Here is an 86,262-nt window from a genome sequence, read left to right as displayed (position 1 = left end):
GTGGTGTTCACCAATGTCACCTCGTCCGAGGATGTGCGCTCGGTGCTGCTGGGCGAGCACGGCGTGATCGAGGGCGCTGCGCCGGGCACCATCTGCATCGACCATAGCACCATCTCGCCCATCGTCACGCGGGAGATCGCCGCGCGGCTGGCCGAGCGCGGCATCGAGGCGCTGGACTGCCCGGTCTCCGGCGGCACCGTGGGCGCCGAAGCGGCCAGCCTGACCATCATGGCGGGCGGCAAGGCCGAGATGCTGGACCGCGTGCGGCCACTGCTCGCGCTGCTGGGCAAGACCATTACGCATATCGGCGACCACGGCGCCGGCCAGGTTGCCAAGCTGTGCAACCAGATCGCGCAGGTGGTCAATATCGAAGGCATTGCCGAAGCCATGCGGTTCGCACAGGCCCAGCAGGTGGACAGCGGCCGCGTGCTGCAGGCCATGGCCACCGGCATGGCGGGCAGCCGCATGCTGGACATGATGGGGCCGAAGATGGTCGCGCACGACTTTGCCCCGGGCATCGAGGCACGGCTGCACGACAAGGATTTCGGGCTGGCCGCGGAGATCGCCCGCCAGCTCGGGCTGGAACTGCCCGCCATGCAGGCCACCTCGCGCCAGCTCGGCACGCTGATGGACAAGGGCTGGGGGAAGGACGACACCTCGTCGCTACTGCGGGTGCTGGAGGGGTGAGCTGCCGCGCCGCCGGGCGCTAAGCCACGTCCATCATCCTCAGGACCGCACGCAGCAGCGGGCTGTCCGTTTCGGCGAAATCGTCCATCACGTTGAAGTGGTGCCTCCCCGGCATCGGCACATGCGCCGCGCCTGGCGCCGCCGCGTTGGCGGCCCAGCCAGCGCGCAGCAGATCCGTCTGCCGCTGGTATTCCTCGGGCTCCAGCCCGCCCACCGCCGTCACCAGCGGTGCGTCCGTGGCGGGCGGCAGGAAGGCCGGCGAGAGCCGGGCCACATCGCTCTCCGACAGTTTCAGGTCGACCTGCAGGAAAGCGGCGCGCCGAAGCGGCTCCAGATCGTGCAGGCCGCTGACCGACACCACGCCCTTGACCAGATTCGCCGGCAGGTCGCTGCCCACGCGCGGCCACAGGGTGGTGAGCATCATCGCCGCCATATGGCCGCCGACGGAATGCCCGGCCACGAAGATGCGCGACCCGTCATGCCCAAGCCGGTCCGCCGCGCGGTACAGCCATGCCACGCTGCGTACCGCCTGCAGCAGGATGGTCTCCACCGTCACCGCCGGACACAACGAGTAATTGACCACCGCCACCGACACGCCGCACCGTGGCAACGCGCTGGCCACCAGGCTGTGGTCGCGCTTGTCCAGCGCGCGCCAGTAGCCGCCGTGCAGGAATACCAGCAGCGGCGGCGCCTGCCCGGCAACGGCGCCGGGGTCGGCGGGGAAGTAATCGAGCCGCTCGTCCTCGCGGTACGGGCCAGGCTCGCCATCGGCATAGCTCAGGTCTTCCAGCCAGCCGCCCCGCTCGCGCACCTGGCGCGACAGCGCCGCCCAGCGTGCCATATGGATAGCGTTGTCGGGCACCCTGGCCCGGTTGTTGTACTGGACGTCGAAGAAGGCGGGGTCCTGCGACGGCAGCTGCGCAAGACTGGCGAAGGACGGCAGGTCTGACATGGTGCTCCGGGCTTGGATTAGAGACGCGGGCGGCCTTGGCGGCCCGCAGGGGCGATGGCTGCAATCATGCTAGCCGAGTTCGCCAGCTGCCTGGAATCGACAAGATCCCGGATATCGCCTTGCCGCCGATGGTCGTAAAACGTCACCCGCGTGCCGGCCAGGGCCACCGGCAAGGTCCGCCCGCCGACGCCCGAATACCATGACCGGAGCCGCGCCATGCGGACCAGGCAAGGTCGCCAGGGATTCCCTGGCCCGGCCTAGTTGTGACCGCGCTGGATTTGCGGCATAATTCCCGGCTCAGCACCATGCTGGCACGCCGGTTCCCGGCAAATCGGCCAGCATCCACTCAGCCCGGGTGGTGAAACAGGTAGACGCAGGGGACTCAAAATCCCCCGCCGCAAGGCGTGTCGGTTCGAGTCCGACCCCGGGCACCACTGAATTTCCCAAGAAAATGCACCCGCTCCAATAGGGAGCCGTCGCCCTGTTGCGACTGCGTATGGTGCGGCCGCCTGACCGGCTGGCCCGATCCGGGCCGGCCTTTTCAGTACCAGCCCGTCCTCCGGCCGCCAAGGCGACTACGCCCCGGCCCGATCCAGCAGCACGATGGTCACCAGCACGGAGGCGTTGCTGATCGCCGTCACATCATGCTTCACGCCGGAAGCCAGATAGACGAGATCGCCCTGGCGCAGCAGCCGGTGGCCACCGTCCACGCCGACATCCACTTCGCCTTCCAGGCATTGCATGGTGACCGGCCCGGCTACCGCATGGGCCGGCATCCGTTTGCCGGCGGCCAGCACCAGGCGCATGACTTCCAGGCGGCTCTCCTTGAAGAGTGCCGTGGTGGGCGTCTGCTCAAGGCGCGCGCCCAGGGGCAGCACGCTGGCGATCTGGCCGGAGGATAGATGAGGGATGGACATCGGTGGCTCCTGGTTGTCTGCGGCGCGGCGCCTGCGTCCGCCGGACACCTCCGGTAGTGACTCCCGCCCCATTGGTGTCCCGGCCCATTCGTTCTTCAGCCGTTCGCGTCGCGCTCTGCACTGATGGTAGTACGCGCATGGGCTTTGTCCCAATGACAACGCGTGCTCCCGAGCCGGCGGAAAATTGCCGATTCGCCTGCCTGTCGCTACACGGTTTGGCAGGTCCCTCGACTATGCTGTGATTGGGCACCATGCCCGAACGCGCCGCCCGGCAGAGGCAGATTACCCTGGGAGCGCCGGCGCGAGAATGCGGGAGAACTGTCATGCAACAGCGCCTGGCCGGTTTGATTTGCGCGGCCGCCATCATGGCTTGCGCCTGTGCCACCTTGCAGCCCGAGCAGACCGGGAGCAAGTTGGTCGGAAGCCCGGAGAGCAGCGTGCGCGATGCCTTTGGCGCACCTGCCGAGGTCTACCGCCTGGCTGACGGCACCACGCGCTGGATCTATTCCCGGCAGCCGCTTGGCTTCTTTGTCTACACGGCAGATTTCGATGCCAGTGGCAAACTCAGCAGCTTCCGTCAGATGCTGACGGAAAAAGAGATCTACCAGGCGCAGATCGGCGTCTGGACCAAGCGCGACATTGAAGAGCACTTCGGCAAGCCTCGGGTCCCGATTCAGTATTACCCGCTGATGAAGCGGGAAGCCTGGTCCTATCGTATGTACAAGGACGCCAACCTGCCGGCCCACTTCAGTTGCTACTTCGACGACAACGGCGTGTTGCAGCAGACCATGATCATCGCCGATCCGCTGGGCGGCGGGAGTCATGGCAGAGGCAAGTGAGCGCGCTGCCTTACGGCTGCGCCACCAGTTCCTTGATCCACGCATGCACCACCCGGACGTCCGGCGAGGTCTCGAACCGCTCGGATGCCATCAAGTAGTACGAATGCGCCGATGACAAGCTAACCGGCGACAGCCGCACCAGTTGCCCGGACTTGAGCAGGTGCAGCAGCAGCGAGCGACGCCCGTAGGCAATGCCTTGCCCGCGCATGGCGGCGTCCAGCATCAGACCGGTATCGGTAAAGGTAGTCACGCGAGGGCTGCGCGGCATGGGCAGCCCGGCCTCGCGGAACCACGGCTCCCAGGCATGGCGGCTGTGCGACAGGAGCATGGCTTCGCCGAACAGCCTGGGCAGCGCACGCTGCCTGAGCGTGGCGAGGTAGGACGGCGCCGCCACCGGAAACCACTCGTCATGGCCCAGGTCGAGATGCGGCTCAACCGGCCTGGCCCGGGCAAAGCGCAGTGCGATGTCGGCCTCGCCATGACGGGGCACGATCATCTGGCTGGTGGGGTCCAGCGCGATGGCGATCCGGGGATGGCTGCGCTGGAATTCCGCCAGCGCGGGCACCACGCGAAAGCGGGCGAATGAAGGCAGCACGCTGACGCGCACCGTGCGCGGATCGGCCGCCGGGCCGAAGGCTTCGCCCAGCGTGGAGAGTGCTTGCCGGACCGGCCCGAGCAGGCGTTCAGCCTCGGGCGTGGGCGTCACGATGCGCGTGGTGCGCGCGAACAGGGCCACGCCGCAGCGTTGTTCGAGCTCGCGGATGCGATGGCTCACCGTGCTGTGGGCCACGCTGAGTTCTTCGGCAGCCCGGTGAAAGCTCCGCAGGCGCGCCACGGCATCGAAGGCGAGCAGCAGCGGGATCGGCGGGATGTGCTTCATGACGGGTTGCGCGGGCAATCCGCCGGCTCAGCGCGTGCGGACATAGCCTTGGTTTTGGTGATCTCGGGTGCGAAGCCGGTCGTGGCGGCGGGACGGGCGCAAACGAGCCGGCTCGCGATGCGCGATCATAGCGCACGCGCAGTGCGCAACACCCAGCCAAACAAGCCGGCGAAAGCCAGCGGGCCCCACACGGACAGCACTTCTCCCAGGCCAGGGAACAGCATGCGCTGCGGCAGTGCGGCATCGCCCGCCTGCGCCCAGTCGGCAGCCAGCAGGGCCAGGCACCCCCCCTGCACCAGCAAGTTGCGGCCTGCGCGCTCCGTGCCCAGGGCGGCGGCGGCGGCCAGCGGCGTCAGGCCGAAAGTCAGTACGGACAGCATAGGCATCTCCCGGCGCGGTGGCGCGCCGCATCGTGGATGGAATGCCGCCACTGTAGGGCCGGATCGCTCGCGATTTGATGAAAGTTGCGGCGCGATTATGCGGCTGCGTCGACCAATCCCCCCAATTGCTGGCCCTCGCCTCCCACGGCTCCGCACCGCGTACCACATGGCTCGAGGCCGCCCCAGCGCATGTTGACGCCGCTGCTTAAATCACAAACAAAAGCTTTCAGCACGCGCCCCAAGTTGTGGCAGTGATAATGGCCCACGCCAAATCTGCGCGGCGCCCGCCGGGAAGGATCGCGGCCAGAAGCTCTTGCCGCGGCCCCGCTGCGCGGGCGCCCCGTGGGCCCAGTGATTTCTCTGCAGAGCCGCTGCCGCGCCATGGAAACCATCGTCCACCTGCTTGCAACGCAACCCGAGATCGCCTTGTTCCTGGCGCTGGCCGTGGGACATGCGGTGGGTTCGATCAAGATCGGGCCGTTCCAGCTCGGCGGCATCTGCGGCACGCTGATTGCCGCGCTGGTGATCGGGCAAACCGGGGCGCGCATCGACACCGACGTGCGCAACGTCTTCTTCGCCTTGTTCATCTTCGCCCTGGGCTTCACCGGCGGCCCGCAGTTCTTTGCCAACGTCACCCGCAGCTGGCGCATTGGCCTGCTGTCGCTGGTGGAAGTGGCCGTGGTGCTGGCGCTGATGGCGCTGGCGGTGGTGGTGCTGAACCTGGACCAGGGCACCGCGGCGGGCCTGCTGGCCGGCGCGGCGACGGAATCTGCGGTGATCGGCACGGCCTCCGAGGCCATCGGCAGGCTGGGCCTGTCCCCCGAACGGATACGCGAGCTGCAGACCAATATCGTCACCGCCTACAGCGTGACCTACCTGTTCGGGCTGATCACCATCGTGCTGTTCACCAGCCAGCTGGCACCGTGGCTGTTGCGCATCAACCTGCGCGAGTCGGCAGCGGCGCTCTGGCAAAGGCTCGGCGGCGAGTCCGACATGGGCGCGCGCCAGTACAGCGCGCTGCCGCGCCTGGTGGGCCGCGTGCTGGAAGTGCGCGCGGCGGCCGGGCAGACCGTGCTGGCGGCGGAGAAGGCAGTGGCGCTGGGCGTGACGATCCGGCGCATCCGGCGCGACGCTCATACCTTCAAGCCAACGCCCGATGAGGTGCTGCGGGCCGGTGACGTGGTGCTGGCGTATGGCCGCCGCGACGCCATGGTGCCGTTCGCGCGGGCGGTGGGCATCGAGCTGCCCGAGGCGCCGGAAGCGGCCGGGGAAGCCGGCATGGACACGGTGGTGCAGACCGAGCAGGACGTGCTGCTCACGCGGCGCGAGATCAGTGGCGTCACGCTGGCCTCGTTGCGCGGCATGGCGGATGTCGGCATGGGCCGCGGCGTGTACATCGACGCCATCAGCCGCGTCGGGCGCCCGATCCCGCCGTTGCCCAATACCGTGCTGGAGCGTGGCGACGTGCTGAGCCTGAGCGGCCCCTCCGAGGCCGTGGACCGGGTAGTGCCGGAACTGGGCTACCGCGTCGTGCCCACCATCAAGACCGATTTTGTGTTTCTCGGCGTCGGCGTGCTGCTGGGCATGTTGCTGGGCAGCCTGAGGCTGCAGCTTGGCGGCGCGGAGTTGACGCTGGGCACCGGCGGCGGTTGCCTGGTAGCGGGCCTGGCATTCGGCTGGCTGCGTGCGCGCGTGCCGCTGATGGGCTCGCTGCCCTCGTCGGCGGCGGAGATCCTGAAGGATTTCGGGCTGGCCACCTTTATCGCGGCGGTGGGCCTGTCCGCCGGACCGGACGCCATCAAGCTGGTGAAGACCTATGGCCTGGCGCTGCCCGTTGCGGGCGTGCTGATCTCGATCGTGCCGGCGTCGCTGTCGCTGCTGATCGGCCACTGGTGGCTGAAGATCGAAGCCCCGATCCTGCTCGGCGCGGTGGCCGGACAGCAATGCAGTACGCCCGCCATCATGGCGCTGACCAATGCAGCCGGCAACAGCACGCCGGTGGTTGGCTACACCATCACTTACGCCATTTCCAACGTGCTGCTGCCATTGATGGGACCCATCGCGGTCGCCGTGGCCGGCGCACTGGCGCATTGATTGCGCACCGGCCCGTGACCGCCATCGGCGCCCGGGCAGCACGCTCGTTTGAGCGCATCGCCTGATCCATTTATCCATCACGCAGCAGGAGTAAAGCATGGAGTGGTTGCACAGCATCTTCCAGAAGTCCCCTGAGGCGGCGTTGTTCCTGTCGCTGGCGGTCGGCTACGCGATCGGCAAGATCACCTTCGGGCGTTTCCAGCTCGGCGGCGTGGCCGGCTCGCTGCTGGCCGCGGTGGTCATCAGCCAGGTCGGCGTGGAGATCGACAACGGCGTCAAGGCGGTGATGTTCGCGGTGTTTATCTATGCCGTGGGCTACGAGAGCGGGCCGCAGTTCTTCAACTCACTCAACCGCAGCTCGCTGCGCGAGATCGCGATGGCGATCTTCATGGCGGTGGTGGGGCTGGCCACGGTGGTGATCCTCGCCAAGCTGTTCCATATCGACAAGGGGCTGGCCGCCGGCCTGGCCGCCGGCGGCATGACGCAGTCGGCCATCATCGGTACGGCGGGCGACGCCATCACCAAGCTGGGGCTGCCGCCCGACCAGGTGAAGCTGCTGCAGTCCAACGTGGCGATCGGCTATGCCGTGACCTATGTGTTCGGCTCGCTGGGCGCCATCATCGTGTGCGTGAACATCCTGCCGCGCTTCATGAAGACGGACCTCAAGACCGACGCCAAGAAGGTCGAGCTGGCCATGCACGGCGGCACGCCGCAGTTTGGCCCGGGCCAGCGTGGCGCGCTGCCGCGCCTGGTGGGCCGCGTGTTTCGCGTAACCGGCGCCGCCGGCAAGACCGTGGCGGCGATCGAGACCAAGGGCGCGGACCTCGTCACGGTCGAGAAGGTGATGCGCGGCGGCAAGCCGGTCGAGGTCAGGCAGGACCTGGTGCTGCAGGCCGACGACCTGGTCCTGATGGTGGGCCGGCGCGACGCGATGGTGCCCACCGCGCAGATGATCGGCGAGGAAGTGGCCGACGCCGAAGGCATGGGCGTGGTGATGCAGACGCGCCGCGCGGTGTTCACGCACAAGGACATGAACAACAAGTCCATCGCCGAGATCGTCGGCATGGTGGAGCGCGACCAGCGGCACGGCGTGTATATCGAGCATATCGAGCGCTACGACCATCCGCTGCCGATCCTGCCCGACCTGAAGCTCCAGCACGGCGACATCCTCACCTTCTACGGCACGCCCGACGACACCGCCCGCGCGGTCAAGACCGCCGGCTATGAACTGGTGCCGAGCGAGAAGACGGACTTCGTCTACTTCGGCGCCGGCGTGCTGGTGGGCCTCTTGATCGGCCTGCTGGTATGGCGCGTGGGCTCGATCCCGCTGACCCTGGGTTCCGGCGGTGGCGCGCTGTTGTCCGGCCTGGTATTCGGCTGGGCGCGGTCCAAGCATCCGATGTATGGCGCCATGCCGACGGCGGCCTGCCAGTTGCTCAAGGACTTCGGGCTGGCGGCCTTCGTGGCCATCGTCGGCATCAACTCCGGGCTGCAGGCGGTGACCACGCTCAAGCAAAGCGGGCTGACCATCTTCCTGCTGGGCGCCGTGGTGACGCTGCTGCCGCTGTTCCTCACCATGCTGTTCGGGCGCTACGTGCTCAAGTACGACAACGCGGCGCTGCTGGCCGGCGCGCTGTCGGGCTCGCGCAGCGCCAACCCGGCCTTCGGCGGCATCCTGGACAAGGCGGAAAGCCCGGTGCCGACGGTGCCCTTCGCCATCACCTACGCCCTGGCCAATGTGCTGCTGACCTTGCTCGGTCCCCTGGTGGTCGGCCTGGTCTAGCGCGGCTCGCCTTGACGCTGGCGGCCACCCCCTCGCGCAAACGCGCATTTGTATTCCCGGACCCGGCCCGGCCGGACCGGGTCTCCTCCAACAAGCCTTACCCCTGGAGCATGTCATGACCAAACCTGACCTTTCCAAGCTGGCGAACCTGTCGCCCTTCGAGCTCAAGGACGAGCTGATCAAGCTCGCCAGCAGCGACGCGGATCGCATGATGCTCAATGCCGGGCGCGGCAACCCGAACTTCCTGGCGACCGTGCCGCGCCATGCCTTCTGGCAGCTCGGCCTGTTCGCCATGCGCGAATCCGAGCGCTCGTTCTCCTACATGCCCGAGGGCGTCGGCGGCTTTCCGCGCCGTGCGGGGATCGAAGAGCGTTTCAACCTGTTCGCGCGCGAGCAGTCCGAGACCTCCGGCGTGAAGTTCCTCGCCGGCGCCGTGTCCTATGTGCGCGACCAGCTCGGGCTGGATGCGGGCGACTTCCTGTACGAGATGTGCGAAGGCATCCTCGCCTGCAATTACCCGGTGCCGGACCGCATGCTCAAGCTGTCCGAGAAGATCGTTGCGCAATACATCCGCAAGGAGATGATCGGCAGCCATCCTTTCACGGGCAAGTTTGACCTGTTCGCGGTCGAGGGCGGCACGGCCGCGATGACCTACCTGTTCAACACCATCCGCGAGAACCACCTGCTCAAGGCCGGCGACACGATCGCGCTTGGCATGCCGATCTTCACGCCGTATATCGAGATCCCGGAGCTCAACGACTACCAGTTGCTGGAACTGTCCATCGACGCCGACCCGCAGAACCGCTGGCAGTATTCGAACAAGGAGCTCGACAAGCTGCGCGACCCCAAGGTCAAGGCGTTCTTCCTGGTGAACCCGAGCAATCCGCCGTCGGTGCGCATGAGCGACGAGAGCCTGGAGTACCTGGCCTCGATCGTCGAGGAGCGGCCGGACCTGATCATCCTGACCGACGATGTGTACGGCACCTTTGCCGACAATTTCGTCTCGCTGTTCGCGATGTGCCCGAAGAACACGATCCTGGTGTACTCGTTCTCGAAGTACTTCGGCGCGACCGGCTGGCGGCTCGGTGTCATCGCCACGCACCAGGACAATATCTTCGACGCGCAGATCGCCGGGCTGCCGAAGCCGCAGCGCGACCAGCTGCACAAGCGCTACAACTCCATCACCACCGAGCCGGACAAGCTCAAGTTCATCGATCGCCTGGTCGCCGACAGCCGCACCGTGGCGCTGAACCACACCGCCGGCCTGTCCACGCCGCAGCAGGTGCAGATGGTGCTGTTCTCGCTGTTCTCGCTGATGGACACGCACGACGAGTACAAGGCGGCGATGAAGCGCCTGATCCGCAGCCGCAAGGCCGCGCTGTACCGAGAGATCGGCATTGCGCCGGACAACGACGATCCCAACGCCGTGGACTACTACACGCTGCTCGATATCGAGCAGCTCGGCGGCAAGGCCATCGGGCCGGAGTTCGTCAAATGGGTGCTCAACTCCGCCGAGCCGGCGGAGCTGCTGTTCCGGCTGGCCGAGGAGGCGGGCGTGGTGCTGCTGCCGGGACGCGGCTTCGGCACGCGCCATCCGTCCGGCCGCGTATCGCTGGYCAACCTCAATGAATCGGACTACGTGAAGATCGGCCGCTCGATCCGCAAGCTGTTCGAGGAATATGTGGAGCGGTACAACGAGGCCACCGGCAGCACGGCGCGCAAGGACGTGACGAAGAAGTAAGCCACCGCCGGCACGTTGCCGCGGGCCGGTGCCGGCGKTGTCCGGCATCGGCCCGCGGCGTCTTGAACACGGACCGGCATGCCGCCGGCGTCGAAGCGCCGCGTGGCTCTGGTATCGTGGGCGGTCCGCAATCCACCGTCCGCCGCCACCGAGCCGCATGCCTGCTTCCTTGCCCGCCACCTTCCTCCCCGCTGCCTGGTTCGACTGGCTGCCRGGCGCCATGCCGGCCGACCTGTCGTGGTGGTGGCCGTCGGTCTTCATGCTGGCCGAATGGGCGATCCGCCTGGCCATGCTGGTCTATGTGCCGCAACGCCGCGCCCCGGCGGCGGCACGCACCTGGCTGCTGCTGATTTTCTTCCTGCCGTGGCTGGGATTGTTGCTCTACGCGCTGTTCGGCCGCATCTACTATCCCAAGTCCCGCCGCATCAAACTGGCGCGCATCAACCTGGGCATCGCGAGCGTGCGGGACCGGGTGGCGCGCTTCGCCCCCCTGCAGCCGCTGCCTGCCACGGTTGCCGCCGGTGCGGCCGGCCTGATCGAGCGGCTCGGCTCCCACTCGCCGATGCGAGGCAATGCCGTGGCGCTGCTCGATGACTACGATGCCACGGTAGCCGCGATGATCGCCGATATCGACGGCGCCCGGCACCATGTCCACCTGCTGGTTTACATCTACGCCGCCGACGCCACCGGACGCGCCTTTACCGACGCCCTGCTGCGGGCGAACGCGCGGGGCGTGCGCTGCAGTTTGCTGGTGGACGCGCTGGGAGCGCGCGCCGGTTGGCGCGCGTTTGCGGACACGCTGCGCGAGGCAGGCGTGGAGGTGGTGCAGGCCCTGCCGATGCGCTCGCTGATGGCCGTGCTCAAGGGCAAGAGCGCACGCTTCGACCTCCGCAATCACCGCAAGATCCTGGTGGTGGACGGCAGCATCGGCTACATCGGCTCACAGAACGTGATCGACGCCGAGTCGATGCCCGGCCTGCCCAATGAAGAACTGGTGGCACGCGTGACGGGGCCGGTGGTCTCGGAGCTGCAAGCGGTATTCCTGGCCGACCGCTACCTGGAAACAGGCGACAGCAACTTTGGCATCGACAGCTTCCCGCCCATGGAAGAGCAAGGCCCGCACGTCGCGCAGATGCTGCCCAGCGGCCCCGGCTACGGTACGCAGAACGCGCAGATGGCGCTGATCAGCATGATCCACCACGCGCGCAGCGAGGTGGTCATCACCACGCCCTACTTCGTGCCCGACGAAGCCTTCCTGCAGGCGCTGCAACTGGCCTGCTACCGCGGCGTTGACGTGCACCTGGTGTTGTCGCAGCGCATCGACCAGCGCTTCACGCAGGCCGCGCAGGAAGCCTACTTTGGCGTACTGCTGGACGCGGGCGTGCAGATCCACTTGTACCGGCCGGCCTTCCTGCATGCCAAGCATGTGACCATCGACGACGAGGTGGCGATGGTGGGATCGACCAATATGGATATCCGCTCCTTCGCGCTCAACGCGGAGGCCGCGCTGGTGATCTACGACCGCGAGGTGGTGGCGCGCATGCGGGAGATCCAGCGGCGCTACCTGGCCAGCAGCGAGCCGGTGGTGCGCGCCGTGTGGCAGCAGCGGCCGCTGCATACGCGCACCTGGCAGAACCTTTGCCGGCTGGCGGATTCGTTGTTGTAGGGACGCGGATGTGAAAACGCGACCCGTGGCGCTGTTGGCGCCGCGGGTCGCGTCAGGCACTCCGAGCGGCTGGCTTAGCGTGCTTCCACGTAGCCCAGTACGGTTTCCAGCATCGTCTTCAGCGCGGGCTGGATGCGCGTGGCCCGTGCCTCGTCGTAGGCGAAGGGATAGGTCTCGCTCATGTAGGCCGACTGCGTCAGCTCAAGCTGCACGGCCTGCACGCCCTGTGCCGGCGCGCCGTACTGGCGCGTGATGTAGCCGCCCTTGAAACGCCCGTTGAGCACCGAGGTATAGCCCGGCAAGGCGCTGGCGATGTCCAGCAGCTGGTTGGCCAGCTCGGCGTCGCAGCTCGCGCCGTTGGCCGTGCCAAGGTTGAAATCGGTCAGCTTGCCTTCGAAGAAGCGCGGCAGCACCGAGCGGATCGAATGCGCGTCCCACAGCGCCGCGGTGCCGTGCGCGGCGCGCAGGCGGGCCAGTTCTCCGGCCAGCGCGTCGTGGTACGGGCGCCAGATGGCGTCGCGGCGGGCGGCGATCTCGTCGTCGGCGGGCAAGCTGCCGTCGGCGTAGACCGGCGTCTTGTCGAAGGTATCGACCGGGCACAGGCCGGTGGTGTCCTGGCCGGGATACAGGTTGGCGTTATCGGGCGGGCGGTTCAGGTCCACCACGTAGCGCGAGTGCGTGGCCACCAGGATGGAGGCGCCGAGTTCGCGCGCGAAATCGTAGAGGCGTTCCAGGTGCCAGTCGGTATCGGGCACGGTGCGCGCCTCGGCGGTCAGCCGGTCGGACACGGAGGCCGGCAGGTGGGTGCCTACGTGCGGCATCGACACCAGCAGCGGGCGCGTGCCGCGATGCAGGGTGAAAGCGGGGGTATCGGTCGAGAAAGACATGTTTTTGGTTTGCAACGTGAAGGTGCAGGTGCAGTTGCGCATCGGCGCGGCCTGAAGCTTGTATCGTCAAGCATCAGGCCGCGTCCAACGCCGGGGTCAGTCGGTCAGCAGGCTTGCGCGCGCCGCGGCGAAGCCCTTGCCGGCCTGGGCCTGCAAGGCGTGCGCGCCATGCAGCACGCGCGTCCGGCCCGCCGTGCGGACTTCCGCTAGTGTCTCATGTCCGTGGTTGGTGAACACATGCACCGCCAGCGCCTGGCTGCCGGACAAGCCGGCCAGCGCCGGATGCGCGCCGTCGAGCACCACGAAATCCGCCTGCTGTCCGGGCGCCAGCGCGCCGACGGGCCGGCCCGAGGCGCGCGCACCGCCGGCGGCGGCGTCAAGGTAGAGACGATCGGCCACCTGCTTGTGCGCGTCCGACGCCAGCACATTGCGTTTTTGCAGCGCGAGGCGCTGGCCGTACTCGAACAGCCGCAGTTCCTCCGCCACGCTCACGCTGGCATGGCTGTCCGAGCCGATGCCCCAGACGCCGCCCTGCCCCAGGTAGGGCGCGGCATCGAAGACGCCGTCGCCAAGGTTGGCCTCGGTGGTGGGACAAATGCCTGCCACCGCGCCGCTGTGCGCAAGGCGCCGCCGTTCGTCCCAGTCCAGGTGAGTGGCGTGCACCAGGCACCAGCGCGCATCCACCTCGGCATGGTCGAGCAGCCACGCCACCGGGCGCGTGCCCGTGAGCGTGATGCACTCGTCCACTTCGCGCTGCTGCTCGGCGATATGGATATGCACGGGCGCCTGCGCATCCAGCGCGTGCAGGCCTGCCACGGCATTGGCAAGGCTTTGCGGCGGCACCGCCCGCAGCGAATGCGGTGCCAGCCCTAGCCGCGCCTGGCCGTGGCATTGCGGGGCCAGGCGTCCGAGCAAGGCGAGCATGGCGTCGGTTTCGTGCAGGAAACGGCGCTGCTCGGCGAGCGCGGGCTTGTCGCCGAAGCCGGCGGTCTGGTACAGCACCGGCAGCAGCGTGATGCCGATGCCGGCGTTTTGCGCGGCGCGCAGCAGGCGCAGCGACATCTCGGCGGGATCGGCGTAGGGCTTGCCGTCCGGATCGTGATGCACGTAGTGGAATTCGCACACGCTGGTGTAGCCGGCGCGCAGCATCTCGATATAGAGCTGCGTGGCGATGGCTTCGAGCGTATCGGGCGAGAGCCGCAGCGCGAAGCGGTACATCAGCTTGCGCCAGCTCCAGAAGGAGTCGCTCTCCTGGCCGTCGGCCAGCGTCTCGCTGCGGTATTCGGTCAGGCCGGCAAAGCCGCGCTGGAAGGCGTGCGAATGCAGGTTGGGCATGCCCGGCAGCAAGGGGCCCGCGGCGCGCGGCACATCCGCCGCCGGCACCGCGCCGGCCTGCACCGTGGTGAAGGCGCCGGCATCGTCCCAGGCCAGCAGGACATCGCTGGCCCAGCCCGTGGGCAGCAAGGCCTGCGCGGCAAACAGGCTGCCGGCGCTCATGGCCGGGCTCCTTGCGCCGGCGCGACAGCGGGATAGATCTTGCCCTGCCGCACCACGGCGGCAGCCGGGTTGCGGCCGAACCAGTAAGCCAGCTCCGCCGGCGAGTCGACTTGCCACAGGACGAAATCGGCCGCGCGTCCGGCAGCCAGCAAGCCGTGGCGGTCCGCCGCGCCCAGCGCGCGCGCGGCGTGCGTGGTGACGCCCTCCAGGACTTCGGGCACGGTCAGCCTGAACAGGGTGCACGCCATATTCATCATCAGCAGCAGCGAAGTGACGGGCGAGGTACCGGGATTGTGATCGGTGGAAATGGCCATCGGCACGCCATGCCGGCGCAGCAGTCCGATCGGCGGCAGCGTGGTGTCACGCAGGAAATAATAGGCGCCCGGCAGCAGGACCGCCACCGTGCCGGACTCGGCCATCGCCATCACGCCGGCTTCGTCGAGATGCTCCAGGTGATCGGCCGACAGCGCATGGTGGCGCGCTGCCAGCGCACTGCCCCCCAGGTTGCTGAGCTGCTCGGCGTGCAGCTTGACGCGCAGGCCAAGGCGCTCGGCCGCCTGGAAGACGCGCTCGGTCTGCGCCAGGCTGAAGCCGACGGATTCGCAGAAGGCATCGACGGCATCGACCAGGCCTTCCTCGGCCAGCGCCGGCATCATGGTGTCGCACACCAGCGCGATGTAGTCGTCGGCGCGGCCCGCGTACTCCGGCGGCAACGCGTGCGCGCCGAGGAACGTGGTGTGCACCGTTACGCCGAAGGCTTCGCCGAGGCGGCGCGCCACGCGCAACTGCTTGCGCTCGCTGGCGAGGTCAAGGCCATAGCCGGACTTGATCTCCAGCGTGGTCACGCCCTCGGCCAGCAGCGGCGCGAGGCGCGCGGCGGCTAGCGCGAACAGGGTATCCTCGTCGGCGGCGCGCGTGGCGCGCACGGTGGACACGATGCCGCCGCCGGCGCGGGCGATTTCTTCGTAGCCGGCGCCAGCCAGGCGCATGGCGAACTCATCGGCGCGCTGGCCGCCGTACACCAGGTGGGTGTGGCAGTCGACCAGGCCCGGCGTGATCCACGCATTACCCGCATCGAAGCGCGGCAGCGCGGCGTAGTCCCGCGGCAGTTCGGCCAGCGGGCCCAGCCAGGCAATGCGGCCCTGTTGCACGACCAGTGCCGCGTCGCGGATCGCCCTGGCGGGATCGCCGTCGGGCAGCAGGTGGCAGCGATGCCAGACGCCGTCGGCGGACGAGGAGGAAGCGGCGGCCTGCGCCGGGGTCAGGTTCATTACGGGTTCTCCATTTCCAGGGTGACGCACAGGCAGAGCGCCGGCTCGGACATCGCCTGCAGGCGATACGGCGCCGCCACGCCTTCGGCGAACAACATGCCGTCGTCGCTGGCCAGCACGGCCTGCCCGCCTTGGCCGGCGATGCCGTGGCGCCATGCACCCTCAATGACAAACAGCAGCACAACATGCGCGCCGGGGGGAATCGTGAATTCGCGGCGCGCCGCTACGATGCTCGCGCGGCAGGCGCCGCGCCGCGTCATCACATTGAAGTCGCGCGTGGCGCCATCCAGCAGTGTCGCCTGCACGCCGCGCTCGCCGGCAAAGGCGAACGGCTCGCCCACGGTATCCAGGCGATGGTCGAAACTGCCATCGTCCGCCAGCAAGCGAACGCCCGCGCCATCGAGCAGCGCGATCTGGCGGTCGATGCCGGGGAAGGCGGAAAACGGGCCATCGGCGGCGATATCGGCCACGCTCACGCGCCACTGAAAGGCGTCCATGCCGGCGCCCGGCGGCCACGCCGCGATCTCGCGCGTGACGCCGCCGCCGTTTTTCCAGGGCTGCGCAGGCAGGGCGCCGAGCGAGAAATACTCCAGGCCGCGCGGGCCTTCCATTGCGCCGCTCATGCCCCTGTCGCCTTTGGCACCATCGGCAGGTTCAGGCCCTTCTCGTGCGCGCATTCGATAGCGCTTTCGTAGCCGGCATCGGCATGGCGCATCACGCCGGTGGCGGGGTCGTTCCAGAGCACGCGCTCGATACGTTTCGCCGCGGCGTCGGTGCCATCGCAGACGATCACTACGCCGGAATGCTGCGAGAAGCCCATGCCCACGCCGCCGCCATGATGCAGGCTGACCCAGGTGGCGCCGCCCGCCGTGTTGAGCAGSGCGTTGAGCAGCGGCCAGTCGGACACCGCATCGGAGCCGTCGCGCATGGCTTCGGTCTCGCGGTTGGGGCTGGCGACCGAGCCGCAATCCAGGTGGTCGCGGCCGATCACCACGGGCGCCTTCAGCTCGCCGTTCTTCACCATCTCGTTGAAGGCCAGGCCGGCGCGGTGGCGCTCGTCCAGCCCCACCCAGCAGATGCGCGCGGGCAGGCCCTGGAAGGCGATGCGGTCGCGCGCCATGTCGAGCCAGCGGTGCAGGTGATGGTCTTCGGGGAACAGCTCCTTCATCTTGGCATCGGTCTTGTAGATGTCCTCGGGGTCGCCCGACAGCGCGACCCAGCGGAACGGGCCCTTGCCGCGGCAGAACAGCGGGCGGATATACGCGGGCACAAACCCCGGGAAATCGAAGGCATTGGCCACGCCTTCGTCAAAGGCGACCTGACGGATGTTGTTTCCGTAGTCCAGCGTGGGCACGCCCATCTGCTGGAAGGCCAGCATGGCCTGCACGTGCCCGACGATGGAGGTCCTGGCCGCTGCCTCGACGGACTTCGGATCGGCCGTGCGCGCGGCTTCCCACTGCGCCACGGTCCAGCCCGCCGGCAGGTAGCCGTTGACCAGGTCGTGCGCCGAGGTCTGGTCGGTGACGATGTCCGGGCGCATGCCACCGGCCTGCGCGCGCTTCACCAGTTCCGGCATGATCTCGGCGGCGTTGCCGAGCAGCCCGACCGAGATGGCCTGCTTGTTGCGCGTGGCCTCTTCGATCATGGCCAGAGCTTCGTCGATGGTGGTCGCCTTCTTGTCGACGTAGCGCGTGCGCAGGCGGAAGTCGATGCGTGACTCCTGGCATTCGATCGCCAGCACGCAAGCGCCGGCCAGCACGCCGGCCAGCGTCTGCGCGCCGCCCATGCCGCCCAGGCCGGCGGTGAGGATCCATTTGCCGGAGAGATCGTTGTTGTAGTGCTGGCGGCCGGCTTCGACGAAGGTCTCGAAGGTGCCCTGCACGATGCCTTGCGTGCCGATATAGATCCACGAGCCGGCGGTCATCTGGCCGTACATCATCAGGCCGGCGCGATCCAGCTCGTTGAACTTGTCCCAGGTGGCCCAGTGCGGCACCAGGTTGGAGTTGGCGATCAGCACGCGCGGCGCGTCCGCGTGGGTGCGGAACACGCCCACCGGCTTGCCCGACTGGACCAGCAGCGATTCCTCTTCACCCAGGTTGCGCAGGCTGTCGAGGATGGCGTCGAAGCATTCCCAGTTGCGCGCCGCCTTGCCGATGCCGCCGTACACCACGAGGTCCTGCGGGCGCTCGGCCACGTCGGGATCGAGGTTGTTCTGGATCATGCGGTAGGCGGCTTCGATCAGCCAGTTCTTGCAGTGCAGCTCGGTGCCGCGCGGCGCGCGGATTTCGCGCCGGCCGCGCAGGGGTGCCGCTTTGGTGAATTGGTGTTCGTTGGCGTTCATGTGGGGTTCTCCTGCGTGTTCAGTTCAGCGGTTCGGCCTGCGTATGGGACGTTGCGCGCGCATCAAGCCACGCCGGCCTGCGACGGCAGCACCTGGCGTACCGACTCGGGCCAGCCAGCACCCGCATCGCCTTGCTTCACCCACTGCTTCATCGCCTCGATATCCGGCGCGAAGTAGCGGTCGCCTTCCACGAAGGCCACGCGCTCGCGAATGCGCGCGATCTCGATCTCGATCAGCGGCGAGGACTCCAGCGGACGATGGAACTCGATGCCCTGCGCGGCGGCCATGGCTTCGATGCCGACCACCACGGCGGTGTTCTCCGCCATATCGCCCAGGCGGCGCGCGCCATAGGTGGCCATCGACACATGGTCCTCCTGGTTGGCCGACGTAGGCAAGCTATCCACGCTGGCGGGGTGTGCCAGCGACTTGTTCTCGGAGGCCAGCGCGGCGGCGGTGACCTGCGCGATCATGAAGCCGGAATTGAGACCGCCGTCGCGCACCAGGAACGGCGGCAGGCCGGACAGGCCGGAATCGAGCAGCAGCGCGAGGCGGCGCTCGGAGATCGCGCCGATCTCGGCGATGGCAAGCGCGATGATGTCAGCGGCGAATGCCACCGGCTCGGCGTGGAAGTTGCCGCCCGAGATCACGTCGCCTTGCTCCGGGAACACCAGCGGATTGTCCGACGCGGCATTGGCCTCGATCTGCAGCACGCGCGCGGCGTGTTGCAGGTTGTCCAGGCAGGCGCCCATCACCTGCGGCTGGCAGCGGATAGAGTACGGATCCTGCACGCGGCCGCAGGTCACATGCGAATCCACGATCTTGCTGCCGTCGAGCAGCGCGCGCACGGCGCCGGCCACGGCGATCTGCCCGGCCTGGCCGCGCGCGGCGTGGATGCGGGCGTCGAACGGCTTGACCGAGCCCTTGATGGCTTCCAGCGACAAGGCGCCCGCCACCAGTCCCGCGGCGAAGATGTCCTCGGCGGCGAACAGGCCGGCCAGCGCCAGCGCGGTGGAAACCTGGGTGCCGTTGAGCAGCGCCAGCCCTTCCTTGGGGCCGAGCGTAAACGGCGCCAGCCCGGCATGGGCCAGGCCTTCGGCAGCCGGGCGGCGCACGCCGTCGATCATCACATCGCCCACGCCGATCAGCGTGCACGACATATGCGCCAGCGGCGCGAGATCGCCCGACGCGCCCACCGAGCCCTTGGCGGGAATGCACGGCGTGACGCCGGAGTTGGCCAGCGCCAGCAGTGCCTCGATGATCTCGGGGCGGATGCCCGAATGGCCGCGCGCCAGGCTCACGGCCTTGATCGCCAGGATCAGGCGCACGGTGTCGGCGTCCAGGTCGGCGCCGGTGCCCACGCTGTGCGACAGCACCAGGTTGCGCTGCAGCTCGGCCAGCTTGTCGTGCGGGATGCGCGTCTGGGCCAGCTTGCCGAAACCGGTGTTGATGCCGTAGACCACGGCATCGGCGTCGATGATGTCCTGCACGGTAGCCTGGGACGCGCGCACGCCGGCCCAGGCGCATTCATCCATCGCCAGGCGCACTTCGCCGCGATGGATGCGGCGCAGGTCGGCCAGGGTGACGGAGCCGGGCTGCAAGGTCAGCAGCGGGCGGGAGGCTTGGGTGGCTTGGGTGGCGCTCATTTGTATGTCCCTGTCTATACAGCTGGGGTCGTGAGTTGGCTGGGTATCTGGAAAATTAACGGCGGACGGCTGGGCTCAGCCGAAGGCCGGGTTGCCATCGGCGCGGAATCGGCTGCCGAGGCGGTAACGGTTGCCGGGGTGCAGGCAACGTACAAAGGTAACGGGCGTGCCGCCGGTCCAGGTGCGGCGGGTCAGCAGCAGGCACGGCTGGCTGCCGGGCATTTCCAGTTGCGCGGCCTGCTCGGGCGTGGCGGCAATCGCGTCGACCACGTGCTCGATCTGGTCGTAAGGCACATGGCGCAGCAGGTATTCGCCGGGCTTCACCGCGACGAAATCCTGGTTGATAAAGTCCGGCGCCACGCGCGGGTTGACGTAGCGGTCTTCCAGTTGCACCGGCACGCCGTCCTCGCGGTGCACGCACACCGAGTGGAACACCGACTCGCCGGTGCGCAGGTCCAGCGCGGCGGCCACTTCGATGGAGGCCGCCACGCGTTCCACCACCATGACGTCGCAGGCGTAGTCGTGGCCACGCATGCGGATCTCGTCCTGCAGGTTGACCACGCTGAGCAGCGTCGACTGCGGCTTGTGCTCGGCCACGAACGTGCCCACGCCGGCCACCCGGACCACCCTGCCCTGCTCGGCCAGCTCGCGCAGCGCGCGGTTCACCGTCATGCGCGACACGCCGAAGCGGGTCACCAGTTCCTGCTCGGACGGCACGCGGTCGCCCGGCTGCCACGCGCGGCTCTGGATATTGCGCGCGATGTACTCCTTCACCTGCTGGTAAAGCGCGGCGGGAGTGGCATCGGGAACACCCCGGCGGTTGGCGGTGGCAGCTTTCATGGCTTGGCTTGCAACTCAGTGCTCGGCGGAGGCCATGGCCTCTGCGCGGATTTCCTCGGTCAGTACCGCCTTGAGTTCCGAGAACTCCGGCGAGGTCTTGATCGTGTAATGGCGCGGATGCGGGAAGTCCACATCGATGGTGCGCTTGATGCGGCCAGGCCGCGCCGAGAACACCGCCACGCGGTTGGCCATGAAGATGGCCTCGTCGATATCGTGCGTGACGAACAGCACCGTCTTGCGGGAGGCTTCCCAGATGCCCAGCAGCAGTTCCTGCATCAGCACGCGGGTCTGGTTGTCGAGCGCGCCGAAGGGCTCGTCCAGCAGCAGGATCTTGGGGTCGTTGGCCAGTGCCCGGGCAATGGCCGTGCGCTGCTGCATGCCCCCCGAGAGCTGCTTGGGGAAATGGTGCTCGAAGCCGCGCAGGCCCACGCGCTGGATAAAGAAATCGCTGCGCTCGCGCTGCTCCGCCTCGCTCATGCCGCGCTCGCGCAGGCCAAAGCGTACGTTCTGCTCGATGGTCAGCCACGGGAACAGCGTGTACGACTGGAACACCATGCCGCGCTCCGCGCCGGGGCCGGTGACTTCCTGGCCGTCCAGCAGCACGCGCCCGGTGGTGGGCGTATCCAGCCCGGCGACGATGCGCAGCAGCGTGGACTTGCCGCAGCCCGAGGGACCGAGGATGGTGACGAAGTCGTTGTCCGCCACCTCGAAATCGGTAGGCTGCAAGGCCAGGGTCTGGCCGCCGCGCGGATTGACGAAGGTACGCGAGACCTGCTGGATGGACAGCGCGCTCATTTGATTGAACTCCACGGGAACAGGCGCTGGTTGGCCAGCTTGAAAGCCAGGTCGGAGACCAGGCCGATACAGCCGATCACGATGATGCCGAAGATGATCTGCCCGGTGTTGAGCAGCGCCTGGCTGTCGGTGATCATGTGGCCGATGCCGGAAGACGAGCCGATCAGCTCGGCCACGATCACATAGGTCCAGGCCCAGCCCAGCACCAGGCGCAGGATCTCGGCGATCTCCGGCGCGGCGCCGGGAATCAGCACGCGCCGCACGATGCCGCTGCTGTTGGCGCCCAGCGTGTAGGCCGCCTCCACCAGGTCGCGCCGCGCGCCGCCCACCGTCACCGCCACCATCAGCACGATCTGGAAGAACGAGCCGATAAAGATCACCAGCACCTTCTGCGCCTCGCCGATGCCGGCCCACAGGATCAGCAGCGGGATGAAGGCCGAGGCCGGCAGGTAGCGGCAGAACGAGACGAAGGGCTCGAAGAACGCCTCCGCCGCCTTGTACGCGCCCATGAAGATGCCCAGCGGCACAGCCAGCGCGGCGGCCAGCACGAAGCCGCCCAGCACGCGCCACACGGTCATGCCGATGTCGCCGATGAAGTTGTACTCGGTGAACAGCAGCACGCCTTCGCGCGCCATGGTCATCGGATCGGCCAGGAAGGTGCGCGGCACCATGCCGCCGAGGGTCACCGCCGCCCACACGCCGAAGAACAGCACGAAGAACCCCAGCCCCAGCACCCAGCGCGCCTGCTGCGAGACGGGTGTCAGCGGCGCGAGCCACGGATGGCGGCGCGCGGCCGCCGGATTCGCCGCGGCGGGAGCGGGCTTTGTAGCGGGATTCGCCGCGGGCGAACCAATGTGAACCTGCGTCATGGCACCAACCTCGTTACTTGATGAAGCGCGCGTCGTACAGGGCCGTAACGTCCGGCACCTGGCGGATCACGCCGATTTCCAGCAGCACCTGCGCCGCTTCCTTGCTGAAGCTGGCCAGCTCGCTGCCGAAGAACTTGCGGTTGGCTTCGCGATCCTGCCAGCGCAGGTAGGCGGACGACTTGGCGAACTGCTCGCCGCTTTGCTTGACCGCCGCGCCCATGATGTCGTTGGCCTTGGCCGGGTCCTGCTTGATCATGTCGAGCGCTTCGAAGTAGCTGTCCACCAGCGCTTGCGCGGCCTTGGGATTGTCCTTGAGCCACTTGGGCGCGCAGCCCAGGGTGTCCATCACCATCGGGTAGTCGAGCGTGGTGGCGAGGATCTTGCCCTTGTCCGGGTTCTGGCGCACGGACGACAGGTACGGCTCATACGTCATCGCGGCATCGTTCTGGCCGGAGATAAAGGCCTGCGCGGCCGCCTGCGGCGACAGCGTGGTGGTCTTGACGTCCTTCAGGGTCATGCCGTTCTTCTTGAGCATCCAGGCCAGGCCGAAGTACGGCGCGGTGCCCGGCGCATCCACGCCGACGGTCTTGCCCTTGAGGTCCGCGAAGCCCTTGACGTCGCCGCGCACGGCCAGGCCGTCGGCACCGTAGGACTTGTCCAGCTGCACGATCTGGGTGATGGGCACGCCGTTGGCGTTCCAGGCCACGTGGGTCTCGACCGTGGTGGCCGCGCACTGGATCGCGCCGGAGGCGAGCGCCAGGTGACGGTCCTTCTGCGGAATCATCTTGATGTCGACGTCGACACCGTGTTTCTTGAAGATGCCGGCCTTGTCGGCCAGCGTCAGCGGCGCGAAACCGGTCCACCCGCTCATGCCCAGCGTGACCTGGGTGGCTTGCGCCTGGGCGGCGCCGGCGGCACTCAGCGTGGCGACTGCTGCAACGGCGGCGGCTAGCGACTTACCGCTACGGATACGAAATCCCATCTTCCTGGCTCCTTTGGTGTGATGCGAACGGGACCGCGCCGGCATTGGCGGCGGCCGGATCGCCCGGCTCGGGCGGCGCCGTACTTGCGGCGCCGGTCATTTGCCAGGCAATTTAGCAACCCTGTATATACAAGTCAATGCAGTAGTTAACCCGAGGCCGCAGGCGGAATTGGCGTTGCCGGCACTTGATGCGCGGCAGGCCGCGAATCGGCCACACACCTAGGGAAAACACTACTCCGCGTCATGCGCCGGGCGCACCCTCGCAGGGCGCGAGTGCCTGGATAAGGCACACCGGGCGCACCAAAGCGGTGTCTTTCCGTCAACGGGACATCACTTGCTGTCTATACAGGATCGAGCGGCAACATCTATGCAAACGACGTGCCACATAGACTTCGAAGGCACCGCCCGCGGAAGTGCCGGAGACATCCCACCGGGCGGAGAGACGCGCGGGGCCGCAGCCCCGGCTTCGTTCAGGCGTCGAAGAACGACGCCACGGTGGGATAACGCAGGCGCAGGCGCAGCTCGCGTTTGAGGCGGGCATTTTCCAGCCGCCGCGATTCGCTCATGAAGCTGAGCAAGGTGGGCTCGACCGCCTCGCGCAACTGCGCGCGGCTCAGGCGTGGCGGGCGCGGCAGGCCGCGGCGGTCGGCCACCAGGTCGAAATAGTCAGCCATGCGCATCTCGGAATCGTCGCTGGCGTGCACCACCCGCTGGGGCCGGCCGCGGAACAGCGCCGCCACCATGGTGCGAGCCAGGTCAAAGGCATGGATGTGGTTGGTATAGACATCGTCCTGCGGCGCCAGCGCCGGCGTGCCTTTGGTCAGGCGGGCCAGCGGCAACCTGTCCTCGGCATAGATGCCGGGGATGCGCACGATCGAGCTGCGCCAGCCGGCGTGGCGGCCGAAGTCCCGCACGGCGCGCTCGGCCGCCACGCGGCGCCGGGCGCGCGCGGTTTGCGGGCGCACCGCGTGCGATTCCGCCAGCCGGGCGCCGCCGCGGTCGCCGTACACGCCGGAGGTGCTGGCGTAGACAAAGACACGCCGCGCCGGGCTTGCGGCGGCCCCCCTGCCGCCCCGCTCGGGTAGAATGTCGGGCTTGGCAGACCATCCGCCAGCCCGCGCGGGAGACCGCCGCCAGGCAGCCCGCCGCAATGCGCGCAACAGCGCCAGCGTGCGCGGATCGCCCTCGCCGCGCGCGGGTGGCGGCGCCAGGTGGAGCACCCTGTCGGCCAGGCCGGCAAGGCGCGCCAGCGTGGCGGGCCGGTCCAGGTCGGCTACCAGCGGCACCGCGCCGTTGTCCCGCAATACAGTGCGGCGGGACGGCTGCGAAGTGACGGCAAAGACGCGCCAGCGCGTCGACAGAATACGCAGGCAACGTGTGCCCACATCCCCACAGCCGACGATGAGAAGGCGCGGGCGACCCAGGCGGCGTCGCGACAGATTTTTGCTCATAGAGTGATCATGGCTTATCAAGTTACCGTCATGCCCAGCGGCCGCCAGTTCGAAGCGGCCGCGGACGAAACCATCCTCAGCGCGGCCCTGCGCCACAGCATCGGCCTGCCCTACGGCTGCAAGAACGGCGCGTGCGGATCGTGCAAGGGCCGTGTCACCGCCGGCGGCATCGTCCAGGGCGATCATGCCGCATCCGCGCTTTCCGCGCAGGAGAAAACCGAGGGCCGCGCGCTGTTCTGCTGCGCCACGGCCACCTCGGACGTCACCATCGAATGCCGCGAGGTGCATGGCGCCGGCGATATTCCCATCAAGAAGATCCCGTGCCGCGTCGCCTCGATGGAGCGCGTGGCCGACGACGTCGTCGTCGCGCGCCTGCAGCTGCCCGCCACCGAGCGCATGCAGTACCTGGCCGGCCAGTACGTTGAATTCCTGCTGCGCGACGGCAAGCGCCGCAGCTACTCGATCGCCACGCCACCCCATCAGGAAGGCCCGATCGAGCTGCATATCCGCCATATGCCGGGCGGTACCTTCACCGACTACGTGTTCGGCGCGAAGGACGGCCAGCCGGCCATGAAGGAGCGCGACATCCTGCGTTTCGAAGGCCCGCTGGGCAGCTTCTTCCTGCGCGAGGATTCCGACAAGCCCATCATCCTGCTGGCCTCCGGCACCGGCTTCGCGCCGATCAAGGCCATCGTCGAGCATGCGGTCTACACCGGCATCACCCGCCCGATGACGCTGTACTGGGGCGGCCGCCGCCCGCGCGACCTCTATATGCACACGCTGTGCGAACAATGGGCGCGCGATCTGCCCAACTTCCGCTACGTGCCGGTGATCTCCGACGCGCAGGCCAGCGACGACTGGGACGGCCGCACGGGCTTCGTCCACGAAGCCGTGATGGAAGACCACCCGGACCTGTCCGGCTTCGAGGTCTACGCCTGCGGCGCGCCGGTGATGATCAATGCCGCGCGCAAGGACTTTTCCCTGCGCTGCGACCTGCACGAAGACGCCTTCTTCGCCGACTCGTTCACCTCGGAGGCCGATATGCACCCGGCCCCCGCGGCGGYGGCACCGGCGGCCTGAACGCCACCCGGTCCGTCCCCACGCTGCAACAATGCCCGGCCCGACCAAAATTCGTTTTGACAGCCGGGCGCATGCGCCTTATATTGGCCGCCATGAACTACGCTATCAATCGACGCAGCTACCGTACGTTGCTCCCCACCGGGGTGCCTCGCGGCTGACCGTCCATAGCATCTGTTCAGGTCGACAAGCCACGGGCAACCCCCGTGGCTTTTTGTTTTTCCGCTCTCCTCTTCCCTGTTTCACGCCGACCCCTGGAGTCCGCCATGGCATTTGCTGAGTACCCCGTCCAATCCCTGATGTACATCACCAACCGGCCCGAGCTCGTCTTTACCGAAGGCAAGGGCTCGTGGCTCACGGACCATAACGGCAAGCGATACCTGGACTTCGTGCAAGGCTGGGCGGTCAACTGCCTGGGGCACTCCAACCAGGGCATGATCGACGCGCTGGTGGCGCAGTCGCAAAAGCTGTTCAACCCGAGCCCGGCGTTCTACAACGAACCCATGCTCAAGCTGGCCAAGCAGCTCACCGACAGCAGCTGCTTCGACAAGGTCTTCTTCGCCAACAGCGGCGCCGAGGCCAACGAAGGCGCGATCAAGCTGGCGCGCAAATGGGGCCGCAAGCACAAGAACGGCGCGTTCGAGATCATCACCATGGACCACAGCTTCCACGGCCGCACGCTCGCCACCATGAGCGCGTCGGGCAAGGCCGGCTGGGACACCATCTTCGCGCCCCAGGTGCCGGGCTTCCCCAAGGCCGACCTGAACGACCTGGCATCGGTGGAAAAGCTGATCAACGACAAGACCGTGGCGATCATGCTGGAGCCGGTGCAGGGCGAAGGCGGCGTGATCCCCGCCTCGCGCGAATTCATGCAAGGCCTGCGCAAGCTGGCCGACAAGCACAAGCTGCTGTTCATCGTCGACGAAGTGCAGACCGGCTGCGGGCGCTGCGGCACGATGTTCGCCTATGAGCTGTCGGGCGTGGAACCGGACATCATGACGCTGGGCAAGGGCATCGGCGGCGGCGTGCCGCTGGCGGCGCTGCTGTGCAAGGCTGAAGTGGCCAGCTTCGAGGCCGGCGACCAGGGCGGCACCTACAACGGCAATCCGGTGATGACGGCGGTCGGCAGCGCCGTGATGACGCAATTGACCGCGCCCGGCTTCCTGCAAAGCGTGCAGGAAAAAGGGGCTTACCTGCGCGAGCAATTGCTGGCACTGTCGTCCGAGTTCGGCCTGGGCGGCGAACGCGGCGAAGGCCTGCTGCGCGCGCTGGTGCTCGACAAGGACATCGGCCCGCAGCTGGTGGAAGAAGCACGCGACATGCAGCCGGAAGGCCTGCTGCTGAACTCGCCGCGCCCCAACCTGCTGCGCTTCATGCCCGCGCTGAACGTGACCACGGAAGAGATCGACCTGATGATCGGCAAGCTGCGCACGCTGCTGAAGAAGCTGGCCTGAGTCTCATCTGCAGCCCGGCCCATCGCCGGGTCACACGTAAAGAAAAAGCCCCGCAAGCTGTTGCGGGGCTTTCTTTTTCAAACGTGAGTTAAACGGGCAGCATCACTCGCCCAGATACGCCGCGCGCACCTTCGGATCGTCCAGCATCTCCTTGGCGTCGCCGCTCATGGTGACCAGACCCGATTCCATCACATAGCCGCGGTGCGCGGCCTGCAGCGCCAGCCGCGCATTCTGCTCCACCAGCAGCACGGTCACGCCCAGCGCGGAGACGTCGCGCACCACCTCGAAGATCTTCGCGACCATGATCGGCGACAGCCCCATCGACGGCTCATCGAGCAGCAGCAGCTTGGGCTGGCTCATCAGCGCGCGCGCCATGGCCAGCATTTGCTGTTCGCCGCCCGACATGGTGCCCGCCAGCTGGTTGGCACGCTCTTTCAGGCGCGGGAAGACGCCGAACATGCGGTCGATGTCGGACTTGATGCCGGCCTCGTCATTGCGCGTATACGCGCCCATCTGGAGGTTCTCGGTGATGGTCATGCGCGCGAACACGCCGCGCCCTTCCGGCACCATCGCCAGCCCTTGCTTGAGCAGCGTGTAGCTGGGCACGCCCTTGATGGACTTGCCCATGTATTCCACGTCGCCGCCAGCCCAGCCCTGCAGCCCGGTGATGGCCTTCATGGTGGTGGTCTTCCCAGCGCCGTTGGCACCGATCAGCGTGACCAGCTCGCCTTCCCGGATCTCGAGGTCGATGCCCTTGACGGCCTGGATGCCGCCGTAAGCGACCTTCAGGCCGGATATCTTCAGTAGCGTTTGTTTCATTGTCTGTTTCCCCCGTCAGTGCGCCGGGGTACCGAGGTAAGCCTCGATCACCGCTGGATTGCTCTGAACTTCGTGCGGCAGGCCCTGCGCGATGACCTTGCCGTAGTCGAGCACGGTCAGGCGGTTGCACAAGCCCATCACCAGCTTTACGTCGTGCTCGATCAGCAGGATGGTCTTGCCGTCGGCGCGGATCTTGTCGAGCAAGCCACGCAGTTCCACCTTTTCGGTTGCGTTCATGCCGGCGGCGGGTTCATCCAGCGCCAGCAGCTTTGGCTCGGTGGCGAGCGCCCGCGCGATTTCCAGGCGGCGCTGATGGCCGTAGGAAAGGTTGCGCGAGGTGAAGTGGGCGTACTTGCCGATGCCGACATACTCCAGCAGGTCGTGCGCCCAGTCTTCCACCGACTCTTCTTCGCGCCGCACCGAGGGCGGACGGAATACCGCGCCGAGCAGGCCCGCCTTGGTGCGCACATGGCGCCCCACCATCACGTTTTCCAGCGCGGTCATCTCGCCGAACAGGCGGATGTTCTGGAAGGTGCGGGCAATGCCCGCCTTGGCGACTTCGTGTACGGCGGTGGGCTGGTAGGGCTTTCCGCCCAGCACGAACTCGCCGGAATCCGGCGTGTACAGGCCGGTGATCACGTTGAAGAAGGTGGTCTTGCCGGCCCCGTTGGGACCGATCAGGCCGTAGATTTCGCCCGGATTGATCTGCAGGCCCACATCGGACAGCGCCTGCAGGCCGCCGAATCGCTTGTTGACCCCCTGTACCGACAGGAGGAAATTCTCGTTGCTCATGATGTCCTCCGGGTCAGAAACGGCCAACGCTGCCCGGGCGGCGGATCACCGGCCGGTCTTCCTTGCGCGGCGACGGCCACAGGCCTGCCGGGCGATACAGCATCACGCCAACCAGGRCCAGCCCGAACAGCAACTGGCGCAGCACTTCGGCGTCGACGATGGTATGGCCGAAGAGCATGTTCTGCGCCGGCTCCGCCACGGCGCGCAGCAGTTCCTGGAAACCCACCAGCAAGATACCGCCGAGGATCACGCCGGGGATGTGGCCCATACCACCCAGCACCACGATGGCGAGGATGTAGATGGACTCCCACAGCACGAACGACTCAGGCGAGACAAAGCCCTGGAAGGCGCCGAACACCGCGCCCGAGGCACCACCAAACGACGCACCCATGGCAAAGGCCAGCAGCTTGATGTTGCGGGTGTTGATGCCCATCGCCTTGGCGGCGATCTCGTCTTCGCGGATGGCCACGAAGGCGCGGCCGATGCGCGAATTCTGCAGGCGCAGGCAGATGAACACGATGGCGATCACCAGCACCACCAGCAGGTAGTAGTACATGAACACCGGCGTGAACTTCAGCCCGAAGATCTCGTGCGACTTGGAGAAATCGAAGCCGAAGATGTGAACCGGGTCCACCGCCGTGATCCCCTTCGGGCCGTTGGTGATGTTGAGCGGACGGTCGAGGTTGTTCAGGAAGATGCGGATGATCTCGCCAAAGCCCAGGGTCACGATGGCGAGGTAGTCGCCGCGCAGCTTGAGCGTTGGCGCGCCAAGCAGCACGCCGAAGGTTGCCGCCACCAGCACGGCCAACGGCAGCACGAACCACATGGAAAGGTGCAGGCCATTCGGGAAAAGCTGGTGGATCCACTCAAACTGGTTGGCCAGGTGGGGCGAGCCCAGCAAGGCCATCATGTACGCCCCTACGGCGTAGAAAGCGATGTAGCCGAGGTCGAGCAGGCCGGCAAAGCCCACCACGATATTCAGGCCGAGCGCCAGCATGATGTAGATCAGCGCGAAATCAAGCACGCGCACCCAGTAGTTGCCGCCCAGCGTCTGCACGAGGAACGGCGCGCACAGGGCGATCACCAGGAAGGCCATCAGGGCGGCCATGGTCTTGGCCGGGGTCTTGGTTAGCGGCGCTGCCGGCGCCGCCGGGGATGGAATCGGGGTATTCATGGATTCTCTCTCCTCAGGCGCGTTCGGAAACCCGCTCGCCCATGATGCCGGACGGACGGAACACAAGGACGATGATCAGCACGATGAAGGCGAACACATCCTGGTAGTTCGAGCCAAATACGCCACCAGTGAGATCGCCGATATAGCCGGCGCCCAGCGCTTCGATCAGGCCCAGCAGCATGCCGCCGACCATGGCGCCCGCCAGGTTGCCGATGCCGCCCAGCACTGCGGCGGTGAACGCCTTCAGGCCCGGGATGAAGCCCATGTAGAAGTGCGCGTTGCCGTAGTTGGTCGCCATCATCACGCCGGCCAGCGCAGCCAGCGCGGCACCGATCATGAAGGTGGCCGAGATCACGAAGTTCGGGTTCACGCCCATCAGCCCCGCCACCTTCTGGTTCTCGGCGGTGGCGCGCATCGCGCGGCCGAGCTTGGTGCGGTTGACGAGAGTCAGCAGGCCCGCCATCACCATCAGCGCCATGCCGATGATGACGATTTCCTTGCCCGTGATGGTCGCGCCGGTGGCACCGATATCGATCGGCTCCGAGGGCAGCAGTTGCGGGAAGGTAAGGGGGTTACGCGACCAGATCATCATCGCCACGGTCTGCAGGATGATGGAAACGCCAATGGCGGTGATCAGCGGGGCCAGCCGTGGCGCGTTGCGCAACGGCCGGTAGGCCACCCGCTCGATGGTGTACGCCAGCACGGCGCAGACCGGCATGGCGATCAGCGTCGCGATCACCAGCGTGAGCCATTCGGGTAGCCCGGGGGCAAATTTCTGCAATCCCAGGATAGCTGTCAAAGCGGTCAGTGCGCCGATCATCAGGACGTCGCCGTGGGCGAAGTTGATGATCCCGAGAATGCCGTAGACCATGGTGTAGCCGAGTGCGATCAGCGCATAGATGCTGCCTAGCACCAGACCGTTCACGATCTGCTGGATAAGGATATCCATGAAAACTCCTTGCTTCCGTCCAATTTCCCTCGACATGGTGTGGATGCCGGGGGGACGTTGATATGTGGGTGGCTTGGTAGTGCGGTTGTTTGCTGGTAAGCGGCCTGCCTACTCCACCCATGGTAAGGATGCTGCATGTAAGGCAAGGCTAAAAAAACGGCACCGCAACATACTCGCGGTGCCGTTCGGATGGGCCGGTAAGCCCGGATTACATCTTCACGACGTCAAGGACGGTCTTCTTCTTGTCCTTGTACTCGTACAGCGTGATGGTGCCCTCCTTCATGTCGCCCTTTTCATCGAAGGCGATGGTGCCGATCAGGCCCTTGTAGTTCGTCTTGGGCATCTCGGCCAGGATGGCCGCCGGTTCGGTCGAGTTGGCGCGCTTCATGGCGTCGACGATGACCATCACGGCGTCATAGGTGAACGGTGCATAGATCTGCACCGGCGCATTGAAGCGAGCCTGGTAGCGCTTGTCGAAATCCGCTCCCTGCTCCATCTTCGACAGTGCCAGGCCAGCTTCCGAGCAGATGATGTTTTGCACGGCATCGCCGGCCAGCTCGGCCACCTTGTCGGTACATACGCCATCGCCGCCAACGATCTTGGAGGTGATGCCGAGTTCCTTGGCCTGCTTGGCGAACGGCCCGCCGGTGGCGTCCATGCCGCCGTACATGATCACATCAGGCTTCTTGCCCTTGATCTTGGTCAGAATGGCCTTGAAGTCGGTGGCCTTGTCGTTGGTGGCTTCACGCGCCACCACGTTCACGCCGGAAGCCTTGGCGGTCTTCTCGAATTCGTCGGCCAGGCCCTTGCCGTAGGCAGTGGCATCGTCAACGATGGCCACGCTCTTGGCGTGCAGGCTCTTGGTGGCGTAGTTGGCCAGCGCCGGACCCTGCTGGGCATCGGTGGCGACCACGCGGAAGGTCGTCTTGAACCCTTGCTTGGTGTAGTCGGGGTTGGTCGACGACGGCGAGATCTGCACGATGCCGGCATCGCTATAGATCTTGGAGGCCGGGATCGATACGCCCGAATTCAGGTGACCGACCACGGCCACGACCTTCGCGTCCACCAGCTTCTGCGCCACGGCGGTGCCGGTCTTCGGGTCGCCCGCATCGTCTTCGCCGACCAGTTCGAGCTTGACCTTCTTGCCGTTGACTTCCAGGCCGGCCTTGTTGACTTCTTCCACGGCCAGGCGAGCGCCGTTTTCGTTGTCCTTGCCAAGGTGAGCGATACCGCCGGTGAGCGGTGCCGCGTGGCCGATCTTGACTACAACTTCGCCGCCACCCGCTGCGGGCGCAGCCGCGGCAGGCGCCGACGCTGCCGGCTCGGCCGGCTTTTCTTCTTTCTTGCCGCAAGCAGTAACCAGCGCCACTGCGGCTGCGATCGGCAGAATCTTGGCAAACGTGATTTGCATGAGTGATCTCCTAGGATTCACATGATCAGGGTAAACCAACGCCCCCCGGACGTTTCCCCTGAACCGCCATAGTTTAGTTTCAATTTGAAACGCGCGAATTGTATTCCCTTTTTATACGGATGCAATATGCGACGCAACAACCTGAAGGATTAACCCACCAAATGAGCTAGGGAATTTCCCCAATGCACAAATTGGGGCAATTCCCGCCTACATGGAGGCTAGCCGTTGACACTAACAAGATTCGTGCCTACCGCAGGCCAGAGGCCGCATTTGCAGCGTTTGCATCACTCATTCAGGCGCCGTATTAAATAGGTGTTTCATTTAATATGGCCCACCTCATTCATATACAACGAGCGAGCACGCCGGCACCATAATAGGGAAATCCCCAATTACAGGGATTTCCCTTGGTTGTCTTTTAGTGCAGACAGGTACAAGGGCCGCGGCGGCAAGTATGCGCATTATCCAAGGAATACCGGGCTATATATCGATGCGATATATTGGTGCAACCGTGGCAATGGAGTGGTGCGAAGCAGGCCGCAACCAGTTGCACCAGCCTGGACTGGATTGCGACGGGCATGCCTGCGCGCGTGGACGGGCGTGGACGGGAAAGTGGGAAGCAAGACGAGCGCCAGCCGCAGCGGGCGCGCTGCGGCCCCGGCCAGGGGCCGGCACGGGGATGATGCACCAATCTGGAAAGGAGGGTCTGCGCCAGCCGGTGCCGGCAGCGCCATGAGACAGCCGCCGGCCGCTACGGAATCAGCAGCGAATCAGGCGGGAGTGACTTGCTGCAGGCCCCGCGGCAGGGGGAACGACATCTTCTCTTCGATGCCATCCAGCGCACGCACGTTGCGCACTCCCAGCAGGTGCAGGCGCTCGACGATGGACTGCGCCAGCGCCTCCGGTGCGGACGCGCCGGCTGTCAGCCCGATGCGGCGCTTGCCCGCGACCCACTCCGCACGCAGCTGATCCGGCGAATCGATCATGTAGGCCGGCACACCGAGGCGTTCGGCGAGCTCGCGCAAGCGGTTGGAGTTCGAACTGTTGGGACTGCCCACCACGATCACCACCTCCACCTGCGGCGCCATGAACTTGACGGCATCCTGGCGGTTCTGGGTGGCGTAGCAGATGTCCTGCTTCTTGGGTTCGCGGATCAGCGGGAAGCGCGCCTTGAGCGCAGCGACGATCTCCAGCGTCTCGTCGACCGAGAGCGTGGTCTGGGTCACGAAGGCGAGCCGCCCGGGGTCGGCCACCTGCAGCTTCGCCACATCTTCGGCGGACTCGACCAGCAGCATGCCGCCTTCGGCCTGCCCCATGGTGCCCTCGACTTCGGGATGGCCCTTGTGGCCGATCATGATGATCTCGCAGCCCTCGGCGCGCATCTTGCCGACTTCCACATGCACCTTGGTCACCAGCGGACAGGTGGCATCGAAGACGTTGAGGCCGCGCACCGTGGCGTCGGCACGCACTTCCTTTGATACGCCATGCGCACTGAAGATCACTGTGGAGCCCGGGGGCACCTCCTCCAGTTCCTGCACGAAGACAGCGCCCTTGCGGCGCAGGTCTTCCACCACGTAGGCGTTGTGCACAATTTCGTGGCGCACATAGATAGGCGCGCCGTAGCGTTCAAGGGCGCGCTCGACGATCTCGATGGCACGATCCACACCGGCGCAGAAGCCGCGCGGCTGCGCCATCAGGATCTCGGCATCGGTGGCTGTGGTGAGCTCAGACATGCAAGGATTCGATTCAAGGATGCCGGCGGTTGCCGGCCGGTGGTGCTTAGAGAATGCCGATCAGCTGGACATCGAACAGGATGGTCTGCCCGGCCAGCGGGTGGTTGAAATCGAACAGCGCCGACGTCGCCCCGATCTCCTTGAGCACACCGGCGTACTTTCCGCCTCCCGGCGCGTTGAACTCCACCAGGTCGCCCGGGGCGTAGTCTTCTTCGAACGAGCTGTTCTCGCGCAGCGTCGCCAGCGAAACCCGTTGCAGCAGCTCAGGGTTGCGCGGACCGAAGGCATGCTCCGCCGCCAGCCGGTAAGTCATGCGCTCGCCCTCCGGCATGCCCAGCAGGGCCTGCTCCAGGGTGGGCGCGAACTGGCCTTGCCCCAGCAGCAACGTGGCGGGCTTCTCGTCAAAGGTACTGATGATCTCAGTGCCATTCTCGAGGGAGATGCTGTAGTGAAGGGTCAGGAAGGAATCCGCCTGCACGGTCTTCCGACCGTCCGCGGCGCCGTCCTTCGGACCGGAAGCAATAGTTTGCAAATTCATGAGTGCTCAACCTGTCGACAACCCGTATTGTAAGCGACTCGACCGAGCGCCGCCTTGTCCGCGGTGCCATTGTTCCGGGGGGATCGTGTCATGCGTATTACCGACTGGCCCAGCAACGAGCGGCCACGCGAGAAGCTTCTCTGTAGCGGCGCCGCAGCACTCTCGGATGCCGAGCTGCTCGCCGTATTCCTGCGCGTGGGCGTCGCCGGAAAAAGTGCAGTGGACCTGGCATGCGAGCTTCTTAACCATTTCGGCTCGCTGAGCAGCCTGCTTTCCGCCAGCGCCGGGCAACTGGCCAGCATCAAGGGCATCGGCAGCGCCAAGTACGCGCAACTGCAGGCGGCGCAGGAACTCACCCGGCGCACGCTGGCTGAGCAACTGCAGTTGCCGGGCGCGCTGAACTCACCCACGGCTGTGCGCAACTACCTGCGCCTGACGCTGGCGAGGCTTCCCCATGAAGTCTTTCACTGCCTCTTTCTCGACGCGCGCAACGGGCTCCTGGCCAGCGAAGAACTATTTCGCGGCACCCTGACCCAGACCAGCGTCTACCCGCGCGAGGTAGCGCGAAAGGCACTTTCACACAACGCCGCGGCTGTGATCGTCGCCCACAACCACCCGTCGGGCAACGCCACGCCCAGCCCGGCCGATCTAGCCATGACCCGCGCGCTGTGCCGCTCCCTCGCCTTGATCGACGTACAGGTACTCGACCATTTCGTCGTGGCGGGCAGCAGCATTCACTCCTTCTCCGAGCACGGCCAGTTGTGACGCGACATGTGACGCCAACCGCATGAATGCACACCCCTGCACGGTAAACGACGGAAGGCATTGATTCATCATCGCTTTCCGGTCTATAATGCTCGTTTGCTGAAGTCTCAACCGCTGCAGTCCGGGCCAGCGCGCCTTTTGTTGATCTGTTGCGAACATTGTCCACGTAGAAGAGTTAGGAGTGCTTCATGGCACGCGTCTGTCAAGTGACCGGGAAAGCGCCGATGGTCGGCAACAACGTTTCCCACGCAAACAACAAGACCAAGCGCCGTTTTCTGCCCAACCTGCAGAATCGTCGTTTCTTTGTTGAATCGGAAAACCGCTGGGTGAGCCTGCGCGTCTCGAACGCCGGCCTGCGCCTGATCGACAAGAAAGGCATCGACTCCGTGCTCGTAGATCTGCGCGCACGCGGCGAAGTCTAATTAGGAGCACATCATGGCCAGCAAAGGCGGACGCGATAAAATCAAGTTGGAGTCGACTGCAGGTACGGGTCACTTCTACACGACCACCAAGAACAAGCGCACGATGCCGGAAAAGATGGAGATCATGAAGTTCGATCCCGTCGCCCGCAAGCACGTGTCGTACAAGGAAACCAAGATCAAGTAATTGATCCTGTCTTCCACATGCCGATCGCGCGGCATGTTAGTAGAAACCCCGCTCAGGCGGGGTTTTTGCTTTTTACGCGGCGCAAAAGCCGCATCACTGGCGCGACTCCGCAGCACTGCCCACGCAAGCGCGCCGCCGGTGTACACTTTCCAGCTTTCCTGCCTCCCGACCGCGCCACGCGCGCGTCTCTCGCATCATGAACTTCGATGTCGCCATTGTCGGCAGCGGACTGGCCGGTCTGACGGTCGCGCTGCAACTGGCCGACACCCATCGGGTTGTCATCATCTGCAAACGCGCCATGACGACGGGCGCCAGCGACTGGGCACAGGGCGGCATCGCCGCGGTGCTGGACTCGGGCGACAGCCATGACGAGCACCATCAGGACACCCTGGTGGCAGGCGCGGGCCTGTGCGATGACAGCGCAACGCGTTATATCGTCGAGCACGGGCGCGAAGCCATCCAGTGGCTGATCGACCGCGGCGTGCCGTTCACGCGCGACGACCAGGCCGAACTGGGCTACCACCTGACGCGGGAAGGCGGACACAGTCGGCGGCGCATCATCCACGCCGCGGACGCGACCGGCCACGCCGTCGTGTCCACCCTCACCGAGCAGGCACGCCAGCACCCCAACATCACGATCATCGAAGACCACTTCGCGRTGGACCTGATCACCTCGCGCAAGCTCGGCTTGCCGGGCAACCGCTGCTATGGCCTTTACGTGCTGGATGACGCCAGCGGCGAAGTGCAGACCATCACCGCTACGCACACCGTGCTGGCCACGGGTGGCGCGGGCAAGGTCTACCTCTACACCACCAATCCCGACACGGCCACCGGCGACGGCATCGCCATGGCCTGGCGGGCGGGTTGCCGTGTATCGAACATGGAATTCATCCAGTTCCACCCGACCTGCCTGTACCACCCGTACGCCAAGTCCTTCCTGATTTCGGAGGCAGTGCGCGGCGAAGGTGGCCTGCTCAAGCTGCCCGATGGCACGCGCTTCATGCCCGAGCACGACGAGCGCGCCGAGTTGGCTCCGCGCGACGTGGTGGCGCGCGCGATCGACTTCGAAATGAAGAAGCGCGGGCTGGACTACGTGCACCTCGACATCAGCCACCAGCCCGAATCCTTCCTGCGCGAGCACTTCCCGACCATCCATGCACGTTGCCTGGAGCTGGGCATCGACATTGCGCGCGAACCGATCCCGGTGGTGCCGGCTGCGCACTACACCTGTGGCGGCGTGGTGACCGACACGGCGGGCCGCACCGACCTGGCCAATCTCTACGCCGTTGGCGAAACCGGTTGCACCGGATTGCACGGCGCCAACCGCCTAGCCTCCAACTCACTGCTCGAGTGCATGGTGATCGGGCGCGCGGCGGCACTCGACATTGCCGGCCAGGACAAGGCTGGTCAGCCGGACATCACCCTGCCCGGCTGGGATGAAAGCCGGGTGGCGGATGCCGACGAGGAAGTGGTTGTATCGCACAACTGGGACGAGCTGCGCCGCATGATGTGGAATTACGTCGGCATCGTGCGCACCAGCAAGCGGCTTGAGCGCGCGCAACACCGTATCAGCCTGCTGCGCGAGGAAATAGCCGAATACTATGCCAACTTCCGCGTGACGCGCGACCTGCTGGAATTGCGCAACCTGGTGGAAGTCGCCTCATTGATCGTCGATAGCGCCTATTCGCGCCACGAAAGCCGCGGTTTGCACTTTAGCCGCGACTATCCGGAGACCTTGCCAAAAGCGCTGCCGACCGTGATGCAGCCGTTGTTCAAGCGCGAGCGGGCGAAGTAGCGTTCCTCGCTTTCCATCACGCAAAGAAAAAGCGCGCCTCGCAGCGCGCTTTTTCTTTCCGGACAGCCAATTTACCGATGTGCTTCAAACGCCAGATTACTCGATGATGCGCAACGAATAGTCCGTGGCGCGCACATCCTTGGTCAGCGCACCCACCGAGATCCGGTCGACACCGGTCTCGGCAAAGGCGCGAATGGTATCCGCATTGACGCCACCCGAGACTTCCAGCAACGCGCGCCCAGCATTGATACGCACGGCATCGCACATCATCGCCTCGGTAAAATTGTCGATCAGGATCGATTTCGCATCGGCCGCCAACGCCTCCTCCAGCTCCGCCAGGCTTTCCACCTCCACCTGCACCGACACGCCCGCATCGAGTGCGGCTGCTGCCCGCATGGCCGCGGTAATGCTGCCTGCCGCGGCGATGTGGTTCTCCTTGATCAGGATGCCATCGTACAGCGCCAGACGCTGGTTATCACCGCCACCGACCTTGACCGCGTACTTCTGTGCCAGGCGCAGGCCCGGCAAGGTCTTGCGGGTATCCAGCACGCGCGCGCGCGTCCCCTCGACCAGATCGGCATAACGGCGCGTAGCGGTAGCCACGCCGGACAGCAACTGCAGGAAGTTCAGCGCTGGCCGCTCCGCGGTCAGCAGCGAGCGGGCCGGTCCCGTGATCTCGCACACCACCGAGTCCGGTGCCATGCGGGCGCCTTCGGCTTGCTGCCAGCGAACCTGCAGCGCGGGATCCACCGCGCGCATGCAGGCCTCGAACCACGGCTGACCGCATAGCACGGCTTGCTCGCGCACGATCACGCGAGCCCGTGCGGACTTGGCTGCGGGCACCAGCAAACCGGTCAGGTCGCCGCTGCCGACATCCTCGGCGATGGCCGCGCGTACATTGGCTTTCAGGGCCTCGGCCAGCGCCGCGCCGTAGCTGTCGAAAACTGGATTGACGTTTGCGTTCACGTTTGCATTACTGCTCATGCCGGACCGATTCCCTTGAACAAAGCCTGCTCGCTGGCCAAATCGGCCTTGGGCCGCACATTGGCCTTCTGCCGCGCGGCGAAATCGAGCATGCGGTCGATGCAGATCACAGCCTGGCGGCCGATGGCGGCATCGACATGAATTTCGTTATGGCCGCGCTCAAGCACCTCAGCCAGGTTGGTCAGTGCATTCATCGCCATCCACGGGCAGTGCGCGCAACTCTTGCAGGTCGCACTGTTCCCGGCGGTGGGCGCCTCGATGAAATGCTTGTCGGGTGCGGCCAGCCGCATCTTGTGCAGGATGCCGTTATCGGTCGCAACGATGAATTCGCGGGCATCCAGCTCCTGGACCGCCGCGATCAGCTGCGAGGTCGAGCCAACCACATCGGCCTGCTCCACCACATTGGCCGGCGACTCCGGATGCACGAGGATCTTGGCCTTGGGGAACTCGCGGCGCAGCAGATCCAGCTCGATACCCTTGAACTCGTCGTGCACCAGGCAGGAGCCCTGCCACAACAACATGTCCGCGCCGGTCTGCTTCTGGATATAGCCGCCCAGGTGCTTGTCCGGTGCCCACAGAATCTTCTCGCCGCGTGCGTGCAGGTGCTCGACGATCTTCAGGCCGATGCTGGAGGTCACCATCCAGTCCGCGCGTGCCTTCACGGCCGCGCTGGTATTGGCGTAGACCACCACCGTACGGTCGGGATGCGCATCGCAGAACGCGGCGAACTCGTCGGCCGGGCAACCCAGGTCGAGCGAGCACGTCGCGTCAAGGTCGGGCATCAGGATGGTCTTTTCCGGACTGAGGATCTTGGCGGTCTCGCCCATGAAGCGAACGCCAGCCACCACCAGCGTCTTGGCCGGGTGGTCGCGGCCGAAGCGCGCCATTTCCAGCGAATCCGACACGCAGCCGCCGGTTTCTTCCGCCAGGTCCTGCAGGTCCGAATCGACGTAATAGTGCGCTACCAGCACCGCATTGCGCTGCTTGAGCAAATCCTTGATGCGCGCCTTCAGCGCCGTGCGCTCCTGTGCCGACAGCACCGGGGGCACCTTGGCCCAGGCATGGGCGACGCAGCTGCCGCCATCAGGGGACTCCGTCGACAGGTTCGGTTTCTCGAACTCGACGGTCTTGATCGTTTGGGGGGTCATCTCCGATACTCCTCTGGGGCCGCGCGCCTGGATTTCGCAGCCAGCCCTTACATTGGGGGAGTTTAGCGAAAACAAAAGCCCCGCCAGGGGCGGGGCTTTCGGGCGAGCTAAATTGTATCAGGCCACGCCGGGTCAGGCATCAAGCCTCATCAGGCATAGCGGCGCAGGCGCAGCGAGAAATCGTGCAGCGCCTCGATGCCGCTGGCCTCGGCGCGATGGCACCAGGCCTGCAACTGCTGCAGCAGCTGTTCGCGCGTCAAGTTGGAGCGGCCCCAGATCGCGGCCAGTTCGCGGCGCATTTCCACAAAAGTATGCAGCGACTTGTTCTGCTCGACGATGCTGGCCAGTTGCTGGCGTTGCGGATCGGCCAGCTTGGTTTCCTCGCGGTGGAACCACTTGCGGGCGGGCTTGAAGCTGCTGTACTCGGCCACGCGGGCTTCCTTCAGCTTTTCCAGTTCCTGCTTGTAGGCGCTCTTGACCGCCTTGGCATAGCGGGCCATCACGTCATAGCGATTGGCGATGATGGCTTCCAGCGTGTTGTGGTCGACCGGGCGAGCCTCCACCAGGCGTGCCTTCGGCGGGGTCTTCTTGACCCTGGCCAGGCCAACGGCCTGCATGGCGCGGATATAGCCCCAGCCGATATCGAACTCGTACCACTTGATCGAGAACTTCGCCGACGTCGGGTAGGTGTGGTGGTTGTTATGCAGCTCTTCGCCGCCGATGATGATGCCCCACGGCGAAACATTGGTCGAAGCGTCCTCGCAATCGTAATTGCGATAACCCCACCAGTGGCCCAGGCCATTGATGATGCCGGCGGCGTGGATCGGGATCCACAACATCTGCACCGCCCACACGGTCATGCCGATCACGCCGAACAAGGCGAGGTCGATGATCAGCATCAGGCCAACGCCCTGCCAGCCGAAGCGCGAGTAGACATTGCGCTCGACCCAGTCGTCAGGCGTGCCGTGACCGAACTTGGTGATGGTTTCCTTGTTCTTGGACTCGGCGCGATACAGCTCCGCGCCTTCCAGCAGCACCTTGCGGATGCCGCGAGTCTGCGGGCTGTGGGGATCGTCTTCGGTCTCGCACTTGGCGTGGTGCTTGCGGTGGATGGCGGTCCACTCCTTGGTGACCATGCCGGTGGTCAGCCACAGCCAGCCACGGAAGAAATGCGAAACGATAGGGTGCAGGTCCAGCGACCGGTGCGCCATGCAGCGGTGCAGGTATATCGTGACGCCCGCGATGGTGATGTGAGTCACCACCAGCGTGTAGATCACGATTTCCCACCAGGACCAGTTGGCGAGGCCGTTGGCGGCCCAGTCAAGAATAGTGTCGAACAAACTGTTCTCCGTCGATTAAACAGGGGGATTCAGTGCGGCACGACATGGCGGGCCACAAACAATGTGCAGAAAAAGGACTGCAAATTCAATGATTGCGTCATATGGCGCCTGCCTGAAACCCCGGCAATCGCCGGAGCCCCCAGGCATGCGCGTCTGGCGCCTTGGGCAACTGCTGCCTGCCGGCGGGACTGGACACGAGCCGCTGCAATCTGGCGGCTGTCTGGTGGGGGCGGGAGGTCGATAAACTCACCCGGACAAAATCCGATTCCGGACGAACCCGCAACTACCTCGGATTCTACCGCACCCGGATCGAGCGGACATCCGCTTTTACCCCGATTTTGACGTTAAGCAACACGGATCGTTCCACAAGGTGGCTCCAGCGCCGCGCGAAAAGTCAGGATTTGCTGCCCGCGGTGCCATCCAGCGGCGCAAGTAGCGCCTCATGATCCACGTCATCAGTCTCACCCCGTCCACCGGCGTCCGCCCTGCCCAGCACCCGCACTTCCCGCTGTGGATACGGGATCGAGATGCCATGCTCCCGGAATTTCCTCCATATGGCCCGGTTCAGTGCCGATTGCACGCCGAGCTTCCCGTTCTGGGGATCGGCGATGTAGCCAGCAAGCTCGTATTCGATGCCATTGTCTCCGAACAGCACCAGAAAAGCCGACGGCGCCGGCTCAACCAATAAACGCGGGATGTCTTGGGCCGCCTCGACCAGCAAAGCCAGCACCTTTTCGGGATCGGCCGCGTAATCGGCCTGCACACGCGTTGCAACACGCACATTGGTATTGGAGAACGAGTGGTTCTGCACGGCCTGCGCGACCAGTTGCTCGTTGGGCACCAGGGTTTCGCCATCACCATTGCGGACCACCGTGTAGCGCGTGCGAATCTGCGAGACGATGCCGGTGTACTTGTCCACGGTGATCTGGTCGCCCAGCTTGACCGAGTGGTCAAGCAGGATGATGAAGCCCGAAATATAGTTGCTGGCGATTTTTTGCAAGCCCAGGCCCAGACCCACACCCAGCGCGCCCCCAAATACGGACAGCACCGTGAGATCGATGCCTACCAGCGACAAGCTCAGCAAGAGCGAGACCAGCAGCAGCAATGCCTTGGAAAGCCTGGTCAAAACCACTTTCAGGTTGCTGTCCAGGCCGCTCGAGCGCATCAGGCGCTCTTCCAGCCACGAACCAAACCACATGGCCACCAGCACGGTGAGCAAGATCCATACGGCTGCCACCAGGGTGTCGGCGAGGTTGATCTTCTGCTTTCCGCCCAGCGAAAAGCGTACGGATTCCATCCAGTTCACTACATCAGACAGCAATCCCAGCACATATAGCGCCATTGCCACCCAAACCAGCGTCGTCAGTACCTTCTCCACCAGCAGCAGCATGCCGTGCAGCTGGCCACTGCCGGAGAGCACGCGGCGCAGTATATAGAAGGCGAAATAGAGGAACGTGATGCCAAAGAGCGGCACCAGCGCCAGACGCAGCACGCTGGTCGACATGACCAGTTCCAGCCCGTAGCGCGCGCCCATCACCAGCAGCCAGCCAAACAGTGGGAACATGGCGCGTTCCAGGCTGGCTGCGGCAAAGCGCAGCGCGAAGCTGGATCCGGCGTAGCCGGCTTCGACTCGCTTGACGACCAGCCTTGCCAGCGGCCATGCCAACGCGAGGCAGGCGGCGAGTACCACCAGTTGCCAGATAAAACCGGGGCCGCCCGCATCGCGGATCAGGTCATTGAGCATCTTGCCAAATGCCGGATGCGAGGCGTTGAGTTCGTTCAAGGGATTGGGATTCATGCTCTGGAATAACTGGGCGGCGCGCGCCGGGCGACAATCGAACGGCCCCGGCAAACACCCGATAACGGACCGCAAGAGCACAATGAGCAAGGCAACGCACCGCAAGCAGCGGGCCGGACACTTGTGGCCGGTCCCGCGCCGGAAATGCAGCCGGGACCGGGCGGTCCTCGGCATTGGAGCCGCCAGTCCCAAGCCGGGCACTGGCGGCGGTTCAGACGTTAGCTGACGCGTTCCAGTACCGCGGCGAAGAAGCCATCGGTCTGGTGCAGATGCGGGTAAAGCGCCAGCATCTCGGCATCTTCCGGCAAACCGGGCACCGTGATCTTTTGCTCGGCCAGCACCTGTGCGGCAGGGACCAGGCGGAAGGCAGGATGCGCGGCCAGGAAACCGCGCACGATGCCTTCGTTCTCGGCTTCCAGCACGCTGCAGGTCGCATAAACCACCCGGCCGCCCACCTTGACCAGACGCGCCGCGGATTCGAGGATGGCCGCTTGCTTGGCAGTCAGTTCCAGCACCGATTGCGGCGATTGGCGCCATTTCAGGTCCGGGTTGCGCCGCAGCGTACCCAGGCCGCTGCAGGGCGCATCCACCAGCACGCGATCGATCTTGCCGGCCAGACGCTTGATCTTGGCGTCATGCTCGGAGTCGATCAGTACCGGATGCACGTTCGACAGTCCGCTGCGCGCCAGGCGCGGCTTGAGGTTGGCCAGGCGCTTCTCGGACACATCGAACGCATACAGGCGCCCGGTGGAGCGCATCTGCGCCCCCAGCGCCAGCGTCTTGCCACCGGCACCCGCGCAGAAATCCACCACCATTTCGCCGCGCTTGGGCGCAACCAGGTTGCATAGAAGCTGGCTGCCTTCGTCCTGCACTTCGACCAGGCCGTTGACGAACAGCGGCAACTGGTTGAGCGCCGGCTTGCCGGCCAGGCGGATGCCGGCGGGGGCCATCGGCGTCGGCTCGGCCTTCAGGCCAGCGGCGGTCAGCTCGGCCAGCGCGGCTTCCTGGGTGGTCTTGACCAGGTTGGCGCGCAGGTCCAGCGGCGCGGGCCGCAGCCACGCGTCGCCCAGTGCTTCGACAAAGGCTTCGTCGTGGCGGGCGGCCAGCTGGTCGAACAGCCACTCAGGCAGGTTGGCGCGCACGCGCGGCGCCAGGCTGGCACGCTCGATTGTCGTCAGGCGATCGAGCCATTCGCCCTCTTCCGGCAGCAGGAACGGCGTCAGCGCATCCCGGCCCAGCGTGGCGGCTAGGCCGAGCAGGGCCAGTCGGCGCTGCGAGGCGCCCGTGCCGCTGGCAGCGAACTGCGAAAACTCGACACGCCGGCGCAATACGGCAAATACGGCTTCGGCGATGATGCCGCGTTCGCGATGGCCAAGCTTGGGGTTTTCGCGGAAGTAGTAGCTCACCACCACGTCGGAGGGGCGCGTGAACATCAGCACCTTGCCCAGCAGGCGGTCGATGTGCTGGATATGAACGGCGTGCAGGCCGCCATGCGGCCCGCGGCCCTGCTGCGGAGCATGGCTGTCGCCCGCGTCGCGCGGCCGGGCGGCCTGGCGGATCGGGGTACCCTTGTGCTTGTTGCGAACGGGCTGGCGCGCCCCTGCGGTATTCCGGCTCATTACTGCACCTCCGTAGCGGCAGCAAAGGCCGTAAATAACTGGGATTCGGGTGGTTCGACCCGGACTGCGCCGGCATGCACGCGCAGCCGGTCTTCGACAAACCAGCGCACCGCGCGCGGGTAGATCACGTGTTCGCTTGGCAACAGGCGCGTGGCCAGGCTCTCGGGCGTATCGTCCGGCAGCACGTCGAGCGCGGCCTGGACGATGACGGGGCCGTGATCGAGTTCCGGCGTGACGAAATGCACGCTGGCCCCGTGGACCTTGACACCCGCCTCGATGGCCTGCCGGTGCGTATGCAGCCCCGGAAAGCATGGCAGCAGCGAGGGGTGGATATTCAGCATGCGCCCGGCGTACTTGTCGACAAAGCCCGGCGTCAGGATGCGCATGAAGCCGGCCAGCACCACCAGGTCCGGCGCGAATGCGTCGATGGCCGTGGCCAGCGCCACATCGAAAGTGGCGCGATCAGCATATTGCGTGTGGTCCACCACACCGGTGGCCACGCCGTGCTCAGCGGCAAATTTCAGGCCTTCGGCGTCCGGCCGGTTCGACAGGACCGCCGCTACGCGCGCTGGCCAGCCTTCGGCGGCGCAGGCGCTGACGATGGCTTCCATGTTGGAGCCTCGCCCGGAAATCAGGATAACGATATTTTTCATCGCGCAATTCTACCAAGCCAGGGGCCGTACACGGCTAAAGCGAGCGCATTAGGCGCTTAAAACACGTGAAACCCTCATCGCAGCGCCGTTTCGCATGACCTATACGCAACGTAGGTACCCCTCCGACGGATTGTGACGCCTCGCCCGCTCTGCTAGAGTGGCTGCTATCGTCCACGCGCAGACCGTTAGCTCGGCTTTAAGTGACAACAAGGACGAACTGGGAAATTAGACGGGAAATCGCATGCCGAACGCTGCACCGACCTTGTTGGTGGTCGATGATCATCCTATGGCCTTGTCCGGCACTACCGCCTTCCTGGCGGAGGTGATGCCGGATGTCGCCGTCCATGCCGCCGGTAGCGCCAAGGAGGCGCTCAGTGCCTTGCAGCAAGGGCTCAGGCCTGACATCGTGCTGCTGGATATCTGGCTGACCGACGGTACCGGCTTCGACGCCATGCAGGCGCTCAAGACGCTGGTCCCTTCCGCCCGCTTTATTTTCATGTCGGCCGAGGCCACGCCCGAGATCGTAGGCCGCGCGCGGGCGCTTGCCGCCTACGGGTTCGTCGGCAAGCATCTCGATGCCAACGCATTCACAGCCGCCGTGCGCAAGGTGCTGGCAGGCGACACATCCTTTCCCTCCGACGAAGCGCTCAACGGCCGTGCCCAGTCCTTCGGACCGGCGCACGGCATTCCGGTCACGCCGGCGGAACTGGGACTGACCCCGCGCCAGGGCTCGGTGCTGGCGCTGGTACTGGAAGGGCTGCCCAACAAGGTCATCGCTCGGCGTCTCGGCCTGACGGAGAACACCGTCAAGGAACATGTCTCGGCGATCCTGCAGCGCCTCGGCGTACGCACCCGGATGCAGGTCATGTCGCGCATGGAGCGCTTCCGCCTGCGCCAGTAGCAGGCACCGCCGGCGCCAGCCGCCAATTGAAGACTCCGCAATGGGCCGGCGCGTTTGCGCCGGCCCATTTCGATTGTGCCTGTCAGGCCGCGTGCAGCCAGCGCCTGAGCAGCAGCCGCAACGCCGCCGGGTCGACGGGCTTGGGCAACACAAAGTAGCCAGCCTCCTCGGCTGCCGCCAGCGCGGCGGATTTCAGGTCGCCCGACAATAGGGCGCTACGTGCCTGCGGCTGTGTGTTCTGCCAGCGCTCCAGCAAGTCCAGGCCGTTCTCGCTGCCGGGCAGGCGCAAGTCGCAGAAGATGATGTCCGGCTTGAGCCCCTGGTGAAACAGCCGGTCCGCATCCGCGCCATGCGCCGCGCAGGCAACCTGGATGCCCCAGGCTTCCATCAGTGCAATCCACGCCTTGCGGATCTGGGTGTCGTCGTCGACCACCAGCACAGTGCCGCGCAAGTGATCGGGCTTGGCATCCTCGGCCAGCGCCGTAGCCCGCACGGCACGGATGGTGGCCACGGTCTCGGCCGGGACCGGCGCCAGCGAGAACCAGAATACCGAACCCCGTCCAGGCACCGAGCGCACGCCGTAGGTGCCGCGCATCAGGCGCACGCATTCCTTGAAAATCGCCAGCCCGAGTCCCAGGCCCTGGGACGGATCGCGCTGCGGGTTATGCACCTGGTAGTACGGGGAGAAGATGTCCGGCAGGTGCTCGGGCGTGATCCCGGCCCCGGTGTCCCAGACTTCCACGCGGATATGCTTGCGGCGCTCCCGCGCCGTTACCAGGACGCCGCCGCGCCGCGTATAACGCAGGGCGTTCTGCACGAGATTGAACAAGGCGCGGCGCAACAGCACCGGCTCGGCCATCGCGTACAACTCTTCGGGCACGCGCGGGGTCAGGGTCAGGCCGCTCTCTCGCGCGTCGGCGGCGAACTGGCTCATCACTTCGCTGATCAGGTGACTGAGTTCGCACGGCTCCAGCGTCGGCAGCACCTTGCGCCCTTCGAGCTTGGACAGGTCCAGCAGCGAGCGGAACAGCAGGTCGATGGTCTGGGTGCCGGCGGCCACCTGCTCGACCAGCGGATGGAGCGAGGAGGACTTGTTGCGGGCGCGCAGCGCCTCCACCAGCATCACCAGCGCGTGCACTGGCTGGCGCAGGTCGTGGCTGGCGGCGGCCAGGAAGCGCGATTTCTCCTCGCTGGCATGCAGCGCCCTCTCCTTTTCTTCCTGGAACTGCTTGGCCAGCCGCCGGCTCTCGCTTTCCAGCTGGATGGCCCGCACCAGCGTGCGCTGCAGGTTCAGGGCGTGGCGCGTAAGCATGATGGCGTAGACCACCAGCAGCAATTGCACGTAGGTGCCATGACCGGGAAATGCGTACTCGGCCAGCAGGATATTGGGCACCAGGATCGGTACGCCGGCATAGACCAGGTTGGACGGAACCGGAGACTGCGCGGTGACGCCGCCCGCCAGCACCCCGAGCGCCAGCAGGTACAGCACGCTGGAGAACACCGTGGAGCCGGAATACAGATGCAGCAGCGCCGAGCTGCCCCAGGTCAGCCCGGTCAGGAAGGCCATCGCGCGCATATTGGCCCACCATTTGCGCGTGTGCGCCGAGCGGCTCATGGTGGTGCCATCGCGCAGATAGCCAAAATAGAACCAGCTGGTGGCGGCGGTCAGCACCAGCATGACGCCGCACCAGCCGATCAGGGCGCTGTGGTCGGCGGCAGACCAGAAGGCGATCGCGGTCAGCGCCGGGAGCACCAGCGAGGCAACGATGGCGGTAGGGGAGACGCGATGGATGGTCGCCAGCAGCTTGGCCCGCGTTTCGGTATCGAGCGGAGGCCCTGGCGGCGGCAGGATTCGGTTAAGCAGCGCGTTCAAGGGAGGGCTGGGGGCAGCGAGTGCGATCCGCCGTATCATGCCGTCTTTTGTGGCATGGCGCCACGCCAAAGGGTCTATCCGTGCACAAAAACGCCAACCTCGGCGCCCACCGTGGTGCGGCCAGGCCAAACTTGTCCCCCATTCGCCTTATAATGCTCGCTTTAGTGCGACACGCACACTCGTGTCCGGGAAAAGAAGTAGCGCCCCAACGTAAGGGGCATCGACCTTGTTGGACCAGGGAGAGGGCTTCGGCCTGAACCCTGCAAGCCAACCAATCTCTTGCTTTGATGAACCTGGCCGGTAAAGCTAGGGAAGTCCGATGTGTTGAACGCCCGGCTCGCTAACGCCTGCCGAGTGTGTAGTACTTGCTATTGCTGGATAACCTCCAGCCATATCGCCCAAAGGCGGGGACGCTCGCCTTTGGGCGAATTCTCTGTAAACAGTCGCTCGAAAGAGGGGCTGGGTGCTCCAGCCACTAAGGTGGATGAAGCACCACATAGCTTTTGTATCGGTCAGATTGACCGACGCTACGTTCTTTGGGGCGGATGGGAGCACCTTCGGGAGTTCGCGTCGGCCGAGTATGGTCATATTGAGTCGAGAGAACCCGGATGTAGAGCGAAAGCTCTGCACGTTATGGTTCGGTCGTGCACGGTCGTGAGACTGCCGCGATAGAGAACCTGCTATGCGACTAGCAGTAGCCTAGGGAGACATGCGTCACTGGTAACGGTGGGGTGTGAAGCTTTCCTGACAATGTAGCCCCCGCAAGGGTGCCCACTCACCGCGAGGTGGGTTGGGTAGAGACTCCGAGCAGCAATGGGGTCGAGGAGCTAGGCTGGCTGGCATGGGTAACATATGTGAACTGCTGATAAACGTCGTAAGCATTGCGGTGCCAAAGCTGCTGATAGGCACTAACCAAACGGTACGTGGCTGGATACTTCGCTTAAAGCTCGAAGTACGTCGCTATGAAGCCACCGGCGGAGAGGCAGACCCTAAACCGGTCCTGTAACGTGTAGGGAACGTGGTAAGCCCGTATGGTTGCCAGAGTGCAGTTAGCTCCGGCAGGCGAACCGCAAGGAACGCTGTTAGCTGTGCGGGTATGGGAGGTTGGAAAAAGCGAATGCCGGGCTGTAATGGTCCGGATAGGGGTTGAAACATCATCCCACGCGAAAGCGGGCAGACTTCCAACTGGTCAATCGTCGCAGGACGGCTGACAGATCTCGCTTGATGTATTTTTACCTTCCCTTGAGGGGCAACATGTCCCTCAAGGGGCATGTTGTCTCTTGATTTTGGGAAGAATTCTCAAGATAGGAGAGCAGCATGGAAGAATTGATCCGCAAGGATGAATCTGCGCTCTCCGGCGCACCGCGAAACTGGGCTGCCATCGATTGGCGCCGAGTGGAGCGGAACGTTCGGGAAATGCAGATTCGAATTGCGAAGGCAACACAGGAAGGAGACTGGCGCAGGGTGAAAGCCTTGCAACGGTCTCTGACCCGCTCGTGGTCCGCCAAGGCATCGGCGGTGCGACGAGTGACGGAAAATCGTGGGAAGAAAACGGCAGGCGTTGATCGTGTGCTGTGGGATTCGCCTGAAACCCGGTGGGAAGCTATCGGGAAGTTGAAGCGCCGAGGGTATCGGCCCATGCCAATGCGGCGGGTCTATATCCCGAAGGCCAATGGGAAGGAGCGCCCACTAGGCATTCCGACCATGTTGGATCGAGCCATGCAGGCGCTATACCTGCTGGCGCTGGAGCCGGTGTCCGAAGGGATGAGCGATCCGAACTCATATGGGTTTCGCATCAATCGTTCCACGGCGGACGCCATGTCCCAGCTGTTCCTGAACCTGTCCAAAAAGGCTTCGGCCCAGTGGATTCTGGAAGGGGATATCAAGGGCTGCTTCGACCATATCAGTCATGACTGGCTGGAGAGCAATGTCCGAATGGACCGCGCGATCCTCCGGAAGTGGTTGAAAGCTGGCGTGGTATTTCAGGGCCAGTTTCAGGCAACCGATGCTGGAACGCCGCAGGGAGGCATCATCTCCCCAACGTTGGCAAATGTGGCGCTGAACGGTTTGGAAGAGCAACTGGTCAAGTTCTTAGGGACAAAACTGGGGGTCGCCAACACGAAGAAGCTGAAAGTGAATGTAGTGCGGTATGCGGACGACTTCGTGATCACCGGCAGTACGCCGGAAGTACTAGAGCGCGAGGTGAAGCCATGGGTAGAGCAGTTCCTGGCGGTAAGGGGACTGACGCTATCGATGGAGAAAACGCGGATCGTCAACATTGCGGAAGGTTTCGACTTCCTAGGGTGGAATTTCCGGAAGTACTCGGGGACTTTGCTCATCAAGCCAAGCAAGAAGAACGTGCAGACGTTCTATCGCAAGGTGAAGGAGGTCATAAGCCGCCACAAAGCGGTGAAGCAATCGGAGCTAATCCGGTTGTTGAACCCGATGCTGAGGGGCTGGGCGCAGTATCACAGCCCTGTTGTTGCGAAGGCGACGTTCACCCGTCTGGAGCACGAGGTCTTTAGGGCTCTATGGCGGTGGGCGAAACGGAGGCATCCAGGGAAGAGAGCCGACTGGGTACGAGCGAAGTACTTCGTATCGGATGGTCAGCGGAACTGGGTGTTTGGAACCACAGTTGCGAAAGACGACGGCAGTAAGGAAGAGTGGGAGCTGTACTCGCTTGCGGGTACCCCCATTCAGCGGCACAAAAAGATCAAAGGTGACTTCAATCCCTTTGATCCGGCGCAGGAGATGTATGGCGAAACCTTGCGACAGGAACGCATGCTCAAGAGCATGGCGCACCGGAAGCAGTGGATCAAGTTGTACATTTCTCAACAAGGCCGGTGTGCTCTGTGTCAGTGCAAGATGACCAAAGAGACGGGATGGCATGACCATCACATTGAGTACCGCATTGTTGGCGGTTCGGACGCTCTAGGAAATCGCGTGCTGCTGCACCCTAACTGTCACGTCCAAGTACACAACCACGGTATAACCGTTATGAAACCGGCCCCCTCAATTTGAGGGGATTTTGAAAGGCTTGAGCCGTATGCGGGGAAACTCGCACGTACGGTTCTTAGGGGGGGACGGGTCAGCAATGACCCTGTCCCTACCCTACCCCAAACGCTTGCTGCCGTCCTCGTGAAAGTCTTCCGTGGCCTGCCCAATGCCGAGAGCCGGGCGCCCTGCGCCCTCACCATCGGCAATTTCGACGGTGTGCACCGCGGCCACCAGTCGCTGCTTGCGCGCGCGCGCGCGGCGGCGGACGCACGCGGCCTGCCGCTGTGTGTGATGACGTTCGAGCCGCATCCGCGTGAATTCTTCACGCCTGACCAGGCCCCCACGCGCATTGCGCTGCTGCGCGACAAGCTCGAAAGCCTGCGCCGCAACGGCGTCGATCGCGTGGTCGTCGAGCATTTCAACGCGCATTTCGCCGCGCAATCTCCCCAGGCGTTCGTCGAGAACGTGCTCTGGCACGGCCTGCACACGCGCTGGCTGCTGGTCGGCGACGACTTCCGCTTCGGCGCCAGGCGCGCGGGCGATTTTGCCTACCTGCAGCAGGCCGGGCGCCAGTTCGGCTTCGACGTCGAGCAGATGGGCTCGGTGTCCGAAGGCGGCGTGCGCATCTCGAGCTCCGCGGTACGGCAGGCACTGACCGAGGGCGACCTCGAACACGCGCGCCGTCTGCTCGGCCACGGCTATGCCATCAGCGGCCATGTGGTCCATGGCCGCAAGCTCGGGCGCGACCTGGGCTTTCCCACCATCAACCTGCGCATCTCGCACAAGCGGCCGGCTGTCAACGGCATCTTCGTGGTACAGGTGCACGGGCTGGCCGAGCACGCGTTGCCGGGCGTGGCCAGCATCGGCGTGCGGCCGACCATCGAGGATGCCGGCCGGGTGCTGCTGGAAGTCCACCTGTTCGACTTCAATCAAAGCATCTACGGCAAGCTGGTGCGGGTCGAATTCATGAAAAAGCTCCGCGATGAAGCCCGCTTCGACAGCCTGGATGAACTGACCGCGGCCATTGCCAAGGACAGCGCGGACGCCCGCGCCTTCTTCGGCCTGACCGTGCCGGGCTCGCCCGAGGGCACGCCCCCGGCAGCGGGCGGCCGCGACTTCGCCACCTCCGCCACCGACCGAATTAGCTAGCGCCCCGTTCCCGCGAGGCGGGACCCGGGTCGCTACCCCACCCGAACCAGCCCGCGGCTCCGCCGCAGCCCGTCCACGCCATACCGCGCGCCGCGCCCAGCCGAGCTAGTGCCGCGCGCCAACCGAATTGCCCCGAGAATCGACATGTCCAACGACAAACGCGCCAAGCCCGAAAAAAGCAAGTATCCGGTCAACCTGCTGGAAACTCCCTTCCCGATGCGCGGCGACCTGCCCAAGCGCGAGCCGCTGTGGGTCAAGCAATGGCAGGACAAGCAGCTCTACAAGAAGATCCGGGCAGCTCGCAAGGGCGCCAAGAAATTCATCCTCCATGACGGCCCCCCGTACGCCAACGGCGACATCCATATCGGGCACGCGGTCAACAAGATCCTCAAGGACATGATCGTCAAGGCGCGCGGCCTGAGCGGCCTGGACGCCGTCTATGTGCCGGGCTGGGACTGCCATGGCATGCCGATCGAGATCCAGATCGAAAAGCAGTTCGGCAAAGGCCTGCCGGTGCAGGAGGTGCAATCGCGCGCCCGCGCCTACGCCACCGAACAGATCGCCCGCCAGAAGCTGGACTTCGAGCGCCTGGGCGTGCTGGGCGACTGGGAACATCCCTACATGACCATGAACTACAGCAACGAAGCCGACGAGCTGCGCGCGCTGGGCAAGATCATGGAGAAGGGCTATGTATTCCGCGGCCTGAAGCCGGTGAACTGGTGCTTCGACTGCGGCTCGGCGCTGGCCGAGGCCGAGGTCGAGTACAAGGACAAGACCGATCTCTCCATCGACGTGGGCTTCCCCTTCGCCGATACCGACAAGCTGGCTCACGCCTTCAAGGTGCCGCTGGAGCAGCTCGCGGCCAAACCCGGCTGGATCGTGATCTGGACCACCACGCCGTGGACCATCCCGTCCAACCAGGCGCTGAATGTGCACCCGGAAGTCGAATACGCGCTGGTCGACACCGCGCGCGGCTTCCTGCTGCTGGCCACCGAGCGCGTCGAGGAACAGCTCAAGGTCTACGAACTGGAAGGCAAGGTGCTGGCCACCACGACCGGCGCGGCGCTGTCGGAGATCCGCTTCCACCACCCGCTGTCCAAGATGGACGCGGGCTATGACCGCCTGTCGCCGGTCTACCTGGGCGACTACGTCACCACCGATACCGGCACCGGCATCGTGCACTCGGCGCCGGCCTATGGCGTGGAGGATTTCCAATCGTGCAAGGCGCACGGCATGCGCGACCACGACATCATCAGCCCGGTGATGGGCGATGGCGTCTATGCCAGCACGCTGCCGCTGTTCGGCGGCCAGAAGATCTGGGACGCCAATCCCAAGATCGTCGAAGTGCTGAAGGCATCGGGCAACCTGTTCAACTCGCACAAGTACACCCACAGCTATATGCACTGCTGGCGTCACAAGACGCCGATCATCTACCGCGCCACCTCGCAATGGTTCGCGGGCATGGACGTTGACCCTGTCGACAACGGCGCCACCTTGCGCGAAACCGCGCTGGCCGGCATCGAGGCGACGGAGTTCTACCCGGCCTGGGGCAAGCAGCGCCTGCATAACATGATCGCCAACCGGCCCGACTGGACCTTGTCGCGCCAGCGCCAGTGGGGCGTGCCGATGGCCTTCTTCCTGCACAAGGAAACCGGCGCGCTGCACCCGCGCACGCCGGAGCTGCTTGAGGAAATCGCCAGGCGCGTGGAACTGCACGGCATCGAAGCCTGGCAGGCGCTCGATCCCAAGGAACTGCTCGGCGAGGAAGCCGCGCTGTATGAAAAGAACCGCGACACGCTCGACGTCTGGTTCGACTCCGGCACCACGCACTGGAGCGTGATCCGCGGCTCGCACCGTGAAGACCTGTACGACCCGTCGGCCGACCTGCCCGACGGCCGCCTGGCAGATCTGTACTTGGAAGGCTCGGACCAGCACCGCGGCTGGTTCCATTCGTCGCTGCTGACCGCTTCGATGCTGTACGGCAAGCCGCCCTACAAGGCGCTGCTGACGCACGGCTTCACGGTGGACGGCGAAGGCCGCAAGATGTCCAAGTCGGTCGGCAATACCGTGTCGCCGCAGGACGTGTCGAACAAGATGGGCGCCGAGATCATCCGCCTGTGGGTGGCCTCGACCGACTATTCGGGCGAGCTGTCGATCTCCGACGAAATCCTGAAGCGCGTGGTGGAAGGCTATCGCCGCATCCGCAATACGCTGCGCTTCCTGCTGGCCAACCTGGCCGACTACGATCACGCGCAGCACGCGCTGCCGGCATCGGAATGGCTGGAGATCGACCGCTATGCGGTCGCGCTGACGGGGCGCCTGCAAAAGGAAGTCCTGTCGCACTACGACGGCTACGAGTTCCACCCTGTGGTCGCCAAGCTGCAGACGTTCTGCTCGGAAGACCTCGGCGGCTTCTACCTCGACGTGCTGAAGGACCGGCTCTACACGACCGCGCCCAACGCCAAGGAGCGCCGCGCCGCGCAGAATGCCGTGTACCACATCACCCAGGCCATGCTGCACTGGATGGCGCCGTTCCTGTCCTTTACCGCCGAAGAAGCGTGGCAGATCTTCGGCCATGGCACCGGGCACACCGACACCATCTTCACCAGCACCTACTACGACGTGCCGGAGATCGACCAGGCCGACGACCTGCTGCAGAAGTGGCACGTGATCCGCGAAGCCCGCGCCGAAGTCACCAAGCAACTGGAAGCGGTGCGCGTTGACGGCGAGATCGGCTCCTCGCTCCAGGCCGAAGTCACCATCCAGGCCGGCGGCCCGGTGCTGGCCGCGCTGCAGAGCCTGGAGGACGACCTGCGCTTCGTGCTGCTGACCTCCGCCGCCAAGGTAGCGCCGGCGCCGGAAGGCGGCGACCTGCTGGTCACGGTGACGCCGTCGGTGCACGCCAAGTGCGAGCGCTGCTGGCACTACCGTGCCGATGTTGGCCGCGATCCGGCCCACCCCACCCTCTGCGGCCGCTGCGACAGCAACCTGTTCGGCGCCGGTGAACACAGGAGCCATGCCTGATGGCCACCACCACCACGCGCTCCGCGCGCGGCACCAAGCGCGCCAGCAGCAAGGGCAGCAACACCACCCCGCTGCTGTGGATGGCGTTCGCCCTGCTGGTGATCGTGCTGGACCAGTTCTTCAAGATCGTAATCGTCAGGACCTTCGCCTACGGCGAATCGCGCCCCGTGACCAGCTTCTTCAACCTGGTGCTGGTCTATAACAAGGGCGCCGCCTTCAGCTTCCTGGCCGACGCCGGCGGCTGGCAACGCTGGTTCTTTACCGGCCTGGGCGTGGTGGTGGGCCTGTTCATCATCTGGATGCTGTACCGCCATACCGGGCAGCGTTTGTTCTGCTTCGCCATCTCGCTGATCCTCGGCGGCGCCATTGGCAATGTGCTGGACCGGGTGGTGTACGGCCATGTCGTCGACTTCCTCGACTTCCACATGCGCAACTACCACTGGCCCGCGTTCAACGTGGCCGACTGCGCCATCACAGTGGGTGCGGTGCTGCTGATCGTGGACGAGTTGCGGCGGGTCCGGAAGCACTGAAGCAGCAGTCACCTGCACCGCGCTCCTGGGTGCAAAACGTTCCAACTGCGCCCGCGTCATGCGGGCGTTTTCCATGGTGCCGCCGAATTCGCATGATGGCGACGCGCGAGGCACGGCGGCAGCGCCGCCAACGCGCGCGCGGGCAAGCCGGTATTATTGACGTTTCTCCGGCGCGGGGGGTAGCAAACGCTGCCAGCTGCCGCGGCACCCGGACCACAACCCTCAAGCGAAGAGCACATCCATGGATCTGCGAGGCAAGCATCTCGTCCTTGGCCTGACCGGCGGCATCGCCTGCTATAAATCGGCCGAACTGGTCCGCCTGCTGACCAAGGCCGGCGCGACCGTGCAAGTGGTCATGACCGAGGGCGCCACCCAGTTCATCACGCCTGTGACCATGCAGGCACTCTCCGGGCGGCCTGTCTTCACCTCCCAATGGGATGCGCGCGTGGGCAACAATATGGCCCACATCGATCTCTCCCGCGAAGCCGATGCCATCGTGGTTGCGCCCACCTCCACCGATTTCCTGGCGAAGCTGGCGCACGGCCTGTGCGATGACCTGCTGACCACCCTGTGCATGGCCCGCGACTGTCCGCTGCTGGTGGCTCCCGCCATGAACCTGCAGATGTGGTCGGCCCCCGCCACCCAGCGCAACGCCGCGCAACTGCGCGCGGATGGCGTAACGGTACTGGGCCCTGGCAGCGGCGACCAGGCTTGCGGCGAAGTCGGCGATGGCCGCATGCTGGAGCCGGCGGAACTGCTCGACGACATCATTGCGTTCTTCCAGCCCAAGCCGCTGGCCGGGCGCCGTGTGGTGATCACGGCAGGCCCCACCTTCGAAGCCATCGACCCGGTGCGTGGCATCACCAACCGTTCCTCGGGCAAGATGGGTTTTGCCATCGCGCGCGCGGCCCGCGAGGCCGGCGCCGACGTGATCCTGGTGGCCGGCCCGACGGCCCAGCCCACGCCGCGCGGGGTTGCCCGCACCAATGTGGAGAGCGCGCAGCAGATGCATGACGCGGTGCTGGCGGCCTTGCCCGGCGCCGACGTGTTTGTTGCGGTCGCCGCGGTAGCGGACTGGCGCCCGGCCGAAGTCGCCGGCCAGAAATTGAAGAAGGCCAACGACAGCGACACACCGACGCTGCGCTTTGTGCAGAACCCCGACATCCTCGCCACCGTGGCGGCGCGGCCCGATGCGCCCTACTGCGTGGGCTTTGCCGCCGAGAGCGAAAAGCTCGAGCAATACGGCGAACAGAAGCGCCAGCGCAAGAACGTGCCCTTGCTGGTGGGCAATATCGGCCATCACACCTTCGGCATGGACGACAACGAGATCGTGCTGTTCGATGCCCAAGGCATGACCCGCCTGCCGCGCGCCGACAAGCTGACGCTGGCGCGCGACCTGGTAGCGGCTATCGCCCGGCGCTTGCCCGCACCCCGTTGAGCCCGCGCTTGCTCCGCCTCCGAACGCCACCCCGCCCGAACCCCTGAACATGTCCGCAAGCAAACCCAAACTGCGCCTCTCCGTGCTCGACCAGAGCCCGGTCATTGCCGGTCATACCGCGCGCGACGCCCTGGCCGCCACCGTGGAGCTGGCTCAGGCCGCCGATGCGCTGGGCTACACCCGCTATTGGTGTGCCGAGCATCACGGCCTGCGCGGTGTGTGCAACCCGGCGCCGGAAGTCATGCTGGCGCGCCTGGGCAGCGTCACGCAGCGTATCCGCCTCGGCTCGGGCGGCGTGATGCTGCCCTATTACAGCCCCTTCAAGGTAGCGGAGCAGTTCCGCATGCTGGAGGGCTTGTTCCCGGGCCGCATCGATCTTGGCGTGGGACGCGCGCCGGGCGGCGACATGCGTACCGCGCAGGCGGTGGCGATGGGCCAGTACAACCGCGGCGACCAGTTCGCCGAGCAGGTACAGGACCTATCCTGGCTCTTCCGTGGCGAGGTGCCGCCGGGCCATATCGCCGAAGGCGTGGTGCTGCAGCCCGAGATCGATACCCGGCCCGAGCTGTGGGTGCTGGGCTCCAGCGACTACGGCGGCGCCCTGGCGGCACGCCTGGGGCTGCGCTTTGCATTTGCCCACTTTATCAATCCGCATGTCGGCCATGCCGTCGCTCAGCAGTACCGCCGCAATTTCGAGGCGGGCTACGACGAGCGGCCCTACAGCGCGGCGGCCATCTTCGTGATCTGCGCGGACAGCGAGGCCGAAGCGGCGGAACTGGAGCGCGCCGTGGACCTGCGCCGGCTGCAGATGGCCTACGGCGTCAACGCCCCGATCCCCTCGCTGGCGCAGGCCGCCCAGCACGAGCCCACCGAACGCGATCGCCTGATCGTGGAACGCGAGCGCCCGCGCACCATTTGCGGCACTCCGGAGCAGGTCGCGCAGCGCATGCTGGACCTGCGCGAGCGCTTCCTCGCCGATGAACTGGTCGTGCTGAGCGTGACCGCCAGCTATGCCGCGCGGCTGCGCACCTACGAGCTGCTGGCACAGGCGTTTGACCTGTCGGGCGGCTGAGCTCGGCTATCAYCTCGGGTTGCCAACGTTTTTTGTTTTCCGGGACTGACCAGCCATGACCATCGAAGCCAACCCCACCGTCGAAATCAAGGTGCTCGACGCACGCCTGCACGAATGGGGCCTGCCGGCTTACCAGAGCGATATGGCGGCAGCGATCGACCTGCACGCCTGCCTGGACGCGGCACTCGTCATCGAACCCGGCACGCCGGCCCAACTGGTGCCGGCCGGCATCGCCGTGCACATGGCCAATCCCTATATGGCGGCCACCATCGCCCCGCGCTCGGGTCTCGGCCACAAGAAAGGGCTGGTGCTGGGCAACTCGATCGGTGTGATCGACGCCGACTACCAGGGCCCGATCATGGTGAGCGTGTGGAACCGCAACGCGCCCGGCACCGAGCCGATCGTGATCCAGCCGGGCGAGCGTATCGCGCAGATGATGTTTGTACCGGTGCTGCGGCCCGTATTCAAGACCGTGGAAGACTTTTCGGAAGACACCGTGCGCGGCGCGGGCGGTTTTGGCTCCACCGGCGTCCACCACGCCAAGAACGGCGCCTGAGCCAGGTCAGGGGGCGCGCTCAGCGCGCCTGTTCGAACAGCAGCGCCACGCCGCCGGCAACGGAGGCGGGGATAAGGCTTTCGTCGGGACCAAGATCGAGCGCGCCCACACGCGCGGCGCGCCAGCCCTGACGGGCCGCGGCCAGATCGCTGGTACGCAGCCGGATGGCTGCATAACCAGGCACGGCACGGCGCACGTGTTCGGTGCCGGTGGCGGCGGCCAGCGCCTGTGGCGTGGTCACCACCAGCGTGGCGCCATCCAGCGCCAGGCTGCAGATGTGATCGCTCAACTGCGTCATCTCGCCGCCGGTGAGTTCGGCATAAGCGCGGCCAGCCGCCTCGACCAGGCACGGCGCCACCACCAGGAACATCGCGGCGATGCCGGTCGCGCCGTTGGCATGCGTGGTCCACTCTGGCCGCCACAGCAGCTCCGGCGTACGGTGCTCGCAGATAAAAAAGCGCGCGCCGGGCGCATCGTCGATCGCCGCGACACGGAAGGTGGCGGGCTGCTCGGTGCCATCGTCCAGCCGCACCGGCCGCGAGAACTCGATCGGGTCCGATGTGTGCCAGCCATCGGCGCGCAACTGCGCCGCGGCGGTGAAGGTATCGCTGCTCTTGCAGGACAGCGCGGCGCAGCCGCCTCCGGCTTCCTGCGCATCCCAGTAATACTGCCGCGTCGGGCTGGGTGCGGTGACGTGCAGCAACTCGAGATAGTCGCGCGCCAGCATCACGCAATGGTTCTGCGAGCCGAGCGTGTGATAACCGCGGGGGGTCAGCGTGAAGCCAAACCCGCGCCAGGCTTGCGCCGAAGCGTCAAGGTCGGGACACACCATCACGGCGTGGTCTAGCAGTTCCATCGTCATCGCTACCTCTACCTCTCGCTTCACACTTCAATCGAACTGGATATTGGCCTTGCGCGCCACCGCCTGCCATTTATCGTGCTCGTGCCGTACCAGGCTGGCCAGCTCGGCAGGCGAGCCGCCCACGATCTCGAATCCCTGCATGGCCAGCGCATCGACCACGCGCTGCTGCCGCAAGGATCGGACCAAGGCATYGTGCAAGCGCGCCACGGTCGGCTCCGGCAACCCGGCCGGGCCAAACACCCCGATCCAGGAATAGGCCTCGAAGCCCCGATATCCCTGCTCGGCCACGGTGAGCAACTGCGGGAACTGGCGCAGGCGGGTAGTACCGGTCACGCCAAGCAGCTTGACCGTCTTGGCTGCCACATGCGCCTGTACCGCCGCATAGCTGGAGAAAAATACGTCGACTTCATTCGATAGCACGGCCTGCACCGCCGGGCCGCCACCTTTGTATGGAACATGGAGAAAGCGCACGCCGGCCTCGGTCGCCAGCGCCTCGGCGGCAAGCTGGTTCAGGCTGCCGATGCCGGACGAAGCGTAGTGAATGCTCTCCGGCTTCTGCCGCGCCATGGCGACCAGTTCCTTCACATTGGAAGCTGGCAACGAGGGGTTGGCCGCGATCACCAGCGGAAAGCGGACCAGTTGCGTGATCGGCGTGAAGTCGCGGAAGGTGTCGTACGGCAGGTTTTTGTAGGCAAACGGGTTGATGGCGTGCGTGTCGAACGCCATCAACAAGGTGCTGCCGTCCGGCCGGGCACGCGCCACCGTACTCGACGCGATCAGGCCTCCCGCGCCGGGCTTGTTGTCGATCACCACCGTCTGGCCGAGCCCGCTCTTGAGGCCGGGCTGCAACTGGCGCGCCACGATATCGACGCTGCCCCCTGGCGGGAACGGCAGCACCATGGCAATGGGGCGACTGGAACCGGCGGCAGTGGCATCGCCACCCAGGGCAGCCATGCCGGGCACGGGAATCAGGGGCATCGCGCCAAGCGGCAACGATTTGAGCAGCAGGCGGCGCAGCCGCGAGCATTCGGATCGGGACATCGGGTACTCAGGCGAATGGCGGGAACACAGCTGCGGCGGCAACCGCACCCGGCCAAAACAAAAAGGGCGGCATCGCTGCCGCCCTGTATTTTGCCCGAGGATAGCACGAATTGCAGGCAAGGTCCGCTCTGCCCACCCTCCGCACTTCGTCCTAGACTTCCGCCTTCTCGTTTTCCGGCGATTCCGGCGGTTCCGCGGCAGCCTCGGCAAAGTCCAGCTTGATCTGGTCCTGCTCGTCGAGATCCACTACCACCCTGCCACCGGATACCAGCTTGCCGAACAGCAGTTCGTCGGCCAGCGCCTTGCGGATCAGGTCCTGGATCAGGCGTTGCATCGGCCGCGCGCCCATCAGCGGGTCGAAGCCCTTCTTGGCCAGGAACTTGCGCAGATGCTCGCTGAAGCTGGCTTCCACCTTCTTCTCGTGGAGCTGCTCCTCGAGTTGCATCAGGAACTTGTCGACCACGCGCAGGATGATTTCCTCATCGAGCGAACGGAAGCTGATCATCGCATCGAGCCGGTTACGGAACTCCGGCGTGAACATCCGCTTGATGTCAGCCATCTCGTCGCCCTGCTCGCGCGAGGACGTGAAGCCGATGGTGGCGCGGTTCATGGTTTCCGCTCCCGCATTGGTGGTCATGATGATGATCACGTTGCGGAAGTCAGCGCGGCGGCCGTTGTTATCGGTCAGCGCGCCATGGTCCATCACCTGCAGCAGGATATTGAAGATATCCGGATGCGCTTTCTCGATTTCGTCCAGCAGCAGCACACAGTGCGGCTTCTTGGTAACGGCCTCGGTCAGCAGGYCGCCCTGGTCGAAGCCGACATATCCCGGCGGCGCGCCGATCAGCCGGCTCACCGCATGGCGCTCCATGTATTCGGACATGTCGAAGCGCAGCAATTCGATGCCCATGATGAAGGCAAGCTGCTTGGCGACTTCAGTCTTGCCCACCCCGGTCGGACCGGAGAACAGGAAAGAGCCGATTGGCTTGTCGGTCTTGCCCAGGCCGGCGCGCGACATCTTGATGGCCGAAGCCAGYGCCTCGATGGCCGGGTCCTGGCCGAACACCACGGACTTCAGGTCGCGGTCCAGGGTCTGCAGCTTGCTGCGGTCGTCCTGGTTGACGCTCTGCGGCGGGATGCGTGCGATGCGCGAGACGATATCCTCTATCTCGCCCTTGCCGATGGTCTTCTTCTGCTTGGACTTGGGCAGGATGCGCTGGGCGGCGCCAGCCTCGTCGATGACATCGATGGCCTTGTCCGGCAGGTGGCGGTCGGTGATGAAGCGCGCCGACAGTTCGGCTGCCGCGGTCAGGGCCGCCGCCGCGTACTTGACGCCATGGTGCTCCTCGAAGCGCGACTTCAGGCCGCGCAGAATCTGCACGGTCTGGTCGACCGACGGCTCCACCACGTCGATCTTCTGGAAACGGCGCGACAGGGCCGCGTCTTTTTCGAAGATGCCGCGATATTCGGTGAAGGTGGTGGCGCCGATGCACTTGAGCTGGCCCGACGACAGTGCCGGCTTGAGCAGGTTGCTGGCGTCCAGCGTTCCGCCCGAAGCGGCGCCCGCGCCGATCAGCGTGTGGATCTCGTCGATAAACAGGATCGCGTTCGGATTGTCCTTGAGCGATTTGAGCACGCCCTTCAGGCGTTGCTCGAAATCGCCCCGGTACTTGGTGCCGGCCAGCAGGGCACCCATGTCGAGCGAGTACACGACCGCCTTTTCCAGGATGTCGGGCACTTCGTTCTTGGTGATGCGCCAGGCCAGCCCTTCCGCGATCGCGGTCTTGCCGACTCCAGCCTCGCCCACCAGCAACGGATTGTTCTTGCGCCGGCGGCACAGCACCTGGACCACCCGCTCGACTTCGCTCTCGCGGCCGATCAGCGGATCGATCTTGCCGGCCTTGGCCAGCGTGTTCAGGTTCTGGGTGAACTGCTCCAGCGGGCTTTCCTTGCCATCGCCGCCTTCACCCTCGGCCGTGCCGTCGCCATGCTTGGCGGGCTCGGCCTGGTCCTTGCGGATGCCGTGGCTGATGAAATTGACCACATCCAGCCGGGTCACGCCCTGCTGCTGGAGGTAGTACACCGCGTGTGAGTCCTTCTCGCCAAAGATCGCCACCAGGACATTCGCCCCGGTCACTTCCTTCTTGCCGTTGGAAGTGGACTGGACATGCATGATGGCGCGCTGGATGACGCGCTGGAAGCCCAGCGTAGGCTGGGTATCCACCTCGTCGGTGCCAGGCACCACGGGCGTGTTGTCCGCGATGAAGTTCTTCAGACTGGTGCGCAAATCCTCAATATTGGCTGCGCAGGCGCGCAAGACTTCCGCTGCCGTGGGGTTGTCAAGCAACGCCAGCAGCAGGTGCTCCACGGTAATGAACTCGTGGCGTGCCTGCCGGGCTTCAACAAACGCCATGTGCAGGCTGACTTCCAATTCTTGCGCAATCATGCTTCCTCCATCACGCATTGCAACGGATGACCCGCCTGCCGTGCGTGGGTTGACACCAGCTCGACCTTCGTCGCCGCGATATCCCTGGTATAGATACCGCAGACTCCCTTACCTTCCCGGTGGACGGTGAGCATGATCTGCGTCGCCGTCTCCCGGTCCCTGCTGAAATACTGCTGCAGGATCATCACGACGAACTCCATCGGGGTGAAGTCGTCATTCAGCAGCAACACCTTGTACATGGCGGGCGGTTTGAGCGCCTGCTCTTTCCGCTCCAGTACGGTGCCTGCTTCGCGTTGTGGGACATTTGCCAGCCGTGTAGCCATGGCTTTATTCTAACCCTTACGCACAACTCTGCAATTTGGGGAAAAGACGCCGGATTCAAGAGGCCGATGCAGCGGCCATCCAAATTCCGGAGATGCCGAAGGCATCCGGGTTCACCTCTTGGGCTGGACGCAGTTGCTGTGCAGCCCTCCCCTCCAAAATACCATCTACAGCCGTTCCTTTCCCGCCACACCCTACCGGGAGTGGGGAATCTGCCAACTTGACAGTGCGCAGGTTTGACAGAAGAATCGTTCGCACATTCACGTCTGGTTACGCGAGCCAAAGCAATAAGCCGGACCTGGGTGATCCGTGAGCAGGGAGGCCCACGAATCCGGCGGCGGCGAGTCAGCACATGAAACTGGCCGCTACGCGGTGTCCGCAAAGTCGTGTCATCGTACCTGGCCCGGTTCCACCGGACTGGGGCGCATGGCCAGGCACGCCGGGCACCCGGCTGGCCGCGGCGCTTTCCCCCGCTCGTATCGTGCTTTTTTTGTTGGGGGAGTTTATGGCAAGCGGTATCGTCAAATGGTTCAATGACGCCAAGGGCTTTGGGTTCATCAAGCCGGACGACGGCGAAGAAGAGCTGTTTGCGCACTTTTCGGCCATCCAGATGAGTGGCTTCAAGACCCTGAAAGAGGGTCAGCGCGTGTCCTTCGAAATCATCCAGGGTCCCAAGGGCAAACAAGCCACCAATATCCAGGACGGCGCCTGAGGGCAAGGTGCGCGACCGCACCAGCCGACAGAGCTTGAGGCGGTCACGACAGGATGCGGGGGAATCATCCCCGGAACGGGATCGGCCTGCCGCCCCCCGGACATCGCCTGGCCTCCATAGCCGGCGCGCCGTGTCCAGACCAGCAAGCTGAACAGCAGCACGTAGCGCATCCGACAAAAAGCCCGGTCAGGTCAATGCCGGGCTTTTTGTTTGCCAATTGGCTGGCATCGGCTACTGTCCGTCCTCATGGCATGGGCGCAGCATCCGCGCTCGCCGCCTGCCCCCGGTAGGCTGCCAGCAACGCCTGCCACCACTCGCCATTCCGTTGCAGAAATACGCCTTCCGGGAAGCCGTGGCGCGCCACATGCCCTTGCGGCACGCTATCCCAGCCGCGATGTTCGACGGTGACCCTGGTCTGATCGCCCACCGCGGTGAAACTGACCTCGACCTGGGTGGCCTGGTCCGGCCCGAAGTTCGCCTGCCGCCAGCCAAAGGCCAGCCGCACGCCGGGCTCCCAGGCCGTAACGGTGCCAATCGCGAATACCGATCCATCGCGGCATGTCTCGACCAGCCGGCCGCCCTCGCCCGGTTCGAACGACAGCACGCCGGGCCTGCCTGGCCCGACCTGGAACAGCATATTGGGGCGCCACCACAGTGCGATATCACGGGTGAACACCTCGAAAGCGCGCCGCGGCGTAGCCGTCACCCGCAAGGAAACCTGCACGCACGCGCTCATTCTCCGGCCTCCAGATGGGCCTTGAAGGCCGTGAGTTGCTCCGCCCAGAGCTGCTCTGTCTGCTCCAGCCAGGCCTTGAGTTCACTCATCGGCCCTGCCCGCAGGGCATAGATGCGCACACGGGCATCGAAGCCCGATGGCGACTGATGGGATTCTTCGATCAGCGCGCCCCCCTTGAGCACCCGCAGATGCCGGCTCATCGCCTGCGGGCTGAGGCCGGTGGCCCGCRCAATCTCGCCGGCGCGCATTGGCCGCTCGCGCAACAAATCCACTACCTGGCGCCGGCTGGGATCGGCCAGCGCCGCCAGGGTGCGGTCAAGCGAAGCAACGAAACTTCCTGCAGCTGCGAGTCGAACCGGGGATGGCGCGCACGCAGCGTACAGAAGTCGAGGCGAATCGAATGGTGTGCGTGGCAGTGTCCGGTGCGCAGACCTCCGCGACAGCGCCGGGACTATTCTCCCGCGAGACACACGCAACGGCGCGCATTGACTCGGCGGAATACCGGATGAAATTGGTCGACGTGAGCGCGGCAAGTACCGCTTTCATCCGCGCCAGGCCGGATGCCATCGCAAACGCGGGCCGTGCGCTAGGTAGTCCCAAACCAGAGCAGGAACCACCTGATTTGTGCGCAAAACAGCACCAAAATCAATCGGACATTTCTGCACGTGCTGTGAGCATTTTCATTATGTGCCCCATTCGTACTTTTCCCATGTCGATCAGGGTCCGCTTGCCGCGCAGTACGTCCTGATTCGGGATGAAAAAAACCCCGGCGACCTTTGAGTCGCCGGGGTTTTCGGTTCAGGCTGAGACGGCCTGATCTGCGCTTACATATTGTCGATCATCACCTGCCCAAAGCCCGAGCACGACACCTGCGTCGCACCCTCGAGCAGGCGGGCGAAGTCATACGTGACCCTCTTCGACAGGATGGACTTCTCCATCGACGAGATGATCAGGTCGGCGGCTTCGGTCCAGCCCATGTGGCGCAGCATCATTTCGGCGGAGAGGATTTCGGAACCCGGGTTCACGTAGTCCTTGCCGGCGTACTTCGGCGCGGTGCCATGGGTGGCTTCGAACATGGCCACGGAATCGGACAGGTTGGCGCCCGGGGCAATGCCGATGCCGCCAACCTGCGCCGCCAGCGCGTCGGAGATGTAGTCGCCGTTCAGGTTCAGCGTCGCGATGACCGAGTACTCCGCCGGGCGCAGCAGGATCTGCTGCAGGAACGCGTCGGCGATGGCGTCCTTGATCACGATTTCCTTGCCGGTCTTCGGATTCTTGAACTTGCACCACGGGCCACCGTCGATCAGTTCGGCACCGAATTCCTGCTGGGCCAGCTCGTAGGCCCAGTCACGGAAGCCACCTTCGGTGAACTTCATGATGTTGCCCTTGTGCACGATGGTCACCGACGGCTTGTCGTTGTCGATCGCATACTGGATGGCCTTGCGCACCAGGCGCTTCGTGCCTTGCTTGGAAACCGGCTTGACGCCGATGCCCGAGGTGTCCGGGAAACGGATCTTCTTCACGCCCATTTCGTTCTGCAGGAAGGCGATCAGCTTCTTGGCCTGGTCGCTTTCCGCTTCCCACTCGATGCCGGCGTAGATGTCTTCCGAATTCTCGCGGAAGATCACCATGTCGATTTTTTGCGGCTCGCGCACCGGCGAGGGCACGCCCTTGAAGTAAGCCACCGGGCGCAGGCAGACGTACAGGTCGAGTTGCTGGCGCAGTGCGACGTTGAGCGAACGGATGCCGCCACCGACCGGCGTGGTCAGCGGGCCCTTGATCGACACCACGTATTCCTTCAGGACCTCAAGGGTTTCGTCAGGCAGCCACACATCGGGGCCATATACCTTGGTCGACTTCTCGCCAGCATAGATCTCCATCCAGGAGATCTTGCGCTTGCCGGCGTAGGCCTTGGCCACGGCAGCGTCGACCACCTTGATCATCACCGGGGTGATATCCAGTCCCGTACCGTCGCCTTCGATGAAAGGGATGATTGGATTGTCCGGAACATTCAGCGAAAAATCCTGGTTGACCGTGATCTTCTCGCCGGCCGGCACCTTGATGTGTTGATACATGACGTCTCCAGTACGGAACGGGGGTTCGTAACGTGCCGCCCAGGTTCGTGACCGGACGGCGAGATGTGAGTGGCGCGCGGGCATTTTAGCGGGGTTCGATGCGGTTACGATGCCGCACCGCAACACGCGCCGCCTGCCCAGCCAAGCGTCAGAGGCAATTCAGTCTTATATAAGACACAAGACCGTTTTGTATTATGCAGCAAAATTTCATGATCCGCTATCCTGCCGGAACCCGCGCCGCCACGCGGGCTGCGGCATACTGGCGCCCGTGATGCCCTGGGGCCCGGCCATCGGCACGGCCCTGGCGTYGCCTACCCCGACTCGCTTCCCGCCCCTGATGACGCTGATTGCCCTGAACAAACCCTTCGGCACCATGAGCCAGTTCTCCGCGCACCCTACGCGCCCTACGCTCGCCGACTGCGTGCAACGCCCCGGCGTGTATCCGGCGGGACGGCTCGATGCCGACAGCGAAGGCTTGCTGCTGCTGACCGACGACGGCGCCCTGCAGGCGCGCATTGCCGACCCGCACCACAAGCTGCCGAAGACCTATCTGGCGCAGGTGGAAAACAGACCGGACGAAGCCGCGCTCGCGCGCCTGCGCGGCGGAGTCGATCTCGGCGACTTCCGCACGCTGCCGGCGCGAGCACAGTGCATCGATGAACCCGGCTTCCTCTGGCCGCGCAATCCTCCGGTGCGGTTTCGCGCAGCCATTCCAACCCAATGGCTGGAAATCGAAATCCGCGAGGGTAAAAACCGCCAGGTACGGCGCATGACGGCGGCTGTGGGCTTCCCCACCTTGCGCCTGTTGCGCGTACAGATCGGCGCGCTAGATCTGCGCACGCTCGGACTCGCGCCTGGGCAATGGTGCGAGATCGATCCGGCGATGCTCGGCATCGAGGCTGTCACGGCGCCGCGTGCCAACGCACCGGTGCGCCGCGCGCGCGCGGGTGGGGCAGCGAATCCGCAAGGCCCGCAGCGCCATCCACGCCCCCGCTCAAGAAGTTACAAAAATTAACAGTTCGTGAGTCAACGGCTCACCGGTCCGTTTCGTTTTTGACACTGACGCGTCGTATAACGAGTCAACTCTTCCGAATCGATTTCACCTTCCGAGGTAGATAGCATGAACAAACTGATCGCTGCTCTGGTTGCCGGCCTGTTCGCCACCGGCGCTTTCGCCCAAGCCGCCGCTCCGGCACCGGCAGCTCCGGCTGCTGCAGCGCCCGCCGCTGAAGCCCCGGCTGCAAAGCCCGCGACGAAGAGCACCAAGAAGTCCACCAAGAAGCACGCTCACAACAAGACCAAGGCTGCCCCGGCTGCCCCGGCTGCCAAGGCCGACGCTGCAACGAAGTAAAGATTTGCAGGCAGGCCGGGCATTGCGCCCGGCTAGCAAGGCAGGCTGCCCGCAAGGCGCCTGCTTTTTTTTTGCCTGCGATGGCCAGGCGCCAAAAGCGCGCGCCCGTCACCGTAGCCTGCAGCAACAAATGCGAACTATCCGATGGCGCCGCTCGCCCGATAGCTGCGCTATGCTGGCGGGTCCCGAACCGTCCAAATCGCCGTTCCTTCCATGCGCCCTGTCATCAAAAACCTGCTCGCCGGCGGCTGCGCCCTTGCCGCCCTGACGTCCGCCTCTGCCCAGTCGCCGGCTAGTTTGCCGGTCCGGCAACTCAGCGCGGGCATGTACGCCATCAAGGCGGAAATCGCCGCTACGCCGGAAGCCCGGGAACGCGGCCTGATGTATCGCAAAACCATGCCCGCCAACGAGGGCATGCTGTTCGTCTTCGATGAGAAGGCCGGACATTGCTTCTGGATGAAAAATACCGACCTGCCGCTGTCGATCGCCTTCCTGGCCGATGACGGCTCCATCGTCAATATCGAGGACATGGCGCCCCAGACCGAGGACAACCACTGCCCGCGCGCAGCGGTGCGCTACGCGCTGGAGATGAACAAGGGATGGTTCGCGCAGAAGGGCCTGAAGGCCGGCGCGAAGATCGGCGGCCTGCCGCAGCCCAGATGATGGCCAAGCGCGGCAGCACGGCTGCCGCGCCAATTTGCGACAAGGTCAGTCGCGGAAGTTATTGAAGTCCAGCGGGGCTTCCGGAACATCCTTGCGCAGCAGCGCGATCACGCTCTGCAGATCGTCGCGCTTGGTACCGGTAACGCGCACCGCGTCGCCCTGGATGCTGGCCTGTACCTTGATCTTGCTGTCCTTGATCATCTTGACGATTTTCTTGGACAGGTCACCGGTGACGCCCTTCTTGATGGTGATGACCTGCTTGACCTTGTCGCCACCGATGCGCTCGGTCTTGCCGTAGTCCAGGAAGCGCACGTCGACATTGCGCTTGGCCATCTTGCTGATCAGCACGTCCTTGACCTGGCCGAGCTTGAAATCGTCATCGGCGAAAGCCGTGAGTTCGTTCTCCTTGTGCTCGACCCGCGAATCCGAACCCTTGAAGTCAAAGCGGTTCGTGATTTCCTTGTTGGCCTGCTCGACCGCGTTCTTCACCTCGATCATGTTCGCTTCGCACACTACGTCAAACGACGGCATTGCATTCTCCTTGTCTTGCTGCGTGTTGCTGTGTATTGCCACTTGCCCGCGGCAGTCCCGCAGGCTTTGTCCTGGGCGCGCGCCGGCTGGCGGCGGCGCTTACGTATAATCCAGCCTACCCTGCAGTCCGGTGCCGTCGACCACGGCGGCCGCCTCACCTTTCCCTTGCATGGCTGATTTCCACGAATTTTATCCCCTGCGCCGCCACAATTCATTCGGATTCGACGTACGCGCGCGCTTTGCGGCGCACGTGCGCAGCGAAAGCGACCTGCTGTGCGCGCTGGCCGATCCGCGCGCGCATGGCCTGCCCCTGGTTGTGCTTGGCGGCGGCAGCAATGTGGTCCTGACGCGGGACATCGACGCGCTGGTGCTGTTGATGGAAATCCCCGGCTACGCGGTGGCCGCCGGCGACGATGCCCACCTGGTGACGGCCGGCGCCGGCGAGAACTGGCATGCACTGGTCTGCCGCACCATTGCCGACGGCCTGCCAGGGCTCGAAAACCTGGCCCTGATTCCCGGCACCGCAGGCGCAGCGCCGATCCAGAATATTGGCGCCTACGGCGTTGAACTGCGCGAGCGCTTCGACAGCCTGCGCGCCTTCGACCGGCACAGCGGCGAATTCGTCCGCCTGACGCTGGAGCAATGCGAGTTTGCTTACCGGGACAGCCTGTTCAAGCGCGAGGGGCGTGACCGCTACATCATTACGGCTGTCACCCTGCGCCTGCCGCTGCCCTGGCAGCCGGTGCTGGGCTATGCGGAACTGGCGCGCGAACTGGCACAAGAGTCAGCCGCGGTGCCCACGGCGGATCGCATCCGCGAAGCGGTGATCGCGATCCGCACGCGCAAGCTGCCCGACCCTGCCCAAATCGGCAATGCAGGCAGCTTCTTCAAGAATCCCGTGGTTGCCCCCGGCCAGCGCGACGCGCTGCTGGCGCAGTACCCCAACCTGGTCAGCCATGTCCAACCCGATGGCAGCTACAAGCTGGCGGCCGGCTGGCTGATTGACCAGTGTGGATTCAAGGGGGTGAGCGACGGCCCGGTGGGCGTCTACGGCAAGCAAGCCCTGGTGCTGGTGCACCACGGCGGCGGCACGGGGCAGGACCTGCTGGCGCTGGCGCGTCGCATCGCCGATGCCGTGCAGGCCCGCTTCGGCGTGCGCATTGAGCCCGAGCCGGTGGTGCTTTAAGCCGCCCGGGCCATCGTACTCAGGCGAAGTGGCAGACGTAGTCCAGCGTTTCGGTCACTTCGATATCAAAGCTGCTGTCGCCGGGCACATTGAACTGCTGGCCGGCGCCATAGGTATTCCACTGATCTTCGCCAGCCAGCTTCACGCGGCACACGCCGGCATTGATTTCCATGATTTCCGGAGCGCCGGTGCTGAAGGTCAGCGCGGCGGGGAAGATGACGCCCAGCGTCTTGCGGGTGCCATCCGGGAACAGCACCGTGTGGCTGACGCACTTGCCGTCGAAGTACAGGTTGGCTTTCTTGACGACGGATACGTTGTCGAACTGGCTCACGCTATTTCTCCTTGATGCTTGGTTCTTGATGACTGGAATCTGGAATGTTCAATGGCGAGGCGGCGCAAAAAAGGGGCCATGACGGCCCCTCTTCTGCTGAGTGCTGACTGYCAGGGCCACGGTCCGAATTGGGCCGGGGCCTGAAGCCCGCCTTACTCGCCGCGCTGGCGGCGTGCGTTCTCGGCGATGCGCATGCGCAGCGCGTTCAGCTTGATGAAGCCGCCGGCGTCGGCCTGGTTGTAGGCGCCGCCATCATCGTCGAAGGTCGCGATGGTCTTGTCGAACAGCGTGTCCTTGGAGTCGCGCGCGACCACGATCACGTTGCCCTTGTACAGCTTGACGCGCACCCAACCGTTGACCTTGGCCTGCGTGTGGTCGATCAGCACCTGCAGCGCGCGGCGCTCCGGGCTCCACCAGTAGCCGTTGTAAATCAGGCTGGCGTAGCGCGGCATCAGGTCGTCCTTCAGGTGAGCCACTTCGCGGTCGAGCGTGATCGACTCGATGGCGCGGTGGGCCTTCAGGATGATGGTGCCGCCGGGGGTTTCATAGCAGCCACGGCTCTTCATGCCGACGTAGCGGTTTTCCACCAGGTCCAGGCGGCCGATGCCGTGCTTGCCGCCCAGGCGGTTCAGCTCGGTGAGCACTTCGGCCGGGGTCATGCGCTTGCCATTCAGGCCGACGATGTCGCCGCCCTCGAATTCGACGTCCAGGTACTCGGCCGCGTCCGGTGCGTTCTCGGGCGACACGGTCCAGCGCCACATGTCTTCCTCGGCCTCGGCCTTGGGGTCTTCCAGGTGGCGGCCTTCGAAGGAGATGTGCAGCAGGTTGGCGTCCATCGAGTACGGGGCGCCGCCCTTCTTGTGCTTCATGTCGATTTCGATGCCGGCCTTTTCAGCGTAGGCCAGCAGCTTTTCGCGGGACAGCAGGTCCCACTCGCGCCACGGCGCGATGACCTTCACGCCCGGCTCCAGACCGTAGTAGCCCAGTTCGAAGCGAACCTGGTCATTGCCCTTGCCGGTGGCGCCATGCGACACGGCGTCGGCGCCGGTGCTGCGCAGGATCTCGATCTGGCGCTTGGCGATCAGCGGACGCGCGATCGAGGTGCCCAGCAGGTACTCGCCTTCATAGACGGCGTTGGCGCGGAACATCGGGAAGACGAAATCGCGCACGAATTCTTCGCGCAGGTCGTCGATAAAGATGTTCTCCGGCTTGATGCCGAACTTGAGCGCCTTCTGGCGGGCAGGTTCGAGTTCCTCGCCCTGGCCGATGTCGGCGGTAAAGGTGACCACCTCGCATTGATAGGTGTCTTGCAGCCACTTCAGGATCACCGAAGTGTCCAGCCCGCCGGAGTAGGCGAGCACGACTTTCTTGATATCGCTCATGTTCGACTCGATGCGCAAAGTAAGCGTGGCCGGCGCTGACGCCGGACACGCGAAAAAGAATGCGGAAAAACCGCTATTTTGACACGTCCGCTCCGGCTTGGGCGGCACTTGCCGCCTTCATCCAGCGCTCAGCCAGCCTTCTGGCACCGGGTTGGCGTGCCGCATGTGCGCCAAACTTGGCGCGGTACGCTCAGGATCAGTAGCGCCCGCAGAGCAGGAATTCCATCAGGGCCTTCTGCACGTGCAGGCGGTTCTCGGCCTCTTCCCACACCACGCTCTTCGGGCCGTCGATGACAGCCGCCTCGACTTCCTCGCCGCGATGCGCCGGCAGGCAGTGCATGAAGAGCGCGTCGGGGTTGGCGCGATCCATCATGGCGGTGGTCACCATCCAGTTCTGGAAGGCGCGCTTGCGCGCGTCGTTCTCGGCTTCGTAGCCCATGCTGGTCCACACATCGGTGGTGACCAGGTCCGCGCCCTGGCAGGCGGTCAGCGGATCGTCGAACACCTTGACCAGGTGCGCGGCCGACGCCGGCACCATGGCCGGGTCGAGCTGGTAGCCGGGAGGCGCCGAGAAGTGGAAAGTAAAGCCGAGGCGCTCGGCCGCCTGGATCCAGGTGTAGGCCATATTGTTGGCGTCGCCGATCCAGGCCACCGTCTTGCCGCGGATGCTGCCGCGCTGCTCGATATAGGTGAAGACGTCGGCCAGCACCTGGCAGGGATGGTATTCATTGGTCAGCCCGTTGATCACCGGCACCCGCGAATGCGCGGCGAAACGCTCGATGATGTCCTGGCCGAAGGTGCGGATCATGATGATGTCGACCATGCGCGAGATCACCTGCGCCGCGTCTTCGATCGGCTCGCCGCGCCCGAGTTGCGAGTCGCGGGTATTGAGGAAGACGGCATGGCCACCCAGCTGGTGGATGCCGGCCTCGAACGACAAGCGCGTACGAGTCGAGTTTTTCTCGAAGATCATGGACAGCGTGCGGTCGTGCAGCGGATGCCATGTCTCGTAGTTCTTGAACTTGGTCTTCAGAATCCGTGCGCGGTCCAGCAGGTACTCGTACTCATCGGGAGTCAGGTCGCTGAACTGGAGGTAATGCTTGATCGAAGTTGGGCTCATAAAACAAAGAAGGCGGCTCGGTGGTGGCTTGGCCGCCATGAAGGGTTCATGACCTGACCGTGCCGCGGAGCCGCCTTTCGCGTCGCTTACGCAATTTAACTGTAAGAATCATAAGGGATTATTGTGGCTTTGGCGAGCGTGGGCCGCGTGCCGCACGGCACGGAGGCTTATGCGCGAGTCTTATATAAGATATAATACTGGCTGATTCACGCGGGGCCCGGCATATCCATGCCACCGCCCGCTGCCGGCATCAAAAGTGCCCCCGCCGACACCGACGCCCCGCCGCCATGGCCTGGAATGAAACGAACCAATTGTTTCCTGGCCGCGTCAAACGGGCTCCCGTTTGGTCAGTCTGGCGGGTTTACCGTCGAGTCAACCGTACTATCCCCGCAGTCCAATGAATCCCACAGTTCGCGAATATTTCATCCAAGGCATCACCAAGGAAGGCAAGACCTTCCGTCCAAGCGACTGGGCTGAACGGCTGTGCGGCGTGATGGCGCAATTCCGTCCCGAAGGCGACACCGGCGATCCCCGCATCACCTATTCGCCTTACGTGCGGCCCATGATCGCGGGCGGCGTGAAAAGCGTGGTGGTCGATGCGCGACTGCGTGACATCGAGCCCAAGGCGCTCGACTTCGTCCTCAACTTCGCCCGCGACAACAACCTGCAACTGGTCGAAGCCTGCTCACTGGAGTAAGCCCGCACCGCCGCATGCCGCGGCTGCACCGCGGCCCTCCCGCACCGGCAGCACCGGTAACGCGCGGGCCAAAGCAGAAGACAAAAAAAGCTCGTCAGATGACGAGCTTTTTTTCGGGTAAGTCATCGCTAGACGACGCACCCCACCAACGGACTACCGGGCCAAGCCCCCGACAGCCACCGAAGCGACGCGGTAAGGCAAAATGCCCGGCATGCCGCCGGAAGGCGCCTGGCACTTGGCCCGGCGCCGGCAACTGCTATCAGGCAGCCATCGACTTGATGGCGGACGACAGGCGCGACTTGTGACGTGCAGCCTTGTTCTTGTGCACGATCTTCTTGTCGGCGATAGCGTCGATGATCGATTGCGAGTTCTTGAAGATCTCGGCAGCAGCAGCCTTGTCGCCGGCTTCGATAGCCTTGCGGACAGCCTTGACAGCGGTACGCAGACGCGAACGCAGGCTGGAGTTGTGGGCGTTCTGGGCGACGGCCTGGCGCGCGCGCTTGCGAGCTTGTGCGGAATTTGCCATTTAAGTAGATTTCCTGAATTCAGATGCGTGCCCAACGGAAGGACGGAGCAAACCGCGGACACAATTAAGTGCACATCAAGCGACCCGGGATGCACTGGCACACGAATCCGGAACGCAACTAGCCTTGTGAATCGGCAATTATACACACAAGAAAAAGCGGCTGGCAAGCCGAGCCACGACCCATGTGAGACGGGGTGACGCAAAGGCCAATATACGGGCACCAGCGAGGCCGAACCGTATAATACGCGCCACACCGGCCCCGCCCTGCGTGGCCTCGATGCAACTTTGGGACGTGCCCGACGTCTGAACCCGGTTCGCACCGGCGGTCCGATCCAAGCTGCCGCCGCCTCCCCTTTGCCGCCGACCGATCTTGAACCTGCTCAAAGCGCTCGCCACCATCAGCAGCCTGACGATGCTGTCGCGCATCACCGGCCTTATCCGCGAGATCCTGATCGCCCGTGCCTTTGGCGCTTCGGACATGACCGACGCCTTCAACGTGGCGTTCCGCATTCCCAACCTGCTGCGCCGCATCTTCGGCGAGGGCGCATTCTCGCAAGCCTTCGTGCCGATCCTGGGTGAATACCATAGCAAGCGCGGCGAGGCCGAGACCCGTGCGCTGATCGATTCGGTTGCCACGGTCATGACCTGGGTCCTGATGGGCGTCTCGCTACTCGGCGTGATCGGCGCCCCGCTCGTGATGATGGTGGTCGCCACGGGCTTCCGCCAGCATGGCGGCGAAACCTACGACGCCGCGGTCTTCATGACCCGCGTGATGTTTCCCTACATCGGCCTGATCTCGCTGGTGGCGCTGGCCTCCGGCATCCTCAATACCTGGCGCCGCTTCGCCATGCCCGCCTTCACGCCGGTGCTGCTCAATCTCTGCCTGATCGTAGCCGCGCTGTTCGTCGGCCCGCATATGGCGCAGCCGATCTACGCGCAGGCCTGGGGGGTGCTGGTGGGCGGCATCCTGCAACTGGCGGTGCAGATTCCGGCGCTCCGGCGGCTGGGCGTGATGCCGCGCCTGCGCTTCAACCTGCGCGCGGCCTGGGCCGAACCAGGCGTGCGCCGCGTCATGCGGCAGATGGCACCGGCGCTTCTGGCGGTCTCGGTGGCTCAGATCAGCCTGATCATCAATACCAACATTGCCTCCCGCCTGGCCGCCGGCAGCGTGTCCTACCTGACCTACGCCGACCGCCTGATGGAATTCCCGACGGCGCTGCTGGGCGTGGCGCTGGGCACCATCCTGCTGCCGAGCCTGTCGAAAGCCAGCGCCGAGGACAACCGGGCCGAATATTCCGGCCTGCTCGACTGGGGCCTGCGCCTGACGTTCCTGCTGGCCGTGCCGTGCGCGGTCGGACTGTTCGTCTTTGGCGCGCCGCTGACCGCGGTGCTGTTCAACTATGGCAAGTTCGACGCCCATGCGGTGGAGATGACCCGGCAGGCGCTGGTTTCCTACGGCACCGGCCTGCTCGGCCTGATCCTGATCAAGATCCTGGCGCCGGGCTTCTATGCCCGCCAGGACATCCGCACCCCGGTCAAGATCGCCTTGCTGGTGCTTGTGATCACGCAGTTGTCCAACTACGTCTTCGTGCCGCGCTTCGGCCACGCCGGCCTGGCGCTATCGATCAGCTTCGGCGCCACTGTCAACGCCCTGCTGCTGTTCCTGGGACTACGCAAGCGCGGCTTCTACAAGCCGGCCAAGGGCTGGTGGCTGTTCCTTGCCCAGTTGCTGACCGCCGTGACGCTGCTGGCCGGCATGCTGCTCTGGTTCGCCCGCAACTTCGACTGGGTCGGCCTGGGCGCCACGCCGTTGCTGCGCATCGCGCTGCTGGCCTCGTGCCTGGTACTTGCGGCGGTCGTCTACTTCGGTACACTGTGGCTCATGGGGCTGAGATACTCCGCTTTCAAGCGGAGAGCCGGCTAAGAGGCCCCCGCCTGCCAATCCAGCCAGTCGCGCCAGCGCGGCGCAAGGGCTGCGGCAGCGCGCGGTGCAGGGTCAAGGCAACTGAGGTTGTGTCAGAATGAGACGAAGCGGTTCTGCCCAGCAGGCAGGCGGACGCGGACGATGCCAATGCACCGTCCGGGAACGCCAGCCATGCCGCCAGTTTCGATCTCGAACAGCCGCCAGGCCGCATTCAGGAAAGCCGCAATGACAACCACGAAAGTCCTGGAATACTTTGCCAGTCTCGTGGCGGACGAGGACGGTATCCCGCTTACCGAGACGGTGCTCTCGATCGCCCAGGACGCCTACCCGGACCTGGACCTGCAAGCCGAACTGGCCATGCTCGACATGCTCGCGGTTCGCCTGAAGCGACGGATCGCCGAAGGCACGCCGGCCATCCAGCGCATGCGCCTGCTCAACCATTTCTTCTACCGCGACCTGGGCTTCGGCGCCAACGCGAACGACTATTACGATCCCGACAACTCCTACCTGAACGTCGTGCTCAAGCAGCGGCGCGGCATCCCGATCTCGCTGGCGGTGCTCTATATGGAGTTGGGCCAGCATATCGGCCTGCCGCTCAAGGGCGTGTCCTTCCCCAACCATTTCCTGGTGCGGATGTCGATTCCCGCCGGCGAGGTGGTGGTGGACCCGCTCACCGGCGAGACGCTGTCGAAGGAGCAGTTGCAGGAGATGCTCGACCCGCACCTGGAGCGCGAGGGCATCGCCGATCCCAACGAGGTGCCGCTGGGCCTGTTCCTGCAGGTGGCGAGCCACCGTGAGATCGTGGCGCGCGTGCTGCGCAATCTCAAGTCGATCTATCTGCAGGAATCGCGCTGGCAGCGCTTGCTGGCGGTACAGAACCGCCTGGTGATCTTGTTGCCAGGCTCGATCGAGGAAGTGCGGGACCGCGGCCTGGCCTATGCCAACCTGGAGTGCTTCCGGCCGGCGCTGGCCGACCTGGAAGCCTACGTGATGGCGCGCCCGGATGCGGCCGATACCACCCAGATCCGCGACCGCATGCCAGCGTTGCGCATGATGAGCCGCAGCGTGAACTGAAGCCCGGGCAGGGGCAGGCCCCGGCCTGCCCCGTCGCTCAGGAAGGACGGCGCTTGCCGCCGCGCACGAGCTTCCACAACCCGCCCAGCACCAGCGGCACGACCGCCGCGCCGATGCCAGCCAGCACAATCAGGTTCAGGTATTGCTTGATGAACGGCAGGTTGCCGAAGAAATAACCGGCAAACACCAGGCCCAGGACCCAGGCCATCGCACCAATCACGTTGAACATCTGGAACTTGGCGAACGTCATCTGYGACACGCCGGCGACGAACGGCGCAAAAGTACGCACGATCGGCAGGAAACGGGCCATGACCAGCGTCTTGCCACCGTGGCGCTCGTAGAAATCGTGGGTTTTGCGCAGTGCCTGCTGGTCCAGGAAGCGCCAATGGCCGTCGAACACCTTCGGGCCGACCCAGCTTCCCACCAGGTAGTTGACCGTATTGCCGCCAATCGCCGCCACCAGCAGCAGGCCGACCAGCACCCACTCATTCATGGCATGCGTGGCGCAAAAGGCGCCGGCGATGAAGAGCAGTGAATCGCCCGGCAGGAAAGGCAACACCACCAGGCCTGTCTCCGCAAAGACAATGGCAAAGAGGATGGCATAGACCCACGCACCGTAGTTCTCGATGACGGTGCCGAGGTATTTGTCGACATGCAGCAACATGTCTAGAAACTGCAATACGATATCCAATTCGATCCCCATTCTGAATTCAGCCGACATCATACAAGACCGGACCGACTCCAAAGTCACCTGATCCGACGCCAATGTGCTTGTCCCGCGCGCGCGGGCCTGCAGCGCGCCCACGTATAATTCCGCCCATGCCTGCCCAAGACCCGCGCCCCGCCCAGCCACCCCGTCCTATCCGCCCCCTGCCCGACCAGTTGATCAGCCAGATCGCGGCCGGCGAGGTGGTGGAACGCCCCGCCTCGGTGGTCAAGGAACTGCTCGAGAACGCGCTGGACGCCGGCGCCACCCAGCTCAATATCCGGCTGGAAGAAGGCGGTGTGCGGCGCATCGTGATCGCGGACAACGGCTGTGGCATCCCTGCCGCCGAACTGCCGGTCGCGCTGATGCGCCACGCCACCAGCAAGATCGCCTCGCTGGACGAACTGGAATCGGTGCTCACGCTGGGCTTTCGCGGCGAGGCGCTGGCCTCGATCGCTTCGGTTTCCGAATTGACCCTGACCAGCCGCACCGCCAGCGATTCGCATGCGACACAGGTGATCGCCGACACCGGCGAAGTGCAGCCCGCGTCCGGCGGCGTGGGCACCACCGTCGACGTGCAGCACCTTTACTTCAACACGCCAGCGCGCCGAAAGTTCCTTAAATCGGAACAAACCGAGTTCGGCCATTGCCTGGAGATGGTGCGGCGCGCGGCGCTGGCACGGCCGGACGTGGCCATCTCGGTCCATCACAATGGCAAGCCGATGGAGCACTGGAATGCCGGCGATGTCGCCACGCGCACGGGCCAGGTGCTCGGCGCCGACTTCGCCAACGCCCGCCTGCCCCTGGATGAGGAAGCCGGCAACCTGCACCTGTACGGATTTGCCGGGCTGCCCACCGCCTCGCGCGGGCGTCCCGACCAGCAGTTCTTCTTCGTCAACGGCCGCTACGTCCGCGACAAGCTGCTCACCCACGCCGTGCGCAGCGCCTACCAGGACGTGCTGCACGGCGATCGCTTCCCGTCCTACGTGCTGTGCATGGACCTGCCGCCCGAGATGGTGGATGTCAACGTGCACCCGTCCAAGATCGAAGTGCGTTTCCGTGAATCGCGCGCGGTGCACCAGTTCGTCTACCACGCCGTGCAGCGCTGCCTGGCGCGCCAGGCGGGCGAACAGGGCGACAGCCTGCATACCGCGTCCGATGTGGACGATACTCCCGCGGGGGAACGCCTTGGCGGCCCCGGCGGTTTCCCGGGCGCACGCGGCATTGGCGGTGGTTCCGGAGCTTCCGGCGGCTTCGGTGGATCAGGCAGGAGCGGCGGCATGGGTGGCGGTGGCGCCAGCCCGCGCCCGTGGGTGGACTACACGGCCACCGCGCGCCAGACCGAACTCGGCGTTGCCCAGCCCCGCCAGGCCTACCTCGGCATGGTCCGCGATGCGATCCAGCCGGGCAACGGATTTTCGCGCGCCTCCGCCGGCCCTGCCAGCACGCCCCCGGCCTGGATGGCCGATGCGCAGGCCGCCCGCGAGAACGACCCGCCTGGCCTGCTCGAGCAGCTTCCACGGCAGGAATTCACCGAGGACGATGCCAGCCCGCTGGGCTATGCCATCGCGCAGCTGCACGGCATTTATGTACTGGCGCAGAACGCGCGCGGCCTGGTGCTGGTGGATATGCACGCCGCCCACGAGCGCATCCTGTACGAGCAGATCAAGACCGCTCTGGAAACGCGTGAGCTGGCGGTGCAGTCGCTGCTGATCCCGGTCACGCTGACGGCCAGCGCGGTGGAGATCGGCACTGCCGAGGAGCACCAGGAAACCCTCACCCTGCTCGGCTTCGACATCGCTCAGGTCTCGCCCACCACGCTGGCGATTCGCGCCATCCCGTCCCTGCTCAAGCAGGCCGACACTGAAGCCCTGGCGCGCGACGTGCTGCGCGACCTGCACGCCTTCGGCGGCTCGCGCGTACTGGTCGAACGCCAGAACGAACTGCTCGCGACCCTGGCCTGCCACAGCGCGGTGCGCGCCAACCGCAAGCTCACGCTGGAAGAGATGAACGCGCTGCTGCGCCAGATGGAACAGACCGAGCGCGCCGACCAGTGCAACCATGGACGGCCCACCTGGGTGCAGTTGTCGGTGGCCGAACTCGACCGCCTGTTCCTGCGCGGCCAATAGACTGCCGTGCCACAGCCCGCCGCCAGTTCCGCCACCCCGGTTCCCTCCGCCTTGAACGCCGCACCAGCTCCCGCAAGCCTCGGCGCAGACCACCCGCCCGTGGTCTGCCTGCTCGGCCCTACCGCCTCCGGCAAGACCGCCGCCGCGCTGGCGCTGGCGGCGCAAGCCCCGATCGAGATCATCAGCCTGGACTCGGCGCTGGTCTACCGCGAGATGGACATCGGCACCGCCAAGCCCTCGCCGGCCGAGCTCGCCGCGGTGCCGCACCACCTGATCGACATCATCGACCCGGCCGACAGCTACTCCGCCGCCCAGTTCGTCACCGATGCCGAGCGGCTGATCGGCGAGATCCGCGCGCGCGGCAGCGAGCCGCTGATTGTCGGGGGGACCATGCTGTACTACAAGGCCCTGACCCAGGGCCTGAACGACCTGCCGCAAGCCGACCCGGCGCTGCGCGCGGAACTCGACGCGCTGGCCGCCGAGCGCGGCTGGCCGCTGCTGCACGCCATGCTGGCCGAAGTCGACCCGGTGACCGCGGCACGGCTGGCGCCCAACGATGCCCAGCGCATCCAGCGCGCGCTGGAGATCCACCGGCTGTCCGGACAACCAATGTCGGCGCTGCTGGCACGGCAAGCCGGCGAACGCACCTTTGCCGGCGCCGCCGACCGCCGCTATCGCGTGATCGCGCTGGAGCCTTCCGACCGCGCGGTACTGCACGCGCGCATCGCCACCCGCTACGATGCCATGCTGGCCGGCGGCTTTATCGACGAAGTGGAACGGCTGCGCGCGCGCGGCGACCTGCAGCCGACGCTGCCATCCATCCGCTGCGTAGGCTACCGCCAGGTGTGGGAGTACCTGGATGGCGAGACCGACTTCGCCACCATGCGCGAACGCGGCCTGGCGGCTACCCGCCAGCTCTGCAAGCGCCAGCTCACCTGGCTGCGCAGCACGCCCGAGCGCGAAGTGGTGGACTGCCTGGCGACGGATTACGTCACGCAAGTGGCACGACTGGCAAGGATTGGGCAGGCATAGGCCAGATGTGACGAATAGGCGATAATCGCGTTTTATTACCTGCCGATGCGTCAAACCCGCCATGCCCACCTCCGATTTCGTACTACGCCCCGCCACGCCTGACGACTGCGAAAGCTTGCTCGCGCTGATCACGGGACTGGCCGAATACGAGAAACTCACCCACCTGATCGAAGCCACGCCGGAAAAACTGCGCGAAGCCCTGTTCGGCGCGCGCCCGCATGCCGAGGCCGTGCTGGTGGAGGTGCCGGGCGCGCAAGGCGCGAAGGCGGTGGGCTTTGCCTTGTTCTTCCACAACTTCTCGACCTTCCTGGCCAAGCCCGGGCTGTATCTGGAAGACCTTTATGTCGACCCGGCCTGGCGTGGCCACGGGCTGGGCAAGATGTTGCTCAAGCATCTTGCGGCGCTGGCGGTGGAACGCGGCTGCGGCCGCTTCGAATGGAGCGTGCTGGACTGGAACACGCCGTCGATCGAGTTTTACCGCGCGATGGGCGCGGACGTGATGCCGGACTGGCGGATTTGCCGGGTTACAGGGGAGGCGCTGACGAAGCTGGGCGCGGCCGGGTAGGGCCGCCACTGCGCCCCGCGCAAACGAAAACGGCACATGCCCAAGCATGTGCCGTTTTGCGTTGGAAGCAGACCGCTCAGACGACGATGGTCTGCGCCTGGCCTTCTTCGCGCTCGCGGATCTCGCCGATCTGCCACACGGTTTCACCAGCCGCCTGCAGATGACGGATGGCGCGGTCGGCGTCTTCCTTGGCAACGATCACCACCATGCCGATGCCGCAATTGAACACGCGGTGCATTTCGTCGTCGGCCACGTTGCCTTGCGCCTGCAGCCACTGGAACAGCGGCGGCAAGGTCCAGGCGTCGCGCTGCAGCACGGCGGTCACGCCCTGCGCCAGCACGCGCGGCACGTTTTCGGTCAGGCCGCCGCCGGTGATGTGAGCCATGCCCTTGACCGGCAGCGTCTCGATCAGCGACAGCAGCGGCTTCACGTAGATGCGGGTGGGGGCCATGATGGCGTCCTGCAGGCGCTGGCCGTGGAAGTCGGCGTTCAGGTCCGGCTTGGCCACTTCGATGATCTTGCGCACCAGCGAGTAGCCGTTGGAGTGCGCGCCCGACGAAGCCAGGCCCAGCACCACGTCGCCCGGCACGATGGTGCTGCCGTCGATGATGCGGCTCTTTTCCACCGCGCCGACTGCAAAGCCGGCCAGGTCGTATTCGCCGTCGGGGTACATGCTCGGCATCTCGGCGGTCTCGCCGCCGATCAACGCGCAGCCGGACAGCTCGCAGCCCTGGGCGATGCCCTGGATCACGGTAGCGGCGGTATCCACGTCCAGCTTGCCGCAGGCGAAGTAGTCGAGGAAGAACAGCGGTTCGGCACCCTGCACCAGGATGTCGTTGACGCTCATGGCCACCAGATCCTGGCCCACGGTGTCGTGGCGGTTAAGCTGGAAGGCCAGCTTGAGCTTGGTGCCGACGCCGTCGGTGCCGGACACCAGCACCGGCTCCTTGTACTTCTTGGACAGTTCGAAGAGCGCGCCGAAGCCCCCGATGCCGGCCATCACGCCCTCGCGCATGGTGCGCTTGGCGAACGGCTTGATGCGGTCGACGAGCGCGTCGCCCGCGTCGATATCGACGCCGGCATCGCGGTAGGAAAGGCCTGCCTGGCCGGAAGTGGGGGATGCGCTCATGGGAACCTGCTTTTCCTGGAGTATGAAGTGAGTAATGCGGCGCTCACGACGGCGATTTGCGGCCGCGAGTCCAGTAGAATCGCAATTTTAACGGATACAGGCTTCCGGCTTCCAGTTTCCGGTGTCCCGCGTCATGAAGTGTTGCCCCCAGCCCTTACCGATGAAGACAATTTTGGCAGCCTCCCGCCGTCCCGCCAGCGCCATCCAGATGGTCAGCGCCGGACTGCCGCGACGCGTTTACCCGATAGCTGACCTTTACCCCAAGTAACCGATAAGCCATGTTTCCCCGCCCCAAGCAGCTTTCGCTTGAACTTGGCAGTCCGCCGCCGTCGACCTTCGAGAATTTTTTCGTGGCCGCCAACCGCGAGCCCGTGCAACGCCTGCACGATCTCGCCGCCGCGGTGGCCCAGGAGCGCGCCGCCGACCGCCTGATCTACCTGTGGGGCGAGGTGGGCTCGGGCCGCACCCATTTGCTGCACGCGGTCTGCGACAGCGGCTACCAGGCCGGCATCAGCTGCCGCTACCTGAGCCCGCATCATGCCTTGTCGGATTTCATCTTCGACCCGAGCTGCCAGCTCTACACCGTGGACGATGTGGAGCTGCTCGACGAAGCGCGCCAGATCGCCGTATTCTCGCTCTACAACGAGGTCCGGGCCCACGTGCGCACCGCCATCGTGGTGGCCGGCAGCCAGGCACCGCTGGCCATGCCGGTGCGCGAGGACCTGCGCACCCGGCTGGGCTGGGGCCTGGTCTACCAGCTCGCGCCGCTGTCGGACGAAGACAAGATGACGGCGCTGGTGCAGGCTGCGCGCGAACGCGGCCTGCAGCTTTCGCCGGAAATCCCGCACTGGCTGGTCACGCGCAAATACCGCGACATGCCCAGCCTGATGGCGCTGCTGGACGCGCTGGACACCTATTCGCTGGAGCGCAAGCGCGCCGTCACCCTGCCCTTGCTGCGGGAAATGTTTGCCGAGTTGCGGGAGTGAGCGCGGGCTGCCGGCACGGCGCGCACGGCACTTGGCATGTCCCGTGCTTGTATTCGTTGCCAGCCGGTCACGTTAAAGAAACGGCCACAGTCACGTTAATGTAAAATCGCCGCCCATGAATCTGGCATTGTTCGACCTCGACCACACCTTGCTCCCGACCGACAGCGACCACGAATGGGGCCGCTTCCTCGTGCGCCTGGGCGCTGTCGACGAGGAATCCTACCGCCGCAGGAACGATGAGTTCTACGGCCACTACAAGGCTGGCACCCTGGATATCCAGGCTTTCCTGCGTTTCGCGCTGGCGCCGCTGGCGGCCAACCCGCGCGACCGGCTCGAAGCGTGGCGGGGTCAGTTCATGCGGGAAGTGATCGATCCGGTGATGACGCCGCAGGCGCGGGCGCTGGTCTACAAGCATCTCGACGCCGGCGACCTGTGCGCGGTAGTCACCGCCACCAACAGCTTCGTCACCGCCCCGATCGCGGCGGCCTTTGGCATCAAGCACCTGGTCGCCACCGAGCCGGCCACCGCCAACGGCAAGCCCGACGGCGCCTTCACCGGCGAAGTCGCAGGCATTCCATGCTTCCGCGAGGGCAAGATCGCCCGCGTCGAAACCTGGCTCAAGAGCATGGGCACCCAATGGGATGCCTTCGAAAACACCACCTTCTACAGCGATTCGGCCAACGACCTGCCGCTACTGGAAAAGGTCAGCGAACCGATCGCCGCCAACCCGGACGATCGCCTGCGTCACCACGCCGCCGCGGCCGGCTGGCGCATCATGGATCTGTTCTGACGTGATCAAGAAGCTAATCAACCGGCTGCTCGGCAAGCCGGGCACCCAGCAGCGCCCCACCAAACGCCGCGGCGGACGCGCCCATACGCCGAATATCGTTGCGCATGCCGAGCACCAGATCGACCAGTCGCTGATCTCGCGCAACGCCATCAAAGTCACCTCCACGCTGCAGCAGGCGGGCTACCAGGCCTTTATCGTCGGCGGCGCGGTGCGCGACCTGTTGCTGGGCATCAAGCCCAAGGACTTCGACGTCGCCACCAACGCCACGCCCGACCAGGTGCAGGCGCTGTTCCGCCGCTCGCGCATCATTGGCCGGCGCTTCCAGATCGTGCACGTGACCTTCTACGGCGGGCGCGATCAGGAGATCATCGAGGTCTCCACCTTCCGCGCGCTGGTCGACGCGGTTGCCAGCGAGACCCTGCCCGAAGGGCGCCGTCTCAAGCGCGCGGAGCTCGACAGCAAGACCCACGCGATCGACGCCTCCGGACGCGTGCTGCGCGACAACGTATGGGGCTCGCAGGCGGAAGACGCGGAACGCCGCGACTTCACCATCAATGCGATGTACTACGATCCGGCCGAGCAGACGGTGTATGACTACCACCACGGCATGGAAGACATCCGCGCGCGCACGCTGCGCATGATCGGCGACCCGGTCACGCGCTACCGCGAAGATCCCATCCGCATGCTGCGCGTAGTGCGTTTCGCCGCCAAGACCGGTTTCACCATCGACGAGGAAACCCGCCAGCCGATCGCCGACCTCGCCTCGCTGATCCATAACGTGCCCAGCGCGCGCCTGTTCGACGAGATGCTCAAGCTGCTGATGTCCGGCCACGCATGGGCCTCGCTGCAGGAGTTGCGCAAGGCCGGCCTGCACCGCGGCCTGCTGCCGCTGCTGGACGTCGCGCTGGAGCAGCCGATGGGCCAGCGCTTCGTGCAGCTGGCGCTGGACAACACCGACCAGCGCGTGCAGGTCGGCAAGCCGGTGTCGCCGGGCTTCCTGTTCGCCGCGCTGCTGTGGCACCACGTGCTGCAGCGCTGGACCACGCTGCGCGAGGAAGGCGAGCACGCCATCGCCGCGCTCAATATCGCGATGGACGATGTGCTGGAGCGCCAGACCGGCCAGCTCGCCATCCAGCGCCGCTTTGTCACCGACATGCGGGACATCTGGGGCATGCAGCCGCGCTTCGAGAAGCGCGTGGGCCGCATGCCGTTCCGCCTGATCGAATCGCCGCGCTTCCGC

General features: G+C 65.3%; 77 protein-coding genes and 1 tRNA gene (1 of these 78 running past the window's edge). 35 read left to right on the top strand and 43 right to left on the bottom strand.

The annotated features are described in order from the left end of the window. On the top strand, positions 1–687 hold a 687-nt coding region (locus AC1DT6_RS12230; RefSeq protein WP_477114710.1), incomplete at its 5' end, for an NAD(P)-dependent oxidoreductase. 19 nt (positions 688–706) lie between these two features. Here AC1DT6_RS12230 and AC1DT6_RS12225 read toward each other — a convergent pair. Then, the gene (locus AC1DT6_RS12225; protein ID WP_441635340.1) at positions 707–1,639 is read right to left on the bottom strand and encodes an alpha/beta hydrolase; all 933 of its coding nucleotides are present in this window, start codon (positions 1,637–1,639) and stop codon (positions 707–709) included. 349 nt (positions 1,640–1,988) lie between these two features. Between AC1DT6_RS12225 and AC1DT6_RS12220 the strand changes: the two genes are divergently transcribed. Then, positions 1,989–2,073: transfer RNA gene (locus AC1DT6_RS12220), tRNA-Leu, on the top strand. A 141-nt stretch (positions 2,074–2,214) separates the two neighbouring features. Here the strand turns inward: AC1DT6_RS12220 and AC1DT6_RS12215 are convergent. After that, complete coding sequence (locus AC1DT6_RS12215; RefSeq protein ID WP_035867302.1) at positions 2,215–2,556, bottom strand: cupin domain-containing protein; 342 nt, start codon at positions 2,554–2,556, stop codon at positions 2,215–2,217. 323 nt (positions 2,557–2,879) lie between these two features. On the opposite strand from AC1DT6_RS12215, the gene AC1DT6_RS12210 reads away from it, so the two are divergent. Further along, positions 2,880–3,395: a hypothetical protein gene (locus AC1DT6_RS12210; protein ID WP_441635342.1), complete on the top strand. Its 516-nt coding sequence runs from the start codon at positions 2,880–2,882 to the stop codon at positions 3,393–3,395. 10 nt (positions 3,396–3,405) lie between these two features. On the opposite strand, the gene AC1DT6_RS12205 is transcribed toward AC1DT6_RS12210, so the two are convergent. Continuing rightward, positions 3,406–4,275 (bottom strand): LysR substrate-binding domain-containing protein, encoded by an 870-nt coding sequence (locus AC1DT6_RS12205; RefSeq protein WP_441635344.1) that lies wholly within the window; start codon positions 4,273–4,275, stop codon positions 3,406–3,408. 125 nt (positions 4,276–4,400) lie between these two features. After that, a complete protein-coding gene (locus tag AC1DT6_RS12200; RefSeq protein ID WP_441635346.1) occupies positions 4,401–4,655 on the bottom strand; it encodes a hypothetical protein in 255 nt (84 codons plus the stop codon). Positions 4,656–5,036: 381 nt separating this feature from the next. Between AC1DT6_RS12200 and aspT (AC1DT6_RS12195) the strand changes: the two genes are divergently transcribed. The 4 genes from aspT (AC1DT6_RS12195) (at position 5,037) to cls (ending at position 11,939) form a co-directional block, all read left to right on the top strand. Continuing rightward, complete coding sequence (gene aspT / locus AC1DT6_RS12195) at positions 5,037–6,749, top strand: aspartate-alanine antiporter (protein WP_441635348.1); 1,713 nt, start codon at positions 5,037–5,039, stop codon at positions 6,747–6,749. Between the two features lie 97 nt (positions 6,750–6,846). After that, a complete protein-coding gene (gene aspT / locus AC1DT6_RS12190) occupies positions 6,847–8,532 on the top strand; it encodes an aspartate-alanine antiporter (RefSeq protein ID WP_441635350.1) in 1,686 nt (561 codons plus the stop codon). A gap of 115 nt (positions 8,533–8,647) precedes the next feature. Continuing rightward, positions 8,648–10,273 carry a bifunctional aspartate transaminase/aspartate 4-decarboxylase gene (locus tag AC1DT6_RS12185; protein WP_477114709.1) on the top strand — a complete coding sequence of 542 codons (1,626 nt, stop codon included), beginning with the start codon at positions 8,648–8,650 and terminating at the stop codon, positions 10,271–10,273. 157 nt (positions 10,274–10,430) lie between these two features. After that, a complete protein-coding gene (gene cls, locus AC1DT6_RS12180) occupies positions 10,431–11,939 on the top strand; it encodes a cardiolipin synthase (RefSeq protein WP_441635354.1) in 1,509 nt (502 codons plus the stop codon). Positions 11,940–12,013: 74 nt separating this feature from the next. Here cls and hutG read toward each other — a convergent pair whose 3' ends face one another. From hutG to AC1DT6_RS12125, 11 genes are all read right to left on the bottom strand, one after another. Then, positions 12,014–12,826, bottom strand: a complete 813-nt coding sequence (gene hutG, locus AC1DT6_RS12175; protein WP_441635356.1) for an N-formylglutamate deformylase — start codon at positions 12,824–12,826, stop codon at positions 12,014–12,016. A 96-nt stretch (positions 12,827–12,922) separates the two neighbouring features. Then, positions 12,923–14,323 carry a formimidoylglutamate deiminase gene (locus tag AC1DT6_RS12170; protein ID WP_441635358.1) on the bottom strand — a complete coding sequence of 467 codons (1,401 nt, stop codon included), beginning with the start codon at positions 14,321–14,323 and terminating at the stop codon, positions 12,923–12,925. Continuing rightward, positions 14,320–15,594, bottom strand: a complete 1,275-nt coding sequence (hutI, locus tag AC1DT6_RS12165; RefSeq protein ID WP_441635360.1) for an imidazolonepropionase — start codon at positions 15,592–15,594, stop codon at positions 14,320–14,322. The genes AC1DT6_RS12170 and hutI overlap by 4 nt, the downstream gene beginning before the upstream one ends. Continuing rightward, positions 15,594–16,217, bottom strand: coding sequence for a HutD/Ves family protein (locus tag AC1DT6_RS12160; RefSeq protein WP_441635362.1), 624 nt, complete (start codon positions 16,215–16,217; stop codon positions 15,594–15,596). The genes hutI and AC1DT6_RS12160 overlap by 1 nt, the downstream gene beginning before the upstream one ends. Beyond that, positions 16,214–17,935, bottom strand: coding sequence for a urocanate hydratase (gene hutU / locus AC1DT6_RS12155; RefSeq protein ID WP_477102531.1), 1,722 nt, complete (start codon positions 17,933–17,935; stop codon positions 16,214–16,216). The genes AC1DT6_RS12160 and hutU overlap by 4 nt, the downstream gene beginning before the upstream one ends. 62 nt (positions 17,936–17,997) lie before the next feature. After that, entirely contained in the window at positions 17,998–19,578 is a 1,581-nt protein-coding gene (hutH, locus tag AC1DT6_RS12150; RefSeq protein ID WP_441635366.1) for a histidine ammonia-lyase, read from the bottom strand. Between the two features lie 75 nt (positions 19,579–19,653). Then, positions 19,654–20,418 carry a histidine utilization repressor gene (hutC, locus tag AC1DT6_RS12145; protein ID WP_045237655.1) on the bottom strand — a complete coding sequence of 255 codons (765 nt, stop codon included), beginning with the start codon at positions 20,416–20,418 and terminating at the stop codon, positions 19,654–19,656. A gap of 15 nt (positions 20,419–20,433) precedes the next feature. After that, complete coding sequence (locus AC1DT6_RS12140; protein WP_045237654.1) at positions 20,434–21,213, bottom strand: ABC transporter ATP-binding protein; 780 nt, start codon at positions 21,211–21,213, stop codon at positions 20,434–20,436. Beyond that, positions 21,210–22,082 carry an ABC transporter permease gene (locus tag AC1DT6_RS12135; RefSeq protein ID WP_035867335.1) on the bottom strand — a complete coding sequence of 291 codons (873 nt, stop codon included), beginning with the start codon at positions 22,080–22,082 and terminating at the stop codon, positions 21,210–21,212. The genes AC1DT6_RS12140 and AC1DT6_RS12135 overlap by 4 nt, the downstream gene beginning before the upstream one ends. Positions 22,083–22,095: 13 nt before the next feature. After that, positions 22,096–23,064 carry an ABC transporter substrate-binding protein gene (locus tag AC1DT6_RS12130; protein ID WP_477114708.1) on the bottom strand — a complete coding sequence of 323 codons (969 nt, stop codon included), beginning with the start codon at positions 23,062–23,064 and terminating at the stop codon, positions 22,096–22,098. A gap of 470 nt (positions 23,065–23,534) precedes the next feature. After that, entirely contained in the window at positions 23,535–24,515 is a 981-nt protein-coding gene (locus tag AC1DT6_RS12125; protein ID WP_477102530.1) for an NAD-dependent epimerase/dehydratase family protein, read from the bottom strand. Between the two features lie 9 nt (positions 24,516–24,524). Between AC1DT6_RS12125 and AC1DT6_RS12120 the strand changes: the two genes are divergently transcribed. Together AC1DT6_RS12120 and AC1DT6_RS12115 are read left to right on the top strand one after the other, a co-directional pair. Continuing rightward, positions 24,525–25,595 (top strand): CDP-6-deoxy-delta-3,4-glucoseen reductase, encoded by a 1,071-nt coding sequence (locus AC1DT6_RS12120; protein WP_477114707.1) that lies wholly within the window; start codon positions 24,525–24,527, stop codon positions 25,593–25,595. A 263-nt stretch (positions 25,596–25,858) separates the two neighbouring features. Further along, positions 25,859–27,046, top strand: a complete 1,188-nt coding sequence (locus AC1DT6_RS12115; RefSeq protein ID WP_045237649.1) for an acetylornithine transaminase — start codon at positions 25,859–25,861, stop codon at positions 27,044–27,046. A gap of 102 nt (positions 27,047–27,148) precedes the next feature. On the opposite strand, the gene AC1DT6_RS12110 is transcribed toward AC1DT6_RS12115, so the two are convergent. From AC1DT6_RS12110 to AC1DT6_RS12080, 7 genes are all read right to left on the bottom strand, one after another. Continuing rightward, complete coding sequence (locus tag AC1DT6_RS12110) at positions 27,149–27,865, bottom strand: ABC transporter ATP-binding protein (protein ID WP_441626391.1); 717 nt, start codon at positions 27,863–27,865, stop codon at positions 27,149–27,151. Positions 27,866–27,880: 15 nt separating this feature from the next. Continuing rightward, entirely contained in the window at positions 27,881–28,657 is a 777-nt protein-coding gene (locus AC1DT6_RS12105; RefSeq protein WP_045237647.1) for an ABC transporter ATP-binding protein, read from the bottom strand. Between the two features lie 13 nt (positions 28,658–28,670). Further along, complete coding sequence (locus tag AC1DT6_RS12100) at positions 28,671–29,831, bottom strand: ABC transporter permease subunit (RefSeq protein ID WP_477114706.1); 1,161 nt, start codon at positions 29,829–29,831, stop codon at positions 28,671–28,673. Between the two features lie 13 nt (positions 29,832–29,844). Next, complete coding sequence (locus AC1DT6_RS12095) at positions 29,845–30,780, bottom strand: branched-chain amino acid ABC transporter permease (RefSeq protein WP_276287479.1); 936 nt, start codon at positions 30,778–30,780, stop codon at positions 29,845–29,847. A 208-nt stretch (positions 30,781–30,988) separates the two neighbouring features. Further along, positions 30,989–32,191, bottom strand: a complete 1,203-nt coding sequence (locus AC1DT6_RS12090; protein ID WP_035867344.1) for a branched-chain amino acid ABC transporter substrate-binding protein — start codon at positions 32,189–32,191, stop codon at positions 30,989–30,991. A 767-nt stretch (positions 32,192–32,958) separates the two neighbouring features. Continuing rightward, the gene (gene ispH / locus AC1DT6_RS12085) at positions 32,959–33,921 is read right to left on the bottom strand and encodes a 4-hydroxy-3-methylbut-2-enyl diphosphate reductase (RefSeq protein WP_441626386.1); all 963 of its coding nucleotides are present in this window, start codon (positions 33,919–33,921) and stop codon (positions 32,959–32,961) included. Between the two features lie 46 nt (positions 33,922–33,967). Next, positions 33,968–34,459, bottom strand: coding sequence for an FKBP-type peptidyl-prolyl cis-trans isomerase (locus tag AC1DT6_RS12080; RefSeq protein ID WP_441626384.1), 492 nt, complete (start codon positions 34,457–34,459; stop codon positions 33,968–33,970). 90 nt (positions 34,460–34,549) lie between these two features. Here AC1DT6_RS12080 and radC point away from each other — a divergent pair, with 90 nt between their 5' ends. From radC to nadB, 4 genes are all read left to right on the top strand, one after another. Then, positions 34,550–35,224 carry a RadC family protein gene (radC, locus tag AC1DT6_RS12075; RefSeq protein ID WP_441626382.1) on the top strand — a complete coding sequence of 225 codons (675 nt, stop codon included), beginning with the start codon at positions 34,550–34,552 and terminating at the stop codon, positions 35,222–35,224. A gap of 188 nt (positions 35,225–35,412) precedes the next feature. Beyond that, positions 35,413–35,646 (top strand): 50S ribosomal protein L28, encoded by a 234-nt coding sequence (rpmB, locus tag AC1DT6_RS12070; RefSeq protein WP_035867349.1) that lies wholly within the window; start codon positions 35,413–35,415, stop codon positions 35,644–35,646. A gap of 13 nt (positions 35,647–35,659) precedes the next feature. Beyond that, positions 35,660–35,830, top strand: a complete 171-nt coding sequence (gene rpmG / locus AC1DT6_RS12065; protein WP_006157508.1) for a 50S ribosomal protein L33 — start codon at positions 35,660–35,662, stop codon at positions 35,828–35,830. Between the two features lie 196 nt (positions 35,831–36,026). Next, on the top strand, positions 36,027–37,625 hold the full coding sequence (gene nadB / locus AC1DT6_RS12060; RefSeq protein WP_477114705.1) for an L-aspartate oxidase: 1,599 nt from the start codon (positions 36,027–36,029) through the stop codon (positions 37,623–37,625). A gap of 96 nt (positions 37,626–37,721) precedes the next feature. Here nadB and nadC read toward each other — a convergent pair whose 3' ends face one another. The 6 genes from nadC to purN all read right to left on the bottom strand — a co-directional run bounded on the left by nadC (position 37,722) and on the right by purN (position 45,167). Then, entirely contained in the window at positions 37,722–38,609 is an 888-nt protein-coding gene (gene nadC / locus AC1DT6_RS12055; RefSeq protein WP_441626378.1) for a carboxylating nicotinate-nucleotide diphosphorylase, read from the bottom strand. Continuing rightward, the gene (nadA, locus tag AC1DT6_RS12050; RefSeq protein WP_441626376.1) at positions 38,606–39,757 is read right to left on the bottom strand and encodes a quinolinate synthase NadA; all 1,152 of its coding nucleotides are present in this window, start codon (positions 39,755–39,757) and stop codon (positions 38,606–38,608) included. The genes nadC and nadA overlap by 4 nt, the downstream gene beginning before the upstream one ends. A gap of 149 nt (positions 39,758–39,906) precedes the next feature. Next, a complete protein-coding gene (locus AC1DT6_RS12045; protein ID WP_441626374.1) occupies positions 39,907–41,097 on the bottom strand; it encodes a DesA family fatty acid desaturase in 1,191 nt (396 codons plus the stop codon). Between the two features lie 394 nt (positions 41,098–41,491). Then, positions 41,492–42,895: a mechanosensitive ion channel family protein gene (locus tag AC1DT6_RS12040; protein ID WP_441626372.1), complete on the bottom strand. Its 1,404-nt coding sequence runs from the start codon at positions 42,893–42,895 to the stop codon at positions 41,492–41,494. Between the two features lie 218 nt (positions 42,896–43,113). Continuing rightward, the gene (locus tag AC1DT6_RS12035) at positions 43,114–44,514 is read right to left on the bottom strand and encodes an RsmB/NOP family class I SAM-dependent RNA methyltransferase (protein ID WP_035867358.1); all 1,401 of its coding nucleotides are present in this window, start codon (positions 44,512–44,514) and stop codon (positions 43,114–43,116) included. Further along, positions 44,514–45,167 (bottom strand): phosphoribosylglycinamide formyltransferase, encoded by a 654-nt coding sequence (purN, locus tag AC1DT6_RS12030; protein WP_441626368.1) that lies wholly within the window; start codon positions 45,165–45,167, stop codon positions 44,514–44,516. The genes AC1DT6_RS12035 and purN overlap by 1 nt, the downstream gene beginning before the upstream one ends. 241 nt (positions 45,168–45,408) lie before the next feature. Here purN and AC1DT6_RS12025 point away from each other — a divergent pair, with 241 nt between their 5' ends. Next, positions 45,409–46,068, top strand: a complete 660-nt coding sequence (locus AC1DT6_RS12025) for a response regulator (RefSeq protein WP_441626366.1) — start codon at positions 45,409–45,411, stop codon at positions 46,066–46,068. Between the two features lie 82 nt (positions 46,069–46,150). On the opposite strand, the gene AC1DT6_RS12020 is transcribed toward AC1DT6_RS12025, so the two are convergent. Further along, the gene (locus tag AC1DT6_RS12020; RefSeq protein WP_441626364.1) at positions 46,151–47,980 is read right to left on the bottom strand and encodes a hybrid sensor histidine kinase/response regulator; all 1,830 of its coding nucleotides are present in this window, start codon (positions 47,978–47,980) and stop codon (positions 46,151–46,153) included. 1,278 nt (positions 47,981–49,258) lie between these two features. Here AC1DT6_RS12020 and ltrA point away from each other — a divergent pair. From ltrA to dut, 7 genes are all read left to right on the top strand, one after another. Further along, entirely contained in the window at positions 49,259–50,962 is a 1,704-nt protein-coding gene (ltrA, locus tag AC1DT6_RS12015; RefSeq protein ID WP_477114704.1) for a group II intron reverse transcriptase/maturase, read from the top strand. Between the two features lie 117 nt (positions 50,963–51,079). Then, positions 51,080–52,087: a bifunctional riboflavin kinase/FAD synthetase gene (locus AC1DT6_RS12010; RefSeq protein ID WP_441626360.1), complete on the top strand. Its 1,008-nt coding sequence runs from the start codon at positions 51,080–51,082 to the stop codon at positions 52,085–52,087. 144 nt (positions 52,088–52,231) lie between these two features. Further along, entirely contained in the window at positions 52,232–55,111 is a 2,880-nt protein-coding gene (gene ileS, locus AC1DT6_RS12005; protein ID WP_441626358.1) for an isoleucine--tRNA ligase, read from the top strand. After that, positions 55,111–55,641: a signal peptidase II gene (gene lspA / locus AC1DT6_RS12000; RefSeq protein ID WP_035867371.1), complete on the top strand. Its 531-nt coding sequence runs from the start codon at positions 55,111–55,113 to the stop codon at positions 55,639–55,641. Before ileS ends, lspA begins: the two co-directional genes overlap by 1 nt. A 241-nt stretch (positions 55,642–55,882) precedes the next feature. Next, positions 55,883–57,079 carry a bifunctional phosphopantothenoylcysteine decarboxylase/phosphopantothenate--cysteine ligase CoaBC gene (coaBC, locus tag AC1DT6_RS11995; protein WP_441626355.1) on the top strand — a complete coding sequence of 399 codons (1,197 nt, stop codon included), beginning with the start codon at positions 55,883–55,885 and terminating at the stop codon, positions 57,077–57,079. A 49-nt stretch (positions 57,080–57,128) separates the two neighbouring features. After that, a complete protein-coding gene (locus AC1DT6_RS11990) occupies positions 57,129–58,151 on the top strand; it encodes an LLM class flavin-dependent oxidoreductase (RefSeq protein ID WP_441626353.1) in 1,023 nt (340 codons plus the stop codon). 55 nt (positions 58,152–58,206) lie between these two features. Next, complete coding sequence (dut, locus tag AC1DT6_RS11985; protein ID WP_035867378.1) at positions 58,207–58,707, top strand: dUTP diphosphatase; 501 nt, start codon at positions 58,207–58,209, stop codon at positions 58,705–58,707. Positions 58,708–58,726: 19 nt separating this feature from the next. Here the strand turns inward: dut and AC1DT6_RS11980 are convergent, their stop codons facing one another. From AC1DT6_RS11980 to clpS, 4 genes are all read right to left on the bottom strand, one after another. Next, a complete protein-coding gene (locus AC1DT6_RS11980; protein WP_441626402.1) occupies positions 58,727–59,569 on the bottom strand; it encodes a VOC family protein in 843 nt (280 codons plus the stop codon). A 27-nt stretch (positions 59,570–59,596) separates the two neighbouring features. Beyond that, positions 59,597–60,610, bottom strand: a complete 1,014-nt coding sequence (locus AC1DT6_RS11975; protein WP_477114703.1) for a Bug family tripartite tricarboxylate transporter substrate binding protein — start codon at positions 60,608–60,610, stop codon at positions 59,597–59,599. Between the two features lie 151 nt (positions 60,611–60,761). Then, positions 60,762–63,056, bottom strand: a complete 2,295-nt coding sequence (gene clpA / locus AC1DT6_RS11970; protein ID WP_477114702.1) for an ATP-dependent Clp protease ATP-binding subunit ClpA — start codon at positions 63,054–63,056, stop codon at positions 60,762–60,764. Continuing rightward, positions 63,053–63,379, bottom strand: coding sequence for an ATP-dependent Clp protease adapter ClpS (clpS, locus tag AC1DT6_RS11965; RefSeq protein WP_006157525.1), 327 nt, complete (start codon positions 63,377–63,379; stop codon positions 63,053–63,055). Before clpS ends, clpA begins: the two co-directional genes overlap by 4 nt. Before the next feature lie 503 nt (positions 63,380–63,882). Here clpS and AC1DT6_RS11960 point away from each other — a divergent pair. Beyond that, complete coding sequence (locus AC1DT6_RS11960; RefSeq protein ID WP_017229665.1) at positions 63,883–64,089, top strand: cold-shock protein; 207 nt, start codon at positions 63,883–63,885, stop codon at positions 64,087–64,089. 244 nt (positions 64,090–64,333) lie between these two features. Here AC1DT6_RS11960 and AC1DT6_RS11955 read toward each other — a convergent pair whose 3' ends face one another. The 3 genes from AC1DT6_RS11955 to icd all read right to left on the bottom strand — a co-directional run bounded on the left by AC1DT6_RS11955 (position 64,334) and on the right by icd (position 66,900). Beyond that, a complete protein-coding gene (locus AC1DT6_RS11955; protein WP_441626347.1) occupies positions 64,334–64,825 on the bottom strand; it encodes an SRPBCC family protein in 492 nt (163 codons plus the stop codon). Next, positions 64,822–65,295 (bottom strand): ArsR/SmtB family transcription factor, encoded by a 474-nt coding sequence (locus AC1DT6_RS11950; protein WP_477114711.1) that lies wholly within the window; start codon positions 65,293–65,295, stop codon positions 64,822–64,824. Before AC1DT6_RS11950 ends, AC1DT6_RS11955 begins: the two co-directional genes overlap by 4 nt. A 354-nt stretch (positions 65,296–65,649) precedes the next feature. Then, a complete protein-coding gene (gene icd, locus AC1DT6_RS11945; RefSeq protein ID WP_477102529.1) occupies positions 65,650–66,900 on the bottom strand; it encodes an NADP-dependent isocitrate dehydrogenase in 1,251 nt (416 codons plus the stop codon). 337 nt (positions 66,901–67,237) lie between these two features. On the opposite strand from icd, the gene AC1DT6_RS11940 reads away from it, so the two are divergent. From AC1DT6_RS11940 to AC1DT6_RS11930, 3 genes are all read left to right on the top strand, one after another. Continuing rightward, positions 67,238–67,915, top strand: coding sequence for a pseudouridine synthase (locus tag AC1DT6_RS11940; protein WP_441626398.1), 678 nt, complete (start codon positions 67,238–67,240; stop codon positions 67,913–67,915). Positions 67,916–68,020: 105 nt separating this feature from the next. After that, entirely contained in the window at positions 68,021–68,251 is a 231-nt protein-coding gene (locus AC1DT6_RS11935; RefSeq protein ID WP_035867390.1) for a hypothetical protein, read from the top strand. 213 nt (positions 68,252–68,464) lie between these two features. Further along, positions 68,465–68,914, top strand: a complete 450-nt coding sequence (locus AC1DT6_RS11930; RefSeq protein WP_276291158.1) for a DUF192 domain-containing protein — start codon at positions 68,465–68,467, stop codon at positions 68,912–68,914. Positions 68,915–68,959: 45 nt separating this feature from the next. Here AC1DT6_RS11930 and AC1DT6_RS11925 read toward each other — a convergent pair whose 3' ends face one another. Beyond that, the gene (locus AC1DT6_RS11925; RefSeq protein WP_035867396.1) at positions 68,960–69,445 is read right to left on the bottom strand and encodes a YajQ family cyclic di-GMP-binding protein; all 486 of its coding nucleotides are present in this window, start codon (positions 69,443–69,445) and stop codon (positions 68,960–68,962) included. Between the two features lie 169 nt (positions 69,446–69,614). On the opposite strand from AC1DT6_RS11925, the gene murB reads away from it, so the two are divergent. Continuing rightward, positions 69,615–70,631 carry a UDP-N-acetylmuramate dehydrogenase gene (gene murB / locus AC1DT6_RS11920; RefSeq protein ID WP_441626343.1) on the top strand — a complete coding sequence of 339 codons (1,017 nt, stop codon included), beginning with the start codon at positions 69,615–69,617 and terminating at the stop codon, positions 70,629–70,631. 19 nt (positions 70,632–70,650) lie between these two features. Here murB and ppnP read toward each other — a convergent pair whose 3' ends face one another. The 3 genes from ppnP to argF form a co-directional block, all read right to left on the bottom strand. Beyond that, on the bottom strand, positions 70,651–70,962 hold the full coding sequence (gene ppnP / locus AC1DT6_RS11915) for a pyrimidine/purine nucleoside phosphorylase (protein WP_045237620.1): 312 nt from the start codon (positions 70,960–70,962) through the stop codon (positions 70,651–70,653). 152 nt (positions 70,963–71,114) lie between these two features. Then, positions 71,115–72,344, bottom strand: coding sequence for an argininosuccinate synthase (locus AC1DT6_RS11910; protein WP_035867543.1), 1,230 nt, complete (start codon positions 72,342–72,344; stop codon positions 71,115–71,117). Positions 72,345–72,540: 196 nt separating this feature from the next. Continuing rightward, a complete protein-coding gene (gene argF, locus AC1DT6_RS11905; protein ID WP_035867400.1) occupies positions 72,541–73,464 on the bottom strand; it encodes an ornithine carbamoyltransferase in 924 nt (307 codons plus the stop codon). A 397-nt stretch (positions 73,465–73,861) separates the two neighbouring features. Here argF and AC1DT6_RS11900 point away from each other — a divergent pair, with 397 nt between their 5' ends. After that, positions 73,862–74,161 carry a DUF3579 domain-containing protein gene (locus AC1DT6_RS11900; protein ID WP_035867403.1) on the top strand — a complete coding sequence of 100 codons (300 nt, stop codon included), beginning with the start codon at positions 73,862–73,864 and terminating at the stop codon, positions 74,159–74,161. Positions 74,162–74,420: 259 nt separating this feature from the next. Here AC1DT6_RS11900 and rpsT read toward each other — a convergent pair whose 3' ends face one another. Continuing rightward, on the bottom strand, positions 74,421–74,687 hold the full coding sequence (gene rpsT / locus AC1DT6_RS11895; RefSeq protein ID WP_006157537.1) for a 30S ribosomal protein S20: 267 nt from the start codon (positions 74,685–74,687) through the stop codon (positions 74,421–74,423). Between the two features lie 370 nt (positions 74,688–75,057). Here rpsT and murJ point away from each other — a divergent pair, with 370 nt between their 5' ends. Next, the gene (murJ, locus tag AC1DT6_RS11890; RefSeq protein ID WP_045237619.1) at positions 75,058–76,611 is read left to right on the top strand and encodes a murein biosynthesis integral membrane protein MurJ; all 1,554 of its coding nucleotides are present in this window, start codon (positions 75,058–75,060) and stop codon (positions 76,609–76,611) included. A gap of 225 nt (positions 76,612–76,836) precedes the next feature. Beyond that, the gene (locus AC1DT6_RS11885) at positions 76,837–77,685 is read left to right on the top strand and encodes a SirB1 family protein (RefSeq protein ID WP_035867410.1); all 849 of its coding nucleotides are present in this window, start codon (positions 76,837–76,839) and stop codon (positions 77,683–77,685) included. Positions 77,686–77,722: 37 nt separating this feature from the next. Here AC1DT6_RS11885 and AC1DT6_RS11880 read toward each other — a convergent pair whose 3' ends face one another. Next, the gene (locus tag AC1DT6_RS11880; RefSeq protein WP_082094843.1) at positions 77,723–78,364 is read right to left on the bottom strand and encodes a VTT domain-containing protein; all 642 of its coding nucleotides are present in this window, start codon (positions 78,362–78,364) and stop codon (positions 77,723–77,725) included. A gap of 140 nt (positions 78,365–78,504) precedes the next feature. On the opposite strand from AC1DT6_RS11880, the gene mutL reads away from it, so the two are divergent. The 3 genes from mutL to AC1DT6_RS11865 all read left to right on the top strand — a co-directional run bounded on the left by mutL (position 78,505) and on the right by AC1DT6_RS11865 (position 82,117). Beyond that, the gene (mutL, locus tag AC1DT6_RS11875) at positions 78,505–80,520 is read left to right on the top strand and encodes a DNA mismatch repair endonuclease MutL (RefSeq protein ID WP_441626337.1); all 2,016 of its coding nucleotides are present in this window, start codon (positions 78,505–78,507) and stop codon (positions 80,518–80,520) included. A 51-nt stretch (positions 80,521–80,571) separates the two neighbouring features. Continuing rightward, the gene (gene miaA / locus AC1DT6_RS11870; protein WP_441626335.1) at positions 80,572–81,552 is read left to right on the top strand and encodes a tRNA (adenosine(37)-N6)-dimethylallyltransferase MiaA; all 981 of its coding nucleotides are present in this window, start codon (positions 80,572–80,574) and stop codon (positions 81,550–81,552) included. 61 nt (positions 81,553–81,613) lie between these two features. Then, on the top strand, positions 81,614–82,117 hold the full coding sequence (locus tag AC1DT6_RS11865) for a GNAT family N-acetyltransferase (protein WP_441626333.1): 504 nt from the start codon (positions 81,614–81,616) through the stop codon (positions 82,115–82,117). 76 nt (positions 82,118–82,193) lie between these two features. On the opposite strand, the gene purM is transcribed toward AC1DT6_RS11865, so the two are convergent. Beyond that, positions 82,194–83,246, bottom strand: coding sequence for a phosphoribosylformylglycinamidine cyclo-ligase (purM, locus tag AC1DT6_RS11860; RefSeq protein ID WP_035867420.1), 1,053 nt, complete (start codon positions 83,244–83,246; stop codon positions 82,194–82,196). Between the two features lie 278 nt (positions 83,247–83,524). Between purM and hda the strand changes: the two genes are divergently transcribed. From hda to pcnB, 3 genes are all read left to right on the top strand, one after another. After that, positions 83,525–84,232, top strand: a complete 708-nt coding sequence (hda, locus tag AC1DT6_RS11855; protein WP_035867422.1) for a DnaA regulatory inactivator Hda — start codon at positions 83,525–83,527, stop codon at positions 84,230–84,232. A 115-nt stretch (positions 84,233–84,347) separates the two neighbouring features. After that, positions 84,348–85,022: a histidinol-phosphatase gene (locus AC1DT6_RS11850; RefSeq protein ID WP_441626329.1), complete on the top strand. Its 675-nt coding sequence runs from the start codon at positions 84,348–84,350 to the stop codon at positions 85,020–85,022. A gap of 1 nt (position 85,023) precedes the next feature. Then, positions 85,024–86,262, top strand: the 5' portion of a protein-coding gene (gene pcnB, locus AC1DT6_RS11845) for a polynucleotide adenylyltransferase PcnB (protein ID WP_441626327.1). The gene runs 357 nt beyond the window's last position; 1,239 of the gene's 1,596 nt are visible here — the first part of the coding sequence; the start codon lies at positions 85,024–85,026; its stop codon lies beyond the right edge, outside the window.

The sequence above is a fragment of the Cupriavidus sp. 01L45 genome, assembly GCF_056399885.1.
This window is presented reverse-complemented; position numbering and strand designations above follow the sequence as displayed.

Bases quoted from the DNA above. Each gene is read 5' to 3' on its own strand.
- AC1DT6_RS12210 (WP_441635342.1), top strand. From the start codon at position 2,880: ATGCAACAGCGCCTGGCCGGTTTGATTTGCGCGGCCGCCATCATGGCT.
- aspT (WP_441635348.1), top strand. From the start codon at position 5,037: ATGGAAACCATCGTCCACCTGCTTGCAACGCAACCCGAGATCGCCTTG.
- AC1DT6_RS12040 (WP_441626372.1), bottom strand. From the start codon at position 42,895: ATGAATCCCAATCCCTTGAACGAACTCAACGCCTCGCATCCGGCATTT.
- purM (WP_035867420.1), bottom strand. From the start codon at position 83,246: ATGAGCGCATCCCCCACTTCCGGCCAGGCAGGCCTTTCCTACCGCGAT.
- AC1DT6_RS12205 (WP_441635344.1), bottom strand. From the start codon at position 4,275: ATGAAGCACATCCCGCCGATCCCGCTGCTGCTCGCCTTCGATGCCGTG.
- AC1DT6_RS12080 (WP_441626384.1), bottom strand. From the start codon at position 34,459: ATGAATTTGCAAACTATTGCTTCCGGTCCGAAGGACGGCGCCGCGGAC.
- clpS (WP_006157525.1), bottom strand. From the start codon at position 63,379: ATGGCTACACGGCTGGCAAATGTCCCACAACGCGAAGCAGGCACCGTA.
- AC1DT6_RS11885 (WP_035867410.1), top strand. From the start codon at position 76,837: ATGACAACCACGAAAGTCCTGGAATACTTTGCCAGTCTCGTGGCGGAC.
- AC1DT6_RS11900 (WP_035867403.1), top strand. From the start codon at position 73,862: ATGAATCCCACAGTTCGCGAATATTTCATCCAAGGCATCACCAAGGAA.
- AC1DT6_RS12160 (WP_441635362.1), bottom strand. From the start codon at position 16,217: ATGAGCGGCGCAATGGAAGGCCCGCGCGGCCTGGAGTATTTCTCGCTC.
- ltrA (WP_477114704.1), top strand. From the start codon at position 49,259: ATGGAAGAATTGATCCGCAAGGATGAATCTGCGCTCTCCGGCGCACCG.
- AC1DT6_RS12225 (WP_441635340.1), bottom strand. From the start codon at position 1,639: ATGTCAGACCTGCCGTCCTTCGCCAGTCTTGCGCAGCTGCCGTCGCAG.
- AC1DT6_RS11925 (WP_035867396.1), bottom strand. From the start codon at position 69,445: ATGCCGTCGTTTGACGTAGTGTGCGAAGCGAACATGATCGAGGTGAAG.
- AC1DT6_RS11865 (WP_441626333.1), top strand. From the start codon at position 81,614: ATGCCCACCTCCGATTTCGTACTACGCCCCGCCACGCCTGACGACTGC.
- AC1DT6_RS12140 (WP_045237654.1), bottom strand. From the start codon at position 21,213: ATGAGCGCGCTGTCCATCCAGCAGGTCTCGCGTACCTTCGTCAATCCG.
- AC1DT6_RS12095 (WP_276287479.1), bottom strand. From the start codon at position 30,780: ATGGATATCCTTATCCAGCAGATCGTGAACGGTCTGGTGCTAGGCAGC.
- AC1DT6_RS11930 (WP_276291158.1), top strand. From the start codon at position 68,465: ATGCGCCCTGTCATCAAAAACCTGCTCGCCGGCGGCTGCGCCCTTGCC.
- hutH (WP_441635366.1), bottom strand. From the start codon at position 19,578: ATGAGCGCCACCCAAGCCACCCAAGCCTCCCGCCCGCTGCTGACCTTG.
- icd (WP_477102529.1), bottom strand. From the start codon at position 66,900: ATGTATCAACACATCAAGGTGCCGGCCGGCGAGAAGATCACGGTCAAC.
- AC1DT6_RS12125 (WP_477102530.1), bottom strand. From the start codon at position 24,515: ATGAGCAAAAATCTGTCGCGACGCCGCCTGGGTCGCCCGCGCCTTCTC.
- AC1DT6_RS12035 (WP_035867358.1), bottom strand. From the start codon at position 44,514: ATGAGCCGGAATACCGCAGGGGCGCGCCAGCCCGTTCGCAACAAGCAC.
- AC1DT6_RS12170 (WP_441635358.1), bottom strand. From the start codon at position 14,323: ATGAGCGCCGGCAGCCTGTTTGCCGCGCAGGCCTTGCTGCCCACGGGC.
- AC1DT6_RS12215 (WP_035867302.1), bottom strand. From the start codon at position 2,556: ATGTCCATCCCTCATCTATCCTCCGGCCAGATCGCCAGCGTGCTGCCC.
- AC1DT6_RS12090 (WP_035867344.1), bottom strand. From the start codon at position 32,191: ATGCAAATCACGTTTGCCAAGATTCTGCCGATCGCAGCCGCAGTGGCG.
- hutC (WP_045237655.1), bottom strand. From the start codon at position 20,418: ATGAAAGCTGCCACCGCCAACCGCCGGGGTGTTCCCGATGCCACTCCC.
- murB (WP_441626343.1), top strand. From the start codon at position 69,615: ATGGCTGATTTCCACGAATTTTATCCCCTGCGCCGCCACAATTCATTC.
- AC1DT6_RS12115 (WP_045237649.1), top strand. From the start codon at position 25,859: ATGGCATTTGCTGAGTACCCCGTCCAATCCCTGATGTACATCACCAAC.
- hda (WP_035867422.1), top strand. From the start codon at position 83,525: ATGTTTCCCCGCCCCAAGCAGCTTTCGCTTGAACTTGGCAGTCCGCCG.
- AC1DT6_RS12020 (WP_441626364.1), bottom strand. From the start codon at position 47,980: ATGATACGGCGGATCGCACTCGCTGCCCCCAGCCCTCCCTTGAACGCG.
- purN (WP_441626368.1), bottom strand. From the start codon at position 45,167: ATGAAAAATATCGTTATCCTGATTTCCGGGCGAGGCTCCAACATGGAA.
- AC1DT6_RS11960 (WP_017229665.1), top strand. From the start codon at position 63,883: ATGGCAAGCGGTATCGTCAAATGGTTCAATGACGCCAAGGGCTTTGGG.
- mutL (WP_441626337.1), top strand. From the start codon at position 78,505: ATGCCTGCCCAAGACCCGCGCCCCGCCCAGCCACCCCGTCCTATCCGC.
- argF (WP_035867400.1), bottom strand. From the start codon at position 73,464: ATGAGCCCAACTTCGATCAAGCATTACCTCCAGTTCAGCGACCTGACT.
- AC1DT6_RS11850 (WP_441626329.1), top strand. From the start codon at position 84,348: ATGAATCTGGCATTGTTCGACCTCGACCACACCTTGCTCCCGACCGAC.
- radC (WP_441626382.1), top strand. From the start codon at position 34,550: ATGCGTATTACCGACTGGCCCAGCAACGAGCGGCCACGCGAGAAGCTT.
- rpmG (WP_006157508.1), top strand. From the start codon at position 35,660: ATGGCCAGCAAAGGCGGACGCGATAAAATCAAGTTGGAGTCGACTGCA.
- ileS (WP_441626358.1), top strand. From the start codon at position 52,232: ATGTCCAACGACAAACGCGCCAAGCCCGAAAAAAGCAAGTATCCGGTC.
- lspA (WP_035867371.1), top strand. From the start codon at position 55,111: ATGGCCACCACCACCACGCGCTCCGCGCGCGGCACCAAGCGCGCCAGC.
- AC1DT6_RS12200 (WP_441635346.1), bottom strand. From the start codon at position 4,655: ATGCTGTCCGTACTGACTTTCGGCCTGACGCCGCTGGCCGCCGCCGCC.
- AC1DT6_RS11935 (WP_035867390.1), top strand. From the start codon at position 68,021: ATGAACAAACTGATCGCTGCTCTGGTTGCCGGCCTGTTCGCCACCGGC.
- AC1DT6_RS12110 (WP_441626391.1), bottom strand. From the start codon at position 27,865: ATGAAACAAACGCTACTGAAGATATCCGGCCTGAAGGTCGCTTACGGC.
- ispH (WP_441626386.1), bottom strand. From the start codon at position 33,921: ATGTCTGAGCTCACCACAGCCACCGATGCCGAGATCCTGATGGCGCAG.
- nadA (WP_441626376.1), bottom strand. From the start codon at position 39,757: ATGACCCCCCAAACGATCAAGACCGTCGAGTTCGAGAAACCGAACCTG.
- AC1DT6_RS11910 (WP_035867543.1), bottom strand. From the start codon at position 72,344: ATGAGCGATATCAAGAAAGTCGTGCTCGCCTACTCCGGCGGGCTGGAC.
- hutI (WP_441635360.1), bottom strand. From the start codon at position 15,594: ATGAACCTGACCCCGGCGCAGGCCGCCGCTTCCTCCTCGTCCGCCGAC.
- AC1DT6_RS11940 (WP_441626398.1), top strand. From the start codon at position 67,238: ATGACGCTGATTGCCCTGAACAAACCCTTCGGCACCATGAGCCAGTTC.
- nadC (WP_441626378.1), bottom strand. From the start codon at position 38,609: ATGAGCAGTAATGCAAACGTGAACGCAAACGTCAATCCAGTTTTCGAC.
- AC1DT6_RS12025 (WP_441626366.1), top strand. From the start codon at position 45,409: ATGCCGAACGCTGCACCGACCTTGTTGGTGGTCGATGATCATCCTATG.
- AC1DT6_RS12130 (WP_477114708.1), bottom strand. From the start codon at position 23,064: ATGGGATTTCGTATCCGTAGCGGTAAGTCGCTAGCCGCCGCCGTTGCA.
- AC1DT6_RS11980 (WP_441626402.1), bottom strand. From the start codon at position 59,569: ATGACGATGGAACTGCTAGACCACGCCGTGATGGTGTGTCCCGACCTT.
- AC1DT6_RS11955 (WP_441626347.1), bottom strand. From the start codon at position 64,825: ATGAGCGCGTGCGTGCAGGTTTCCTTGCGGGTGACGGCTACGCCGCGG.
- AC1DT6_RS12105 (WP_045237647.1), bottom strand. From the start codon at position 28,657: ATGAGCAACGAGAATTTCCTCCTGTCGGTACAGGGGGTCAACAAGCGA.
- rpmB (WP_035867349.1), top strand. From the start codon at position 35,413: ATGGCACGCGTCTGTCAAGTGACCGGGAAAGCGCCGATGGTCGGCAAC.
- coaBC (WP_441626355.1), top strand. From the start codon at position 55,883: ATGGATCTGCGAGGCAAGCATCTCGTCCTTGGCCTGACCGGCGGCATC.
- AC1DT6_RS11990 (WP_441626353.1), top strand. From the start codon at position 57,129: ATGTCCGCAAGCAAACCCAAACTGCGCCTCTCCGTGCTCGACCAGAGC.
- rpsT (WP_006157537.1), bottom strand. From the start codon at position 74,687: ATGGCAAATTCCGCACAAGCTCGCAAGCGCGCGCGCCAGGCCGTCGCC.
- dut (WP_035867378.1), top strand. From the start codon at position 58,207: ATGACCATCGAAGCCAACCCCACCGTCGAAATCAAGGTGCTCGACGCA.
- aspT (WP_441635350.1), top strand. From the start codon at position 6,847: ATGGAGTGGTTGCACAGCATCTTCCAGAAGTCCCCTGAGGCGGCGTTG.
- hutG (WP_441635356.1), bottom strand. From the start codon at position 12,826: ATGTCTTTCTCGACCGATACCCCCGCTTTCACCCTGCATCGCGGCACG.
- AC1DT6_RS12135 (WP_035867335.1), bottom strand. From the start codon at position 22,082: ATGACGCAGGTTCACATTGGTTCGCCCGCGGCGAATCCCGCTACAAAG.